This window comes from Streptomyces sp. CNP082 (assembly GCF_059570535.1).
Genome location: NZ_JCANSZ010000005.1, coordinates 136114 through 250941 on the forward strand (window position 1 = coordinate 136114; position 114828 = coordinate 250941).

The 114828-nt window shown below is 74.0% G+C and carries 103 protein-coding genes and 2 riboswitches (2 of these 105 cut by a window edge); of the genes, 53 read left to right on the plus strand and 50 right to left on the minus strand.

What is annotated here, in order from left to right; genetic code table 11:
• Nucleotides 1-512, plus strand: the 3' portion of a protein-coding gene (locus B124_RS06275; RefSeq protein WP_496501658.1) for a phosphoinositide-specific phospholipase C-related protein. Its footprint begins 2518 nt before the window's first position; the window shows 512 of its 3030 coding nt (coding positions 2519-3030); its start codon lies off the left edge, out of view; its stop codon occupies nt 510-512.
• A 32-nt stretch (nt 513-544) separates the two neighbouring features.
• Here B124_RS06275 and B124_RS06280 read toward each other — a convergent pair whose 3' ends face one another.
• Both B124_RS06280 and B124_RS06285 read right to left on the minus strand, forming a co-directional pair.
• Nucleotides 545-937, minus strand: coding sequence for an MmcQ/YjbR family DNA-binding protein (locus B124_RS06280; protein WP_496501659.1), 393 nt, complete (start codon nt 935-937; stop codon nt 545-547).
• 143 nt (nt 938-1080) lie between these two features.
• Nucleotides 1081-1836, minus strand: a complete 756-nt coding sequence (locus B124_RS06285) for a uracil-DNA glycosylase (RefSeq protein ID WP_496501660.1) — start codon at nt 1834-1836, stop codon at nt 1081-1083.
• Between the two features lie 170 nt (nt 1837-2006).
• Between B124_RS06285 and B124_RS06290 the strand changes: the two genes are divergently transcribed.
• From B124_RS06290 to B124_RS06305, 4 genes are all read left to right on the plus strand, one after another.
• Complete coding sequence (locus tag B124_RS06290) at nt 2007-2258, plus strand: hypothetical protein (protein WP_047015375.1); 252 nt, start codon at nt 2007-2009, stop codon at nt 2256-2258.
• A gap of 274 nt (nt 2259-2532) precedes the next feature.
• Nucleotides 2533-3594 (plus strand): ATP-binding protein, encoded by a 1062-nt coding sequence (locus tag B124_RS06295; RefSeq protein WP_496501661.1) that lies wholly within the window; start codon nt 2533-2535, stop codon nt 3592-3594.
• A complete protein-coding gene (locus B124_RS06300) occupies nt 3591-5525 on the plus strand; it encodes a vWA domain-containing protein (protein WP_496501662.1) in 1935 nt (644 codons plus the stop codon). The genes B124_RS06295 and B124_RS06300 overlap by 4 nt, the downstream gene beginning before the upstream one ends.
• A gap of 93 nt (nt 5526-5618) precedes the next feature.
• On the plus strand, nt 5619-6458 hold the full coding sequence (locus tag B124_RS06305) for a class I SAM-dependent methyltransferase (protein ID WP_496501663.1): 840 nt from the start codon (nt 5619-5621) through the stop codon (nt 6456-6458).
• 171 nt (nt 6459-6629) lie between these two features.
• On the opposite strand, the gene B124_RS06310 is transcribed toward B124_RS06305, so the two are convergent.
• Nucleotides 6630-7853, minus strand: a complete 1224-nt coding sequence (locus tag B124_RS06310; protein ID WP_496501664.1) for a PucR family transcriptional regulator — start codon at nt 7851-7853, stop codon at nt 6630-6632.
• A gap of 107 nt (nt 7854-7960) precedes the next feature.
• On the opposite strand from B124_RS06310, the gene B124_RS06315 reads away from it, so the two are divergent.
• Entirely contained in the window at nt 7961-8845 is an 885-nt protein-coding gene (locus B124_RS06315) for an SGNH/GDSL hydrolase family protein (protein ID WP_496501665.1), read from the plus strand.
• 152 nt (nt 8846-8997) lie between these two features.
• Here the strand turns inward: B124_RS06315 and B124_RS06320 are convergent, their stop codons facing one another.
• Nucleotides 8998-9777 (minus strand): SAM-dependent methyltransferase, encoded by a 780-nt coding sequence (locus B124_RS06320; RefSeq protein WP_496501791.1) that lies wholly within the window; start codon nt 9775-9777, stop codon nt 8998-9000.
• A 221-nt stretch (nt 9778-9998) separates the two neighbouring features.
• Nucleotides 9999-10565: a class I SAM-dependent methyltransferase gene (locus B124_RS06325; protein ID WP_496501666.1), complete on the minus strand. Its 567-nt coding sequence runs from the start codon at nt 10563-10565 to the stop codon at nt 9999-10001.
• Nucleotides 10566-10620: 55 nt separating this feature from the next.
• On the opposite strand from B124_RS06325, the gene B124_RS06330 reads away from it, so the two are divergent.
• Nucleotides 10621-11424, plus strand: a complete 804-nt coding sequence (locus B124_RS06330; protein ID WP_496501667.1) for an AraC family transcriptional regulator — start codon at nt 10621-10623, stop codon at nt 11422-11424.
• A gap of 137 nt (nt 11425-11561) precedes the next feature.
• Here the strand turns inward: B124_RS06330 and glnA are convergent, their stop codons facing one another.
• On the minus strand, nt 11562-12977 hold the full coding sequence (gene glnA, locus B124_RS06335) for a type I glutamate--ammonia ligase (protein WP_496501668.1): 1416 nt from the start codon (nt 12975-12977) through the stop codon (nt 11562-11564).
• A 282-nt stretch (nt 12978-13259) separates the two neighbouring features.
• Between glnA and B124_RS06340 the strand changes: the two genes are divergently transcribed.
• A complete protein-coding gene (locus tag B124_RS06340; RefSeq protein WP_496501669.1) occupies nt 13260-13733 on the plus strand; it encodes an RDD family protein in 474 nt (157 codons plus the stop codon).
• 81 nt (nt 13734-13814) lie between these two features.
• On the opposite strand, the gene B124_RS06345 is transcribed toward B124_RS06340, so the two are convergent.
• From B124_RS06345 to lipB, 4 genes are all read right to left on the minus strand, one after another.
• Entirely contained in the window at nt 13815-14510 is a 696-nt protein-coding gene (locus B124_RS06345) for a DUF4191 domain-containing protein (protein WP_496501670.1), read from the minus strand.
• A gap of 93 nt (nt 14511-14603) precedes the next feature.
• Entirely contained in the window at nt 14604-14837 is a 234-nt protein-coding gene (locus tag B124_RS06350) for a hypothetical protein (protein ID WP_496501671.1), read from the minus strand.
• Between the two features lie 206 nt (nt 14838-15043).
• On the minus strand, nt 15044-15982 hold the full coding sequence (lipA, locus tag B124_RS06355; RefSeq protein ID WP_496501672.1) for a lipoyl synthase: 939 nt from the start codon (nt 15980-15982) through the stop codon (nt 15044-15046).
• Between the two features lie 61 nt (nt 15983-16043).
• Entirely contained in the window at nt 16044-16931 is an 888-nt protein-coding gene (gene lipB / locus B124_RS06360; RefSeq protein WP_496501673.1) for a lipoyl(octanoyl) transferase LipB, read from the minus strand.
• Nucleotides 16932-17167: 236 nt separating this feature from the next.
• Here lipB and B124_RS06365 point away from each other — a divergent pair, with 236 nt between their 5' ends.
• Nucleotides 17168-18805, plus strand: a complete 1638-nt coding sequence (locus B124_RS06365; RefSeq protein ID WP_496501674.1) for an NsdA family TPR-like regulatory protein — start codon at nt 17168-17170, stop codon at nt 18803-18805.
• Nucleotides 18806-19050: 245 nt separating this feature from the next.
• Here B124_RS06365 and B124_RS06370 read toward each other — a convergent pair whose 3' ends face one another.
• Nucleotides 19051-20538 carry an NAD(P)/FAD-dependent oxidoreductase gene (locus B124_RS06370; RefSeq protein WP_496501675.1) on the minus strand — a complete coding sequence of 496 codons (1488 nt, stop codon included), beginning with the start codon at nt 20536-20538 and terminating at the stop codon, nt 19051-19053.
• A gap of 270 nt (nt 20539-20808) precedes the next feature.
• Entirely contained in the window at nt 20809-21702 is an 894-nt protein-coding gene (locus tag B124_RS06375) for a TIGR01777 family oxidoreductase (protein ID WP_496501676.1), read from the minus strand.
• Nucleotides 21703-21756: 54 nt separating this feature from the next.
• Here B124_RS06375 and B124_RS06380 point away from each other — a divergent pair, with 54 nt between their 5' ends.
• A complete protein-coding gene (locus B124_RS06380) occupies nt 21757-22305 on the plus strand; it encodes a GNAT family N-acetyltransferase (protein WP_496501677.1) in 549 nt (182 codons plus the stop codon).
• Nucleotides 22306-22399: 94 nt separating this feature from the next.
• Here the strand turns inward: B124_RS06380 and B124_RS06385 are convergent, their stop codons facing one another.
• Complete coding sequence (locus B124_RS06385) at nt 22400-22921, minus strand: DUF4240 domain-containing protein (RefSeq protein WP_496501792.1); 522 nt, start codon at nt 22919-22921, stop codon at nt 22400-22402.
• 156 nt (nt 22922-23077) lie between these two features.
• Here B124_RS06385 and B124_RS06390 point away from each other — a divergent pair, with 156 nt between their 5' ends.
• Complete coding sequence (locus tag B124_RS06390) at nt 23078-24043, plus strand: SDR family oxidoreductase (RefSeq protein ID WP_496501678.1); 966 nt, start codon at nt 23078-23080, stop codon at nt 24041-24043.
• Here B124_RS06390 and B124_RS06395 read toward each other — a convergent pair.
• Nucleotides 24025-25035: a helix-turn-helix transcriptional regulator gene (locus B124_RS06395; RefSeq protein ID WP_496501679.1), complete on the minus strand. Its 1011-nt coding sequence runs from the start codon at nt 25033-25035 to the stop codon at nt 24025-24027. The two genes, B124_RS06390 and B124_RS06395, sit on opposite strands and share 19 nt — an antisense overlap.
• Nucleotides 25036-25100: 65 nt before the next feature.
• Between B124_RS06395 and B124_RS06400 the strand changes: the two genes are divergently transcribed.
• Nucleotides 25101-26648 (plus strand): sodium-dependent transporter, encoded by a 1548-nt coding sequence (locus B124_RS06400; protein WP_496501680.1) that lies wholly within the window; start codon nt 25101-25103, stop codon nt 26646-26648.
• Nucleotides 26648-26755: a methionine/alanine import family NSS transporter small subunit gene (locus tag B124_RS06405; protein ID WP_496501681.1), complete on the plus strand. Its 108-nt coding sequence runs from the start codon at nt 26648-26650 to the stop codon at nt 26753-26755. The genes B124_RS06400 and B124_RS06405 overlap by 1 nt, the downstream gene beginning before the upstream one ends.
• Nucleotides 26756-26924: 169 nt before the next feature.
• On the opposite strand, the gene aceE is transcribed toward B124_RS06405, so the two are convergent.
• From aceE to B124_RS06425, 4 genes are all read right to left on the minus strand, one after another.
• On the minus strand, nt 26925-29630 hold the full coding sequence (aceE, locus tag B124_RS06410; protein WP_496501682.1) for a pyruvate dehydrogenase (acetyl-transferring), homodimeric type: 2706 nt from the start codon (nt 29628-29630) through the stop codon (nt 26925-26927).
• 504 nt (nt 29631-30134) lie between these two features.
• Nucleotides 30135-30758 carry a GntR family transcriptional regulator gene (locus tag B124_RS06415; protein ID WP_496501683.1) on the minus strand — a complete coding sequence of 208 codons (624 nt, stop codon included), beginning with the start codon at nt 30756-30758 and terminating at the stop codon, nt 30135-30137.
• Between the two features lie 173 nt (nt 30759-30931).
• Nucleotides 30932-32281 (minus strand): copper amine oxidase, encoded by a 1350-nt coding sequence (locus B124_RS06420; protein WP_496501684.1) that lies wholly within the window; start codon nt 32279-32281, stop codon nt 30932-30934.
• Entirely contained in the window at nt 32274-33053 is a 780-nt protein-coding gene (locus B124_RS06425; RefSeq protein ID WP_496501685.1) for a hypothetical protein, read from the minus strand. Before B124_RS06425 ends, B124_RS06420 begins: the two co-directional genes overlap by 8 nt.
• A gap of 225 nt (nt 33054-33278) precedes the next feature.
• On the opposite strand from B124_RS06425, the gene B124_RS06430 reads away from it, so the two are divergent.
• The gene (locus B124_RS06430) at nt 33279-37223 is read left to right on the plus strand and encodes an nSTAND1 domain-containing NTPase (RefSeq protein ID WP_496501686.1); all 3945 of its coding nucleotides are present in this window, start codon (nt 33279-33281) and stop codon (nt 37221-37223) included.
• A 94-nt stretch (nt 37224-37317) separates the two neighbouring features.
• On the opposite strand, the gene sucB is transcribed toward B124_RS06430, so the two are convergent.
• The 6 genes from sucB to B124_RS06460 form a co-directional block, all read right to left on the minus strand.
• Nucleotides 37318-39150, minus strand: a complete 1833-nt coding sequence (gene sucB, locus B124_RS06435; protein WP_496501687.1) for a 2-oxoglutarate dehydrogenase, E2 component, dihydrolipoamide succinyltransferase — start codon at nt 39148-39150, stop codon at nt 37318-37320.
• A gap of 49 nt (nt 39151-39199) precedes the next feature.
• Nucleotides 39200-40588, minus strand: coding sequence for a dihydrolipoyl dehydrogenase (gene lpdA, locus B124_RS06440; protein ID WP_496501688.1), 1389 nt, complete (start codon nt 40586-40588; stop codon nt 39200-39202).
• 190 nt (nt 40589-40778) lie between these two features.
• A complete protein-coding gene (locus B124_RS06445; RefSeq protein ID WP_496501689.1) occupies nt 40779-42383 on the minus strand; it encodes a leucyl aminopeptidase in 1605 nt (534 codons plus the stop codon).
• 407 nt (nt 42384-42790) lie between these two features.
• A complete protein-coding gene (locus tag B124_RS06450; RefSeq protein ID WP_496501793.1) occupies nt 42791-43558 on the minus strand; it encodes an adenosylcobinamide-GDP ribazoletransferase in 768 nt (255 codons plus the stop codon).
• 454 nt (nt 43559-44012) lie between these two features.
• The gene (locus B124_RS06455) at nt 44013-45107 is read right to left on the minus strand and encodes a nicotinate-nucleotide--dimethylbenzimidazole phosphoribosyltransferase (RefSeq protein WP_496501690.1); all 1095 of its coding nucleotides are present in this window, start codon (nt 45105-45107) and stop codon (nt 44013-44015) included.
• 234 nt (nt 45108-45341) lie between these two features.
• Complete coding sequence (locus B124_RS06460; protein WP_496501691.1) at nt 45342-46544, minus strand: bifunctional adenosylcobinamide kinase/adenosylcobinamide-phosphate guanylyltransferase; 1203 nt, start codon at nt 46542-46544, stop codon at nt 45342-45344.
• 105 nt (nt 46545-46649) lie between these two features.
• Here B124_RS06460 and B124_RS06465 point away from each other — a divergent pair, with 105 nt between their 5' ends.
• Nucleotides 46650-46865 carry a hypothetical protein gene (locus tag B124_RS06465; protein WP_496501692.1) on the plus strand — a complete coding sequence of 72 codons (216 nt, stop codon included), beginning with the start codon at nt 46650-46652 and terminating at the stop codon, nt 46863-46865.
• A gap of 111 nt (nt 46866-46976) precedes the next feature.
• Here the strand turns inward: B124_RS06465 and B124_RS06470 are convergent, their stop codons facing one another.
• Nucleotides 46977-47573, minus strand: a complete 597-nt coding sequence (locus B124_RS06470) for a DUF3043 domain-containing protein (protein WP_496501693.1) — start codon at nt 47571-47573, stop codon at nt 46977-46979.
• A gap of 273 nt (nt 47574-47846) precedes the next feature.
• Between B124_RS06470 and B124_RS06475 the strand changes: the two genes are divergently transcribed.
• The 4 genes from B124_RS06475 to B124_RS06490 all read left to right on the plus strand — a co-directional run bounded on the left by B124_RS06475 (nt 47847) and on the right by B124_RS06490 (nt 51231).
• On the plus strand, nt 47847-48638 hold the full coding sequence (locus tag B124_RS06475; RefSeq protein ID WP_496501694.1) for a PspA/IM30 family protein: 792 nt from the start codon (nt 47847-47849) through the stop codon (nt 48636-48638).
• A gap of 37 nt (nt 48639-48675) precedes the next feature.
• Nucleotides 48676-48954 (plus strand): PspA-associated protein PspAA, encoded by a 279-nt coding sequence (pspAA, locus tag B124_RS06480; RefSeq protein WP_496501695.1) that lies wholly within the window; start codon nt 48676-48678, stop codon nt 48952-48954.
• Nucleotides 48955-49042: 88 nt separating this feature from the next.
• Nucleotides 49043-50509 (plus strand): sensor histidine kinase, encoded by a 1467-nt coding sequence (locus tag B124_RS06485; RefSeq protein ID WP_496501696.1) that lies wholly within the window; start codon nt 49043-49045, stop codon nt 50507-50509.
• Entirely contained in the window at nt 50506-51231 is a 726-nt protein-coding gene (locus B124_RS06490; RefSeq protein ID WP_496501697.1) for a response regulator, read from the plus strand. Before B124_RS06485 ends, B124_RS06490 begins: the two co-directional genes overlap by 4 nt.
• Nucleotides 51232-51254: 23 nt before the next feature.
• Here B124_RS06490 and B124_RS06495 read toward each other — a convergent pair whose 3' ends face one another.
• Entirely contained in the window at nt 51255-52175 is a 921-nt protein-coding gene (locus tag B124_RS06495; protein WP_496501698.1) for a GNAT family N-acetyltransferase, read from the minus strand.
• A 54-nt stretch (nt 52176-52229) separates the two neighbouring features.
• Nucleotides 52230-53414, minus strand: a complete 1185-nt coding sequence (gene nadA / locus B124_RS06500) for a quinolinate synthase NadA (RefSeq protein ID WP_496501699.1) — start codon at nt 53412-53414, stop codon at nt 52230-52232.
• Nucleotides 53415-53700: 286 nt separating this feature from the next.
• Between nadA and erpA the strand changes: the two genes are divergently transcribed.
• The gene (gene erpA / locus B124_RS06505; RefSeq protein ID WP_496501700.1) at nt 53701-54054 is read left to right on the plus strand and encodes an iron-sulfur cluster insertion protein ErpA; all 354 of its coding nucleotides are present in this window, start codon (nt 53701-53703) and stop codon (nt 54052-54054) included.
• Nucleotides 54055-54186: 132 nt separating this feature from the next.
• On the opposite strand, the gene B124_RS06510 is transcribed toward erpA, so the two are convergent.
• Both B124_RS06510 and B124_RS06515 read right to left on the minus strand, forming a co-directional pair.
• A complete protein-coding gene (locus B124_RS06510; RefSeq protein ID WP_496501701.1) occupies nt 54187-55956 on the minus strand; it encodes a hypothetical protein in 1770 nt (589 codons plus the stop codon).
• 93 nt (nt 55957-56049) lie between these two features.
• Nucleotides 56050-56301, minus strand: a complete 252-nt coding sequence (locus tag B124_RS06515) for a hypothetical protein (protein ID WP_496501702.1) — start codon at nt 56299-56301, stop codon at nt 56050-56052.
• A 146-nt stretch (nt 56302-56447) separates the two neighbouring features.
• Here B124_RS06515 and B124_RS06520 point away from each other — a divergent pair, with 146 nt between their 5' ends.
• Nucleotides 56448-57446 (plus strand): carbohydrate kinase family protein, encoded by a 999-nt coding sequence (locus tag B124_RS06520; protein ID WP_496501703.1) that lies wholly within the window; start codon nt 56448-56450, stop codon nt 57444-57446.
• A 22-nt stretch (nt 57447-57468) separates the two neighbouring features.
• Here the strand turns inward: B124_RS06520 and B124_RS06525 are convergent, their stop codons facing one another.
• On the minus strand, nt 57469-58890 hold the full coding sequence (locus B124_RS06525) for a cysteine desulfurase/sulfurtransferase TusA family protein (RefSeq protein ID WP_496501704.1): 1422 nt from the start codon (nt 58888-58890) through the stop codon (nt 57469-57471).
• 247 nt (nt 58891-59137) lie between these two features.
• On the opposite strand from B124_RS06525, the gene ctaC reads away from it, so the two are divergent.
• The 4 genes from ctaC (at nt 59138) to B124_RS06545 (ending at nt 63646) form a co-directional block, all read left to right on the plus strand.
• A complete protein-coding gene (gene ctaC, locus B124_RS06530) occupies nt 59138-60136 on the plus strand; it encodes an aa3-type cytochrome oxidase subunit II (RefSeq protein WP_496501705.1) in 999 nt (332 codons plus the stop codon).
• A complete protein-coding gene (gene ctaD, locus B124_RS06535) occupies nt 60133-61881 on the plus strand; it encodes an aa3-type cytochrome oxidase subunit I (RefSeq protein WP_496501706.1) in 1749 nt (582 codons plus the stop codon). Before ctaC ends, ctaD begins: the two co-directional genes overlap by 4 nt.
• The gene (locus tag B124_RS06540) at nt 61878-62276 is read left to right on the plus strand and encodes a cytochrome c oxidase subunit 4 (protein WP_496501707.1); all 399 of its coding nucleotides are present in this window, start codon (nt 61878-61880) and stop codon (nt 62274-62276) included. Before ctaD ends, B124_RS06540 begins: the two co-directional genes overlap by 4 nt.
• 116 nt (nt 62277-62392) lie before the next feature.
• Entirely contained in the window at nt 62393-63646 is a 1254-nt protein-coding gene (locus tag B124_RS06545; RefSeq protein WP_496501708.1) for a L,D-transpeptidase, read from the plus strand.
• A gap of 57 nt (nt 63647-63703) precedes the next feature.
• Here the strand turns inward: B124_RS06545 and B124_RS06550 are convergent, their stop codons facing one another.
• On the minus strand, nt 63704-64117 hold the full coding sequence (locus tag B124_RS06550; protein WP_496501709.1) for a hypothetical protein: 414 nt from the start codon (nt 64115-64117) through the stop codon (nt 63704-63706).
• Nucleotides 64118-64261: 144 nt separating this feature from the next.
• On the opposite strand from B124_RS06550, the gene ctaE reads away from it, so the two are divergent.
• The 6 genes from ctaE to B124_RS06580 all read left to right on the plus strand — a co-directional run bounded on the left by ctaE (nt 64262) and on the right by B124_RS06580 (nt 71492).
• A complete protein-coding gene (gene ctaE / locus B124_RS06555) occupies nt 64262-64885 on the plus strand; it encodes an aa3-type cytochrome oxidase subunit III (protein ID WP_496501710.1) in 624 nt (207 codons plus the stop codon).
• A gap of 63 nt (nt 64886-64948) precedes the next feature.
• Complete coding sequence (gene qcrC, locus B124_RS06560) at nt 64949-65758, plus strand: cytochrome bc1 complex diheme cytochrome c subunit (RefSeq protein ID WP_496501711.1); 810 nt, start codon at nt 64949-64951, stop codon at nt 65756-65758.
• A complete protein-coding gene (gene qcrA / locus B124_RS06565) occupies nt 65755-66828 on the plus strand; it encodes a cytochrome bc1 complex Rieske iron-sulfur subunit (protein ID WP_496501712.1) in 1074 nt (357 codons plus the stop codon). The genes qcrC and qcrA overlap by 4 nt, the downstream gene beginning before the upstream one ends.
• Nucleotides 66825-68462 (plus strand): cytochrome bc1 complex cytochrome b subunit, encoded by a 1638-nt coding sequence (qcrB, locus tag B124_RS06570; protein WP_496501713.1) that lies wholly within the window; start codon nt 66825-66827, stop codon nt 68460-68462. The genes qcrA and qcrB overlap by 4 nt, the downstream gene beginning before the upstream one ends.
• 128 nt (nt 68463-68590) lie before the next feature.
• The gene (trpD, locus tag B124_RS06575) at nt 68591-69658 is read left to right on the plus strand and encodes an anthranilate phosphoribosyltransferase (protein ID WP_496501714.1); all 1068 of its coding nucleotides are present in this window, start codon (nt 68591-68593) and stop codon (nt 69656-69658) included.
• A 105-nt stretch (nt 69659-69763) separates the two neighbouring features.
• A riboswitch (SAM riboswitch) is annotated at nt 69764-69881 on the plus strand.
• A gap of 243 nt (nt 69882-70124) precedes the next feature.
• Nucleotides 70125-71492: an aminotransferase class V-fold PLP-dependent enzyme gene (locus tag B124_RS06580; protein ID WP_496501715.1), complete on the plus strand. Its 1368-nt coding sequence runs from the start codon at nt 70125-70127 to the stop codon at nt 71490-71492.
• A 262-nt stretch (nt 71493-71754) separates the two neighbouring features.
• On the opposite strand, the gene B124_RS06585 is transcribed toward B124_RS06580, so the two are convergent.
• The 6 genes from B124_RS06585 to B124_RS06610 all read right to left on the minus strand — a co-directional run bounded on the left by B124_RS06585 (nt 71755) and on the right by B124_RS06610 (nt 77350).
• Nucleotides 71755-72942, minus strand: a complete 1188-nt coding sequence (locus B124_RS06585; protein ID WP_496501716.1) for a glycerate kinase family protein — start codon at nt 72940-72942, stop codon at nt 71755-71757.
• 73 nt (nt 72943-73015) lie between these two features.
• The gene (locus tag B124_RS06590; protein WP_496501717.1) at nt 73016-74440 is read right to left on the minus strand and encodes an SLC13 family permease; all 1425 of its coding nucleotides are present in this window, start codon (nt 74438-74440) and stop codon (nt 73016-73018) included.
• 93 nt (nt 74441-74533) lie between these two features.
• A complete protein-coding gene (locus B124_RS06595; protein ID WP_496501718.1) occupies nt 74534-75226 on the minus strand; it encodes a response regulator transcription factor in 693 nt (230 codons plus the stop codon).
• Nucleotides 75223-76638, minus strand: a complete 1416-nt coding sequence (locus B124_RS06600; protein ID WP_496501719.1) for a sensor histidine kinase — start codon at nt 76636-76638, stop codon at nt 75223-75225. Before B124_RS06600 ends, B124_RS06595 begins: the two co-directional genes overlap by 4 nt.
• 3 nt (nt 76639-76641) lie before the next feature.
• Nucleotides 76642-76983, minus strand: coding sequence for a hypothetical protein (locus tag B124_RS06605; protein ID WP_496501720.1), 342 nt, complete (start codon nt 76981-76983; stop codon nt 76642-76644).
• An 85-nt stretch (nt 76984-77068) separates the two neighbouring features.
• Complete coding sequence (locus B124_RS06610) at nt 77069-77350, minus strand: Lrp/AsnC family transcriptional regulator (protein ID WP_018837650.1); 282 nt, start codon at nt 77348-77350, stop codon at nt 77069-77071.
• Between the two features lie 173 nt (nt 77351-77523).
• On the opposite strand from B124_RS06610, the gene B124_RS06615 reads away from it, so the two are divergent.
• The 6 genes from B124_RS06615 (at nt 77524) to B124_RS06640 (ending at nt 83816) form a co-directional block, all read left to right on the plus strand.
• Nucleotides 77524-78882 carry an NYN domain-containing protein gene (locus B124_RS06615; protein WP_496501721.1) on the plus strand — a complete coding sequence of 453 codons (1359 nt, stop codon included), beginning with the start codon at nt 77524-77526 and terminating at the stop codon, nt 78880-78882.
• Nucleotides 78883-79187: 305 nt separating this feature from the next.
• On the plus strand, nt 79188-80210 hold the full coding sequence (locus B124_RS06620; protein WP_496501722.1) for a C40 family peptidase: 1023 nt from the start codon (nt 79188-79190) through the stop codon (nt 80208-80210).
• A 190-nt stretch (nt 80211-80400) separates the two neighbouring features.
• Entirely contained in the window at nt 80401-81468 is a 1068-nt protein-coding gene (locus tag B124_RS06625; protein WP_496501723.1) for a C40 family peptidase, read from the plus strand.
• Between the two features lie 280 nt (nt 81469-81748).
• On the plus strand, nt 81749-82993 hold the full coding sequence (locus tag B124_RS06630) for a hypothetical protein (RefSeq protein ID WP_496501724.1): 1245 nt from the start codon (nt 81749-81751) through the stop codon (nt 82991-82993).
• Between the two features lie 95 nt (nt 82994-83088).
• Nucleotides 83089-83673 (plus strand): helix-turn-helix domain-containing protein, encoded by a 585-nt coding sequence (locus B124_RS06635; RefSeq protein WP_496501725.1) that lies wholly within the window; start codon nt 83089-83091, stop codon nt 83671-83673.
• A gap of 17 nt (nt 83674-83690) precedes the next feature.
• Entirely contained in the window at nt 83691-83816 is a 126-nt protein-coding gene (locus tag B124_RS06640) for a DUF6126 family protein (protein WP_496501726.1), read from the plus strand.
• Nucleotides 83817-83853: 37 nt separating this feature from the next.
• On the opposite strand, the gene B124_RS06645 is transcribed toward B124_RS06640, so the two are convergent.
• The gene (locus B124_RS06645) at nt 83854-85188 is read right to left on the minus strand and encodes a glycosyltransferase 87 family protein (protein ID WP_496501727.1); all 1335 of its coding nucleotides are present in this window, start codon (nt 85186-85188) and stop codon (nt 83854-83856) included.
• Nucleotides 85189-85287: 99 nt separating this feature from the next.
• Here B124_RS06645 and B124_RS06650 point away from each other — a divergent pair, with 99 nt between their 5' ends.
• The gene (locus tag B124_RS06650) at nt 85288-86466 is read left to right on the plus strand and encodes a glycosyltransferase family 4 protein (protein WP_496501728.1); all 1179 of its coding nucleotides are present in this window, start codon (nt 85288-85290) and stop codon (nt 86464-86466) included.
• Nucleotides 86467-86559: 93 nt separating this feature from the next.
• Here the strand turns inward: B124_RS06650 and B124_RS06655 are convergent, their stop codons facing one another.
• A complete protein-coding gene (locus tag B124_RS06655) occupies nt 86560-88404 on the minus strand; it encodes an AMP-dependent synthetase/ligase (protein ID WP_496501729.1) in 1845 nt (614 codons plus the stop codon).
• A gap of 118 nt (nt 88405-88522) precedes the next feature.
• On the opposite strand from B124_RS06655, the gene B124_RS06660 reads away from it, so the two are divergent.
• The 6 genes from B124_RS06660 (at nt 88523) to B124_RS06685 (ending at nt 94147) form a co-directional block, all read left to right on the plus strand.
• Nucleotides 88523-89284 carry a metallophosphoesterase family protein gene (locus tag B124_RS06660; RefSeq protein ID WP_496501730.1) on the plus strand — a complete coding sequence of 254 codons (762 nt, stop codon included), beginning with the start codon at nt 88523-88525 and terminating at the stop codon, nt 89282-89284.
• A gap of 61 nt (nt 89285-89345) precedes the next feature.
• Nucleotides 89346-89816: an SRPBCC family protein gene (locus B124_RS06665; RefSeq protein WP_496501731.1), complete on the plus strand. Its 471-nt coding sequence runs from the start codon at nt 89346-89348 to the stop codon at nt 89814-89816.
• A 9-nt stretch (nt 89817-89825) separates the two neighbouring features.
• Nucleotides 89826-91214 carry an ArsA family ATPase gene (locus B124_RS06670; RefSeq protein ID WP_496501732.1) on the plus strand — a complete coding sequence of 463 codons (1389 nt, stop codon included), beginning with the start codon at nt 89826-89828 and terminating at the stop codon, nt 91212-91214.
• A 510-nt stretch (nt 91215-91724) separates the two neighbouring features.
• Nucleotides 91725-92177 carry a DUF5304 family protein gene (locus B124_RS06675; RefSeq protein ID WP_496501733.1) on the plus strand — a complete coding sequence of 151 codons (453 nt, stop codon included), beginning with the start codon at nt 91725-91727 and terminating at the stop codon, nt 92175-92177.
• Nucleotides 92178-92250: 73 nt separating this feature from the next.
• Entirely contained in the window at nt 92251-93192 is a 942-nt protein-coding gene (locus B124_RS06680; protein ID WP_496501734.1) for an ROK family glucokinase, read from the plus strand.
• 175 nt (nt 93193-93367) lie between these two features.
• Nucleotides 93368-94147 carry an endonuclease/exonuclease/phosphatase family protein gene (locus tag B124_RS06685; RefSeq protein WP_496501735.1) on the plus strand — a complete coding sequence of 260 codons (780 nt, stop codon included), beginning with the start codon at nt 93368-93370 and terminating at the stop codon, nt 94145-94147.
• On the opposite strand, the gene B124_RS06690 is transcribed toward B124_RS06685, so the two are convergent.
• From B124_RS06690 to B124_RS06705, 4 genes are all read right to left on the minus strand, one after another.
• Nucleotides 94131-95177, minus strand: coding sequence for a CU044_5270 family protein (locus B124_RS06690; RefSeq protein WP_496501736.1), 1047 nt, complete (start codon nt 95175-95177; stop codon nt 94131-94133). The genes B124_RS06685 and B124_RS06690 overlap by 17 nt on opposite strands.
• Entirely contained in the window at nt 95170-95808 is a 639-nt protein-coding gene (locus B124_RS06695) for an RNA polymerase sigma factor (RefSeq protein WP_496501737.1), read from the minus strand. Before B124_RS06695 ends, B124_RS06690 begins: the two co-directional genes overlap by 8 nt.
• Before the next feature lie 119 nt (nt 95809-95927).
• Nucleotides 95928-96584 carry a hypothetical protein gene (locus tag B124_RS06700; protein WP_496501738.1) on the minus strand — a complete coding sequence of 219 codons (657 nt, stop codon included), beginning with the start codon at nt 96582-96584 and terminating at the stop codon, nt 95928-95930.
• Entirely contained in the window at nt 96571-97368 is a 798-nt protein-coding gene (locus B124_RS06705) for an alpha/beta hydrolase (protein WP_496501739.1), read from the minus strand. The genes B124_RS06700 and B124_RS06705 overlap by 14 nt, the downstream gene beginning before the upstream one ends.
• Nucleotides 97369-97579: 211 nt before the next feature.
• Here B124_RS06705 and B124_RS06710 point away from each other — a divergent pair, with 211 nt between their 5' ends.
• The 4 genes from B124_RS06710 (at nt 97580) to B124_RS06725 (ending at nt 102051) form a co-directional block, all read left to right on the plus strand.
• Nucleotides 97580-98413, plus strand: coding sequence for a lysophospholipid acyltransferase family protein (locus B124_RS06710; protein ID WP_496501740.1), 834 nt, complete (start codon nt 97580-97582; stop codon nt 98411-98413).
• 32 nt (nt 98414-98445) lie between these two features.
• Nucleotides 98446-99717, plus strand: coding sequence for a MacS family sensor histidine kinase (macS, locus tag B124_RS06715; RefSeq protein ID WP_496501741.1), 1272 nt, complete (start codon nt 98446-98448; stop codon nt 99715-99717).
• Between the two features lie 493 nt (nt 99718-100210).
• Nucleotides 100211-100855, plus strand: a complete 645-nt coding sequence (locus B124_RS06720) for a response regulator (protein WP_496501794.1) — start codon at nt 100211-100213, stop codon at nt 100853-100855.
• 167 nt (nt 100856-101022) lie between these two features.
• On the plus strand, nt 101023-102051 hold the full coding sequence (locus tag B124_RS06725; protein WP_496501742.1) for a 6-phosphofructokinase: 1029 nt from the start codon (nt 101023-101025) through the stop codon (nt 102049-102051).
• Nucleotides 102052-102114: 63 nt separating this feature from the next.
• On the opposite strand, the gene B124_RS06730 is transcribed toward B124_RS06725, so the two are convergent.
• The gene (locus tag B124_RS06730) at nt 102115-104184 is read right to left on the minus strand and encodes an anthranilate synthase family protein (protein ID WP_496501743.1); all 2070 of its coding nucleotides are present in this window, start codon (nt 104182-104184) and stop codon (nt 102115-102117) included.
• Between the two features lie 259 nt (nt 104185-104443).
• Between B124_RS06730 and B124_RS06735 the strand changes: the two genes are divergently transcribed.
• A complete protein-coding gene (locus B124_RS06735; RefSeq protein WP_496501744.1) occupies nt 104444-105805 on the plus strand; it encodes a class II 3-deoxy-7-phosphoheptulonate synthase in 1362 nt (453 codons plus the stop codon).
• A 117-nt stretch (nt 105806-105922) separates the two neighbouring features.
• Nucleotides 105923-106210 carry a (2Fe-2S)-binding protein gene (locus B124_RS06740; protein WP_496501745.1) on the plus strand — a complete coding sequence of 96 codons (288 nt, stop codon included), beginning with the start codon at nt 105923-105925 and terminating at the stop codon, nt 106208-106210.
• 38 nt (nt 106211-106248) lie between these two features.
• Here the strand turns inward: B124_RS06740 and bfr are convergent, their stop codons facing one another.
• Nucleotides 106249-106725 carry a bacterioferritin gene (gene bfr / locus B124_RS06745; protein ID WP_496501746.1) on the minus strand — a complete coding sequence of 159 codons (477 nt, stop codon included), beginning with the start codon at nt 106723-106725 and terminating at the stop codon, nt 106249-106251.
• Between the two features lie 158 nt (nt 106726-106883).
• On the opposite strand from bfr, the gene B124_RS06750 reads away from it, so the two are divergent.
• Nucleotides 106884-107498, plus strand: a complete 615-nt coding sequence (locus B124_RS06750; protein WP_496501747.1) for a sulfite oxidase-like oxidoreductase — start codon at nt 106884-106886, stop codon at nt 107496-107498.
• 6 nt (nt 107499-107504) lie between these two features.
• On the opposite strand, the gene B124_RS06755 is transcribed toward B124_RS06750, so the two are convergent.
• The 5 genes from B124_RS06755 to thiO form a co-directional block, all read right to left on the minus strand.
• On the minus strand, nt 107505-108449 hold the full coding sequence (locus B124_RS06755) for a deoxyribonuclease IV (RefSeq protein WP_496501748.1): 945 nt from the start codon (nt 108447-108449) through the stop codon (nt 107505-107507).
• A gap of 1 nt (nt 108450) precedes the next feature.
• Complete coding sequence (gene pknB / locus B124_RS06760) at nt 108451-110364, minus strand: Stk1 family PASTA domain-containing Ser/Thr kinase (protein ID WP_496501795.1); 1914 nt, start codon at nt 110362-110364, stop codon at nt 108451-108453.
• A 169-nt stretch (nt 110365-110533) separates the two neighbouring features.
• Nucleotides 110534-111418 carry a thiazole synthase gene (locus tag B124_RS06765; RefSeq protein WP_496501749.1) on the minus strand — a complete coding sequence of 295 codons (885 nt, stop codon included), beginning with the start codon at nt 111416-111418 and terminating at the stop codon, nt 110534-110536.
• A 6-nt stretch (nt 111419-111424) separates the two neighbouring features.
• On the minus strand, nt 111425-111673 hold the full coding sequence (gene thiS, locus B124_RS06770; RefSeq protein WP_496501750.1) for a sulfur carrier protein ThiS: 249 nt from the start codon (nt 111671-111673) through the stop codon (nt 111425-111427).
• Nucleotides 111670-112992, minus strand: coding sequence for a glycine oxidase ThiO (thiO, locus tag B124_RS06775; RefSeq protein ID WP_496501751.1), 1323 nt, complete (start codon nt 112990-112992; stop codon nt 111670-111672). Before thiO ends, thiS begins: the two co-directional genes overlap by 4 nt.
• A riboswitch (TPP riboswitch) is annotated at nt 112991-113102 on the minus strand. (Overlaps the previous gene by 2 nt.)
• A gap of 88 nt (nt 113103-113190) precedes the next feature.
• On the opposite strand from thiO, the gene B124_RS06780 reads away from it, so the two are divergent.
• Complete coding sequence (locus B124_RS06780; RefSeq protein WP_496501752.1) at nt 113191-114498, plus strand: NAD(P)/FAD-dependent oxidoreductase; 1308 nt, start codon at nt 113191-113193, stop codon at nt 114496-114498.
• Between the two features lie 122 nt (nt 114499-114620).
• Nucleotides 114621-114828, plus strand: the 5' portion of a protein-coding gene (locus B124_RS06785) for an Rv2175c family DNA-binding protein (protein ID WP_496501753.1). It continues 161 nt past the right edge of the window; only the first 208 of its 369 coding nucleotides appear in the window; its start codon is at nt 114621-114623; its stop codon lies off the right edge, out of view.

A 114828-nucleotide genomic window follows, 5' to 3' on the forward strand; every position in this document is an offset into this window, starting at 1 on the left:
GGGACGTGGTGACCCTGATCCTGCAGGACGCCGTCACCCCCCGCGACACCGCCCGCGCCTTCCGCACCGCCGGCCTGGGGCCGTATCTGCACCGGCCCGCCCCCGACCCCGCCGCGCCCTGGCCGACGCTCGGGGAGATGGCCCGCTCGGGGCGGCGGCTCGTGGTCTTCGCCGAGGAGGCCGACGGGCCCGCGCCCTGGTACCGCAACTTCTACGACTACGCCGTCGAGACCCCCTACCACGCCCGCAGCGCCGACGACCTGAGCTGCGCCCCCCACCGCGGCGGCAGCGACCCCCGCAAGCGGCTCTTCCTCCTCAACCACTTCGTCACCCACGGCACCGGCGCCCCCCGCGCCGAATCCGCCGCCGTCAACGCCGCCGACGTCATCGTCCACCGGGCCCGGACGTGCGCACTGCTGCGCGGCCGGCTGCCGACCATCGTGGCCGTGAACCACATGACCCTCGGGGACGCCGTCGGCGCCGTACGCCGCCTCAACTCCGAGACGCCCTGAGCCGACGCCCCCGGCGGCTACGCCCCCGGCGGCTACGCGCCCGGGGGTATGCGTTCGCGCTCCCCGGGCCAGTCCAGGGCCAGGCGCTGGGCGCGGGGGAGTTTGGCCACCACCAGGTCGTACGAGTCCTCGATCATCTCCAGCACCAGGTCCTCGGGCACGGCGCCGTCGAGGCGGACGGTGTTCCAGTGGCGCTTGTTCAGGTGATACCCGCCGACGATCTCCGGGTGCGCCGCGCGCAGTTGCACCGCCAGGTCCGGCTCGCACTTCAGGCTCACCGACAGCGGCGCGGCGGCCAGCTCGCTGAGCGCGAACATCTTGCCGCCGACCTTGAAGACGGAGATCGCCCGCTCGCGGTCGAAGGGCCACTCCTCGACGGCCCCGTTCGGCTCCAGGCAGGCGGCGCGAAGCTGGTCAGGTGTCATGGGCCCAGTATGGAAGCTCCCACTGACACCGCACGGCGAGCGCCTCCCCGGGGCGTACCCGAAGGCCGGCCCGAGACTGGCCTGAGGCCGGCCCGAGGCCCCGGCGCGGGGGCTGCCCACCGGCCCCCGCGCCGCAGCCCCCGCTACAGCCCCGCCGCCCTCCCCGCCGCCGTCAGCACCTCCCGCAGCATCGCCGGCGTCAGCCGCCCGGTGAAGGTGTTCTGCTGGCTGACGTGGTAGCACCCGAACAGCTCCAGCGGCGCGCCCCCGTCGCCCCGCCGCAGCGTCGTGCGCGCCCCGTGGCCGAACTCCGGCCGCGGGCGCGGCACTTCCCACCCGGCCGCCGCCAGCACCGGCAGCGCCGCCTGCCAGCCGAACGCGCCGAGCACCACCGCCGAGCGCAGCGTCGGCCGCAGCAGCTCGATCTCGCGGACCAGCCAGGGCCGGCAGGTGTCGCGCTCGGCGGGTGTCGGCTTGTTCGCGGGCGGGGCGCAGTGGACGGGGGCCGTGATGCGGACGCCGCGCAGGGTCAGGCCGTCGCCGCGGTGGGTGGCGGTGGGCTGGCTGGCGAGGCCGGTGGCGTGCAGGGCGGCGTACAGGACGTCGCCGGAGCGGTCGCCGGTGAACATCCGCCCGGTGCGGTTGGCGCCGTGGGCGGCGGGCGCGAGGCCGATGATCAGCATCGCGGCATCCACGGGGCCGAAGCCGGGCACGGGGCGGCCCCAGTAGTCCCAGTCCGCGTACGACTTGCGCTTGGCCGCCGCGACCTCCTCCCGCCAGGCGACCAGCCGCGGGCAGGCGCGGCACTCGACGAGCCGCCCGTCCAGCTCGGCGACGGTACGGGTGCGGGGGGCGGTGACGGCGGGGAGCGGGGGCTGCGGGGGGTCCGTGGTGGTCATCGGTGCCAGCATGCCCGAAGGCGGCGCACGGTGCCGAACGGGGTCCCCGTACCCCTCTGTGCATTCGAACTGGTATCCCGAAATGACCTTTGACCAGGGGAGTTTGTCAGTCGGTGGCGGTATCATAGAGGGAGTGAACACGGGCCAAGACGAGGCCGAGGAGGTCGCCCATGCCAGTGGCGTACGCCCCGACACCCCTGCCCAAGAAGCCGCTTCCGGCAGGTATGCCGCGTGAGTGGTATGTCGCGCACAACCGCATGCTGAAGGCCATGCGCATCGCCATCGCCCTGCTCGACACCGGGGTCTACACCCCGCAGCGCGCCCGCAACGAAGTGATACGCCACACCGCCGAGCGCATCGGCGTCCACCCGCCCTCGCTCACCACCTGCCGGCTGGTGCGCAGCCTGCTCCCGCTCATCTGACCGCGTCCTGACGCGGCCGACCGCCCCGACCGCGTCGTGACCGCGTCCCGACCGCGCCCCGGGCGCGGGGCCCGGCCCGTGAGCCACGAGCCCCCAGGCCGTACGCCCCGCGCCCGCGCGCACGCGTCCGCACCCTCCAACGCCCGTCCCCCCGCCCCTGCTCCGGAGAAAACCGGCTGCGCCGCGTCCAGTCCACCGCCCACACTGGACACCCCGACACGGCGCACACTCCCTGCGCGCGCCGCACCCCGACCCAGAACCAGGAGCCCGCCGCGTGCAGGCAGCCGTCACCGTCACCCCCGCCCGGATCCCCGAGCTGCTGCTCGGCCTCGCCACCGTGCGTCCGGTCTTCCTCTGGGGCGCCCCCGGCATCGGCAAGTCGTCGCTGGTACGGACGTTCGCCGCCTCCCTCGGCCTCGACTGCGTCAGCCTCATCGGCACCCAGCTCGCCCCCGAGGACCTCATCGGCGTCCCGCAGATCCGCGACGGCCGCAGCGTCTTCTGCCCCCCGGAGGCCATCGCCCGCGACGAGGCGTACTGCCTCTTCCTCGACGAGCTGAACGCCGCCACCCCCGACGTGCAGAAGGCGTTCTACTCCCTCATCCTCGACCGCCGCATCGGCAACTACGAGCTGCCCGAAGGCAGCATCGTCATCGGCGCCGGCAACCGCGCCACCGACAACGCGCTCGCCCGCCCCATGGCCTCCGCCCTCGTCAACCGCCTCGCCCACGTCCACCTGGAGGCGTCCCCGACCGACTGGCTGGTCTGGGCCGGCGAGCACGGCATCCACCCCTGGGTGACGGAGTACCTGACCGACCGCCCCGGGCACCTGTGGTCCAAGCCGCCGAAGACCGAGGAGCCCTTCTCCACCCCGCGCTCGTGGCACATGCTCTCCGACGCGCTGCACTCCTTCGGCCCGGCGCTCGACGACGTCACCCTCAAGACCGTCGCGCACGGCACGCTCACGCCCGCGCACGCCGTCTCCTTCTGCGGGTACGTCAAGATCGTGCGGCACCGGTTCGGCGTCGAGGCCATCCTCAAGGGCGACGCCGCCTGGCCCCGCCGCACCGAGGACCGCGACCTGCTCTACTACCTCGCGGAGGCGTTCCGCGGCCGGCTCGTCAAGGAGCTGCCCGCGAGCAAGGAGCACGCCTCGCCGGCCGTGCGCGAGACCGCGTACCGCGCCAAGGCGCTCCTCGTCCAACTGGCCGAGATCTCCGTGGAGGTGGCGCAGACCGTCATCGCCGAGGACGCCGACGGACAGCCGGTGCTGCCCGCCTGGTTCCTGGTCGAGGCCGCGCGCGACATGCCGCGGCTGGTGGAGGCCCGCCGGTGAGCCGTACGAGCCGCGCGGGCCGGCGCGGCAAGGCCAAGGCGGAGCGCCGCGACGACCCGGCCACCCGCGCCTTCTCCGCCGGGCTCGCCAAGGCCATGCAGAACCCCGCCCTGCGCGCCCTCGGCGCGCGCGTCCACCGTACGGGCACCGCGGCGGCGCCCGGGTCCTCCGCACGCCGGGGCTCCGCGGGCGCTGCGGGTGCTGCGGGCTCTGCGGGGTTCGCGGGCTTCACGGAGACCACCGGCACGACGCGCGCCCCCGCCCACGGCCTGGCCCGGGTGGACTCCGACGGCACCGTCCACGCCCACCCCACCCGGCGCGCCGAGCCCGCCGAGTGGACCTGGGCGCTGGCCCACTGCCTGCTGCACCTCGGCTTCGGCCACGCCCCCGCCGCCCGCGGCGAGCGCGCCCAGCCCGACCGGTACGAGCAGGCCGCCCGCTGCACCGTCGTCAACCGCTTCCTCGTCACCTTCGGCACCGGCCGCCCGCCCCCCGGCCTGCCCGAGCAGTACCCGGGCGGCAGCGAGGAGGAACTCGCCGCGCGCTGGCGGCGCGACGGCATCCCCGCGGAGTACGAGCACTGCGGCGCCGCCGGCGGCGAGCCCGACGTGCTGCTGCTGCCCTGGGAGGACTGGACCGGCGCCGCCCCGCCGGACTGGCAGAAGGACTTCGCGTACGCCCTCACCCGGACGATGTCCGCCGCCATGGAGGTCGCCGGCGGCCGGCGCGACTCGCTCACCGGCCAGCGGACCCCCCGGCGGCCGTGGGAGCGGGCGCTGGAGTGGTTCGTCTCCTCGTACCCGCTCCTCGGCGGCGTCGCCGCGGGCATGACCCTCGTCGCCGACGCCGAACTCGCCCGCGCGCACGACATCTCCGTCGCCGCCGTCGACGCCGCCGCGGGCGAGATCTACATCAACCCGCGGGGGGACCACACCGACGACGAGTGGCGCTTCATCCTCGGCCACGAGATGCTGCACGCCGCGCTCCGCCACGGCGAGCGCCGCGGCGCCCGCGACCCGTACCTCTTCAACATCGCCGCCGACTACGTCGTCAACGGCTGGCTGCTGGAGATGCGCGTCGGCGAGATGCCCGCGGGGCTGCTGCACGACCCGCGGCTCGCCGGCCTGTCCGCCGAGGAGGTCTACGACCGCCTCGCCGCCGACCTGCGGATGCAGCGCCGCCGCCTCGCCACCCTGCGCGGCCGGGGGCTCGGCGACGTGCTCGGCGGGCCGCTGGTGCCGCGGGACCCGGCCGCCGCGTACGTCGACCTCGACGAGTTCTACCGCCGCGGGCTCCAGCGCGGCCTCGACCTGCACGAGCGCGACCACGGCCGCGGGCTGCTGCCCGCCGGCCTGGTCGAGGAGATCCGCGCGCTCGCGCAGCCGCCGCTGCCGTGGGACGCGCAACTGGCCCGCTGGTTCGACGAGTTCGTGCCCCGCGCCGAGCCGGTGCGCACCTTCGCGCGCCCCGCCCGCCGGCAGGCCGCCACCCCCGACATCCCGCGCGCGGGCCGCTACTTCCCACCCGAGGAGGTCGCCCGCTGCACCTTCGGCGTCGTCCTGGACACCTCCGGCTCCATGAACCGCACGCTGCTCGGCAAGGCGCTGGGCGCCATCGCCTCGTACGCCGAAGCGCGCGACGTGCCGGCGGCGCGCGTCGTCTTCTGCGACGCCACGCCGTACGACGCGGGCTATCTGCCGGCGACGGAGATCGCCGGCCGGGTACGGATCCGGGGCCGCGGCGGCACGGTGCTGCAGCCGGGGCTCGACCTGCTGGCGCGGGCGGACGACTTCCCGCGCGCGGCGCCGGTGCTGGTGATCACCGACGGCATGTGCGACGTGCTGCGGGTGCGCGGGGAGCACGCCTATCTGATCCCCGCGGGGGCGTCGCTGCCGTTCGTCGCGCGGGGGCCGGTGTTCCGCGTCCGGTGACGCCGCTGCGGGGCGGGGCCGTTCGCCACCTCCCGGGCTCCGCTTGCGCGTACGGTGACCGTCACGGAGTACCGACGGCGGGAGGCGGCGGACGTGGCGGAGAGCACGTGGACCCCGGGCTGGGACGGCGCGATGGGCGACCACTGGGTCGCGTACGAGGAGAAGTACAACGCGGCGATGTTCCGCTACAGCGAGCGGCTGTTCGCGGGCGCCGACGTGCGCCCGCACGACCGGGTCCTCGACGTCGGCTGCGGCTGCGGCCAGACGACCCGCATCGCCGCGCGGCTCGCCGCCGAGGGCTCCGCGCACGGCGTCGACCTGTCCGCCGCGATGCTCGCGCAGGCGCGCGCCCGGGCGGCGGAGGAGGGCGTCGCCAACGTCCGCTTCGAGCAGGCCGACGCGCAGGTCCACGACTTCCCGGCGGGCGCGTACGACCTGGTGATCAGCCGCAACGGCGTGATGTTCTTCGCCGATCCGGTGGCGGCGTTCGCCAACGTCCGGCGTGCGCTGCGGCCCGCCGGGCGGCTTGCCTTCGTGTGCTGGCGGGCACCGGAGGAGAGCGAGTACTCGCTCGTGCCGCGCGCCGCCCTCGGGCGCTACGTCACCATCGCGCCCCCGGGCAGCGGCCCCGAGCCGGGCCCGAACTCGCTGGCCGACCCCGGCCGCGTACGCGACGTGCTGGGCCGCGCGGGCTTCGCCGACGTCCAACTGGAGCCCGAGGACGAGCCGATGGACCTGGGCGCGGACCTGGACGAGGCGCTGGCCTTCGTCCTCGGCCGGCCGAACATGCGCGAGCCGATGGCGGAACTCGACGAGGCGACGACGGCGAAGGCGACGGCTGACCTGCGGCAGGCGCTGACCCCGTACGTGACCCCGGAGGGGGTGCTGATGCGGGCACCGGCCTGGCTGGTGACGGCCCACGCCCCGGCCTGAGCGCGGGGCGCCGCCCCGGGGGGCGCCGGGGAGTCCGGGAGACGACGCGCGGACCCTCGCCACCACAACTCGCCCCGCCCTCTCCGCCGTCCACCCTTCCCCGCCGTTCCGCCCTCTCCGCCGCCCGCCGCCCAGCCCGCACCACCGCCAGGTCACCGGGCCGTCAGGCCCTCAGGCCCTCAGGGTTCGGCGGGCCACCAGGGCAGCGCTCAGGCGGCGGGCGTCCGCCGGGGTCGTCGGGGTCAGGCCCGTGAGCAGGGCGATGCGGCGGATGCGGTAGTCGACGGTGTTGGGGTGGACGTGCAGCGCCGCAGCCGTGGCGCGCCGGTCGAGGTCGCGGGCCAGGTACGTCTCCAGGGTGTGCAGCAGCTCCGGGCGGCCGGCCAGCGGCCGGAGCAGTTCTGCGAGCCCGGTGAGGGCTTCGCTGGGGCGGCTGAGCTGGTAGTCGAGGAGGACGTCGGCCAGCCGGTACAGGCCGGGCGGCCGGTCCGTGCGCCGGACCAGCTCGACGATGTCCGCCGTCTGCGCCACCGCCGCCGGCAGCCCGTCCGGCGCGGCGTCGGCCGCCGCCGCGGTCACCGGCGCCCCGACGGCCGTCTCCGTACGGTCGATCAGACCGCACAGCGCCGCCCACGCCGGCTCCTCCGCCACCGGCAGCAGGGCGGTGCCGCCGCCGGCGTCGAGCGCGGTGAGCGCCGGTTCGCCGGCGAAGCCGTTCAACGCCGTCTGCAGCCGGCGGATCTTGCGCCGGGCCGCGATCCGCGCCCGGGACCCGGGGGAGTGCTCGTCGGGGTGCGGGGCGACGTACAGCGTCATGGCCACGTACCGCGGTGCGGGCCGCAGCCCCGTGCGGTGGGCGATGCGCTCCAGCGGCTCGCCGGCGAGCAGCGCGGCCAGCAGCGCGTGCCGCGGGGCGTGCTCCTGGACGTCGAGCACCTTACGGGCCTCCAGGTACGCGGCGCTGACCGCGGCCACCAACTGCTGCTGGAGGACGAAGAGATGCCTCAGCACCTCCTGCACGTCCGCGAGGTCCGCGGGCCGCGCCGCCGCGGAGATCTCCTCCCAGCCCATCGCCGTGCCGATCTGGTACGCGCTGAGGATGGCGTCCAGCGGTACGCCCTCCTCGGCGCGCTGCGCGGCCGACTCCCGCTGCCGTACCAGCTCGTCGTCGCGCGCCGGGCCGCGGCGCTGCAGCACGTCGGCGAAGAGCCGCAGGCTGCGCTGCACGATGTCGGCGATGTCGCCCGCGACTTCCTCGGGCGGCAGGGCGGCATACACGGGCAGGTCGGTGAGCAGCCGGCCGACCACGCGGTGGGTGAGTGCGGGCACCCGGGCCCGCAGCCGCGCGTCGACCGGGCCGCCGCCGATACACAGCGGTGTGTTGTCACGCGTCACAACGGCTCCCGGAGAAGTCTGCGTTACTGACCAGTTAAGCGCAGTCGGGGCCGTCTGCATCATGTGCACGACACAATTTCCCCCACCCCCACCGCCGGGAGCCGCGAATGAACGTGGTGCCGAAACTCCTCAAGGGCGCTCTGGGAGCCGCCGCGGCGATCGGCCTCGTCGTCGGAGGCACGGCCGCACCGGCCGCCGCCGACGCCGCGGCCGGCGAGGTCTACGTCGCCCTCGGCGACTCGATGGCCTCAGGCCCGCTCATCCCCCTCCCCACCGGACCGCTCGCCTGCGGGCGCTCCACCGAGAACTACGCGCACGACCTGGCCGACCAACTCGACGTCGCGGAACTGCGCGACGTCACGTGCAGCGGCGCCAGGACCGACCACATGACGCAGCCGCAGTCGCTGTCGCTGCTCGGCATCGACATGGGCGAGGCGCCGCCGCAGTTCGACGCGCTGAGCGCGGACACCACCCTCGTCACCCTGACGATCGGCGGCAACGACGTCGGGCTCGTCGGCGTCGCGGAGGACTGCCTGCAACTCGACCCGACCGCCGACCTGTGCAAGGACGGCTTCATGGAGGGCGGGGTCGACACCGTCGCCCAGCGCATCGAGGCCATGGGCCCCAAGCTCGGCGCCGTACTCGACGGCATCCACGCCCGCGCCCCGCAGGCCCGCGTCCTGGTCACCGGCTACGGCGACTACATCAAGCCGGGCGGCTGCTGGCCGGTCCAGCCGGTGCTCGCCGAGGACGCCGACTGGCTCCAGGGCAGCGTCAACCATATGAACCGCGTCATCGCCGACCGCGCGGCGGCCCACGGCGCCGAGTACGTCGACGTCTTCACCCCGAGCCGCGGCCACGACACCTGCCAGTCATCGGGCGACAGGTGGATCGAGGGCTACGTCCCCACCGCCCTGGCGGCGCCCCTGCACCCCAACGAGCGGGGCGAGGAGGCGTACGCGGGCATCATCCACAGCCAGCTCACCGGCTGACGCCGGCAACCACGCCGGCAACCCGGCCGGCCCGACCGGCGGGGACGGGCCGGCCGTCCCAGGCGTCCCCATCCCCCGAGGGGACGCACACACACCGGCCCGGCGCGGCCCTCCCGCGCCGGGCCGGCTGTGTCGTTCCGCCGCTCCGCCGCTCAGCCGCCGCCGAGGCGGCCCACCCCGCCGTAGAGCCACACCTCGTCCAGGAGCCGCGGCCGGACGGGGCCTTCGGGGTGCCAGCGGGGCAACTGGACGACACCGGGCTCGACGACGTCGAAGCCGTCGAAGAGCGCCTCCACCTGGTGCAGGGGCCGCGGCACCATCAGCGCCGCGGCCCGCCGCTCGCCGTAGACGGCGGCGGCGTCGGCGGCCTGCCGGGGCTGGATGTCGTTGGTGGTGTGGGACAGCGCCAGATAACTCCCCGGCGGCAGGGCGTCCCGGAAAGCGGCGACGATACGGCCGGGCCCGTCCTCGTCGCGTACGAAGTGCAGCACGGCGGACAGCATCAGCGCCACCGGCCGCTGCCGGTCCAGGGTCCCCCACAGCTCCGCGGCCTCGAGGACCTCCTCCGGCCGGCGCAGATCGGCCTGGATGTACGCCGTGCGGCCCTCCGGGGAACTGCTGAGCAACGCGCGGGCGTGGGCGAGGACGACGGGGTCGTTGTCGGCGTAGACGACCCGGCAGTCCGGGCTGATCCCCTGCGCGACCTCGTGCAGGTTGGGCGAGGTGGGAATGCCGGTGCCGATGTCCAGGAACTGCCGCATGCCCTGCCCGACGAGATAGCGGACCGCACGGCGCATCCACGCACGGTTCGCGCGCGCGGACTCCCTGACCTGGGGCGCGCGCCGGATGGTCTCCTCCGCGGCGGCACGGTCGGCGGCGTAGTGGTCCTTGCCGCCCAGGAGGTAGTCGTATATCCGCGCGGGGTGCGGCACCTTCGGATTGACCGGTAACTCCGACGGCTGCTCGCCTGAGGGCGGTTGTGGTGTCACGGAATCTCTCCCGGTCGGTCGTGGCTCGGCTTACGTCGGCATCTCAACGCCCAAGATATTCGGTGTGCGCCTGGCGGTGACAAACTCGGGGTAACCCGCCTGCGAAACTCGGTCAAATCACCCATCAGGGTCGAGTTTTTCCCGGCGAGGTGCACGATCAGAGGTCAGGCGGGCGGCTTGTGCGCGGAGAACGTCAGCCGGCTGCCCACGCCGAGAGTGATGTCGACGTAGCCCAACGTCTGAAGACGTACGAGGAGCACGGCCGGCTCCACCGGGTGGCAGATGTCGCCCTCGTGGAAGGCGTGCAGCGACTGGCCGGGCAGACTGTCGGCCCCGACGAGCACCCCGCCCGGTCTGAGTACCCGGAAGATCTCGGCGAGGAGGCGGTTCTGGAGGGCCGTCGTCGGTACGTGATGCAGCATCGTGAACGAGGCAGCGGAGTCGAAGGAGTCGTCGGCGAATTCCAGCGCGGTGCCGTTGCCTTGGCGGACCTCCACGTTCGTCCCCGCGAATCGGTCGGACAGCCGTGCCGCCGCTTCCGCCTCGATCTCCACGGCCACCAGGCGGTCGACCCTGGTACGCAGCCACTCGGTCGCCGCTCCGGGGCCGGGTCCGACCTCAAGGAGTTCCTTTCCGAGCGTGGCCCGCTCGACGGCCAACGGCAGTACGTCTTGGTGCAGATGGGCGGCCCACTTAGGGCTCGCGCACAGTTCAGCGTGGTCGGTGTTCATGACGTCGACGCTAGGGAGCGGTGCGCCTGTCCGGAAGGCCGTAACCTTCCTGCTCATGTGGAGAAACGGACAGGGCGGCGCCCTTGTCTCCGTCGGGACGTACGTCATGCCCCCGGGAACCCGCTTCACGCAGCACACGCACGCGACCCACCAGTTGGCTTGGGCCTCGCACGGCACGTTGACGGCCGACGTGGACACACGACGGTGGGTGCTGCCCACCACGCGTGCCCTGTGGATCCCGTCCGGGGTGCCGCACGAAGTCGTCTCGGCCGGCCGGACGACGATGACCTCGCTCTACCTGTCGACGCCGCCGCCCGCCGCCCCGGCGCAGTGGGAAGCGGTCCGGCCGGTTCGAGTGACTCCGCTGCTCGCCGAGCTGATCGGCTACCTGGCCGCCCCCGACATCGGCGCGGGGAGCCGGTCGTGCGGCGAGGCGCTCCTCCTTGACCTGCTCCGGCCGGTGGCGGCCACCGCCCTGGAGACCCCGTTCCCCGCCGACCCGCTCGCCCGTCAGGTCGCCCTGGAACTGTTCGACGATCCGGCCTGTGCCCACACGGTGGAGGCGTGGGGACGCCGGGTCGGCACCTCGGGACGCACCCTCGCCAGGCGGTTCCTGGCGGACACCGGTATGCCGTTCGGCCGCTGGCGCACTCTCGTCCGTCTCCAGGCGGCGCTGCCCGCGCTGGCCGCCGGTGAGCCGCTGCAGCGGGTGTCGCGGTCGGTCGGCTACGAGACGGTCAGCGCGTTCGTCGCGGCGTTCCGGCGCGAGACCGGCACCACCCCCGGGGCGTACTTCGGCGCGCACCGACAGGAAGAGACCGGACGCCGGGCTACGGGCTCAGACGTGCTTGGTCGGTGATCCAGTAGCGGGTATCGCTCGTATCCGGTGCGTAAGACCACGGGAAACGAGCCGGGGTCAACGGGAATCGCTCAGCGCTGATTCCGTTGCTCCCGGCTCGTTCTCCTCACCTGTCGCCAGGTGAACCGGCCCCGGCTTTAGACGTCGAAGTACAGCTCGAACTCGTGCGGGTGCGGGCGGAGCTGGATCGGCTCGATCTCCTGGGTGCGCTTGAAGTCGATCCACGTCTCGATCAGGTCGGCGGTGAAGACGCCGCCCTGGAGCAGGAACTCGTGGTCGGACTCCAGGGCCTCCAGTACGGCCGGGAGGTTCGTCGGGACCTGGGGGACCGCGGCGTGCTCCTCGGGGGCCAGCTCGTAGAGGTCCTTGTCGACCGGCTCGGCGGGCTCGATCTTGTTCTTGATGCCGTCCAGGCCGGCCAGCAGCATCGCGGAGAAGGCCAGGTACGGGTTGCCGGAGGAGTCCGGGGCGCGGAACTCGATGCGCTTGGCCTTGGGGTTGGCGCCGGTGATCGGGATGCGGATCGCGGCGGAGCGGTTGCGCTGGGAGTAGACCAGGTTGACCGGGGCCTCGAAGCCGGGGACCAGGCGGTGGTAGGAGTTCACCGTGGGGTTGGTGAAGGCCAGCAGCGCCGGGGCGTGGCGGAGGATGCCGCCGATGTAGAAGCGGGCGGTGTCCGACAGGCCCGCGTAGCCCTGCTCGTCGTAGAAGAGCGGCTCGCCGCCGCTCCAGAGCGACTGGTGGCAGTGCATGCCGGAGCCGTTGTCGCCGAAGATCGGCTTGGGCATGAAGGTCGCGGTCTTGCCGGCGCGCCAGGCGACGTTCTTCACGATGTACTTGAAGAGCATCAGGTCGTCGGCGGCGGCGAGCAGCGTGTTGAACTTGTAGTTGATCTCGGCCTGGCCCGCGGTGCCCACCTCGTGGTGCTGGCGCTCGACCTTCAGGCCGGACCGGGCGAGTTCGAGGGAGATCTCCGCGCGCAGGTCGGCGAAGTGGTCGACCGGCGGGGCGGGGAAGTAGCCGCCCTTGTAGCGGACCTTGTAGCCGCGGTTGCCGCCGTCCTCGATCGCGCCGGTGTTCCAGGCACCGGCCTCGGAGTCGATGTGGTAGTAGCCGGCGTTCGCCTTGGTCTCGAAGCGGACCTCGTCGAAGACGTAGAACTCGGCCTCCGGGCCGAAGTACGCGGTGTCGGCGATGCCGGAGGAGGCGAGGTACGCCTCGGCCTTCTTGGCCACGTTCCGCGGGTCGCGGCTGTACTGCTCGCCGGTGATCGGGTCGTGGATGAAGAAGTTGATGTTGAGCGTCTTGTCCTTGCGGAACGGGTCGAGCCGGGACGTGGAGAGGTCCGGTACGAGCGCCATGTCGGACTCGTGGATGGCCTGGAAGCCCCGGATCGACGAGCCGTCGAACATGAGCTGGCCTTCGGGCTCGAAGACGTCCACGGGCACCGTGAAGTGCTGCATGATGCCCGGCAGATCGCAGAAGCGCACGTCGACGAACTGCACGTCGTTGTCCGCGATGTACTGCTGGACCTCGTCGGCGTTCTGGAACATCCCATTCCTCCTATGCCCCGCCGCGAGGGGACGGGTGAGCCTGCAGAGCCTGCGGGTGGTGCGCCTGGCGGCGTGGCACCGTGCCGGCATGTCCGCCCGAGCGTAGGCAGGCGGGATTTCTCGGGCATGACCCGGTTGTTTCGCCGATGTTAACCACGGCGACCCGCCGGGCCCGGGAACCCGGCCCCTGCCGCCCCCCGGGTGGCCGGAATCGTATGCGGTCCGAGGCCGCCGGCAGGGGGTGAGGAGGGGCTTCGCGCGCCTGGCAGTACCGTGGAGGGCGTGGATGACGCGGAGAAGCGGCAAGCAATCGGATCGTGGCTCTCCGGCCCCCGCTCGGCGGCCGAGGACATGGGCGTCGACTTCGGCTACCGGGGCCAGCGCCTGGGCCTGCCCGAGACCGGGCCCGGCTCGGTCGCGCCGGTCGGCAAGCGCATCGGGGCGCTGGTCATCGACTGGCTGCTGTGCCAGCTCATCGCCTACGGCCTGTTCGCCGGCGGCACCCGGACGCTCGGGCTGTGGACCATGGGCGTCTTCTTCGTGATGAGCGTGGCGCTGGTCGGCACCCTCGGCGTCACGCCGGGCAAGCGGATCATGCGTATCCGCGTCCTCGCCGAGAACGGCGCCCGGCTCGGCTTCGGCGCCTCCGTCGTGCGCACCGTGCTGCTCTGCCTGCTGATCCCCGCCGTCATGTTCGACCGCGACACCCGCGGCCTGCATGAACGGGCCGCGCGCGCCGTCGAGGTGCGGTTCTGAGCGGGAGCTGAGGCGCATGTGAGCCGGGCCTGAGGCGGCGGGCGGCTTCCGGGGCCCGTACCCGTACCGGACCGGGCGCGCTCAGCGCAGCTTGCCGCTGCCCTTCGGCATGCGCATGCCCTTGGGCATCGGGCCCTTCGGGATCGGCATGTTGCTCATCAGGTCGCCCAGCGCCTTCAGCCGGTCGTTGACCTGGGTGACCTGCGGGCCCTGCAGCACCCGCGGCAGCTTCACCAGCGCGGCCCGCAGCTTCTTCAGCGGCACCTGGCCCTCGTCGTTGCCGACGACGATGTCGTGGACGGGCACGTCCGCGACGACCCGGTTCATCTTCTTCTTCTCGGCCGCCAGCAGGCCCCTCAGCCGGTTCGGGTTGCCCTCGCCGACCAGGACGATGCCCGCCTTGCCCACGGCCCGGTGCACGACGTCCTGCTGCCGCGTCATCGACACCGCGGGGGTGATGGTCCAGCCTCGCTTCATGTTGTCCAGCACCGCCGCGGCGGCGCCCGGCTGGCCCTCCATCTGCCCGAACGCCGCCGCCTCCGCGCGCCGCCCGAAGACGATCGCCATGCCGAGCAGCGACAGCAGGAAACCGACGATGCCCAGATAGACCGGGTGCCCGATGAGGAAGCCGATGCCCAGGGCGGCGGCGAGGACCAGGATGCCCACGCCCGCGACGATCAGACCGACCTTGGGGTCGGCCCGCTTGGTCATCTTGTACGTGAGGGCGATCTGCTTCAGACGCCCGGTCTTCTCGGGTGTGGGTTCACTGCTGGCCATGCCGCGAATTCTACGGCCAGCCGGGCCCGGGGTCAGACCGGGCCCGGCACACGGCGCCCGCAGCGGGGCGGCGCCGGGACCGGGGCGCGGCGGCTATCGGGGCAGAGCGGACGTACCGCCCACCGGTGGGTCCGCCCTGCCCACCGCCGACTCCGACTCCAGGCGGGCCCTGGCCCGGCGGCGGTCCTCCAGGACGGCGTCCCAGGCGTTACGCCGTGCGGTGCGCTGCCCGCCGCGCAGCAGCACTCCCTCGATCGTGCGCAGCACCCGGGCGACGGTGGGCCGGGGCGGCGGCCAGGACGGTAACGACGACGGTGACGACGGCACGACGGCCCCCCTCGGCGGTCGGGAAGTCAAAGCGGTGAAGGCGGGTCCGGAAAGCGGGGTGGAGGCGGGTCCGGAAAGCGGGCTCGGGCTCCATGCTCGGCCCGCGGTGTTGCCGGTGCGTGGCCCGGCGGTCAAAGCGGGGTGAAGACCGCGGGGCCCACGCTCGGCAGGGGCGGCCGGCCCGTACGCGGCGGGCCGTGCGGCCCTCACGCGGCAGGCTGCGCGCGCTTCTCCATGGCCTGCTTGTACAGCCGTCCCGCCCGGTACGAGGACCGCACCAGCGGGCCGGACATGACGCCCGCGTAACCGATCTCCTCGGCCTCCTGCTGCAGCTCCACGAACTCGTGGGGCTTCACCCACCGCTCCACCGGGTGGTGCCGCGGCGACGGCCGCAGGTACTGCGTGATGGTGATCAGCTCGCAGCCCGCCTCGTACAGGTCCCGCAGGGCCTGGCTGACCTCCTCGCGCTCCTCGCCGAGGCCCAGGATGAGATTCGACTTCGTCACCAGGCCGGCCTCGCGGGCGCGCGTGATGACCTCCAGGGACCGCTCGTAGCGGAAGCCGGGGCGGATGCGCTTGAAGATCCGCGGGACCGTCTCGACGTTGTGCGCGAGCACCTCGGGACGCGCGGAGAAGACCTCCGCGAGCTGCTCGGGCACGGCGTTGAAGTCGGGGATCAGCAGCTCGACGCCGGTGCCCGGAGTGGTGGCGTGGATCTGGCGCACCGTCTCCGCGTACAGCCAGGCGCCGCCGTCCTCCAGGTCGTCGCGGGCGACGCCGGTGATCGTGGCGTAGCGCAGCTCCATGCGCTGGACGGACTCGGCGACCCGGCGCGGCTCGTCGCGGTCCAGCTCGGCCGGCCGGCCCGTGTCGATCTGGCAGAAGTCGCACCGCCGGGTGCACTGCTCGCCGCCGATCAGGAAGGTCGCCTCGCGGTCCTCCCAGCACTCGAAGATGTTGGGACAGCCGGCTTCCTGGCAGACCGTGTGCAGGCCCTCGTCCTTGACGAGTTTCTGCAGCGCGTTGTATTCGGGTCCCATCTTCGCGCGGGTCTTGATCCACTCGGGCTTGCGCTCGATGGGGGTCTGGCTGTTGCGGACTTCCAGGCGGAGCAGTTTGCGACCGTCGGGTGCGACAGCGGACACGTCCGGGCTCCTAGCTTTCGATTCCTCGGCGTTCTCCAGCGTACGCCTCTGAATTGGGGAGTCAGACCGCGCGCGGGAGCGGCTCGGCCGTCTCCAGGATCTCGCGCAGATGCTTCTCCACGACAGGGAGAACCTCCGACACCGGTACGTCTCTTCCCAGCTCGCCGGAGAGTGAGGCCACGCCCGCGTCGCGGATGCCGCAGGGCACGATCCGGTCGAACCAGGTGTTGTCCGGGTTGCAGTTCAGCGAGAAGCCGTGCATGGTCACGCCCTTGGCGACGCGGATGCCGATCGCGGCCAGCTTGCGGTCCTCGCGGCGCTGGCCGGCGTTGGACGGCGCGTACTCAGGACCGGCCAGGCGCGGGTCGTACTCCTCGTCCGACAGCCGGGGGTCGAGGTCCAGCGCCAGCCCGCCCAGCTCGGCGCGCTGCGCTGTGCTGCCGGTCGCGCTCGTCCTCGATTCCGCTCCGGCCGGGTCCCCCTCCCTCGTTCCTCGATCGGGATCCCCGACCTGCGCTGCATCTCGGCCGCGCTGCTCCACGGGGTCGCCCAGCACCCACACGCCGCTGCGGCCCTCGACCCGGGTGGTCGCCAGACCGAAGTCGGCGCAGGCGCGGATCAGGGCCTCCTCCAGCCGGCGCACGTGCGCGACGACGTCCACGGGGCGCGGCAGCTTCAGGATCGGATAGCCGACGAGCTGCCCCGGGCCGTGCCAGGTGATCTTCCCGCCGCGGTCCACGTCGACCACGGGGGTGCCGTCGAGCGGGCGCTCGTCCTCGGCCGTGCGGCGGCCCGCGGTGTAGACAGGCGGGTGCTCCAGCAGCAGACAGGTGTCGGGGATCTCCTCGGCGAAGCGGGCGGCGTGCACGCGCCGTTGCTCCTGCCAAGCCTCCAGGTACTCCACGGCGTTCTCGCCGAACCCCAGGTGAACGAAGCGCAGCTCGCCCACGGTGCCCTCCTCGCGCTGATCGCGCTCTCTCGCCGGCCGGCGTGCGAGCGCCGCCCGGTCTGTGCGGCTGGCGGTAATCCAGCCGGCCCTCAGCCACTGTACGGCGGTATACGTTCCCGTCCTGCACCCAGGTCTCCTCACACGATCGAATGAAGCTGGGACGAATGCGGCGAGTGAGGCTTGTTTCGCAGTTACATTCGCGCCGTTCCCGGAGGCCCAGGCAGGAGACCCCACAGGTGACGACGGAACGACCTTCACAGCGACCTCCCAACCGCCAGCTCGCGGCCCTCATCTCCGAGGCCGGGTTCTCCAACGCGGGGCTCGCGCGCAGAGTCGATCAGCTAGGGCTCGAACACGGCCTCGACCTGCGGTACGACAAGACGTCGGTGACCCGGTGGCTGCGCGGCCAGCAGCCGCGCGGCACTACTCCGGCGCTGATCGCCGAGGTGTTCACCCGGCGCCTCGGCCGCCGGCTGACCGCGCAGGACCTCGGGCTCGACGCGTGCGCACCGGTGTACGCCGGACTGGAGTTCGCCGCGACGCCGGCCGAGGCGATCGACATCGTGAGCGGTCTGTGGCGCAAGGACACGGGCAGTCAGGCGGAGCTGCGGAAAATCGCGTTCACTCCTGCGGGTCTGGTGGTGCCGAGCCGGGACTGGCTGATCGGCAGGCCGGACGAGAAGGTGGCGCGGGAGCTCCAGCAGCAGCGCGGGGCGGGGGCGCCCGGGGCGGCGTCGCCGGGGGCGGTGCGGGTGCCGGCGCAGGGGCGCGGGCCGGGGGTGGGCGTCGGCGTCATGGGCGGAGGTGCCGCTGCGGGTTCGGGCGCGGGGCCGGGGGCGGCGTCGGGACCGGGGTCGGGGCCAGGGGCGGGACCGGGGGCGTCGGGCGGACCCGGGGGCGGCGGCGTGGCGGCTGGGCGCGGTGACGCGGGGCCGGGCTGGGGCGGGCCGGGAGCCCGGGGGCCGGGACAGCGGGTCACCCAGGGGGACATCGGGGCGATGCGGTCGGTCGCCGAGATGTTCCGGGCGCTGGACAACGCGTACGGCGGCGGGCACGCTCGGCAGGCGCTCGTGCGGTATCTGGAGCACGAGGTCGAGCCGATGCTGCGCGGCACGTACAGCGAGGCCGCGGGGCGCCGGCTGTTCTCCGCTGCCGCGGACCTGACGCGGCTGGCGGGCTGGACGTCGTACGACATCGCGGCCCACGGGCTCGCGCAGCGGTACTTCGTCCAGGCGCTGCGGCTGGCGCAGGCGTCGGGGGACCGCGCGTACGGCAGCTACGTGCTGGTCACGATGAGCCGCCAGGCCGTCTACCTGGGGCACGGCCGGGAGGCGGTGCAGCTGACCCGGGTCGCGCAGCAGGGCGTCGGCGGGGGCGCGCCGCCGGTGGTGCAGGCGCTGCTGCACGCCGCGGAGGCGCGCGGGCACGGGCTGCTCGGCGAGGTGCGGGCGTGCACGACGTCGCTGGCGCGGGCGGAGCGGGCACTGGAGTCGGCGCGGCCGGGGGAGGAGGCGCCGCACTGGGCCCGGTTCTTCGACGAGGCGCAGCTCGCGGACGAGTTCGGGCACTGCCACCGCGACCTGCAGCAGTACCGGGCGGCGGCGCAGCACGCGGAGCGCTCGCTGCAGCTCCGGGCGGCGGGGTTCGCGCGCAGCCGGGTGTTCTGCCGGCTGGTGCTGGCCGCGGCGCGGCTGGGGCTGGGCGAGGTGGAGCAGGCGTGCGTGCTGGGCGCGGAGGCGGCGCAGCAGGCGGCGGAGATGCGCTCGGCACGGGCGGCGGAGTATGTCCGGGACTTCGAACGGCGTCTGGAGCCGTACCGCGACGCACCTCCGGTGCGGGCGTACCGGGAGCGGGTCGCGGCGCTGGCGGTGTGAGCGCGGGGGCGCGGCCTGGTAGCGGGTGGGATGGGGTGCGCGGGGGTGCGCGCGGGGCGGCGGGCGCTCGCGGTGGAGAGCGGTGCTCTCGGAGAGGGCGCCGCTCTCCCCGGTGAGCGCCGCTCGCTTTTCGGAGCGCCGCTTTCCCGGTGCGGTGTTCTCGATTCGGAGCACTGCTCTCTCTCCTGGAGCGGTGCTCGCACTCCGGAGCGCTGCTCTCGCTCCGGAGTGGCGAACCGTTCCTGCTAGGCCACCGCCGGGACCGCGGTGGTTTCCGCGGCCGGGGTGAGGCCGAAGTCGTGGAGGAGGGCCCGGGCTGCGCGGCGGCCGGAGTACAGGGCGCCCTGGGGGGTGCTCGTGTCGCGGTGGTCGCCGCATACGTACAGGCCGCACAGCACCCGTACCGGCCGGCTCAGGTCGTGCGGCGCCGGCATCGCCGGTATCGCCTCCGGGTCGTGGTGCGCTCCCACCAGTTCCCAGTCGAACGCCGACGTCCCGTACAGCTCGCTCAACTGCCGCCGCGCCGACTTGTCCAGCACCCGCGCCGGCCGTACCGCGTCCTCGCCCAGTACCACCGAGCTGACCAGCGCCCGCCCCCGCGGCGCCCGCGAGGTGTCCGCGCCGCTGACCACCGCCGTGTGCGACACCGGCCCGAGCGCCCCCTCCGCGTCCAGCAGCAGCGCCGCCTCCCGCGGGCCGTCCGGGCCCGGACCGCCCTGCCCTCCGGCATGACGGGCCGACCCGCCCCGTACCCCGCCGTTCCGCGCCGTGCCGTTACGGGGCCCGCCGTTACGGGCCGGGGCGTCTCCCCCCGCCGCGCCCCCGCCGCGTACCGCCCCCGCTCCGCCCGGCAGCGACTCCGCCGGTGCGCTGTGGTGCAGCACCGTCACCGGGTGGAACCCCGGCATCCGGAGCCCCGGCAGCAGCCCCGCCGCCGCCCGCGCGCCCGTGGCCACCAGCACCGACCGGCACCGCAGCACCCCGTGGTCCTCCGTGCGCACCGCGGTCGTCGACACCGACACCGCCCGCACCCCCGTCCGCACCGTCCCGCGCGGCAGCCCCGCCGCCAGCCGCCGCGGCACCGTCGCCGCCCCGCCCGCCGGCAGGCACAGCCGCCCCCGCGCGAACGCCCGCAGCGCCAGGTCGGCGGAGCGGCTCGACGTGGTCAGCGCCGGGTCGCTGAGGAGTGCCACCAGCAGCGGACGCAGGAAGCCCGTCGCGATCCGCGGCGGCAGCCCCCGCGCCGCCAGCGCCTCCGCGGCCGGGCGTTCCGGCCGGGCCAGCAGCCGCCCGGTGGGTACGGTGGCCAGCCGGGCCAGCGCCGCGGAGAGCCACGCCTGGTCGATGACGGCGCCCCGGGGCGCACGGGCGGCGCTGGCAAAGGCGCTCGTCTTTGTGAACGCGCCCCCCGTGCTCCTGGATCCGCCGATCCGCAGCCGCCGCCCGCCCGCGCACACGACCACGTCCCCGTCGAGCGGGCACAGCGGCACCCCCGCGAGCCCCGGCAGGCGGCGCAGTTCCGGGTACGAGGTGTTGAGCAACTGCAACGAGCGGTCCAGCCGGAAACCGTCGACGTGGTCGGTGGCCATCCGCCCGCCGACCTGCTCGTCCGCCTCCAGCACGGTCACGTCCAGGCCCGCGGTGACCAGGTGCTGGGCCGCGGAGAGACCGGCGAGTCCGGCACCGACGACGACGACGTCGACGGGGTCCGTGCTTCCTGCGGCATGGGGCACGGGTGCCTCCCGGGGGGTTGTGCGTCCGCGGCCGAGCGCTCTCGCATGCCACTGGACGCCTGTTTGATGCCCAACTGGGCATGTCCGTATCCGTGTTCAGGCACGGACGGACGCGTTCCGATGACGATAGGGCGGATGGTGGCGCCGGCCAGGTGCGCACCGCAAGGGCACGGACGCACACCCGGCGCAACCAGCCGCGACACCGCCCCCGCCGCCGCGGAGATCAGCCCGCCGAGCCCTCCCGGAGGGGCAGCGCGCCGAGCCCCGTCCTCACCGCCGCATCGCCGCCCGCAGCGCCTCCTCGATCCCCGGGAACGCGAACGTGAACCCCGAGTCGAGCAGCTTGCGCGGCACCACCCGCTGGCTGCCGATCACGTCCTCCGCGAACCCGCCCAGCGCCACCCGCAGCGCCGTCGCCGGCACCGGGAACAGGGTCGGCCGGTGCAGCACCCGCCCCATCGCCGCCGTCACCTCGCGGTTGGTCAGCGGCTCCGGGCCCGTGAGGTTCACCGGCCCGGAGAGGGACTCCGTGTCGATGAGGTGGCGCAGCGCGGCGATGTGGTCATGCAGGGAGATGAAGCTCCAGTACTGCCGGCCGTTGCCGAGCCGGCCGCCAAGACCGGCCCGGAAGATCGGGAACAGCCGTCCCCATGCCCCGCCCTTGCGGGAGACCACCAGGCCCGTACGGGCGTGGACGGTGCGGATCCCGGCCTCCTCCGCCGCGCCGGTTGCGGTCTCCCACTCCTGGCACAGGTCGGCGAGGAAGCCCCGCCCCGGGGGCGCGGTCTCGTCGACGCGGCGGTCCCCGGTGTCGCCGTAGTAGCCGATCGCGCTGCCGCACACGAGGACGGCCGGCGGCCGGTCGAGCGAGGCGAGGGCGTCGGCGACGGCCGCGGTGCCCAGCACCCGGCTGTCGCGCAGCACCCGCTTGTAGCGCTTGGTCCAGCGCCGGTCGGCGATGCCGGCACCGGCGAGGTGCACGAAGGCGTCGCAGCCGTCGAGCCGGGCGGTGTCCACGTACCCCCGCTGCGGATCCCAGCTCACCTCGTCGGGTGCGCTCGCCTCCCGCCGCACCAGCCGCAGGACGTCGTGCCGGTCGGTCCGCAGCGAGCCGACGAGGGCGGAGCCGATGAGTCCGGAAGAGCCGGAGACCGCGATGCGCATGAGCCCATCCTGCCTCGCATGCCGTCCCCCGTCAGCTCGTGTCAGAGTGAGCGCATGACTGACGTGCACGAGAGCGCCGGCGGCGGGGCGGCGGGCGGCGGCGGACCGCGCATACGGCCCGCGAGCGCCGCCGACGGGGACCGGCTCCACGACCTCGACGTCGCCACCTGGTCGCATCTGCACGCGGTGACCGACGCGCCCGGCCCCGACGCCCCGTTCTTCGACGAGCGCCACCGACCCGAGGACTACCTCGTCGCCGAGCTGCCCGCGGCAGCCGCGGGCCCGGTCCGCGTCGTCGGCTACATCTGCGTCGTCCCGCCGACGTCGCTGGCGGTCAACGGGCACGTACGCCAGATCCAGGGCCTCGTCGTGGACCCCGAGGCGCGCGGCGCGGGTATCGCGCGGGCGCTGCTGCGGGCGGGCGTGGAGCACGCCCGTGCGGCCGGGGCGCGGCGGCTGACGCTGCGGGTGCTGGGGCACAACGCGCCGGCGCGGCGGCTGTACGAGTCGGAGGGGTTCGCGGTGGAGGGGGTGCTGCCGGAGGAGTTCCTGCTGGACGGCACGTACGTGGACGACGTGCTGATGGGGCGCACGCTTCTCTGACGCGCGCCCCCGGCAGGCCCGTACGACCCCCGGCCCTGCCCTGGTCCCCAACCCCGGAAGCCCTCCGGACCCCCCGGAAGGCCCCTGACAGCTCTCAGTCCTCCCGGTACAGCGCCCACAGCTTCGGGAACCGCCCCGCCAGCACCCGTACGTCCTCGAAGTCGATCGCCTCGCCCACCGGCTCCGCCGGTGCCTCCGGCAGCTCCGGCTCCGGCAGCTTCAGCCCCGTCAGCCGCTCGTACGCCTCGTCCGCCGCGTACGCCAGGTCCTCGGCCTCCCCGTCCGTCTCCTCGTCGAAGTCCTCCAGCAGGTCAGCGAGGTCGTCCGGCTCGTGCAGCGCGCCCTCGAAGACCGTCCGGCCCTGCCCGATGAGCCAGCTGCGGAAGGAGTCGAAGGCGTCGTCGCTGACCCCGTCGAGCAGCACCCACGCCGCGCCCCACAGGTCCATGCGGTACGCGCGGTTCATCCGCGACTCGAAGTGGCAGGCGAAGTCGGTCACGCCGTCCGGGTCCAGCCCCGTCAGCCGGTCCACGAGCAGGTCGGCCTGGACCCCGGGGTCGCCGTCTGCGGCCTCGCGGGCGCCGTCGATCAGCTCCCAGAACTCCGACTCCTCCATCACGGATCCAGCATCTGCCCTCCGCCGCGCGTACGCACGCGGAGCGACGGGATCGGATCCGCCCGGAGCCCCTTTCACCACCCGTTCACCACCCGCGTCCGCAACCCGCCGGAAAACCAGACAGGAGATGTCCGGTTTCGCTGGCACGGTGTGCACATGAGCGAAGAGCAGAAACGGGACAAGCCCGTTCCGACCGCCGTGGAGAAGCCGCTGCGCGGGAAGGTCGCCCTGGTCGCGGGCGCCACCCGGGGTGCGGGCCGGGCGATGGCGGTGCAGTTGGGCGTGCTGGGCGCCACCGTGTACGCCACGGGCCGTACGACCCGGCAGCAGGTCAGCGAGGTCGGCCGCGGCACCGAGACCATCGAGGAGACCGGGGAGCTGGTCACCGCCGCCGGCGGCGAGGGCGTCGGGGTCGCCGTCGACCATCTCGACGTCGACGCCGTACGGGCCCTGATCGCCCGGATCGAGCGCGACCACGGCCGTCTGGACGTGCTGGTCAACGACCTGTGGGGCGGGGAGCACCTCATCGAGTTCGGCAAGAAGATGTGGGAGGCCGACCTCGACCGCGGCCTGCGCATGATGGAGCTCGGGGTCAAGAGCCACATCATCACCAGCCACTGCGCGCTGCCGCTGCTCCTGCGCACCGGCGGCGGTCTTGTGGTCGAGATCACCGACGGGACGGCGGAGTTCAACAGGCCGTACCGGGAGATGTTCTTCTACGACCTGACCAAGAACGCGCCGATCCGGATGGCCTTCAACCTCAGTCACGAGATCGGGGGGGCCGGCGCCACCGCGGTCTCTCTCACGCCCGGCTTCCTGCGCTCCGAGCAGATGCTCGACCACTTCGGGGTGACGGAGGAGAACTGGCGCGACGCGATCGCCAAGGAGCGGCATTTCGCGCTCGCCGAGTCGCCCGCCCTCGTCGGCCGCGCGGTGGCGGCGCTCGCGGCGGACCCGGACCGGACGCGGTGGAACGGGCAGTCCCTCAGCAGCGGGCAGATGGCGAAGGAGTACGGGTTCACGGACACGGACGGCACCCAGCCGGACGCCATGCCGTACTTCACGATCCTGGCGCGCGGCGGCGACCCCGGCGACCCGGAGGACTACCGGCTCCGCCCGTAGGGCTCCCGCCCGTACAGCTCGGCGCTGCGGGCCGCCGCCGCCGCGAACCGCGCGCGCAGCTCCGGCGGCTCCAGCAGCTCCGCGTCCGGGCCGAGCGCGAGGAGCTGGGTGTACGCGACGTCCGCGGACTCCACCCGCAGCCGGACGGCCGTCCACCCCCGGTCGTCCGGCTCCCCGGCGCCGGCCACGGCGTCCTCGGCGGCGAGCCGGTCAGTGACGGCCGGCAGCCGCCGCAGGCCGTCGGGGGAGAGCCGCACCGTCACCTCGTCCCGCAGGATCGACCGTGCGAACGCCGCGGCCCGCTCCGCCCAGAAGCCCGGCAGGTCGAAGCCCTCGTCCCGCTCGAAGCCCGCGCCCTCCGCCGGCACCTCCGCCCGCTCGAAGCGCTCCACGCGGTAGACCCGGTACGCACCCCCCGCTCCCGGCACCCGCGCGACCAGATACCAGACCCCCGCCTTCAGCACCAGCCCGTACGGCTCCAGCTCCCGCTCGACCGCCGCCGCCTCCGGCCGCCTCCGGTACGCCACCGTCAGCGTCCGGTCCGCCCACACCGCCCGGGCCACCGCCGGCAGCAGCTCCGGCGCGTCCGGCTCCCGCCACCACCCCGGCGCGTCGAGGTGGAACCGCTGCGCCGCGCTCTCCGGGGCGCCGCGCAGCTCCGGCAGCAGCGCCGCCGACACCTTCAGCCGCGCCGCGGAGCCCGCGTCCGCCAGCCCCATGTCCCGCAGCGCGCCCGGCACGCCGGACAGGAACAGCGCCTCCGCCTCGGTCCGCCCGAGCCCGGTGAGCCGGGTGCGGTAGCCGCCGACGAGCCGGTAGCCGCCGGTCCGCCCGCGGTCGGCGTAGACCGGCACGCCCGCCTCCGCGAGCGCCTGCACGTCGCGCGCGACCGTCCGCTCGGAGACCTCCAGTTGCTCCGCCAGCTCGGCGGCGGTCATGTGGGCCCGGGACTGGAGGAGCAGGACCAGGTGGATGAGACGGGCGGCGCGCATGCCAGCCATCATGCAGCGCCTTGATACCGTCCTTCGGTACTGCACCAAGAACAAGAGAGTTTTATATGTCCAACGAGCCTCGTGAGCGTTGGGGAAACCGGGCAGGCTTCCTCTTCGCCGCGATCGGATCCGCGGTCGGTCTCGGCAATATCTGGCGTTTTCCCTATGTCGCCTATGACAACGGCGGCGGCGCCTTCCTCCTGCCGTATCTCGTGGCCCTGCTGACGGCAGGACTGCCGCTGCTGATCATGGAATACGTCATCGGCCGCCGCTACCGCTCCTCGCCGCCCGGCGCCTACCGGCAGCTCGCCCGCCCCGCCCAGGCCATCGGCTGGTGGCAGGTGGCGATCTGCTTCGTCATCGCCGCCTACTACGCCGTGATCGTGGCGTGGGCCGTACGCTACGTCGGCTTCTCGGTCGACAAGGCGTGGGGCGACGACCCCGACGCCTTCTTCGCCGGGGACTTCCTCAAGGCCGGCGAACCGGGCTCCTACTCCACCTTCGTGCCCGGCGTGATGTGGCCGCTGCTCGGCGTGTGGCTCGTCTGCCTCGTCATCCTGTGGTTCGGCGTGCGGCGGGGCATCGAGTGGGCCAACCGCGTCTTCATCCCCGCGCTGCTGGTCTTCTTCGGCATCCTCGTCGTCCGCGCGGTCACCCTGGACGGGGCGGGCAAGGGCCTGGACGCCCTGTTCAAGCCGGACTGGAGCGCGCTCGGCGAGGGCAGCGTGTGGGTCGCCGCGTACGGGCAGATCTTCTTCTCGCTGTCCATCGGCTTCGGCATCATGATCACGTACGCCTCCTACCTGGGCCGCAAGTCGGACCTGTCCGGTTCGGCGCTCGTCGCCGGCTTCGCCAACAGCTCCTTCGAGATCCTCGCCGGCATCGGCGTGTTCTCGGTCCTCGGCTTCATGGCCGCCGAGCAGGGCGTGGGCGTCGACGAGGTGGCGACCTCGGGCGTGGGGCTGGCGTTCGTGGCGTTCCCGGCGATCATCTCCAGCATGCCCGGGGGTGCGTTCTTCGGGGTGATGTTCTTCCTGTCCCTGGTGATCGCCGGCCTCACCTCGCTGGTGAGCATCGTGCAGGTGCAGGTCGCGGCGGTCGAGGACCGTACGGGCCTGTCCCGCAGGACGGCCGTCGCGCTGGTGGGCGGCCTGCTGACCGCGGTGTCGGTGCTGGCGTTCGCCAACGACGGCGGGCTCCCGCTGCTCGACGCCGCCGACCACTTCATCAACCAGTACGGCATCGTCCTCGCCGGCCTCGTGTCGGTCGTCGTGGTGGCCTGGCTGCTGCGCCGGCTGCCGCTGCTGCAGCGCGACGCCAACGCCACGTCCGCGGTGCGGATGGGGCCCGTGTGGCTGCTCTGCCTGGGGCTCGTCACGCCGCTGGTGCTCGGCTGGATGATGATCGACAGCCTGCGCACCGAGCTGGACGAGAACTACGCCGGGTACCCCGGCTCGTTCCTCGCCTGGGCCGGCTGGGGCGTCGCCGCCGCCGCGCTGCTCGTCGGCCTGCTGGCCGCGCTGATCCCGTGGCGGCACCACGGCGACATCGGCGGCCGGGCACCGGAGGCGGCGCCCGTGGAAGACCCGGAACCGGCGAAGGAGGGCAACTGATGTCGGCGAGCGCCATCGTCATGCTGGTCATCGCGATCGTGATCGTCTGGGGCGGCCTGGTCGCCGCGCTGCTCAAGCTGCACAGCTTCCCGGACCAGCCGGACTGACACCGGCGCCGGACAGCTCCGGCACCCGACGGGACCAGCTCCGGCACCCGACGGGACCAGCTCCGGCACCCGACGGGACCAGCTCCGGCACCCGACCGGACCGGACCCGGCGCCTGATACGGGCCCGGCCTGCGCCCTCCGCAGGCCGGGCCCGTACGCCACAGAGGGCTCAGGCCAGCCCGTACTTCGCCGCCGCCTCCGCGACCGTCTCCTTCTTCACCGCGCCGCGCCGCGCCAGCCGGTCCAGCACCGCCACCGCGATCGACTCCGCGTCGACCCCGAAGTGCCGGCGGGCCGCCTCGCGGGTGTCGGAGAGGCCGAAGCCGTCCGTGCCCAGCGACGTGTACTCCTGCGGGACCCACTGCGCGATCTGGTCGGGCACCTGCCGCATCCAGTCGCTGACGGCGAGAACCGGGCCCGGTGCGCCTTCCAGAGCACGGGTGACGTAGGGGACCCGGTCCTCGCCGCGAAGCTGCGCCGCGTCACAGGACAGGGCGTCACGGCGCAGCTCGCTCCAGGAGGTGGCGGACCAGACGTCGGCCGCGACACCCCAGTCCTCGGCGAGCAGTCGCTGGGCGTCGAGCGCCCAGTGGATGGCGGTGCCGGAGGCCAGCACCTGGGCGCGCGGGGCGTCCTCGGCGGCGGCCCCGGCGGGGAGCTCGGCGGTCCGGTAGCGGTAGAGGCCGCGGAGGATGCCCTCCTCCACGCCCGCGGGCATGGGCGGCTGGACCTTCGGCTCGTTGTAGACGGTGAGGTAGTAGAAGACGTCCGGGTCCTCGCCGGGGGCGGCCTGCCCGTACATGCGGCGCAGCCCGTCCTTGACGATGACCGCCACCTCGTACGCGAACGCCGGGTCGTAGATCAGCGCCGCGGGGTTGGTGGCGGCCAGCAGCGGGGAGTGGCCGTCGGCGTGCTGCAGGCCCTCGCCGGTCATGGTGGTACGGCCGGCGGTGGCGCCGATGACGAAGCCGCGGCCCAACTGGTCGGCGAGCGCCCAGAACTGGTCGCCGGTGCGCTGGAAGCCGAACATCGAGTAGAAGATGTAGAACGGGATCATCGGCTCGCCGTGCGTCGCGTACGACGTGGCCGCGGCCGTGAAGTCCGCCAGCGAACCGGCCTCGGTGATGCCCTCGTTGAGGATCTGCCCGTCCGCCGCCTCCTTGTAGTACAGGAGCTGGTCGCGGTCGACGGGGTCGTAGGTCTGGCCGCCCGGGGAGTAGATCCCGGCGCTCGGGAAGAGCGACTCCATGCCGAACGTCCGGGCCTCGTCCGGCACCACCGGCACCCAGCGCCGACCGGTCTCCTTCTCCCGCATGAGGTCCTTGACCAGGCGTACGAACGCCATGGTCGTCGCGATCTCCTGGCTGCCCGAGCCCTTCTTGAGCGCGTCGAACGGCTTCGCCGCCGGCTCCGGCAGCACCACCGGGTGCACCCGGCGGGCCGGCGCGGGGCCGCCGAGCGCGGCGCGGCGCTCCTGGAGGTAGCGCACCTCGGGGGAGTCGGGGCCGGGGTGGGCGTACGGCACGAGGTCGCCGGCCAGCGCGCTGTCCGGGACCGGCAGCTCCAGCAGGTCCCGCATGCCGCGGAACTCCGCCATCGTGAGCTTCTTCATCTGGTGGTTGGCGTTGCGGGACGCGAAGCCCTTGCCGAGGCTGTAGCCCTTGACGGTCTGCGCCAGGATCACGGTCGGCGCGCCCTCGTGCGCGAGGGCGGCGCGGTACGCGGCGTAGACCTTGCGCGGCTCGTGACCGCCGCGGGAGAGGTGGAAGCAGTCGAGGATCTTGTCGTCGGTGAGCAGCTTCGCCAGCTCGGCCAGCGCGGGCTCCGCGCCGAAGAAGTGCTCGCGGATGTACGCGGCGTCGCGCGTGGCGTACGTCTGGAACTGCGCGTCCGGCACGGCCCGCAGCCGGCGGGCGAGCGCGCCGGTGGTGTCGAGCGCGAGGAGTTCGTCCCAGGCGGAGCCCCACAGCGACTTGACGACATGCCAGCCGGCGCCGCGGAACTGGGCCTCCAGCTCCTGGACGACCTTGAAGTTGGCGCGTACGGGGCCGTCGAGGCGCTGGAGGTTGCAGTTGATGACGAAGGTGAGGTTGTCGAGCTGCTCGCGGGCGGCGAGGGCGAGTGCCGCGGTCGACTCGGGCTCGTCCATCTCGCCGTCGCCGAGGAAGGCCCACACGTGGCTGGCCGAGGTGTCCTTGATGCCGCGGTGGGTGAGGTAGCGGTTGAACCGGGCCTGGTAGATCGCGGAGAGGGGGCCGAGGCCCATGGAGACGGTCGGGAACTCCCACAGCCAGGGCAGCCGCCGCGGGTGCGGATACGAGGGCAGCCCCTCGCCGGGTCCGGCACCGGCACCGGCACCGGCTTCCTGGCGGAACCGGTCGAGGTGCGCCTCGGAGAGCCGGCCGTCGAGGAAGGCGCGGGCGTAGATGCCGGGGGAGGCGTGGCCCTGGACGTAGAGCTGGTCGCCGGAGCCGGGGGCGCGGGGGTCGTCCTTGCCGCGGAAGAAGTGGTTGAAGCCGGTCTCGTACAGCCAGGCCGCGGAGGCGAAGGTGGCGATGTGCCCCCCGAGCCCGTACCGCGACCCGCGGGTCACCATGGCGGCGGCGTTCCACCGGTTCCACGCGGCGATCCGCCGCTCCAGCTCGGGGTCCCCGGGCAGCTCGGGCTCCGCGGCCGTGGGGATGGTGTTGACGTACGGCGTCTCCAGCAGCGCGGGAACGTCCAGACCGGTGTCACCGGCGTACGCAACCGTGCTGCGGAGCAACTGCGCGGCCCGGTCGGGGCCGGCGTGCTGTGCCACAGCGTCCAGGGACTCGCGCCATTCGGCGGTCTCCTGCGGGTCGCGGTCGGGGAGCTGGTCGAGCTGACTGTGCATGGCACTACCTCCTCAACCCGAACTGTAAGTCTCCGATCGATGATCGATCAAAGCTTGGACGGCAAATAAGTGTCGGAGAGCCCAAAGTCGGCATGCCGTGCCAGCCCTCCGTGCACGCAGTGCCTGCGGACGCACGGCGGGGTGTCTCGATGGCGTCCCGCCGGGTGGTGTAAGTGATGCGGACCCCGGGCGCGGAGCTGTCCCGGGTCCGGGGCGCGACCTTCGCGCTCAGCGCGGCGAAGAAGCCGCTGCCCGCGAAGGATGGACCGGCTGCCGGCGGGCGAGACCGCGTGTCAGGGTCGCGGTCTGCGGAGTCGTGGCGTCCCATGCGCTGCACCACGTCGCGGGACGCGATCGGTGTCTCGGCGCCGGACCTGCCGGCGACCGGGGCGGCACGCGCCGTACGGCTGGCCGGGCACGGGGTGCCCGGCCCCGGGGGTTCGGGGCGGGACCCGAGGGGGCCGGGGCGGAGCCCCGGTGGGGGTAGTGGGGGCAACGCCCCCACTACGCTGGCGCGCAGCCCAGGACGTGGGACTTCACCAGTTCCGCGATGGCCGGGTCGCGGCGGCGGAACGCCTCCACGATCTCCGCGTGCTCCTCCGCGTACGCCTGCTGGCGCGTGCCCAGCCAGCGGATCGCCAGCGACGTGTAGATCTCGATGCCCAGCGACTCCCACGTGTGCAGCAGCACGCTGTTGCCCGACGCCCGCACCAGCTCCCGGTGGAACGCCACGGTGTGTCTGACCTGCGCCCCGCCGTCGCCTCTCGCGTCCGCCTCCCGCAGCGCCGCCACGTGCGGCTCCAGCGCCGAGACGTCCGCCGCCAGCCGGGGCGCCGCCAGCTCCGCCGCGATCTGCTCGAGACCGGCCCGTACCGGATAGATCTCCTCCAGATCGGCGGCCGTCAGGTCGCGGACCCGTACGCCCTTGTGCGGCGCCGACTCGATCAGCCGCATGCTCTCCAGCTCGCGCAGCGCCTCGCGCACCGGCGTCTGGCTGACCTCCAGCTCGACCGCGATACGCCGCTCCACGATCCGCTCGCCCGGCTTCCACCGCCCGCTGACGACGCCCTCCACGATGTGCTCGCGGATCTGCTCGCGCAGCGACGGGTGGACGACGGAAGGGGGCATCGGCATCTCCTCGGGATCTCACGCGGACGCGCGGGGGGGTGGAGACGAGAATACGGCGCCCCCGCCCGGACCGGAGCCGGGCAGGGGCGCCGCGGGGTGCGCGTCAGGCGACGCGCGTCAGCGTGCGCTGGCGCGTGTCTCCGCGCGTACGCGCGCGTGAGCGACACGCCTGCTCAGTCGAAGGGATCACCGTTGTACTGCGGCTCGCGCAGCCGGTCCGGGGTGAGCGGGCTCATGGCCGTCACGTCGCGCGGCGAGATCTGGAAGCCCTGCCAGTGCACCGGCATCGGCGTCTGGTCCTCGTCGCGGGCGATGTGGTGGAAGCCGACGTTCATCCAGACGATCGGGTGCTTGAGCTGCTCGCCGTTGGTGGCGTCCACGATGTTCTTCGCGCAGTTGCTGTCGAACTGCCGGTTGTGGTTCGGGAACTTCTCGCACCTCTTGTACTGCGTGAACCACACGTCCTTGCTCGTGAACTTCCGGCCCGTGTAGCGCGCGTTGTTGCTGTGCACCAGCTCCCAGGACCGCGTGTGCCCGTCGCCGTTCTTGCCCGCCGTGCCGCTCACCCGCCACCAGCGGTGCGAACCGGAGTTGCCCGACGTCTCCTCGGTGACGTTCGTGCGGGTCGTCTCCTGCGCCGGGTAGCCGCCCTCGCCGGTGCCGGTGCGCTTCGTGTCGTACTGCTGGATCTTGGCCGGGTGCTCGCTGTCCGTCTGGAAGTCGAGCCGCCAGAAGACGTTGTGCTGGTGGCTGGTCGCGCGGTCCTCCGAGTTCTTGCCGATCGGCCAGCCCTGCTTGTCCGAGGCGTCGAAGTCACCGGGGGAGAGGTTGCCGGTGGCGCCCTCCTTGGCGCTGATGGTGCCGTCGTCGGAGAAGTTCCACTGGGTGATGTAGTAGTAGTAACCCGCCGAGTGGATCGTGTAGACGACGAGGTCGTCACCCTGCGCGCTGTCGTTGCGGCCGTTCTCCTCGCCGACGTCCCAGCTGTTGCCGAAGTGCGCGAAGCCGCGCGGCTGCTGGGTGACGCAGACCGCGTCGTACGCCTCGCCGCCGACCCGGACCGGGCGGCGGGTCCCGCCGGGGCAGTCCTTCTCCTCCAGCGACACGGGCGCGGAGCCGAGGGCTATCTCGGTGACGTCGTAGTACTCGATGTCCCCGTCGTCGTACGGCACGTGTATCTGGCCGAGGCGGGCGCTGTTGAGCACCGGGACGGCGTTGCTGGCGCCCTTCGGCTTGTACGAGACATCCTCCAGGACCAGGCCCGCGTAGTCGTTGTTGCGGTAGCACATCTGCCACTCGGTGCCGTTGGGCAGCTTGTGCGTGATCCGGTACTCCTCGCTGCAGTCCGGCGCCGCCGCCTGCGGTGCCTGCGGTGCCTGCTGTGTTTGCTGCGGAGTGGCGCTGGCGGCGGGGATCGCCGCCGGGGCGGCCGGGAGCAGCAGGACCAGGCCGGCGACGGCGCCCCTGCGCCAGATCGCGGGCCGGCGCCGCGCGTCCGGCCCGTGGGTCGTGGCGTTACGCATGGTGCACCTTCCGCTCGCTCAGGTCGATGACGAAGTCGCGGGTGTCGATCCACGGGCCGTTCCTGACCCGGGTGAAGAGCCGTACGCAGCGGTGTTCCCCGCACTTCTCCAGGCCGCCGGAGTCACCCTGGCGTGCCGTGTACGTCATCCCCTGGACCTGCAACTGCTCTGCGCCGGTCAGCTCTTCGCCGGTCGCCGCCTTGTAGTCCTGCCGCAGACCGGCCCCGACGGGGCTGTCCACCAGCAGGTCGGCGGCTGCCGCCGCCTCCGGCGCGGCCGGCGGAGGCTGGGCGCCGGTGGACTCGACGGTGTCCACGACCTCGTCGCTGGCGAGATTGACGCTCTTGAGGATGAGCGTGTCCCGCGCGTAGTCGTAGAAGTACACCTCGGCGATCCGGTCGTCGCCGGCGCTCACCGAGGTGTCGGCGAGGTCGGTGTTGACGAGCTGCGGCACGCCTTCGCGGCCCCGGACGCCCTCGCTCTCGGTACGCAGCGTCCGGTCCCCGGCGAGCGCCAGCTCCTCGGCGCGCTGCTCCTCCTGCGGCGTCAGCGGGTCGCTGCCCGTGCCGGTCTCGTCCGTCGGGAGCGGGGCGGTGCCCGGCCCCCCGGCGCCCGGCGTCCCCACCGCGCCGGGCACCGGCGACGACGCGGACGCCCCCGGATCCCCGTCCTGTTGGTCGTCGCCCGCCGCGCCGAGCGGCACGGCCACGACGACGGCGGCGGCGGTGCCCGCGACGGCCGTCACCGCCCCCCACACGATGCGCTGTCGCATGCGGCGGCGGCCTCCCCCCGATGTGCTCATGGGAAGTCCCTCCCTTGTCTTCGGTCCCGAGAGATTAGATCGGCCCGGACGGTTGTTCAGCACCCCCTTCCAGCCGTTCTGAACAATCCCGGGCCAGTTGCCGGCGTGCGGGACACGGGGCCATCGGGCCGTGTCGGCGGGGCGGTTTATCGTGGTTGGTGACCAGGGGGAGCAGGGGAACGAGGGGGTCCGCCCATGGGGCGGCGGGAGAAGCCCGTGGATCCGTCCGCGGGCCCGGTCCAGCGTTTCGCGTACGAGCTGCGCAAGCTGCGGGCCGAAGCAGGAGGACCGACCTACCGGCAGCTCGCCGCGCGCGGGCCGTACTCGGTGACGGCACTGTCGCAGGCCGCCGCCGGCGACCGGCTGCCCTCGCTGCCGGTGGCGCTGGCGTACGTGCAGGGCTGCGGCGGCGACCCGGGCGAGTGGGAGTGGCGCTGGCGGCTGGCGGCGGCGGAGGAGGCGGAGCAGCCGCCGCGGTCCGGCGCCGCCGTGCCGCCGTACCGCGGCCTGGCCCGCTTCGAACCCGGCGACCGCGAGCGGTTCTTCGGCCGCGACCGGCTCACCGCGGACCTCGTGGAGCTGGTCCGCGCGCACCGCTTCGCGGCCGTCTTCGGCCCGTCGGGCAGCGGCAAGTCGTCGCTGCTGCGCGCAGGGCTCGTACCGGCCCTCCAGTCGGGGGGCGTACGGGGCGCGGACCGCGAGGGCGACGAGCAGCGGGAGCCGGGCGCACAGGGAGGGGGACCGGTCTGTCCGCCGCCCGCCGCGCTGCGCATCCTCACCCCCGGCGAGCACCCGGCGCGTACCCATGCCGACGTGCTCGACGCGGCCCCGGCCGAGGGCGACACGTATCTCCTCGTCGACCAGTTCGAGGAGGTCTTCACCCTCTGCCAGGACCTGGGGGAGCGCGCCGCCTTCCTCGACCGCCTCCTCGCCGCCCGCGACCCCGCGCGCCGGCTGCGGGTGGTCATCGCCGTCCGGGCCGACTTCTACGGCCGCTGCGCCGAGCACCGCGCGCTGACCGAAGCGCTGCGCGACGCCCAACTGCTCGTCGGCCCGATGTCGCCGGCGGAGCTGCGCGAGGCGGTGGTCAGGCCCGCGGCGGCCGAGGGCCTGATCGTCGAACGGGCCCTGACGGCGCGCATCCTCAAGGACGTCGACGGCGAGCCGGGCGCGCTGCCGCTGATGTCGCACGTCCTGCTGGAGACGTGGCACCGCAGGCGGGGCAGGTCGCTGACGGAGGAGGCGTACGAGGCGGCGGGAGGCGTCCGCGGCGCCATCGCGAGGACGGCGGAGCGGGTCTACGGGGAACTGACGCCGGCTCAGCAACAGGCCGCCCGCCGCGCGCTGCTCCGCCTGGTCTCCCCGGGCGAAGGCTCCCAGGACACCCGCCGCCCGGCGCCCCGGGCGGAACTGGCGGAGATCGCGGCGCACGCGGCACCCCCAGGCGGGAACAGCGGGGACGGCGGCACCGGGGCCCGGGACGGGACGGGGCCGGGGAAGCCCTCCCGCCCGTCAGCCGCGCCCGCCCGCCGTCCCGCCGCCCGGCCCGCGCACCGCGACGGCGACCCGGCACACCCGCCCGCGCCCGGCGATCCCGCCGCCGACGTCGGGCACGTCCTCGAACGGCTCGTCGAGGCCCGCCTGCTGACCCTCGACGACGACGTCGTCGACCTCGCGCACGAGGCGCTGCTCACCGCCTGGCCCCGGTTGCGAGGCTGGATCGAGGAGGACCGCGAGCGCATGCGCGCCCTGCGGCGGCTCACCGAGGCCGCCCACGGCTGGGAGGAGCTGGACCGCGACCCGGGGGCGCTGTACCGGGGGAGCCGGCTCGCTGAGGCCGAGGAGCTGTTCGCCGACCGGCCGCAGGAGCTGACCGGCGGCGAGGGCGCGTTCCTCGCCGCCAGCACCGCCGCCCGCGGCCGGGAGAAGCGGCGGTTCCGCGGCCTGCTCACCACGCTGGTCGCGCTGCTCGTGCTCGCCCTGGTCGCCGGGCTGTTCGCCTGGCAGCAGGACCGCGCCGCCGACGCAGAGCACCGCCGCGCCGAGGCCCGCCGCGTCGCCGCCGTCGCCGGCAGCCTGCGGTTCACCGATCCCGTACGGGCCATGCAGCTCAGCGTCGCCGCCTGGCGGCTCGCCGACACCCCGGAGACCCGCGGCGCCCTGCTCGGCGCGCTGCACCAGCGCGAGTCCGACTCGTTCGCCCTCCCGCAGTCCGGGGAGCCCCGCGCGCAGCGCTTCCTCAGCGCCGACGGCACCACGGTCACCAGCGTCGGCAAGGACCGCACCGAGCGCTGGGACGTCGCCACGCACCGCCGGGTCGGCTCCGGTCCCGGCCTCGGCCACCCCGCCGACGAGTCCGACTTCCAGGTCTCCCCCGACGGCCGCACCCTCGCCGTCGCCGACGAGGACGGCGGTGTGCGGCTGCGCCCCGGCCGCGGCGAGATACCCGGCTCGACGGGCTGGTTCGGGCCCAGTGGCCGGACGTACGTGACGCACACCTGGTCCCCCGACGCCACCCGCACGCACCTCGTGCTCCATGACGTACGCAGCCGCAAGCGGCTCTTCTCCTACACGACGGGCACCGGCGACACCGGCTGGTTCAGCAACGTCAGCCCCGACGACCGGCTCGTCGTCGTGTGCCCGGACCGCGGCGTGCCGCAGGTGTGGCGCACCGGCGGGCGGCAGCGCATGGTGCGCGCGTTCCCCGGCGCCCGGGACGCCTGCGGCCCCGGCACGACGGCGCTGGAGTTCACGCCGGACAGCCGCGGGATCGTCGTCATGAACGACTCCGGCTTCCGGGTGCTGGACGTGGCGACCGGACGCAAGCGGCTGGAGGTGGACCGCGACGGGCTCTCGGAGATCGAGTTCAGCCGCGACGGCTCGCTGGTCGCCGCCGTGGGCCCGGACGAGCTGATCGTCTGGCGCACGGCCGACGCCTCGGCGCCGGTGCTGCGCCACCCGCTGGTCAGCGAGTACGCGACGGAGCTGCGCGTGACGCCGGGCAACGCGGAGCTGCGGTACCTCAGCGGGCTGTCCGGTCACGTGGTGCGTACCGTACGGCTGGACGGCATCGCGGGCGCCGGCTGGCACGAACGGCGGCTGGAGGGCGCGGTGTTCAGCCCGGACGGCGGCAAGCTGGCCACCGCCCGCCGGTCGGGGGCGCGGGGCGTGTTCGAGGTGCGCGACATGCGCGACACGCGCGGGGACCGGATGCCGAAGATGCCGCCGCCGCTGCCGTGCCGGGTGCCGGAAGGGCTGGATCCCGTCGCGGACTTCTGCATTCCGCTGATGGCGTTCAGCCCGGACGGCCGCAGGCTGGCGTACGCGCTGCCGAGCGTGATGGGCGACGAGCCGGAGCGGGTGCGGGTGTGGGACACGGAGACGGGCCGGGTCGTGCGGACCCTGGACGTCACCCCGGATCCCGCCCGTACCAACCCGCTGAACAGCCTCGCCTACGGGGCGGGCGGCAAGCTGATCCTCTCGCGCATACCCGACCGGGAGTCCCTGGAGGTGTGGGACGTCTCGCGCGGCGAGCGCGTGCGGCGGCTGCCGGAGGCCGGCGGCGACCCGCTGGCCCTCGACCCCGGCGGCGGACTGCTGGCCACCGGCGACGACCAGCTCGTCACCCTGCGCGGCGGCAGAGTCACCCCGCGCCCGCTGGCGCAGGACGGCGTGCGCTCCGTGGAGTTCAGCCCGGACGGCCGCTTCCTCGCCGCCGGCGACGACTCCGGCCGCGTCACGCTGTGGGACGGTGCGGGCCGCCGCCGGCTCGGGGTCCTGCCCGGTACGTACCGGGGGATGCAGACGGGTGCCGCGGAGCCGGCGACGGCGCTGGCGTTCTCGCCGGACGGCCGCACGCTGGCGGTGGCGGGGGTCTCGGGGACGCTGCGGCTGTGGGACACCGCGTCGAACCAGTCGCTGGGCGGCAGCCTGCCGACGGCCGGAGACGAGCTGCTCGCGGTGTCCTTCAGCCCCGACGGCAGCGAGGTCTACGCGGTCGGCCGGCACTCCGCGCCGCGCGCCTACCCGGCCGACCCGGAGCGGGCGCGGCAGGCGGTGTGCGCCCGCGCGGGCGGCGGTCTGTCGCGGGCCGACTGGGAGGCGTACCTGCCGGGGACGGGATACCGGGAGACCTGCTGACAGGACCCGGCCCGGAACACGACCGCGCCCCCGCCCGAGCTGCTGCTCGTCGGCGGGGGCGCGGCCGGTTCGTACGGCTACCGGAAGGCTCGCCTCACAGGCCGATCTCGCTCTCGAACTCGCCCGCCTCCAGCAGGCCCTTGACCGTGCCCAGGTAGCGGGCGGCGTCGGCGCCGTCCACCAGGCGGTGGTCGTAGGAGAGCGTCAGATACGTCATGTGCCGCACGGCGATCGTCTCGCCCAGCTCCGGGTGGTCGACGACCGTCGGCCGCTTGACGGTGGCGCCGAGGCCGAGGATGGCGACCTGGTTCGGCGGCACGATGATCGTGTCGAACAGCGCGCCGCGCGAGCCGGTGTTGCTGATGGTGAAGGTCGCGCCCGAGACCTCGTCCGGGGTGATCTTGTTGCTGCGGACCTTGTCCGCCAGCTCCGCCGTCTTCCTGGCGATGCCGGCGATGTTGAGGTCGCCCGCGCCCTTGATGACCGGGGTCATCAGGCCCTTGTCCGTGTCCACCGCGATACCGACGTTCTCGGTGTCGAAGTAGCTGATCGTGCCCTCGTCCTCGTTGATACGGGCGTTGACGACCGGGTGGGCCTTCAGCGCCTGGACGGCGGCCTTGACGAAGAACGGCATCGGCGAGAGCTTCACGCCCTCGCGCTGCGCGAACGCGTCCTTCGCCCGGGCCCGCATCCGCATGATGCGGGTGACGTCCACCTCGACCACGGTGGACAACTGGGCCTGGCCGTGCAGGGCGCGCATCATGTTGTCGCCGATGACCTTGCGGATGCGCGGCATCTTCACGGTCTGGCCGCGCAGCGGCGACGCCTCCAGCACGGGCGCCGCGGGCCGGCCCGCCGTGCGCGCCGCGGGGGCGGCGGCCGGGGCGGAGGCGGCGGCGCGGGCGGCCTGCTCGGCGGCGGCGATGACGTCCTGCTTGCGGATCCGGCCGCCGACGCCGGAGCCCTTGACGGTGGCCAGGTCGACGCCGGACTCGGCGGCGAGCTTGCGCACCAGGGGCGTGACGTACGCACCCTCGGCGACGGGCGCCGTGGGCGGGGGCGCCGGAGCCGCGGCGGCGGGGGCCGGCGGAGCGGCCGGAGCCGGGGGCGCGGCGGGCGCCGGGGGCGCGGCCGGAGCCGGCGGCGCGGGCGGCGGCGGGGGTGCCGGGGCGACGGCCGGGGCGGGCGGCGCGGCGGCGGGCTGCGGAGCCGCAGCCGCCGGAGCGGCGTCCTGCGGTGCGGCCGGGGCGGCGGGCGCCGCCGGGGTGGCCGCGCCGCTGCCGATGACGGCCAGCTTGGCGCCGACCTCCGCCGTCTCGTCCTCCTGGACGACGATCTCCAGCAGCGTGCCGGACGCCGGGGAGGGGATCTCGGTGTCGACCTTGTCGGTGGAGATCTCCAGCAGCGGCTCGTCGGCCTCGACCTGCTCGCCGACCTGCTTGAGCCAGCGGGTCACCGTGCCTTCGGTGACCGACTCGCCCAGCTCGGGCAGCGTGACATCGGTGCCCTGGGCACCGCCGGCGGCCTGCGCGGGCGCGGGCTGCTGCGGCGCCGGGGCCGGCGCCGCGGCGGGAGCCGGGGCTTCGGCCGGCGCCTGTGCGGGTGCCGGAGCCGGCGCGGCGGCGGGCGCCGCAGCCGGGGCCGGGGCCTGCTCGGCGGCCGGCGCGGGCGCCGCCGCGACGCCGCCCGCGCCATCGTCGATCACGGCCAGCTCGGCGCCGATCTCAACGGTCTCGTCCTCGGCCACCTTGATGGAGGACAGCACTCCGGCGGCGGGGGAGGGGATCTCGGTGTCGACCTTGTCGGTGGAGACCTCGAGCAGCGGCTCGTCGGCCTCGACACGCTCGCCCTCGGCTTTGAGCCAGCGCGTGACGGTGCCCTCGGTGACGCTCTCGCCGAGCGCCGGCAGGGTTACGGAAACCGCCATGGTTTCGGTTGCTCCTAACGATCTTTGCGGATGGTGGGCGTGTCCGGGCTCAGTCGTGAGCGTGGAGCGGCTTGCCGGCCAGCGCCAGGTGGGCTTCGCCGAGCGCTTCGTTCTGCGTCGGGTGCGCGTGGACGAGCTGGGCCACCTCGGCCGGCAGCGCCTCCCAGTTGTAGATGAGCTGCGCCTCACCGACCTGCTCGCCCATGCGGTCGCCGACCATGTGAATGCCGACCACAGGGCCGTCCTTGACCTGGACGAGCTTGATCTCGCCCGAGGTCTTGAGGATCTTGCTCTTGCCGTTGCCCCCCAGGTTGTACTTCAGCGCCACGACCTTGTCGGCACCGTACGTCTCCTTCGCCTTCGCCTCCGTGATGCCCACGGACGCGACCTCCGGGTGGCAGTACGTCACCCGCGGCACGCCGTCGTAGTCGATCGGCACCACGTCGAGGCCGGCCAGCCGCTCCGCGACCAGGATGCCCTCGGCGAAGCCGACGTGCGCGAGCTGGAGAACCGGGGTCAGGTCGCCGACGGCGGAGATCGTGGGCACGTTCGTGCGCTTGTACTCGTCCGTGAGGACGAAGCCGCGCTCTATGGCCACGCCCTGCTCCTCGTAGCCCAGCCCCTGCGAAACCGGGCCGCGGCCCACCGCGACCAGCAGGACCTCCGCCTCGAACTCCTTGCCGTCGGCGAGGGTGACCTTGACGCCGTCCTGGGTGTACTCGGCCTTCTCGAAGAAGGTGCCCAGGTTGAACTTGATGCCGCGCTTGCGGAAGGCGCGCTCCAGCAGCTTGGAGCTGTTCTCGTCCTCCGCGGGCACCAGGTGCTTCAGGCCCTCGACGATCGTCACGTCGGTGCCGAAGGACTTCCACGCGGAGGCGAACTCCACGCCGATCACGCCGCCGCCCAGCACGATCGCCGACTTCGGCACCCGGTCCAGGAGCAGCGCGTGCTCCGAGGCGATGATGCGGTTGCCGTCGATCTCCAGGCCCGGCAGGGACTTCGAGTACGAACCGGTGGCGAGCAGCACGTGCCGCCCGGTGTACCGCTGGCCGTTCACGTCCACCGAGGTCGGCGAGGACAGCCGGCCCTCGCCCTCCACGACGGTGACCTTGCGGGAGGCGATCAGCCCCTGCAGGCCCTTGTAGAGGCCGGCGACCACGCCGTCCTTGTACTTGTGCACGCCGGCCATGTCGATGCCGTCGAGCGAGGTGATCACTCCGAAGGATGCGCCTTCGCGCGCCTGGTCGGCGAGCTCCCCGGCGTGCAGCAGCGCCTTCGTCGGGATGCATCCGCGGTGCAGGCAGGTGCCGCCCACCTTGTCTTTCTCGATCAGGGCGACGTCAAGACCCAGCTGAGCACCCCGCAGGGCGGCGGCATAGCCACCGCTGCCGCCTCCGAGGATCACCAGGTCGAAAACGGTGCTGGCGTCGTTCGCCACGTCACGTCCTCCATGCATGTGCGCCGGTGGCCGGCCGTGGTGCGGCCGGGCGGCGGCTCCTTAAATCGGCCGCTCTACTACTGAGGCCCTGTCCTGCCATCAGCCATCTTCGCACTTGTCGCCGGAAGGCGGGGACGCGGGCCGCACCCCGCCGGCCGGCAGACCGGTCGCCGGCGGGGTGCGGTGCACGTCAGACCAGGTCGCCGTGGGCGGCCTCCTCGGCGATCGCCACCAGCGTGCGCACCGCGGAGCCGGTGCCGCCCTTGGGGGTGTAGCCGTACGGTCCCGAGGTGTTGAAGGCCGGGCCCGCGATGTCCAGGTGCGCCCAGGTGATGCCGTCGCCCACGAACTCCTCCAGGAAGAGCCCGGCCACCAGCCCGCCGCCCATCCGCTCGCCCATGTTGGCGATGTCGGCGATCGACGACTCCATGCCCTTCTTCAGCTCCGGCGGCATCGGCATCGGCCAGGACTGCTCGCCCGCCGCCTCTGCCAGCACGTGGATCCGGGTCCTGAAGGCGTCGTCGTTGGCCATGATCCCGAACGTGCGGTGACCCAGGGCCAGCACCATGGCGCCGGTGAGCGTCGCCACGTCGATCATGTAGTCGGGCTTCTCCTCCGACGCCTTCGTCAGCGCGTCGGCGAGGACGAGCCGGCCCTCGGCGTCGGTGTTCAGCACCTCGACGGTCTTGCCGCTGTACATCCGCAGCACGTCGCCGGGGCGGGTGGCGGAGCCGGACGGCATGTTCTCGGCGAGCGCCAGCCAGCCGGTGACGTTCACCTGCACGCCCAGCCGGGCGGCGGCCGAGACGGCGGAGAGCACGGCGGCGGCGCCGCTCATGTCGCACTTCATCGTCTCGTTGTGACCGGCGGGCTTGAGCGAGATGCCGCCCGAGTCGTACGTGATGCCCTTGCCGACCAGCGCGATCGTCTGCGTCGCCTTCGGGTGCCGGTGCTCCAGGCGCACCAGCCGGGGCGGGGTCTGCGAGCCCTGGCCGACGCCGAGGAGGCCGCCGTAGCCGCCCTTGGCGAGCGCCTTCTCGTCCGTCACCGTGACCTTGAAGCCGTGCTCCTTGCCGGCCTGCTGGGCGGCGGCGGCGAAGCCGGTGGGGTCGAGGTCGTTGGAGGGGAGGTTGATCAGGTCGCGGGCGCGGTTGACCTCCTCGGCGAGCACGGTGGCGCGCTCGACGGCGGCGCGGTGGGCCTTGTCGCGCTTGCCGCCGAGGAGGGCGATCTCGGCGAGCGGGGCCTTGACGCCGTTGCCGTTCGCCTTGCCCTTCGCACTCTTGGCGTCCTTGGCGTCCTTGCCGTCCTTGGCTGCTTTGGCGCCCTTGCCGTCGCCGGCCGCGGTGTCCGCGCCGCCCTCGCGGTAGGCGTGGAAGGCGTACGCGCCGAGAAGCGCGCCCTCCGCCACGGCGGCGGTGTCGTCGGCGACGTCCAGCGGCAGCGCGAACGCGGCCTTCTTCACGCCGGCCAGCGCGCGGGCGGCGCTGCCCGCGGCGCGGCGCAGGGCCTCCGTGTCGTAGCCGTCACCCTTCGCGGGCACGGCGCCGAGGCCGACGGCGACGACCAGGGGCGCCTTGACGCCGTCGGGCGCGGGCAGCTTCGTGACCTCGCCCTCGCCACCGGAGGCCCCGAGGGCCTCCAGCACGGCGGCCAGCTTCCCGCCGTACGCCTCGTCGACCGCCTCCGCCCCGGGGGCGGGCACGGGCCCTTTGGGGCCCTTGGCCACACCCACGACGACGGCGTCCGCACGCAGGCCGGTGGCGGACGAGGAACTGAGAGTCAGAGCAGTCACGGTGGTGAGGATCCATTCTCGGGTGCGGTTTCTGGGGGTGTACGCCGCATCGTATGTGGTGCGCGCCCCGCCGGGGGCGGCGGGTTGACGGCGGGTTTCCCCGCGTAGGGGCAGGTGGCGGGGACCCGCCGCCGGCCGCCGCGGGCGCCGTCGGCGGCGCGGGGCCGCGGTCGGTCCCACGGCTGCGTCCGGGGTGCCGCCCTCCGGCTGGGGGACCGCCCACGCGTGCGCGCTCGCGCAGAGCGAAGGACGCCGGCTCCGGCGGTCATGAGGACCGCCCACGCGCGCGTGCGCTCGCGGCATCGCCGGGATCGGCCGAACGGGCCCACGACGGGGCCGGCCCTCCGCCGGAGGGATACGGCGGGCGAAGGTGCGAAGTTCCTGCCGTCCGCCGCGCGCGTGCGCGTTCAGGCGGGACCCAGGACGGCGGCGACCAGCGCCGCGGTCGCGGCGGTCTCGGCGAGCGCGCCGAAGACGTCGCCGGTGACCCCGCCGAGGCGGCGTACGCAGTGGTGCCGCAGCAACTCGGCGGCGGCGAGCGCGGCGGCGACCGCGAGGGCGGTGTGCAGCGCCGCGTACGCCCCGGCCAGGAGCCCGGCCGCCGCGGCGGGGACGGCGATGGCCGCCGCCGCGCAGGCCGCGGCCGTACGGGCGGACAGCACCCCCGCCACGGCGGCGCCCAGCCCCTCCGGGCGGGCCGGCGGGACGCCGGTGCGGGCGGCGGGGGCGAGCGCCGCGCGGGCGGCGACGGCGGCGGTGGTGACGGCGAGGGCGGCGCGGGCCCGGGAGCCGTCGTCGTACAGCTCGTACACCGCGGCGATCTGCCCGAGCAGCACCAGCAGCAGCGTGATCACGCCGAACGGGCCGATGTCCGAGCGCCGCATGATCCGCAGCGCCTCGGTGGCGGGCCGCCCGCTGCCCAGGCCGTCGGCGGTGTCGGCGAGCCCGTCGAGGTGCAGCCCGCGCGTCAGCACGGCCGGCACCGCGACGGTGGCCACGGCGGCGAGTGCGGCCCCGGCACCGGCGAGCAGCAGCAGAGCGCCGGCACCGGCGGCGAGCAGCCCGACCACGAGCCCGACGAGCGGCGCGGCGAGCATCCCGCCGCGGGCGGCGGAACGGTCCCAGCGGTGCACGCGCACGGGCAGGACGGTGAGGGTCCCGAAGGCGAACCGCAGCCCCGCCCGGAGGCCGGCGGGGCCGCCGGAGGACTGCGCGGGCCGGGCCGGATCGGGCTGGCCCGGCGGTTCGGGCGGACCGGGTGGTCCTGCGGGCCCGGCCAGGGCCCGGGGACCGGTCAAGCCCGCCGCCGGGCCGGGTGCGCCCGCGCCGGCGGAGCCCGCCTCGCACTCGGCGGCGGACCGCTCCGCGGACCCGCGGTCGGCCGGGTCCGCGGCCAGGTGCCGGTCCGCGCCAGGGAGTTCCGCCTCCGCCGCCGCACGGGATGTCCCGGGTTCGTGCGGTGCGTCGAGTGGCTCCGGCCGGCTGGTCGCCGAGCCGGCCTCCCGCGGGCGCCCGGCCCGCAGGACTGCCGGATCCGTACCGGTCGCCGGGGCAGGGCCGCCGGGCTCGCTGGGACCGTACGAGCCGTCCGCCCGCCCCGTGTCCGGCGCGCCCACCGGGCTCTCCCCTTCAGGTGATGTCGTCAACCGCGCCCTCGGCCGCGGGGTCCTCCTGGCCGGCACCGTGCTCCGGCAGGTCCGCCCACAGGTCCGCCGCCGCCTGGAGGAACGGCAGGGCCAGAAGGGCGCCGGCGCCCTCGCCCGTCGTCACGCCGTGGTCGAGCAGGGGGTCTATCGCGATGCGGTCCAGCGCCTTCTCCTGCGCCGGCTCGCCGCTCGCCTGGCCGGCCAGCCACCAGTCGGGCGCGCGGAACGCCACCCGCTGGGCGACCAGTGCCGCCGCCGCGGAGACGACGCCGTCAAGGACGACGGGGGTGCGGCGCACCGCCGCCTGCAGCAGGAAGCCCGTCATCGCGGTGAGGTCCGCGCCGCCGACCGTGGCGAGCAACTGCAACTGGTCGCCCAGCACCGGCCGGGTGCGGCGCAGCGCGTCGCGGATCGCGGCGCACTTGCGCATCCAGGCCAGGTCGTCGATGCCCGCGCCGCCGCGGCCGGTGACGACGGAGGCGTCGGTGCCGCACAGGGCGGCGATGATCGTGCCGGCCGCCGTGGTGCCGCCGACGCTGAGGTCGCCGAGGAGCAGCAGGTCCGTACCGGAGTCGGCCTCCTCGTCGGCGACCGCCATGCCGGCCCGGAAAGCCTGCTCGGCCTCCTCGGCGGTGAGCGCGTCCTCGACGTCGATACGGCCGGACCCGCGGCGTACGCGATGGCGGGTGACGTCCTTCGGCAGCGACTCCGGGTCGCAGTCGAGCGCCATGTCGACGACCCGCAGCCCCGCGCCGAAGCGGCGGGCGAGGATCGCCGAGGCGCTGCGCCCGTCGAGCGTGGCGCGGACCAGCGCGTCGGCGGTGCCCGCGGCGCGGCCGGAGACGTCCAGCTCGGCGATGCCGTGGTCGGCGGCGAAGAGCACCAAGCGCGGCTGCGTGATCGGCTTGGCCGGCACGCCGTCCTGCGCCGCCACCAGCCACTCGCCGAGGTCGTCCAGGCGGCCGAGTGCGCCGGGCCGCGGGCCGTGGGTCGCACGCCACTCCTCGGCGTCCCGGCGGACGGTCGAGTACGGGCGGGAGATGTCGTTGATGAAGTCGTCCAGATTCAGGCCGCTCACGGGCGCAGGTTACCCGCAGGACGCGCCGCGGACTCCGCTGCCCCCGCGGTTTCCGGCGCCGGGGGCGGGCGCGGCGCAGGCCGTTCCGGCGGGGTCGGCCGCACGGTCACGGCGGTCGCACGCCCGGCCGGCCACGCGGGCGTACGCCCGTGTACAACCATGCACCGGACCCGTACAGGACCCGGCTGAGTCCGCCCGGCGGCGCCGGGGCACCGGCCCGCGCCGTGGCATCGGCTACCCCCGCAGGGTCAGCACCTGCCCCGCCACCACCAGCAGCACCTGCTCGCACTCCGCCGCCACCGCCGCGTTCAGCCGGCCCAGCTCGTCGCGGAACAGCCGGCCCGCCGGGGTGGCCGGGACGACGCCCGAGCCGACCTCGTTGCTGACCGCGACGACGGTGCGGCGGGCGGCGCGTACCGCCGCGACCAGCTCGTCGACCCGCGGCCGTACGTCGCCGCCGTCCCAGGCCCCCGCCCGGTCCATGGCGTCCGTCAGCCACAGCGACAGGCAGTCGACCAGCAGCGGCGGCGCGCCGTCCGCGGCGAGCAGCGGCACCAGGTCGCAGGTCTCGGTGGTACGCCAGCCCGCCGGCCGGCGCTCGCGGTGGACCGCGATCCGCGCCGCCCACTCGGCGTCCCCGGCGCGGGTGCCGCCGGTGGCCGCGTACTCGACCTCCGGGAACGCCGCGAGCCGCCGCTCCGCCTCCACGGACTTGCCGGACCGGGCGCCGCCCAGCACCAGCGTGCGCCGCGGCACGACGGGGCTGTCGGGACCGTGACCGGCGATGAGGCTCTGCCCGTCCGGTACGGCCCGGGCCCCGGCGGCGGCGAGCCGGCGGTGCAGCTCGGGGCCGGGCGGCGGAGTGGGCCCGGAGGCGTCGCCGGAGTGGCCGCCGAGGTGGACGGCGACGACGTCGGTGACGGCGGCGACGGCGCCGTGGGCGCGGAGCCGGGCGAGCGCGTCGGGGCGGCCGAGGACGTCGAGCAGCACCAGGTCGTACGGCTCCGCCGGCCCGTCGAGACCCGCCGGCGCGGCCCCCGGCGGCAGGTACAGCAGCCGCCGGCCGCCGGGCCCGGTGACCGCGTACCCCGTCCCGGGGACGTCGACCGCGACGGCCCGCACCCGGTGCCCGCTGATCAGCGTCACCTCCTGCCCCTCCGGCGCCCGCGACGGCGCCGGCACGCCCGCCGGGGGCGCCAGTGCCGGGCCGTCGTGGGGGTGGCTGAGCAGCACCTGCATGACGCCGGACAGCGTCCGCCCGGCGCGCGCCGCGGCGAGCGCGGCGCCCGGCGTGAGGTCGAGCAGCACGATGCCGTCCACGAGGACGGACGTCGCCGCGCGCGCCTCGGGCCCGACGGCGGCGGCGCACGCCGCGCAGGGGCAGCCGGGGCGCGGCAGCCCGGCGGGCGCACCGGTGCCGAGGAGGGTGAGGTCCACGCCCCGATCGTCTCGCGGGCGCCGGGCCCGCGCCCGGGCGGGGCGGCGCTTCAGCGCTCTCGGTTACCCTGCGAACGCACTATCCGGCGTGGGACGGAGGCAGTCATGGCAGCGTGGACCTGGCGGTTCGAGAAGGCCGACGGCACGGAGACGACCCCGGCGGTGGAGCCGGAGGACTTCACGACTCAGGGTGACGCCGAGTCGTGGCTCGGCGAGGTCTGGAAGGAGCTGCTGGAGGGCGGCGTCGATCAGGTCAGGCTCCTGGAGGACGGCGCCGAGGTGTACGGCCCGATGAGCCTGGAAGCGGCCGAGGGCGCCTGAAGCCGCAGGTAACACCCGGACGGCGGGCGTGCGGCGCGTACGCGAGTGTGTACGCGGCTGATCGTACAGGCGGGCGTACGCGGCGGACCATGCCCCGTACGCCCGTCGGCGTCAGGGCCGCTCGCCCCGCTTCACCTGCGGCTTCGGCAGCCGCATGCGGCGCAGTTGCAGGGTGCGCATCAGCGCGTACGCCTTGGCGCCGCGGTGGCTCTCGTCCGGGAAGCGCTTCTTGAGCTGCCTCTTCACCTGGATGGCGATCGCGATCGAGTCGAAGATGATCAGCACGATCACGAACAGCCACAGCAGCAGTGAGATGTTCTTCAGCCCTGCCGACGGCGTGATGCTGAGCAGGAGGATGACGATGGCCATCGGCAGGAAGAACTCCGCCACGCACCACCGCGAGTCCACGTAGTCCCGCACGAACTTGCGCACCGGCCCCTTGTCCCGCGGGGGCAGGTACTTCTCGTTGCCCGAGGCCAGCGCCTCGCGCTGCCTGGCCATGTCGGCCCTGCGCGCCTCCCGCGCCCGCTTCGACGCCTCCTTGCGCGTCACCGGCGTCTTGGCCATGGCGCGGCGCTGTGCCTGCGACTCGCTGCGCTTGGGCGTGGGCCTGCCCTTGGGCGCCTCGGCCGGACGCACATGCTTGGTCTCCACCGCGCTCACCTCGGGCTCAGCGGACTGGTCATCCTTGGATCGGCTTCCGAACACAAGCCCAAGAATAGGGGCAGTCGGGTGTACGACCCAGAGCGAGGGGGAACGATCCGGCAACGGCGTGCGTGTCACTACCTGTGGGGGCGCGTGAACCGGGAGCCCCTACGGCCGTCTACTCCCTGGGCGGGAGGCCGGACCTCCGGCGGTTCGTTCTGCAGGAGGAGCGCATTGGCGCCCAGGCAGTGCGGTAATGGAAGCAGGGCCCGTACTGTGGGTTCTGCAGAGTATGTGCCGAGGCTGAAGTCCGTCAGAAGGGGGCGCGCGAGGCCCATGAGCGGTGTCATGAAGCGGATGGGGATGATCTTCCGCGCGAAGGCCAACAAGGCCCTGGACCGGGCCGAGGACCCGCGCGAGACCCTCGATTACTCGTACCAGAAGCAGCTTGAGCTGCTGCAGAAGGTGCGCCGGGGCGTCGCCGACGTGGCGACGTCGCGCAAGCGCCTGGAGCTGCAGCTCGGCCAGTTGCAGAACCAGTCCGCCAAGCTGGAGGACCAGGGCAAGAAGGCCCTCGCCCTCGGCCGCGAGGACCTGGCGCGTGAGGCGCTGTCCCGCAAGGCGGCGCTGCACCAGCAGGTCACCGATCTGGAGTCGCAGCACCAGACCCTGCAGAGCGAGGAGGAGAAGCTCACCCTCGCCGCCCAGCGGCTGCAGGCCAAGGTGGACGCCTTCCGGACGAAGAAGGAGACCATCAAGGCCACGTACACCGCGGCGCAGGCGCAGACCCGGATCGGCGAGGCGTTCTCCGGCATCTCCGAGGAGATGGGCGACGTCGGCCTGGCCGTGCAGCGGGCCGAGGACAAGACGGCGCAGATGCAGGCCCGTGCCGGCGCGATCGACGAGCTGCTGGCCTCCGGTGCGCTGGACGATCCGACGGGGATGGCGAAGGACGACATCTCCGCCGAGCTGGACCGGCTCTCCGGCGGTGCGGACGTGGAGCTGGAGCTGCAGCGCATGAAGGCCGAGCTGGCGGGCGGCCCCGCCGAGCAGCAGCAGGCCATCGAGGGCGGCCAGCAGGGCGCGCAGCAGCAGCCGCAGGACACCCCACGGTTCGACAAGCAGTGACCGCCCCTCGACGGGCTCGGAAGAACGGGAGTAAGCCGTGATCGTACGGATCATGGGGGAGGGTCAGGTGAAGCTGGACGACAGCCACTTCACCGAACTCAACAAGCTGGACGACGAGCTGCTCGCCGAGATGGAGAGCGGCGACGAGGCCGGCTTCCGGCGGACGCTCGGTGCGCTGCTCGACGCCGTGCGCTCGATGGGCGCCCCGCTGCCGGACGACGCGCTGGAGCCGTCCGAGCTGATCCTCCCGGGGCCTGACGCCTCCCTGGAAGAGGTACGGGAGATGCTCAGCGACGACGGCCTCCTCCCCGGCTGACCCCCGGCCGGTTCTCACGTACGCCTCGGCCGCCCCCCGCCCCGGTCGTCAGGACCGGGGCCGGCCCTCCTCTGCAGGCCCCGCTGCCGTGACCCACCTCGCCGCTCTGCCCCGCTGGCTGCGGGCGCACCCCCGCGCGGCCGACGCCCTGCTGGCGGCGGTCGCGCTCGCCGCCATCCTCATCAGCTCGGTCTACCCCGACGGCGGCGCGGACGAGCCGCCGCCTGCCGACCTCGGCGCCGCCGAGTTCGTGCTCGCGACCGCGGCCTGCGCCGTCTTGGTGCTGCGGCGGCGGGCGCCGTGGGCCGTGCTCGCCGCCACGATGACGCTGACCATCGCGCACGTCATCGCGTCCGCGGGCGACCCGCGCTCGCCGATCGCACTGAGCGCCGTGGTCGCCCTCTACACCGTCGCCGCCCGCAACGACCGGCACACCACCTGGCGGATCGCGCTGCTCACCATGGGGGTGCTGACGTTCGCGATGATGCTCTTCGGCGACCGCCCGTGGTACGCGGACGAGAACCTCGGTGTCTTCGCCTGGACCGGGATGGCCGCGGGCATCGGCGACGCCGTGCGCAGCCGCCGGGCCGTGGTCGACGGCATCCGCGAGCGCGCCGAGCGGGCCGAGCGGACCCGCGAGGAGGAGGCGCGGCGGCGGGTCGCGGAGGAGCGGGTACGCATCGCGCGCGAGCTGCACGACGTCGTCGCGCACCACATCGCGCTGGTCAACGTGCAGGCGGGGGTGGCCTCGCACGTGATGGAGAGCCGCCCGGACCAGGCCAGACAGGCGCTGGCGCACGTACGCGACGCCAGCCGCACCGCGCTGGAGGAGCTGCGCACCACCGTCGGGCTGCTGCGCCAGTCCGGCGACCCGCACGCGCCCACCGAGCCGGCGCCGGGGCTGGCGATGCTGACGGAGCTGGTGGACGGCTTCGTCCGGGCCGGCACGCCGGTGTCGGTGGAGGTCGCCTCGGCGCTGGGCCCGCGCAAGGCGGCGGTGACGACGCGGGTGGAGCGGGCGGCCGAGCTGGTCGGCACGCTGCCGGCGACGGTGGACCTGGCGGCGTACCGGGTGCTCCAGGAGGCGCTGACGAACGTGCGCAAGCACGCGGGGGCGGGGGCGCACGCGGTGGTGAGCCTGTCGCGGGAGGCGAACGGGCTGGAGGTCGCGGTCCGCGACGACGGCAGGGGCACGGCCGGCAGCGGGCCGGACGGGGGCCCGGACAGCGGGCAGGACGGCGGTGGCCGGGACGGCGCCGATCAGGACGGGGACGGGGAGCGCGCGGGCGGCCTCGGGCTCGTCGGCATGCGGGAGCGGGCCGCCGCGCTGGGCGGCCGGTGCACGGCGGGCGAGCGCGCGGACGGCCGGCAGGGTTTCGAGGTACGGGTACGGCTGCCGCTGCGGGTGACCGCAGCGGCAACGGACGCAGCCGCAGCCGGTGACACGGCCGGAGCAGCCACGGGCGCGGCCCGGACCCCGGGCGGGACGGGCGGGACGCGTGCGCCCGGCTGTCGGCGCCGGGGCTCCGGTGAGTCGGTCAGGGAGCAGGGGTGAGCGAGGTCCCGCCGCCACGGGAGCGGCCGATCCGGGTGGTGCTGGCGGACGACCACGCGCTGATGCGCAGCGCGTTCCGCGTACTGGTCGACTCCGAGCCGGACATGGAGGTCGTCGGCGAGGCGGGCGACGGCGCTGAGGCGGTGCGGCTCGTCCGCGAGACGGACGCGGACCTGGTCCTCATGGACATCCGGATGCCCGGCACCGACGGCCTGACCGCCACCCGCACGATCTCCGGCGACGACAGCCTGCGCCACGTGCGCGTGGTGATCCTGACGACGTTCGAGGTCGACGACTACGTCGTCGAGGCGCTGCGCGCCGGCGCGTCCGGCTTCCTCGGCAAGGGCGCGGAGCCCGGTGACCTGCTGGCCGCCATCCGGGTGGCCGCGGACGGCGAAGCGCTGCTGTCGCCCGCGGCGACGAAGGGGCTGATCGCCCGCTTCCTGGCAGGCGGCGGCGACACCCCGCCGGGCGGCCCGCCCGGCGCCACCGGCAGCACGGCGGCGACGGACCGCCTCGCCGCCCTGACGGGCCGGGAGCGGGAGGTGCTGGGGCTCGTGGCCCGCGGCCTGGCGAACGACGAGATCGCCGGCCGGCTCCAGGTCAGCCCGCTGACGGTGAAGACGCACGTCAACCGCACGATGGCCAAGCTGGGCGCCCGCGACCGGGCCCAACTGGTGGTCCTGGCCTACGAGTCGGGTCTCATCCGCCCGGGCGGATGAGGCCGCAAGCCGTCACAGGACTGTCACAGGAACAGCCCCGACGGGATGTACGGCGCCGGGGGCCGCATGCCCCGTACGCACACGAAACCCCCCGTCGTGACCTCAAGACCCGCCGCCAGCGCCACGTCCACCGCCCACTCCTGGTCCGCCGTCAGCCGCGTGACCCCTGCCGTCACCCCCGGCGCCAGGCTCAGCAGCGCCGCCGTCAGCAGTCGCGCCGCGATCCGCCGGGACGTCGCCGCGAGCAGCTCGACCCGGCCGTCGCGCAGGTACGCGTACCCGCTGCCCGCGAGGTCGTCGGAGACGATGCACTGGTAGTGGCGCAGCAGCTCGGTGTGGTCCGGGCCGTGTGCGCCGCCGCGGAGTCTGCGGTCGACGGAGTCCATGAGGTCGCGCAGGCCCGGGCCGCCCTCGACGACCGCGCCCGTGGGCGGTTCGAGACCGGCGTGGTCGACGGTGCCGTGCAGCCGCATGGCGGGGTGGAGGGTGAAGCCCGCGGCGCGGTAGACGCGGGCGGCACGGGGGTCGCGGGAGGCGCAGATAAGGCCCCGCAGACAGCCGCGCCCGTACGCGAGCGTGCGCGCGAGCAGCGCCTTGCCGAGCCCCTTGCCCTGCGCTTCCGGCGCGACGACCAGCAGCGACAGCCCCCAGGTGCCCTCGCGTCTGGTGGACAGCGCCGCGCCGACCGGCCGGCCCGCGTCGTCCAGGGCCAGCCAGCAGCCGCTGGGGTCGGTGCGCGCCAGGTGCCGTACGACGCTGCGCAGGAGGATCGCGGCGTTCTCGTCGGGCTCCCCGGCCCCGCCGGCCCCGCCGGCCCTGTCAGCCCCGTCAGCCCCGTCGAGCGGGTCGGGCCGGGCGGCGTGCGAGGCGGCGAACGCGGCGTCGGCGGTGAGGCGTACCGCCTCGGCGTCGTCCTTCGAGTCGCGGACCTGGCGCAGGATCATGAGGTCAATCCTCTGCCCTGCGCCGGGCCCGCGTCACCCCCGTGTCCCGGGACGTCAGGGCAGCGCCAGCATCCGCTCCAGCGCGAGCTTGGCGAAGTCCTCGGTCTCCTTGTCGACCTCGATGCGGTTGACGAGCTTGCCGTCCGCCAGCGACTCCAGCGCCCAGACCAGGTGGGGCAGGTCGATGCGGTTCATCGTGGAGCAGAAGCAGACGGTGCGGTCGAGGAAGACGATCTCCTTGTCGGGGTGCCGCTTCGCCAGCCGGCGGACGAGGTTGAGCTCCGTGCCGACGGCCCACTTCGAGCCGGCGGGGGCGGCGTCGAGGGCCTTGATGATGTACTCGGTGGAGCCGACCTGGTCGGCGGCGGCGACCACCTCGTGCTTGCACTCGGGGTGGACCAGCACGTTCACGCCGGGGACGCGCTCGCGTACCTCGTTGACCGAGTCGAGCGAGAAGCGGCCGTGCACGGAGCAGTGCCCGCGCCACAGGATCATCTTCGCGGCGCGCAGTTGCGCGGCGGTCAGACCGCCGTTCGGCCGGTGCGGGTTGTAGACGACGCAGTCCTCTGGTGCCAGGCCCAGGTCGCGTATCGCGGTGTTGCGGCCGAGGTGCTGGTCGGGCAGGAACAGCACCTTGCCCGCGCCCGCGTCGCGCTGGGCGAAGGCCCAGTTCAGGGCCCGTTCGGCGTTGGAGGAGGTGCAGATGGTGCCGCCGTGCCGGCCGGTGAACGCCTTGATGTCCGCGGAGGAGTTCATGTACGACACGGGGACGGTGACGTCCGCCACGCCGGCCTCGGTGAGCACGTCCCAGCACTCGGCGACCTGCTCGGCGGTGGCCATGTCGGCCATGGAGCAGCCGGCGGCCAGGTCGGGCAGGACGACCGCCTGGGCGTCGGAGGTGAGGATGTCCGCGGACTCGGCCATGAAGTGCACGCCGCAGAAGACGATGTACTCCGCCTCGGGGCGGGCGGCGGCCTGCTGCGCGAGCTTGAACGAGTCGCCGGTCACGTCGGCGAACTGGATGACCTCGTCGCGCTGGTAGTGGTGGCCGAGGACGAAGACCTTCTCGCCGAGCCGCTCCTTGGCGGCGCGGGCGCGCTCGACCAGCCCGGGGTCGGAGGGGGCTGGCAGGTCGCCGGGACAGTCGACGCCGCGCTCACTGGAGGGGTCGGCCGCGCGCCCGAGCAGCAGCAGGGCGAGGGGCGTGGGGGTCACATCAAGGTCCTGGGCGGTGGTCACAGCGCACTCCACCCTTTCTCTTCGGCTCTCGGCGGGCTGCCGGTGCATCCGTTTTCGTCACATTGACGTTATTAATCATATCCCCTTCGCGTCAGGTTGACGATGGTGCTCGCGTCAATGTGACGAATGCCGCCCGTACCCCTCCGCCGGCCCCGGGCGGATGACCCGAAGTGGTGCCGTATGCGAGCATGAAGGAGCAAGACAGCGCGCGCCCGGACGGAATGAATCGGGGGCGCGGCCGGTTGGACTCGATCGGCAAGCAGTCCACAACCCGGGAGACATGCGAATGACCGTTCAGGGCGAGACCACCGCAGTCGACGGCATCATTCTGTCCGACGCCGCTGCGGCGAAGGTCAAGAGCCTGCTGGAGCAGGAAGGCCAGCCGGATCTCAAGCTCCGCGTCGCCGTACAGCCCGGCGGCTGCTCCGGCCTGCGGTACCAGCTCTTCTTCGACGACCGCGACCTCGACGGCGACGTCGTCAAGGACTTCGGTGGCGTCTCGGTCGTGACCGACCGGATGAGCGCTCCGTACCTGAGCGGCGCGTCCATCGACTTCGTCGACACCATCGAGAAGCAGGGCTTCACGATCGACAACCCGAACGCCACCGGCTCCTGCGCCTGTGGCGACTCCTTCAGCTGACCGGTTCAGCTAGCGCAACCTGCCCGGAGCGCACGGGCCCCCGGCCCGTACCGGCATGAGGAAGGCGGCGGAAACCCCCACGGTTCCGCCGCCTTCCGCTTGTGCGGGCGATGCCGCCCGGCGTGGCAGGTCCTAGTCCCCCTTCACCGCCTTCACCGCCACCCGCTCCCCGGTTCCCGCGTCCACGACCCTGCGGCCGTCGAGCGGCGCGGACAGCTCCACCGTCTCCGTGAACTGCTTCGCGATCTCGATGCAGACCTGGCCCGGCTCCTCCTTGCCGGTGAGCCGCACCGTCACCGTGTCGCCCGACTCCTCGGCGCTCGCCGCGTAGTCGGTGCACACGCCGCCCCAGAAGTGCAGCTTCAGGGTGCGGCCGTCGACGGAGTACGACTCGATGTCCGCGGCGGTCGCCACCGCGCCGCTGCTCTCCGGCTGCTCCGCCGGCGCCGACGACGGCGGCTGCGCCGGCTCCGCGGGCTCCACCTGACCGGGCGAATCCGGGGCGGAGCCGCTGTCCGGGCTGGCTGCACTGCCGGGGCGGCTGCCGGAGCCGCCGCCCGCGTCCGGCTTCGTGCCCGGTGCGGACGTCGGCGGGGCCGGCGCGGGGGTCGGCTCACTCGGGTCCGCGGAGGTGAGGTACTCGGGTGCGACGGCCAGTTGGGGCCACACCACCGTGCCAGGCCTGCCGCCGTGGAACGGGGTCGGTGAGTCGCCCGTCACCTCGAACAGCCAGGACGGCACCAGCACCGCCCGCCCCTGCACCGACTGGGCGGAGAGCCCGAACTCGGCGCCGCGCACCTTGGTCGGCGTGATCTTGCCCATGCACGGGTCCACCTTGCCGACCACCGGCTTGCCCGGCCCCGTGCCCTTCTCGTACGGCACCGCCGAAGCGCACCCCGAGCTGCTCGCGGAGGCGCTCGCCGGCTCCCTCGCCGGCTCCGCGCCGGTGCCGGCGGTTCCCGCGCGGGGCTTGTTCAGCTCCTTCAGCGCCGCGTCCGCCGTGATCACCGGGTAGGTGTGCCCGGCGGCCGGCTCTACCAGGTAGCCGTTGCCACCGCTCACCTGTCCGTCGCCGCCTATCTGCAGGGACGTCTGCCAGCCCGCCGTCGGCAGCCCGCCGACGACCGGTTCCGCGGTCACCGTGCGCACCGCTCCGAACGGCTCGGCCGCCGCCACCTCGGCGTCCTCCTGGCCCAGCGCCGCGAGCACCGGCTCCGCGGCCTTCCTCGCCGCGGACTCCGGCACCGGGTCGCCCGCCCGGTCACCGGGCTGGCTCCCGGGGGACACCGCGCAGTCGGTGGACGCCACCGAGGCGTCCGGGCCGCCCCCGTCCGGCTCCACCGGCAGCGGGGCCGCGCACGCGGTGGGGATGTGCTCCTGGTAGCTCCAGGCGCCCGGTGCCTCGCCCTGGACCTGGAGCAGCGGCCCCTGCCCGTCGCCCGAGGCGCCGACGCGCCAGCCGCCGCCCTCCTGCCGGGGCTCGCCGGCCACCCCCAGCGCCTCGGCGAGCCGCGCCACGTCGGCGGCCCCGACCCGGCCCTCCGACCGGTACACCGGCGCCTCGTCCGGCCCCTCGGGCAGCTCGCCGGCCAGCCGCAGCGGCGTACCGCCGGCCGCCATCGCGGTCTCCACGGAGAGCCCGTCGAGGCGCAGGAGCGGGGGCTTTCCGCCCTTGCCGGAGTCCGCGCCGGCACCGCCGTCGCCCGTCCGGTCCACCACGTACGCGACCCCGCCGCCGGTCAGCATCACGGCGGCGGCGACGGCCGCGGCCACCAGCACACCGGGACGGCGCCCGGCGCGGTCCGGGTGGCCGGCCTCGCCCGGGTCGTCGGCATCAAGGCCGTCCGGCCCGGACCCGCGGGCGTGCGCGGGCTCGGGCCCTGGGGGGTGCTCGGTGCTCACCGTTCGGCTCCTTCGTCTTCGGATGCCGATGGGACGCCGGTCACGCGGATCCGGTTCCCACGGGAGGGAGCCGGCCGGGTGCGGGGGATGCTCTTAGTCGCCGTACTCGGACATGCCGCGGAGCAGGTCCGCGGACGCCGTCGGCACGGTGATCCGCGCCAGACCGCTGATCCGCGTGTCCGGCACGTGTCCCGAGGGGGTGTGCGCATGTCCCGGCCAGTACGGCGCCATCCGGGCGCAGTCAGTGCGCAGCTCGGCCAGCCCGCCGTCCAGCTCCAGGGGAGCGGTGCTGTGGAAGGCCGCCGGCGGGTGGGGGGTGGCGGAGGCCCGCATGTCCTTCTGCATGTCTCGACCGTACGCACCCGCGGGGAGGAGGGGTAAGACCTACTATCAGGTAGTTTTGGCTGGGTCGAACCCGTCCGGAGGGCGGTGTTCAGCCGGTAGCGTGACCACTACCCGCGTCACCTGCCCCGCCTACAGGAGCGTACGCCGTGCACATTGCCGTTTCCGGCTCTATCGCAACCGACCATCTCATGACCTTTCCCGGCCGGTTCTCCGATCAGTTGGTCGCCGACCAACTGCACACGGTCTCCCTCTCGTTCCTCGTCGACAAACTGGACGTGCGCCGCGGCGGAGTCGGGCCCAACATCTGCTTCGGCATGGGCCAGCTCGGCACCCGCCCGATCCTCGTCGGCGCGGCCGGCACCGACTTCGCCGAATACCGCGCCTGGCTGGAGCGGCACGGCGTCGACACCGACTCGGTGCGCATCTCCGAGGTGCTGCACACCGCGCGCTTCGTCGTCACCACCGACGCCGACCACAACCAGATCGGCTCCTTCTACACCGGCGCGATGAGCGAGGCCCGGCTGATCGAGCTGAAGACCGTCGCCGACCGCGTCGGCGGCCTCGACCTCGTCTCCGTCGGCGCCGACGACCCCGAGGCGATGCTGCGCCACACCGAGGAGTGCCGCACCCGCGGCATCCCCTTCGCCGCCGACTTCTCCCAGCAGATCGCCCGCATGGAGGGCGACGGCATCCGCACCCTCACCGAGGGCGCCGCGTTCCTCTTCTCGAACGAGTACGAGAAGGGGCTGATCGAGACCAAGACCGGCTGGAGCGACGAGGAGGTGCTGGCCCGGGTCGGCACCCGCGTGACCACGCTCGGCGCCCGCGGCGTGCGCATCGACCGCGCCGGGGAGGAGCCGATCCTCGTCGGCTGCCCGGAGGAGGAGCGCAAGGCGGACCCGACGGGTGTCGGCGACGCCTTCCGGGCCGGCTTCCTGTCCGGGCTGAGCTGGGGCGTGAGCATGGAGCGGGCGGCGCAGCTCGGCTGCATGCTGGCGACGCTGGTCATCGAGACCGTGGGCCCGCAGGAGTACGAGCTGCAGCGCAGCAACTTCGTGGCGCGCTTCACCAAGGCGTACGGGCAGGACGCCGCCGCCGAGGTGCAGCAGCACCTGCCGGCCACGGCGCAGGAGGCGCAGGACTAGCGCGGGCGTACGGGCCGGCCGCTCAGCTCGTGCGCCGCACCCGGTAGGCCGTGCCGCCGCCCGCCGCCGGCTCCTCGCCGACGTACTCCTGCCCGCGCATCTCGCACCACGCCGGGATGTCCAGCCGCGCCGCCTCGTCGTCCGACAGCACCAGCGCCGTGCCGCCCACCGGCACCCGCTCGAAGGCCTTCGCCAGCTCGATGACGGGGACCGGGCAGCGCCGGCCGCGCGCGTCGACCACCAGCTCCCCGGACGGCGAGTCCGCCGACGCGCCGCGCGCGGTCGCGCCTAGCTCCGCCCGCACCCCGGCGACCGCGCCCTGCAGCGCCCGCATGAAGCCCTCCACCTGCTCGGCGGTCGTCCCCGGCGGCAGCGACACGCGCACGTTGCCCTCCGACAACACCCCCATGGCCTTCAGCACATGGCTCGGGGTCAGCGTGCTCGACGTGCACGACGACCCGGACGAGACCGAGAACCCCGCCCGGTCCAGCGCGTGCAGCAGGGCCTCCCCGTCCACGTACAGACAGGAGAACGTCACCAGATGCGGCAGCCGGCGCTCCGGATCGCCGACCACCTCCACGTCCGCGACCGTCTCCGGCACCCGCGTGCGGATCCGGTCCACCAGCGCCCGCAGCCGGGCGCCCTCCGCCTCCGCCTCCGCCCGTACGGCGCGCAGCGAAGCGGCCGTGGCCACGATCGCCGGGATGTTCTCGAACCCGGGCGCGCGGCCGGACTCCCGCTCGTCCGCGGGGCCCGCGGGGGCGAAGCGCGTCCCCTTGCGCACCACGAGCAGCCCCACGCCGGGCGGACCGCCCCACTTGTGGGCGCTGGCCGCCAGCAGCGACCAGGGCCCCGCGACACGCCCCCAGCCCAGCGACTGCGCCGCGTCCACCAGCAGCGGCACCCCGGCGGCGCGGCACTCCTCGGCCACCTCGGCGACCGGCTGTTCGGTGCCCACCTCGTGGTTGGCGGACTGCAGGCAGGCCAGCGCGGTGTCGGCGCGCAGCGCCTCGGCGTACGCACCGGGCGCCACCCGGCCGCCGCGGTCGACCGGCACGTACGTCACGTCCGAGTCCGTACCCTCCGCACCGTCCGTACCGCCGGCGCCCGCGGCCGTGCGGTGCGCCTCGGCCGAATGGAGGACGGCGGAGTGCTCGACCGACGACACCACCAGGTGCCGGCCGGTGCGCCGCCGGCCGGCCAGCGCCCCGGCCATGCCGTCGTGCACCGCGCGCGTACCCGAGGAGGTGAACACCAGCTCGTCCGGCCGGCAGCCGACCAGTTCCGCGGTCGTCTCGCGCGCGGCGTCGAGCAGCCGCCGCGCGCGGCGGCCCTCCCGGTACAGCCGGGCCGGGTCGGCCCAGCCCTCGTCGAGTGCGGCGAGCAGCGCCTGCCGGGCGATCGGGTGAAGAGGGGCGGACGACGCGGCGTCGAAGTACGGCACCCGACCACGCTAACCCGTGGTCGGGGCGATGGGCCCGCCGTGCCGGGACCCCGACGGACCCCGACGGGGGACCGGCGGGACCGAGTTGACGGCCGCCGCCACCCCATCGAAGTGCCCCCGGCGCGCCAGGGCACCCTCCCCGAGCGACCCCAAATGGCGTCCAGTAGGGTTTGGTCCGCGTAAACATCCAAACCTGCTGCCCGCGCGCCCGAAGGGACCGTGGGCGAGACTCTCGGGAAGGCGCTACGTGAGTCACAACGGCTCCGACCTCCCCCGCGGCCGCACGGCAGCCGCGGGAGGTACCCGCTCGCCGCGGCGCACGATGCGGCGAAGGCTGCCGCAGGCGCTGGCCGCGGGCCTGGTCCTGGTCACCCTCTCAGGCTGCACCTACAAGGACTTCCCCCGCCTGGGCATGCCCTCGCCGGCCACCGAGGAGGCGCCGCGGATCCTCTCCCTGTGGCAGGGCTCCTGGGCGGCTGCACTGGCCGTCGGGGTCCTTGTCTGGGGCCTGATCCTGTGGAGCGTCATCTTCCACCGCCGCTCCAGGACCAAGGTCGAGGTCCCGGCGCAGATCCGGTACAACCTGCCCATCGAGGCGCTGTACACGGTCGTCCCGCTGATCGTCGTTTCGGTGTTCTTCTACTTCACCGCGCGCGACGAGAGCAAGCTGATGGAGACGTCGGACCACCCCGACCACGTGGTCAACGTGGTCGGCTACCAGTGGAGCTGGGGCTTCAACTACCTGGAGAACGTCGACGGCGACACCGCCACGCCGGCGAAGCGGCCCAAGGAGCTCGCCGCCATCGCCGACCGGGCCTACGAGGCCGTGCCGAAGGGCGCCGAGGGCGTCTACGACTACGGCGTGCCCGCCAGCGTGGACGAGGACACCGGCAACCCGGGCCCCACGCTGGTCCTCCCCAAGGGCGAGACGGTCCAGTTCATCCTGACCTCCCGGGACGTCAACCACTCCTTCTGGGTGGTGCCGTTCCTCATGAAGCAGGACGTCATCCCCGGCCGTACGAACGTCTTCGAGGTGACCCCCAACAAGGAGGGCACCTTCATGGGCAAGTGCGCCGAGCTGTGCGGCACGGACCACTCCCGGATGCTCTTCAACGTGAAGGTGGTCTCCCCCGAGGAGTACCAGCAGCATCTGAAGGAGCTGGCAGCCAAGGGCCAGACCGGGTCGATCCCGGCGGGCATCGCTCAGACCGACGCCGCTAGGAATGCGGAGACCAAGACCCAATGAGCATCCTCAACGAACCCCAGGGTGCGGCGACCGCAGGCGCTGAGGACGACGCCTACGAGGACGAGCTGCCCGTACGCCGCCGGGAGCCCGGCAACGTCGTGGTCAAGTGGATGACGACCACCGACCACAAGACGATCGGGACCCTCTACCTGATCACGTCGTTCTTCTTCTTCATCTTCGGCGGCGTCCTGGCGCTGTTCATGCGCGCCGAGCTGGCCCGGCCGGGCTCGCAGGTGATGAGCAACGAGCAGTTCAACCAGGCGTTCACGATGCACGGCACGATCATGCTGCTGATGTTCGCGACGCCGCTGTTCGCGGGCTTCGCGAACTGGATCATGCCGCTGCAGATCGGCGCGCCGGACGTGGCGTTCCCGCGGCTGAACATGTTCGCGTACTGGCTGTACCTCTTCGGGTCCCTGATCGCCGTCGCCGGCTTCATCACCCCGCAGGGCGCGGCCGACTTCGGCTGGTTCGCGTACACGCCGCTCTCCGACACCGTGCGCTCGCCGGGCGTCGGCGCCGACCTGTGGATCATGGGTCTGGCGTTCTCCGGCTTCGGCACCATCCTCGGCTCGGTCAACTTCATCACGACCATCATCTGCATGCGGGCGCCGGGCATGACGATGTTCCGGATGCCGATCTTCACCTGGAACGTGCTGCTCACCGGTGTGCTGGTGCTGCTCGCCTTCCCGGTGCTGGCCGCCGCGCTGTTCGCCCTGGAGGCGGACCGCAAATTCGGGGCGCACATCTTCGATCCGGCGAACGGCGGTGCGCTGCTCTGGCAGCACCTCTTCTGGTTCTTCGGCCATCCAGAGGTGTACATCATCGCGCTGCCGTTCTTCGGCATCATCTCCGAGGTCGTCCCGGTCTTCAGCCGCAAGCCGATGTTCGGCTACATCGGTCTGGTGGCCGCCACGGTCTCCATCGCCGGCCTGTCCGTGACCGTGTGGGCGCACCACATGTACGTGACAGGAGGCGTGCTCCTGCCGTTCTTCGCCTTCATGACCATGCTGATCGCGGTGCCGACAGGAGTGAAGTTCTTCAACTGGATCGGCACCATGTGGAAGGGGTCACTGAGTTTCGAAACACCGATGCTCTGGGCCATCGGCTTCCTGGTGACGTTCACCTTCGGCGGTCTGACGGGCGTCATCCTGGCCTCGCCGCCGCTGGACTTCCACGTCTCCGACTCGTACTTCGTGGTGGCCCACTTCCACTACGTGGTCTTCGGCACCGTCGTCTTCGCGATGTTCGCCGGCTTCCACTTCTGGTGGCCCAAGTTCACCGGCAAGATGCTGGACGAGACGCTCGGGAAGATCACCTTCTGGACGCTGTTCATCGGCTTCCACGGCACGTTCCTCGTACAGCACTGGCTGGGTGTCGAAGGCATGCCCCGGCGGTACGCGGACTACCTTGAGGCCGACGGCTTCACCGCCCTGAACACGTTCTCGACGATAAGCTCGTTCCTGCTCGGCCTGTCGATGCTGCCGTTCATCTACAACGTGTGGAAGACCGCCAAGTACGGCAAGAAGATCGAGGTCGACGACCCGTGGGGCTACGGCCGCTCGCTGGAGTGGGCCACGTCCTGCCCGCCGCCGCGGCACAACTTCACGTCGCTGCCTCGCATCCGGTCCGAATCGCCGGCCTTCGACCTGCACCATCCCGAGATCGCGGCGGCCGAGGTCGGCCACGGCGCCGCTGCCAAGACGCTCGTCGGGGGCGGCGCCAGCGAAGGGGAAGCCAAGTGAAGATCCAGGGCCACATGTTCGCATGGCTCGCCGCCTTCCTGCTGGTCACGACCATCGTCTACGGCTACTGGTCGAAGGAGGCGGTCGGCACCACCGCGCTCGCCCTGGCCTTCGGCCTGACCGCGATGATCGGGTACTACCTGGTCTTCACGGCCCGCCGGGTCGACACCGGGGCGCAGGACAACAAGGAGGCGGAGGTCGCCGACGATGCCGGTGAGCTGGGCTTCTTCAGCCCGCACAGCTGGCAGCCGCTGTCGCTGGCCCTGGGCGGCGCGCTCGCCTTCATCGGCATCGTCCTCAACTGGTGGCTGCTGTACTTCTCCATCCCCGTGATCCTGGTCGGCCTCTACGGCTGGGTCTTCGAGTACTACCGCGGGGTGGACCAGAACCAGTAGCGCGCACTACAGCACAGCCTCACCGAGGGGGCCGCGGCACGCCGAAAGGGTGCCGCGGCCCCCTCGTTCGGACCACACGCCGTGCGCCGCACGGAGCACCTGCCTAGCGTGTGATCATGAGCCAAACGCCCCATCGCCGCACTGCAGTCAGCTGTTCCCTGCTGTTGGTCTCCCTCGCCCCGGGCCTCGCCGCCTGCGGCGCCGACGGCCACCCGCTGGCCCGCGAGCCCGGGGAGCCCGCAGGCTCGATCACACTCGCCGGCCTGGCCGACGACACCGGCCTTGCCGACCCCGCGGACGACCTGGAGGTCACCGCCCAGGGACAGGCGCGCATCACGGACGTGACGGCCGTGGACCAGAGCGGCCGCTACGTACGCGGCCGGCTGTCCGCCGACGGCCACACCTGGCGCAGCACCGTGCCGCTGGCCGCGCGGTCCCGTTACAGCGTCGACGTGAGCACCGAGAACGACGACGGCGCGCCCGGCCGCAAGCTGCTGACGTACCGCACGTCGCAGGCGCGGGCGAAGAAGCCGATGAAGGTCGAGCTGGGCCCCGGCAAGGGCACGTACGGCGTCGGCCAGCCGCTGACGGTGAAGCTCGGCCGGGCGGTGAAGACCCAGGCGGAACGGGCCGTCGTCGAGGGCGGGCTGAAGGTCACCTCGTTCCCGGTGGCCGAGGGCGCCTGGTACTGGGTCGGCGACAAGGAACTGCACTACCGCCCCAGGGAGTACTGGCCCGCGGGCGCCCGGGTCCGGCTGGAGAGCAGGCTGGAAGGCGTGAAGGTACGCGAGGGCGTCTACGCGAGCGCCGCGAAGCCCCTCGATCTGAAGATCGGCGACCGTATCGAGGCGGTCACCGACGCCGCCGCGCACGAGATGACCGTCTACCGCAACGGTGAGCAGATCAACACCATCCCCGTCACCACCGGCAAGGCGGGCTTCGAGACCCGCAACGGCAAGAAGGTGGTGCTGGAGAAGCAGTCGCTCGTCCGGATGACCGGCGCCAGCATCGGCGTCGGCGGCACCGGCGAGGACTACGACCTCCAGGTGTCCTACGCGACCCGGGTCACCTGGAGCGGCGAGTACGTGCACGCGGCCCCCTGGTCGGTCGGCTCGCAGGGCGCCGCCAACGTCAGCCACGGCTGCACGGGGATGAGCACCGAGGACGCCGCCTGGTTCTTCAAGACCGTACGGCCGGGGGACATCGTGGAGGTCGTCAACAGCTACGGCGAGGACATGGCCCCGTTCGGCAACGGCTTCGGGGACTGGAACCTCTCCTGGACCAAGTGGCAGGAGGGCAGCGCCCTGACGCCCGGCGTACGCGACGGGGGCGGCCCGGCAGACGCCAACCGCCTCCGGCCCGCGGTCTGACAGGCCCCCGCGGGCCGGCAGACCGGCCCCGGCCCGCAGGCCGGGGAGCGCCGGCTCTCAGGCGCCGACCGCCAGCCGAGTCCGCAGCACGCCGGCCACTCCTTCGGCGAGCGCCGCCGGGTCGATGGGGTGCGCCACGGTGGCCTCCGCCCGGCTCCACGTCGCCAGCCAGGCGTCCTGCGGGCGGCCGATGAGCAGCAGGACGGGCGGGCACTGGAAGATCTCGTCCTTGATCTGCCGGCACACCCCCATACCGCCGGCGGGCACCGCCTCGCCGTCGAGCACGCAGGCGTCGATGCCGCCCCGGTCCAGCTCCGCCAACACCGCGGGGAGCGTGGCGCACTCGACGTACGCCACCGGCGGCAGGTCTGCCGCGGGCCGGCGGCCGACGGCGAGCCTGACCTGCTCGCGCGTGTTCGCGTCGTCGCTGTAGACCAGCACGTTGACCGCTGCTGGGGCCGTCGACTCCATGGTTCCTCCGGAGGTTCGCATCCGCCGCTCTCACGGCGGATGCTACTCCGCGCGGGGTGCGGCGGTGCTGCCCAGGGCCCCTGCAGAGCCTTGACACTCCGAACAGCACCCCCCGGAGTGAGGCGGAGATAAGGGACCGACATAATGACGGGCGTGGCGACAGCAACAGCAGCAGTAGAGACCGGGCACGCGCACCCGTCGGTCAACCGGCCGAACCTCACCAGCGTCGGAACCATCATCTGGCTGAGTTCCGAGCTGATGTTCTTCGCGGCCCTCTTCGCGATGTACTTCACCCTGCGGTCGGTGATGGGTGCGGACTACTGGAAGGAACAGGCCGAGGCCCTGAACCTCCCGTTCGCCCTCGGCAACACCACGATCCTGGTGCTCTCCTCGCTCACCTGCCAGCTCGGCGTGTTCGCCGCCGAGCGCGGTGACGTGAAGAAGCTGCGCATGTGGTTCGCGGTGACCTTCGTGATGGGTGCCGTCTTCATCGGCGGGCAGGTGACCGAGTACGTGGAACTGGTGGAGCACGAGGGCATCTCGCTCTCCTCCGGCGCGTACGGCTCGGCGTTCTACCTGACCACCGGCTTCCACGGGCTGCACGTGACGGGGGGGCTGATCGCCTTCCTGCTGATCCTGGGACGCACCTACGCGGCCAGACGGTTCACGCACCAGCAGGCGACCGCCGCGATCGTGGTGTCCTACTACTGGCACTTCGTCGACGTGGTCTGGATCGGCCTCTTCGCCACCATCTACTTGATCAAGTAACCGGCCGGGGAGCCGGCACCGAGAAGCACACCGACGCTGAAGATCCTGATACCGGGGTAATCCGTGAAAAAGCTCTCCGCACGACGGCGCCATCCGCTGGCGGCGCTCGTCGTCCTACTCATTGCGCTGGCGGCCACCGGGGGGCTGTACGCCACATTCGCGCCCACGGAAACGGCCCAGGCCGAAGAGACCAGCCAGTCCCTCGCCATCGAGGAGGGGCAGAAGCTCTACCGGGTCGGCTGCGCGAGCTGCCACGGCACCGGCGGCCAGGGCTCCAGCGACGGCCCCAGCCTCGTGGGCGTCGGCGCGGCGGCGGTGGACTTCCAGGTCTCCACCGGCCGGATGCCCCTGCAGCAGCAGGGCGCCCAGGCGCCGAAGAAGCCGGCCGTCTACACCCAGAAGGAGATCGACCAGCTCGCCGCGTACATCGCCGACCTGGGCCCGGGCCCGGCGATCCCCGAGGAGAGCCAGTATGACCCGGCGGGCGGCGACGTCGCCCGCGGCGGTGACCTGTTCCGTACCAACTGCGCGCAGTGCCACAACTTCACCGGCAAGGGCGGTGCCCTGACGGACGGCAAGTACGCGCCGAACATCGACGGCGTCGATCCGAAGCACATGTACGAAGCGATGGTGACCGGCCCGCAGAACATGCCGGCCTTCCCCGACGGGGTGCTGACGGCCGCTGACAAGCAGGACATCATCGCCTACCTCGACGAGGTCGGCGGCGAGGACGCTGCGTCGCCCGGCGGCTTCAGCCTCGGTGGCCTCGGCCCCGTGAGCGAGGGCCTGTTCGCCTGGGTCTTCGGGCTCGGCGCCCTCATCGTGCTGACGATCTGGATCACCGCCCGGAGTGCAAAGGCCAAGAAGTCATGAGTAGCCAGGCTGGATCTGAGAACGAGAACAACGGCGAGCATCTGCCGACCGTCCGGGAGGGCGAGGACGGCGCGGGCGTCGCGGTCGAGGAGCGCGACCCGTTCGCCAACCCCGGCCTGCCGCCGCACGAGCCGCGCAAGCAGGACATCGACGAGCGGGCCGCCAATCGCTCCGAGCGCACCGTCGCGATGCTGTTCACGGTGTCGATGCTGGCGACAATCGGCTTTATCGCGGCGTTCGTCGCCATCGACGTCGACGAGATCGTCTACATCTTCCCGCTCGGCCACATCAGCGGGCTGAACTTCGCCCTCGGCGTCACCCTGGGCCTCGCCCTGTTCTGCATCGGCGCCGGCGCCATCCACTGGTCGCGCACGCTCATGTCGGACGTGGAGGTCGTCCAGGAACGGCACGCGATCGAGGCCACCGAGGAAACCAAGGCCATCACCAAGGCCGAGTGGCGGCAGGGCACCGAGGAATCGGCGATCGGCAGCCGCAAGATCATCCGGCGTACCATGCTCGGCGCGCTCACCCTGGTGCCGCTCACCGGCGTCGTGCTGCTGCGTGACCTCGGCCCGCTGCCAGGCACCAAGCTCCGCGAGACCCTGTGGTCCAAGGGCAAGCTGCTCATCAACATGAACACCGACGAGCCGCTGCGCCCGGAGGACATCACCGTCGGCTCGCTCTCCTTCGCCAAGCCCGAGGGGCTGAAGGAAGGCGACCACGACTTCAACAACGAGATCGCCAAGGCCGCCCTGATGCTCGTCCGGATCCACCCGGGTGACATCAAGGACCCGAAGTCCGCGGACTGGGGTCACGACGGCATCCTGGCCTACTCCAAGATCTGCACGCATGTCGGCTGCCCCGTCAGCCTGTACGAACAGCAGACGCACCACGTGCTCTGCCCGTGTCACCAGTCGACGTTCGACCTGTCCGACGGCGCGCGCGTGCTCTTCGGCCCGGCGGGGCACCCCCTGCCGCAGCTTAGGATCACGGTCAATGACGAGGGCTATCTGTACGCGCTCGGCGACTTCGACGAGCCCGTCGGCCCGAGCTTCTGGGAGCGCGGATGAGCACCACCACCACAGACGTACGCCGGACCCCGCCCGGCAGAGGCGAGAGATTCGCCGACTGGACGGACGCACGGTTCGGCCTGCACGCGACCGGCCGAGCCGGGCACATCCGCAAGGTCTTCCCGGACCACTGGTCGTTCCTGCTCGGCGAGATCGCCATGTACGCCTTCCTGATCGTGCTGCTGACCGGCGTGTACCTGACGCTGTTCTTCAAGCCGAGCATGGCGGAGGTGACGTACCACGGCTCGTACGCGCCGATGAACGGCGTGATGATGACCGAGGCATACGCCTCCACGCTGGACATCAGCTTCGACGTCCGCGGCGGTCTGCTGGTCCGGCAGATCCACCACTGGTCCGCGCTGGTCTTCATCGCCGCCATGGCGACGCACATGATGCGCGTCTTCTTCACCGGCGCGTTCCGCAAGCCGCGCGAGGTCAACTGGGTCTTCGGCTTCACGCTGCTGGTCCTCGGCTGCGTCGCCGGCTTCACCGGCTACTCGCTCCCCGACGACCTGCTCTCCGGCACCGGCGTCCGCTTCATGGAGGGCGCGACACTGGCCGTCCCGCTGGTCGGCACGTACCTGGCGTTCTTCCTGTGGGGCGGTGAGTTCCCCGGGACGGACATCATTCCGAGATTCTTCGCGGTGCATGTGCTCCTGGTGCCAGGGATCATGCTGGGGCTCTTCGTCCTCCACCTGATCCTGATCTGGTACCACAAGCACACCCAGTTCGCGGGTCCCGGCAAGACCAACAACAACGTCGTGGGCGCGCCGTTCGTACCGGTCTACGTGGCCAAGGCGGGCGGGTTCTTCTTCCTCGTCTTCGGCGTGATCACGGTGATCTCGGGGTTGTTCACCATCAACCCGGTCTGGAACATCGGGCCGTACCGACCAGACATCGTCTCCACCGGAGCCCAGCCGGACTTCTACATGGGCTGGACCGAGGGCCTGATCCGGTTCATGCCAGGGTGGGAGTGGAACATCCCGGGCGGATACACGGTCAACTTCGGGGTGTTCATCCCGCTGCTGATCGTGGGTGTCATCCCGACGGTGCTGGTCGTCTACCCGTTCTTCGAGTCGTGGCTCACCGGCGACGGCCGCGAGCACCACATCCTGGACCGGCCGCGCAACGTGCCGACCCGCACCGCCTTCGGTGTGGCCTGGCTGACCTGGGTCTTTATACTGCTGGTGGCCGGCGGCAACGACCTGTGGGCCACGCACTTCCACCTCTCGATCGAATCGATCACCTGGTTCGTGCGGATCTCGTTCTTCGTCGCCCCGGTGCTCGCCTTCTGGATCACCCGGCGCTTCTGCCTCGGGCTGCAGCGGCGGGACCGCGAGAAGGTCCTGCACGGCCGGGAGACGGGCGTCATCAAGCGGATGCCGCACGGCGAGTTCATCGAGGTGCACGAGCCGCTGTCGCAGGAGGAGCTGCACAAGCTCACCGCGCACGAGCAGTACACCCCGCTGGAGCTCGGTCCGACGGTCGACGACAACGGCGTGGTGCGCAAGCAGAAGCCGATGGAGAAGCTGCGGGTCAAGCTGTCGCAGGGCTACTACGGCGAGCGCGGCCAGATCGCGAAGCCGACCCGCCGCGAGTACGAGGAGATCACCAGCGGCCACGGGTCCCACTAGGACCTGCCCGCCGCCGGGAGATCACCGCCCGGGGCCCCCGTCCAGCAGTTGGACGGGGGCCCTTCGGCGTACTCTGCGGTCGATAGGCTGACGCCCGACAGCTGAGACGACCCACGGGACGGTGTGCCATGAGCGTGCAGACGGCAGCAGGAGGCGACAGCTCGGCGGCGCGTTCCTGGCCGGACGTCATCAGCGCGCTGATCGCCGGGCGGGATCTGACCGCGGAGGACACCGCCTGGGCCATGGACCAGATCATGTCGGGCGAGGCCAGCAACGTGCAGATCGCCGGGTTCGCGGTCGCGCTGCGCGCCAAGGGCGAGACGGTCGCGGAGCTCTCCGGGCTGGTGCGCACGATGTACGAGCACGCCCACACCATCGACGTCCCCGGCCCGACCGTGGACGTCGTGGGCACCGGCGGAGACCGGGCCCGTACCGTCAACATCTCCACCATGTCCGCGATCGTCGTCGCCGGGACCGGGGCGAAGGTCGTCAAGCACGGCAGCCGGGCCGCGTCCTCCGCCTCCGGCGCCTCCGACGTGCTGGAGAAGCTGGGGGTCAACCTCGACCTCACCCCCGCGCGGGTCGCCGAGGTCGCCGAGGAGGCCGGCATCACGTTCTGCTTCGCGGTGAAGTTCCACCCCGCGCTGCGGCACGTCGCGCAGACCCGCAAGGAGCTGGGCGTGGCCACCCCGTTCAACTTCCTCGGCCCGCTCACCAACCCGGCCCGGGTCGGGGCGCAGGCCACCGGTGTTGCGGACGCCCGGATGGCGCCGATCATGGCCGGTGTGCTGGCCGAGCGCGGCACCTCGGCGCTCGTCTTCCGCGGCGACGACGGGCTGGACGAGCTGACCACGACCGCCACCTCCCAGGTGTGGACCGTGCACGACGGCGCGGTGCGGCAGGAGAGCTTCGACCCGCGGGACGTGGGCATCGACCTGGTGCCGGTGGCGGCGCTGCGGGGCGCGGACGCCTCGTACAACGCCGATGTCGCCCGCCGGCTGCTGGCCGGCGAGACCGGCCCGGTGCGCGACGCGGTGCTGCTGAACGCGGCGGCGGCGCTCACGGCCCTGGCGCCGGAGGCGGACGGCACGCTGCCGGAGCGGATCGCGGCGGGCATCGTACGGGCCGCGGAGTCGATCGACTCGGGGGCGGCGCTGGCGGCGCTGGAGCGCTGGGTGGCGGCCAGCAACGCCTGAGGCGGGCGGGGCCGCGGGGCTTTTCGCCGTCGATTTCCGGAGAGTTGCGGACAGTCCGGGCAACCGGGTTGCGCCGCGGCTCCCCGGTGCGCATACTCCTGACCAGGTCACGAGCGACAGCGATCAAGGCCCCGGCCCGCTGTCCGGCAACCCTCCGTCCGTGGCGGGGTGCCCCGGGTGATGACCGGGCCGCAGGCAGCGAGGTCTGCGGCAAGCGCGGACCCCTCGCGAATCCAGGGGTCCTGGCCGGCCGAGGGAGTACCGCCGTGAGCAAGCGAATGCGCTAGGGGCCTGCCGCCCCGCCGCCGCTGCGCGCGTTTTCCCACCGGATCTCCGCCGGGGTCCTTCGGGGTCCTCCCGGATCCTCCCGGGTTCTCCGGGTTTCCGCCGGGCGTCGCGCGCGTCCTCTTCCGGGCCGTACGGGCCCGTCACCCCGCATCTTCACGCCTGCTCACGGGAGTTCCGCATGTCCGCGTCCACGCTCGCCTCCGCCTGTCTGCCCGTCCTCGGCCGCGACGTCCGCGCCCCGCTGGTCACCGGCGGCGACACCCAGTACGCCGCCCTGGACTACGCCGCCAGCGCCCCGGCGCTGCAGCGCGTCTGGGACGACGTCGCCGCCTACGCGCCGTACTACGGCAGCGTGCACCGCGGCGCCGGCTACCTCTCGCAACTGTCCACCGAGCTCTTCGAGTCCAGCCGGGCGACGGTGGCCGGGTTCCTCGGCTGCCGCCCCGACGACCAGGTCGTCTTCACCCGCTCCACCACCGACTCGCTCAACCTGCTGGCCGCCGCGGTGCCGCCGGGGACCGAGGTCTACGTCTTCGAGACCGAGCACCATGCCGCCCTGCTGCCCTGGCAGCAGCCCGGGTCCGCGGCCGGCCGGGTCACCGTGCTCGCCGCGCCCGGCAGCCCCGGGCAGGCCGTGGCGGCGCTGGACTCCGCGCTGGCCGCGCGGGTCGGCGACGGCCCCGCGCTGGTGTGCGTCACCGGCGCCTCGAACGTCACCGGTGAGCTGTGGCCCGTACGGGAGCTGACCGCGGCGGCGCACCGGCACGGAGCGCGGCTGGTGCTGGACGCGGCGCAGTTGGCGCCGCATCACCCGGTGGACGTGGCGGACCTGGGCGTGGACTGGGTGGCCTTCTCCGGGCACAAGCTGTACGCGCCTTTCGGCGCCGGGGTGCTCGCCGGCCGGGCGGACTGGCTTGAGGCGGCGCCGCCGTACCTCGCGGGCGGGGGCGCCAGCCGGCGGGTCGTGCGCGCCGCGGGCGGGGGAGTGGACGTCGAGTGGCAGACGACGGCGGCGCGGCACGAGGCGGGGTCGCCGAACGTCATCGGCGCGTACGCGATCGCGTCGGCGTGCAAGGCGCTGACGGAGGCCGGGTTCGACACGCTGGTGGCGCGGGAGCGGGCGCTGGTGGCGCGGGTGCTCGACGGGCTCGCGGCGCTGCCGGGGGTGCGGGTGCTGTCGCTGTTCGGCGCGGACGCGGAGCGGGTGGGGGTGATCTCGTTCGTGGTCGACGGCTGGCGCAGCGCGCATCTGGCGGCGGCGCTGTCGGCGGAGCACGGGATCGGGGTGCGGGACGGGCTGTTCTGCGCGCACCCGCTGGTGCGGGCGCTGCTCGGCGAGCCGGCCGGGTGCGGGACGGGGGCGGGGGACGGGGAGCGCCCGCTGAACGCGGTGCGGGTGAGCTTCGGGGCGGGGACGCCGGACGAGCACGTGGACCGGTTCCTGGCGGCGGTGGGGTCGCTGGTGCGCGACGGGGCGCGGTGGACGTACCACACGGTGGACGGCCGCTGCGTGCCCGCCTCCGGCGGGGAACCAGCGGCGGCCTGAACGCGGTGGCGGGCGCGGGGGCCTGCGGCGGCGCGCCGGACCGGGTGCGTGCCGGGTACGGTACGCGCCCGTCGTCACCGGCCTGCTCGAGCCGGCCCGCCGCAGGCGTGGCGGGTCCCGTCACCGCCCGTAGGTTGCCCGGTTGCCCGGTTGCCCGGATGGCCGGCTGCCCGGTGGGCGGCGTGCACGTCGCTACCCGGGCCGGGCCGTGCTCCGGGCAGCGCCGTGCGCGCCGCGTCCTGCCCGGCCCGGAGCCCGCGGCTTACCGCGCGTTGCGGCTCCCGGTCGCCGGCCGCGCCGCCAGCGTGCTGCCCAGCAGCACCATGCGCAGCGCCCGTTCGGCCGCGTCCGCGAGGAACTCCCGGGCGCGCAGCAGCGCTTCGGGCAGCGCCATCGGGCCCGGGATGATCGTGCCGTAGGCGTCGACGCCCGTGCCGTGGATCTCGTGCGCGCCCTCGCCGATCGTGCCGGCGAGCGCCAGCACCGGCCGGCCGTGGAGCTTGGCGCGGCGCGCCACCTCCGCGGGCACCTTGCCGCGCGGCGTCTGGTGGTCGAGGGCGCCCTCGGCGGTGATGACGAGGTCGGCGGCGGCCAGCCGGGCGTCGAGGTCGAGATGGCCGAGGAGCACTTCGAAGCGGGGCAGCAGGCGGGCGCCGACCGCCGCCAGACCCGCGCCGAGGCCGCCGGAGGCGCCGGTGCCGGCGCCGAGGCGCAGGTCCGTGCCGGGGGCCGGGAGGTCGCGGGTGAGGACGTCGGCCCAGCGGTCGAGGGCGGCGGCCAGCTCCTCGACCTGCCGCGCGGACGCGCCCTTCTGCGGGCCGAAGACGCGGGCGACGCCGCGGGGGCCGCACAGCACGTTGTACGGGTTGCAGGCCACCAGCAGCTCCGTCTCGGCGAGCCGCGGGTCGAGCCCGGCGGCGTCGATGCGCGCGAGGCGGGTGAGGGCGGCGCCGCCGGGGGCGACGGTGCGGCCTTCGGCGTCGGACAGCCGGGCGCCCAGCGCCGTCAGAGCGCCGGCGCCGCCGTCGGAGGTGCCGGAGTCGCCGCAGCCGACGATGATGCGGCGTACGCCGTGGTCGAGGGCGGCGCGGATCAACTGGCCGACCCCGTACGTCGTGGTGCCGCCCGGGTTGCGCCGGGGCCGGGGCACGAGGGCGAGGCCCGCGACGGCCGCCATCTCCACCACCGCCGTGACGCCGTCGCCGAGGAGCCCGAAGTGGGTCTCCAGCCGGTCGCCGAGCGGCCCGGTGGCGGTGTACGGGACGAGCCGCCCCCCGGTGGCGGCGGCCAGCGCCTGCGCCGTGCCCTCGCCGCCGTCCACGAGCGGGATCAGGTCGACGGCGGCGTCGGGCAGCACCCGGCCGACGCCTTCGGCGATGGCCTCGGCGGCGGCCTCGGCGGACAGGGACTCCTTGAAGCCGCTGGGAGCGACGACGACACGGTTGAGCATGAGCGGTCTCCTGAGGGTCGGAGGGTTTCGCGGAGCGGCAGTTGCCAAGCGGTGGGGCGGCCGGTGGCCGGGGTCAGCGGGCCGTGACCGGCACGCCGAGCAGCGGCCAGACGACGAGGGCGAACAGCAGCACCAGTCCGGCCGTCAGCGGGGCCAGCACCGCCGCCGTACGCAGCAGGTCCCGCGGCGTGTACGTGGGCACGCCCGGCACGCCGGAGAAGAGCGCGACGGGCTTGGCGGACGCGGGCAGCGTCTGGCAGAAGCCGGCCGCCGCGGTGGACGCCAGCGCGGCGGCCACCGGGTTGACCCCGGCGGCCAGCGCCGCCGCGATGACCAGCGGGACCAGCACGCTGGAGCGCGCGGAGCGCGACTGCAGCACGAGATGCGCGGCGGTGCTCACGGCGACCACCCCGGCGAGGAACGCCCACGCCGGCGTGCGGGAGCCGCCCGGGAGCCCGGAGACCAGCCACGCGGCGGCCTTCGACTCCGACAGCGCGATGCCCATCGCCATCGTCGCCGCCATGAACAGCAGCAGCGACCACGGCACCGTGTGCAGCGCGTCCTTCAGCCGTACGGTCCCTATCGCCGGTGACGCCGCGACCACCGCGCCGATCAGCGCCACGACCGCCGGCGGCACCCGGTGCAGCGGCTCGCTGCACCACAGCAGCACCACCGTGCCGAGCAGCAGCGTGCAGCGCTGCTCGGCCTGCGACAGCGGGCCGGTGACCGGCTGCTCGGCGTGTTCCTGGATCTGCTCGGCGGTCAGGTGCACCGGGCCCTTGCGGTCCGCGCGCTTCGTCGTCGTCAGCAGCACCACCTCGGCGGCGAGATGGGCGGTGGCGATCGCCAGCGGCAGCCCGAGCAGCAGCCACTTCGTGAAGCCGATCTGCTCGCCGGTCGCCTCCCACAGCACCGACACCGTGATCAGGTGGGCCCCGGCGCCGATGAGGGTCGCCACCGCGGAGAGCAGGATGACCGTGGGGAACAGCAGCGCCAGCATCACCACCAGCCGCCGCCGCTCGCCCAGCGCCCTGGCCAGGGCGAGGAACACCGGCAGTGCCAGCGCCGCCCGGCCGGAGGTGGCCGGCACGGCGAAGGCGGTGACGACGAGCGCCGCCGTCGTCAGATGCACCAACTGCCGTACGGAGCGCGCCCCGGTGACCAGGAACGCCGCCGCCCGGCCCGCCAGGCCCGTGCCCGCGACCGCGGCGGCGAGCACGAACGCGCAGATCAGCAGCCACACCGTCGCGTCGCCCAGGGTGCCGAACAGCGTCTCGCTGTCCAGCACCCCGGTGACGACGAGCGCGAGGCCCGCGCCCAGCGCGATGAACGTGTCGTCGATCGGCGTGCCGATCCAGGCGCAGGTCGCCAGGGCGAACACCGCGAGGGTCAGGCGCCCGTCGGCGGTCAGCCCCGGGGCGTTGCCCGGGGCGGCCAGCAGGGCGCAGATGCTGAGGGCCACGCACAACGTCGCGGCCTGGCGCAGGGAGAGGCTCACAGGAAAGAGCCTCGGCCGCGGCGGTGAGCCTGTGATGAGCCGAAGATTAAGGAGATTTCACCTTTTACCCTGAGGTCACCTGAAAGAGTGGCACTAGGGCATCTGGGGTTCATCCGGCCGGCGGGCCGGCAGCCGGTAGCCCATGCCGCGTACGGTCTCCACCCGCTCGGCGCCCACCTTCTTGCGCAGCGCCCGCACGTAGACGTCCACGATGTTGGAGCCCGGGTCGAAGTCGTAGCCCCACACATGGGAGAGGATCTGCTCGCGCGAGAGCACCTGCCCGGCGTGGCGCAGGAAGAGTTCGAGGAGGACGAACTCCCGGGCGGTCAGGTCCACCATGCGCCCGCCGGCCTGCGCCCGGCGCGTCCGCAGGTCGAGCGAGAGGTCGCCGTTGCGCAGCACGGTCACCTCCGGTGCCCGGGCGGCGGTACGCAGCCGCAGCCGCACCCGGGCGAGCAGTTCCTCGAAGCGGAACGGCTTGGTCATGTAGTCGTCGGCGCCGCCTTCGAGGCCCGCGACGGTGTCGGTGACCGACGCCCGCGCGGTGAGCACGATCACCGGCACCGACGAGCGCGCCTCGCGCAGTCGGCGCAGCACGGTGAAGCCGTCCAGGCCCGGCAGCCCGATGTCGAGGACGACCAGGTCGAAGCCTCCGGTGAGGGCGAACGCGTACGCGGTGTCGCCGTCCGCGGCGACGGTGGTGGTGAAGCCGTTGGCACGCAGCCCCTTCTCCACGAAGGAGGCGATGCGTTCCTCGTCCTCGGCGATGAGAATCCGGTTCGTCACAGGCCCTCCTGCAGGATCAGGGTGAAGGTGGCCCCGCCGCCTTCGGTGGGGCTGAGTGCGACACGCCCGCGGTGGCCCTCGGCGATGGCCTTGACGATGGCCAGGCCCAGGCCCGCGCCGCCGCCGCGGGAGCCGCGGCGCGCGGTGCCGCGGCGGAAGCGTTCGAAGATGAGGTCGGCGTCCTGCGGCGGGATGCCGGGGCCGCCGTCGGCCACGTACAGCTCGACGTGCCCGTCCGCGGTGCGCGAGCCGATGCGGATGCGCCCGCCGGGCGCGGTGTGCTGGACCGCGTTCTGGGCGAGCTGCACTATGGCCTGCGTGACGCGCTGCGGGTCGAGGCGCACCTCGCCCTCGGCGACCTCGCTCAGCTCCCAGTCCCGCTCGCCCAGCGTCCTGGCCTTGACGAACACGTCCGCGGTCAGCTCCGCCAACTGCACCGGCTCCGGGTCGACGAAGTCCGGCCGCTCGGCCTTGGCGAGCAGCAGCAGGTCCTCCACGATCCGGGTCATCCGGTCCAGCTCGTCGGTGACCAGCCGCAGCGTCTCCTCGCGCTCGGCCGGGTCCTCGCCCATCAGCTCCAGATGCCCGCGGACGATGGTGATCGGCGTCCGCAGCTCGTGCCCGGCGTCGTCGACGAACTCCCGCTGCGCGGCGAACGCCCGCTCCAGCCGGTCCAGCATCGCGTTGAACGTCGCCGCCAGCGCCGCCGTCTCGTCCCGGTCGGCGCGCCCGCGCACCGGGATCCGCCGGGTCAGGTCCTGCTCCGTCAACTGCGCGGCGGTCTCGCCGACCAGCCGTACGGGTGCGAGGATGCGGCCCGCCACCGCCCAGCCGGTGGCGCCGATCAGCACCAGCGCCACCGCCGAGATCGCCAGCATGATGACGAACACGTCGCCCACCTGCTCGCGTTCGCGCTCGGTGTGGATGGCGACGACGAACGCCGCCGCGTCCGGCTCGTCCTTCGCGCCGATGCCGATCTTGGCCCAGCGCACCTCGCCCGCGGCCCGGCCGAGACTGCCCGTACGGTCCCCGGACTCGAAGATCTCCCGGCGGCCCGCCTCGTCGGCCTGCAGCGGCCGGGACATCGTCAGGTCCCGCGACTGGACGAGCTGCGTCGGCCCTCCGCGGGGCTGGCGCACGAGGCCCAGCAGCTCCTCGTCCGGGTCGGCGTACTGCCGCTCCAGGAAGACCCGCAGCAACCGCTGCGGGTCGGAGAAGGGGCGGCTGGTCTCGGGGTCGACACCCCGCTCGTAGAGGTTGGCGAACTCCCGCGTCTCCTGCGCCAGCAGCCGGTCGACCCGGTGCTCCAGGTCGCGCAGCAGGATCGAGCGCGTGGTGCCGGCGACGGCGGCGAGGGCCGCGGTCATCACCACCAGCAGCCAGAGCAGGATGCGGGCACGTGCGGAGATCATCGATCAGTCGTCGGACTCGTCGTCGTCGCCGTTGCCGCCGTTGCCGCCGTTGTCGTCCCCGGCGTCGTCCCCGCCGTCGTCGTCGCCGGCGTCGCCGGTGCCGCCCGACGGATCGGTGGTGGGCCCGTCGCGTACCGGCGGCGGCGAGACCACCTCGTCGCTCGGCGAGCCGGCGGGCGACGGCGAGGTGGAGTCCGCGGGGGAGGAGGGGCTGCCCTCCATCTCCACCCGGGCGGGCGGAGCGGGGTCCTCCGCGTCGTCGGTGAGGGCGTAGCTGGTCACGGCGACGCCCAGCGGGATCGCCACCACCGCGGTCAGTGCGGCCATGCGCTGCGAGAAAGCCATGCCCACGAGGCTGCGGCCGGCAGCCGCGGCACGGCGTGAAGGGCGGATGAGAGATTCTTCATCTACGGCCCCGGGCGGCCCCGCGCTACTCCTCCAGGCCGATCGCGAACGCGGCTTCGAGGTCGTGCTGCGAGTACGTACGGAAGGAGATGTGCGTCTCCGTGGCCGCCACGCCCGGCACCTTGCTGATCCTGCCCGGGATCACGTCGGCCAGATCGTCGTGGCGCGCGACCCGGACGATGGCGATCAGGTCGTGTGCCCCCGTGACCGAGTACACCTCGCTGACCCCGTCGATCGCGGCGATCGACTCCGCGATCTCGGGAATGCGGTCCACGTCGGTGTTGATCAGAACGATCGCAGTGATCATGTGTTCGCTCTCCCTCTCGGACCCGCGTGCGGCGCTCACTCTATCTGTCTGCCTAAGACCTCGCTCCAGGTCGTAGGGTGGGGGCACGGCCTGCGACGACGGCCGGTGGGCCGGCGCCGGCGCCGGACGGCCCGGCCGAAGCCGCGGGGATCGCTGAGGCGGAAGGGTGACCGGTGGTGGAGCCGAGGGAAGGCCCGGGCGTCTCCTCCGAGGAGGGCGCGGCCGAGGTGCTCGACGGCCCGCTGCCCGAGGGCGTGCGCCGCCGGATCGTCACGCTGGCCGACGAGTGCTTCGGCGCGCTGACCGTCGCCGAGTTGCCCTCGCAACTGCGCCAGTACGCCCGTTTCACCCCGTCCCGCCGCGCCAAGCTCGCCGGCAACGCGATCGCCGCCGCGCTGGCGGGCGACGCCGGCTTCCGCGACCGGATCGCCGAGCGGGCCGCGGACCTCCAGCCCGAGCTGGCCGACGCGGTGCGCGGCGGCAGCCCGCCGGCCGCCGCCGAGCCGGTCGACGTCGCGGCGATCGCGTACCTGCTGCGCCCCCCGGGCTGGGTCAAGCTCATCGCCGCCGCCGGCGAGGAGGAGCAGCGCGCCGGCGCCGAGCGGGCCGGCGAGGAGGCCGCCCGCGAGCTGGCCCGGCTGCGTACGGAGCTGGCCGAGGCCCGCGCCGCGGCCCGCGGCGAGTCGGAGCGTACGAAGCACGAACTGGAGGCGCTGCGGCGCGAGAACGAGGGCCTGAACCGACGGCTGCGCAGCGCGCTCAGCGACGTCAAGCGCGGCGAGGCCGCCGTGCGCAAGCTGCAGCAGGAGACCGCCACCGACCGCGAGGAGGCCGCGGTGCAACTGGCCGCGGCCGAGAGCGAGGCCCGCCGGCTGCGCGCCCGCCTCGGCGAGGCCGAGTCCGGCCTGGAGGCCAGCCGCCGGGCGGCCCGCGAGGGGCGCAGCGTGGCGGACATGCGCGTACGGCTCCTCCTCGACACCGTCCTCGACGCCGCCCAAGGGCTCCGCCGCGAACTCGCCCTGCCGCCCACCCGGATGACTCCCGCCGACACCGTCCGCGCGGTCGAGCCCGGCACGATGTCCCCGAAGGACGTGGCCGCCCGCGCGCTGTCCGCCACCGACCCGGCGCTGCTCGACCAACTGCTCGCCCTGCCGCAGGCGCACATGGTCGTCGACGGCTACAACGTCACCAAGACCGGTTATCCCACCCTCCCGTTGGAGAAGCAGCGCCTGCGCCTCCTCGGCGGCCTCGCCGGCCTCGCCGCGCAGACCGGCGCGGAGATGACGTGCGTCTTCGACGGCGCGGAACTCGCCGCGCCGGTGCTGCTCGCGCCGCCGCGCGGCGTGCGGGTGCTGTTCAGCAAGCCGGGCGAGACCGCCGACGAGCTGATCCGCCGGCTCGTCCGGGCCGAACCCGCCGGCCGGCCCGTCGTGGTGGTCTCCGCCGACCGCGAGGTCGCCGACGGCGTCGCCGCCGCGGGGGCCCGGCCCGTGTCCTCCGCGCTGCTCCTCAAGCGGCTCGGGCGGAGCTGAAAACCCGAGGAAAAGCGGGCGAGTTCGGACAACAACGCCGTCTCTCCCGGGTGCGGACAGTTCGCCGCTCCGAGTCCAACTCGTTGTCGAACAGTGACTACTGCCCGTGTGAGATAAGTAAAGAAACGCGCTTCGGGGGGACTTTTTTGCCGGAGGGATTTGAACGGATCACCGGTGCGTCGTTAGTGTCTGGCCCGAACCTTCGTGCTGTCGATCGCTCAACCGGGGCGACGGCGAAGGTCCCGCCGGTACCGGGGCACCCCAACGCCACGGTCGGGCGGCTGGAGGAAGAGGAGCTCGCCTTCGTGGCGTCCCACCGTCGACCGAAGCAGCCGAACCGGGCCAGGGTCACCGTCTTCACCGCGACCGCCGCCGCAGCCGTCGCCCTCTCCACCCAGAGCGCGCACGCCGCCCCCGACAAGGACGACGTCAAGCGGCAGGTGGACAACCTCTACGAGGACGCCGAGCGCGCCACGGAGAAGTACAACGGCGCCAAGGAGCGGCAGGACAAGCTCGAAGAGGACGTCGAGGAGCTGCAGGACAAGGCCGCCCGCGGCCAGCAGGAGCTCAACGACCTCCGCGACGGCCTCGGTTCGCTGGCCACCGCGCAGTACCGCAGCGGCAGCATCGACCCCTCCGTACAGCTCTTCCTCTCCTCCGACCCGGACACCTATCTGGACAAGGCGTCCACGATGGACCGGGTCACCGGCCAGCAGGCCGAGGCCCTGGAGCGCATCGCCGACAAGCAGCGCAGCCTCGCGCAGCAGCGCCAGGAGGCGGGCGAGAAGCTCAAGGACCTGGAGGAGACCCGCAAGGAGCTGGGCTCCCAGAAGAAGAAGGTCCAGGACAAGCTGAGCGAGGCCCGCGCCCTGCTCAACGAGCTGACCGCGGAGGAGCAGGCCGCGCTCCTGGAGGAGGAGCAGCGCGCCAGCCGCGAGGCGGAGGACCGCGTCGACCTCGGCGACCTTCCCCCGGGCTCGTCGCACGGCGCCGCCGCCCTGGCCGCGGCGCAGAGCAAGCTGGGCGCCCCGTACGTCTACGGCGCCACCGGCCCCAGCTCCTTCGACTGCTCCGGCCTCACCGGCTGGGCCTTCTCGCAGGCCGGCGTCTCGCTGCCGCGTATCTCGCAGGACCAGGCCAACGTCGGTACCCGGATATCCTCCTCCAGCGCACTGCAGCCCGGCGACCTCGTGTTCTTCTACAGCGACCTGCACCACGTGGGCATCTACGCCGGCAACGGCCAGATCATCCACGCCCCGAAGCCGGGTGCCGTGGTGCGCTACGAGGCCGTCGGCAACATGCCGTTCATGTGGGGCGCGCGGGTCTGAGGGGCTTCCCCGGCCGGTACGTTTCCCGTTGGTCAGGGCACGGTCGCCCGTCATGCCGCCCGTTCGGGCGAATTGCCGGCCCGGCGCGTTTCGAACGCTCCGTGGGTGACCTGCGTCGGCACCGTGGCGCCGACATCGCGCCGACGGGCGGTTCTTGGCGGTGCGTAGTCGCGTGGTTACTGTCTGTCGCGTGTCAGTACATCGACGATCCACCCGGCCCGGCGGTGCCGGCCGGCTGCGTACCGGCGTCCTCACCGCCGCCGCGGCGGCGGCGCTGTCCGGCTCGCCCGCCGTCTTCTCCGGCCTCTCCGACGGGGCTCTCGCCGCTCCCGACGACCACGCCGAGGCCAGGGAGCGCGTACACGACCTCTACGCCCAGGCCGAGCGGGCCACCGAGAAGTTCAACGCGGCCAGGGAGCGCACCGAGGAACTGCGCCGCAAGGCGGAGCGGTTGCAGGACCGCGCCGCCCGCGACCTCGCCCGGATCAACCGGATGCGTACCGAACTCGGCTCGCTCGCCGGTGCGCAGTACCGTTCCGGAGGCATCGACCCCAAGCTGACCCTGATCCTCTCCGAGAGCCCCGAGGGGTATCTGGAGAAGGCCGCCACCCTGGAGCGCATCGGCGCCCTGCAGAGCGGCCGGCTGCGCCAACTCATCGGTCTGCAGCGCCGGCTGGAGCAGCAGCGCGTACGGGCCCGCGACACGCTCGCGGAACTGGAGCGCGAGCGGGACGCGCTGGCCGGGCACAAGCGTGAGGTCACCGACCGGCTCGCGCAGGCGCAGCGGCTCCTCAACTCGCTGCCGGAGCGCGAGCGCCCCGAGACCGTCAGCAGCCGCGCCTCCCGCTCCGCGCCGGCGCCCGCCGACCTCGCCCCGGCCCCGGCCCCGGCCCCGACCCCGGCGCCGGCCTCCGGCCGCGGCGCGCTCGCGGTGGCCGCGGCGCGGGGCGTGCTCGGCACCCCGTACGTGTGGGGCGGCGCGGCCCCCGGCGGGTTCGACTGCTCGGGGCTGACGCAGTGGGCCTACGCCCAGGCCGGGGTGTCGATCCCGCGCACGTCGCAGGCGCAGCGCTACGCGGGCCGCCAGGTGCCGCTGGGCGCGGCGCAGCCGGGGGACCTGGTGACGTACCGGGCGGACGCGAGCCATGTGGCGATGTACGTGGGCGGCGGCCAGGTGGTGCACGCCCCTTACCCGGGTGCGGTGGTGCGCTACGACCCGGTGGGGATGATGCCGGTCGCGTCGGTGACGCGACCGTAGCCGGCGGCCGGCGCACGCGCCCCGCGGCGCGCATGCCGCACCCGTGCGTATCCCGCGCCGCGGTGCACCCCCGCCGGTACGTACCCCCGCCGCGGTGCAACCCCGCCCCTCCGTACCCCGCGCCGCTGTGCACCCCGCCCCTGCGAACCCCGTCCCGCTGCGCGTCCCGCTCAATTCGCCCCGCCCCCACGTTCCCCGCACTCCCGCCCAAGGGTAGGCGGCCCCTCTGACATCGCCGTCCCGGTCACCCGTGCCCACCCCGTCGACGTACTCTCGGGGCGTGGCAGGCGTGCGGACCGTGGTGCTGGTGCTCTGTGCCGGGCTGGTCGCCGTGCTGCTCGCCGGCTGCGGCGAGGACGACGGGCCGCCCGCGGGCGACGCCGCACGCGCCGTCGCCGCCCTGCTCCGGCAGCGCTCCGCCGCCGTCCGCGACGGCGACGAGGCCGCCTTCCTGCGCACCGTCGACCCCCAGGCCGGCCCGTACCGGCAGCAGCAGCGCACCGCCTTCCGCAACCTCGACGCCCTCCCCCTCGCCGCCTGGACCCTCCGCCTCGACGGCCCCCTGCCCGACGAAGGCACCCGCGCCACCGCCGACGTCCGCCTGACCTACCGCCTGCGCGGCTACGACCCCGGTGACGCGACCGCCGGCCAGCGGCTGGAGTTCGTACGCCGCGACGGCCGCTGGTACGTGGCGGGACCCGCGCCCGGCAGCCGGCCGCAGCTCTGGGACCAGGGCCCCATGACCGTCGTACGCGGTACGCACAGCCTCGTGCTCGGCGTCGGCCGCCCCGAGGCCGGACTGCGCGGTGTCGCCGCCGTCGCCGACCGCGCCGTGCCCGACGTGTCCGCCGCGTGGGGCGGTAAGTGGGCGCGCCGCGTCGTGGTGGTGGTGCCCGCGTCGCAGGCCGCCATGGGGGAGCTTCTCGGGGCGGGGCCGGCGGACTACGCGGGCGTCGCCGCCGTCACCACGGGCCGGAGCCAGGACCGCGCCGCCCCCGACAATGCCGGCCCTGACCGCGCCTCCGCCGACCGCGTCGTCGTCAACCCCGAGGCGTACGACACCCTCGGCAGCCTCGGCCGGCGCATCGTCCTCGCCCACGAGACCGTCCACGTCGCCACCCGCGCCCACACCTCCAAGGCCACGCCCCTCTGGCTCTCCGAGGGCTTCGCGGACCGGGTGGCCTTCGGCGCCGCCGGCCGCGGCCCACGCCAGGGCGCGCCCGAACTCGCCCGCGCCGTCGCCGCCGGCCGGCTGCCCCGGGAGCTGCCCGCCGACGCCGACTTCTCCCGCGCCGCGAGCGGCGACGGCGACCGGGCGGCGGAGGCGTACGGCGCGGCGTGGCTGGCGGCGCGGATGATCGCGGACGAGTGGGGCGAGGACCGGCTCGTGGCGCTCTACCGTGCCACGGGCGCGGCGGAGTCCCGCGCGCAGGCGGCCGGCCCGGTGCTGCGGGCGCAGCTGGGCGTGGGGCCCGGGGAGTTCACGCGGCGGTGGCGGGCGTATCTGGCACGGGAGTTGGGCTAGCGGGCCCGTCGGGGCACGGAAGGGCCGCGACCGGGATCAATTGCCTGAGAGGCAAGAAATTTGACTCTCAGGCATATCACTGGCTCAATGACACCATGAGCGCCGACCACCCCCAGGCGCCGCGGCTACGAGAGTTGCGGCGCCGCGCCGGCCTGACGCTGGAGGCTGCCGCCACCAGGGCCGAGCTGTCGCCTGCCCACCTCTCCCGGCTGGAGACCGGACAGCGCCAGCCCTCACTTCCGGTGCTGCTCAAGCTGGCCCGCGGCTACGGTACGACGGTCTCCGAGCTGCTCGGCGAGGCGCCCCCCGCGCAGACGTCGGTCGTCCGGGGCGCCGGCACCCCCGTACGGGAGGCCGGCGGCTGGTCGTACTGGCAGGCCGGCTCCGCGGACCGGGGGATGCAGGCGCTGCGGGTGCACGTGCCGTACGACGCCGCGCAGCGCGACACCGTCCGCGTCCACCCCGGCGAGGAGTGGCTGTACGTGCTCAAGGGGCGGATGCACCTCGGGCTCGGCGACACCGAGCACCGGCTCGACCCGGGCGACAGCGCCCACTTCGACTCCCTCACCCCGCACCGCATCGAGGCCGCCGCACCCGGCGGGCTCGACCTGCTCTTCGTGCACACGCTGCTGCAGAGCGCCGTCGCCGATCTGTGCCTCGGCGGCACCGCCCGGCACTGACCCCAAGGAGAACCGCAGTGTCCAAGCGGATAGAGGAAAGATTCCCCCGCGGGCTGGTGATCCGCCTCCTGCTCTACGTCTTCGTCGGCCACCTCTTCGCCGGGTTCCTGTACCTCCTCTTCGCGGTGGGCGGCGGCTCGTAGCCGGGCCGCCCGCGGGCGGGGGATGCGGTACGGGCCGTCACCACGTCAGCGTCTCGCCCTCCGGCGCAGACCCAGACGCAGACGCAGACCCACCCCCGGATCCGGCCCCCGATCCGGCCTCCGATCCAGCGCCCGGCGCCGTACGCCCCCGCTGCCGCGGCACCCCGGCGTGCCCGTCCCGCGCGCGCCGCTCCGGCTCCGTGACCGTCGACCGCCACAGCCGCCGGCACGCCACCGCCGTCGCCGCGACCAGCAGCCCGTTCCGCAGCGCCAGCAGCGCGATCCCGGACCAGGTGCTCCCCACGACCTCCCCGAACCACACCGGGAACTCCGCCAGCGTCACCCCCGTCGCCGCCAGCACAAGACCGGCCGGCAGCGCCATCCGTACCGCCCGCAGCGTCAGGCAGACGGCGGCCAGGCCGACGAGCCAGATCAGGTACTGCGGGCTGATCACCCGGCTCGTCGTGGTGAACAGCAGCGTCCCCGCGAACGCCGCCTCGCACCCCGTCGTCGCCGTGAACTCCCGCGCCCGCAGCCGCCACAGCACCAGCCACCCCATCGCCAGCGCCGAGAGCCCCAGCGCCAGATCGCTGACCAGGCCGACGCCGGGGCCGAGGAACTCCATGGAGCCGTAGTGCAGTTGTACGGTGCCGTCCCAGCCGTGGTGCCGGCCGACGTGGAAGACCAGCGCGCCCAGCGACTCCACCTCCGTGCCGCGGTCGCGCTGCGCGGTGACGAAGTCGAACGCCCCCGGCAGCGCGACGGCCGCCAGCAGCGCCACCCCCGCGGCCGTCCCCGCCGCCGCGCCCCACGACAGCCGCGCCGCCCGCCCGCGCGCCGCCCCGAGCAGCACCAGCGCAGGCCACACCTTCAGCATCACGCCGAACCCCGCCAGCGCCCCCGCCACCCCCGGCCGCCGGGCCGCGGCCAGCAGCGCCGCGACGGCGACGGCGGTGACCATCACGTCGTACCGCGCGTACGCGGTCGGCCCCAGCAGCGGCACCCCCGCCACCCAGAACCACGCCCCCGCCCGCGACCGCCCCGCCTGCGACAGACCGACCCCGGCCCGCAGCAGCAGCGCCAGCACCGCCGCGTCCGCCGCGCAGGCCAGCGCGAAGAAGGCGGGCGCGTAGCCGAGGAACGGCAGCAGACCGGGGGAGAGCACCGGCAGAGCCGCGCCCGGCGGGTACTGCCAGCTCACGTCGTCCACGGGGAACGTGCCGGTGCGCAGCACCTCGTACCAGCCGTGGTAGATCACCTCGACGTCGCTGGTGACGTCGGGACCGGGCAGCGTGACCACCTGGAGCACGAGCAGCAGCAGACCCGCGCGGGTCAGCGCCCACGCCGCGACCGGCGCCGCGACCCGTGCCATGGCTCGACCTCCGCCCCCGTGTACGTCCGACGACACTACGGCACGGCCCCGCCCGGCCGCAGGCCCGCGGCGCTGCCGCCCCCGGTACTGTCGGCCGCGATGCACACGCCACCGACCCGCAAGCCGCCGCGCAAGACGCTCGTCGTCACCAACGACTTCCCGCCCCGCCCCGGCGGCATCCAGAACTTCCTGCACAGCATGTGCCTGCGGCTGGACCCGGACCAGGTCGTCGTCTACGCCTCCACGTGGAAGCGCGACGCCGAAGGCCGCGCCGCCACCCGGGACTTCGACGCCCGCCAGCCCTTCGAGGTGATCCGCGACCGCACCGCGATGCTGCTGCCCACCCCGCGCGTCACCCGCCGCGCGGCGGGGCTGCTGCGCGCGCACGGCTGCCGCTCGGTGTGGTTCGGCGCCGCGGCGCCGCTGGGGCTCATGGCGCCGGCGCTGCGCCGCGCGGGCGCCGAGCGGATCGTCGCGACCACGCACGGCCACGAGGCAGCCTGGGCCCAACTGCCCGTCGCCCGGCAACTGCTGCGCCGTATCGGCGAGTCGACGGACGCCCTCACGTACCTCGGCGGGTACACCCGCAACCGGATCGCCCGCGCGCTCAGCCCCGAGGCCGCCGCGCGCATGGCGTGGCTGCCGCCGGGCGTTGACGAGCAGGCGTTCCACCCGGGCTCGGGCGGCGACGCGGTACGCGCCCGCCTCGGGCTCGCGGACCGGCCGGTCGTCGTCTGCGTCTCCCGGCTCGTGCCGCGCAAGGGCCAGGACACCCTGATCCGCGCCATGCCCCGGATGCTGGCGGCGGAGCCGGACGCGGTGCTGCTGATCGTCGGCGGCGGCCCGTACCGCGGGGAGCTGGAGAAGCTGGCGGCGGCCACCGGCGTGGCCGGCTCCGTGCGCTTCACGGGCGCGGTGCCGTGGGAGGAACTGCCCGCGCACTACGGCGCGGGAGACGTGTTCGCCATGCCGTGCCGCACGCGGCGCGGCGGGCTCGACGTGGAGGGTCTTGGCATCGTCTACCTGGAGGCGTCGGCGACCGGCCTGCCGGTCGTCGCTGGCGACTCCGGCGGGGCCCCGGACGCGGTGCTGGACGGCGAGACCGGGTGGGTGGTGCGCGGCGGCGCCGAGCGGCAGGCGGCGCAGGCGGCGGAGCGCATCGTGACGCTGCTGGGCGACGCGGACCTGCGCGCGCGGACGGGTGCGCGCGGGCGCGCGTGGGTGGCGGAGCGGTGGCGCTGGGACCTGCTGGCGGAGCGGCTGACGTCGCTGCTGTAGAGGTGCGGGCGGGCGCGTACGGCACGGGCCGGTGCGGCGGCCGTACGCACCGGTCCACCGGCCCCGTACGAGCAGGCACCCGGTCCAGGCGTCCTACCGCTCGTACAGCGCGTCGATCTCCTGCGCGAAGTCCTTCGCCACCGCGCCGCGCTTCAGCTTCAGCGACGGCGTCAGATGCCCCGACTCCTCCGTGAACTGCCCCGGCAGGATCCGGAACCTGCGCACCGACTCCGCCCGCGACACCTGCGCGTTCCCGTCGTCCACCGCGAGCTGCACCGCCGCCCGCAGGTCCGCGTCCTCGCCCAGCTCCGCCGCCGTCCGGCCAGCCTTGCCGTTGTCCTTCGCCCACGTGGCGAGGAACTCCTCGTCCAGGGTGATCAGCGCACCGATGAACGGCCGGGCCTCACCGACGACCATGCACTCCGCCACCAGCGCGTGCGCCCGGATGCGGTCCTCCATCACCGCGGGCGCGACGTTCTTGCCGCCGGCGGTGACGATGATCTCCTTCTTCCGCCCGGTGATGGAGAGGTAGCCGTCGTCGTCCAGGCTCCCGAGGTCGCCGGTGCGGAACCACGGGCCGTCCAGCGCGGCGGCGGTGTTCTCGGCGTTGCCCCAGTACTGCTCGAAGACGTTGCCGCCGCGCACCAGCACCTCGCCGTCGTCGGCGATGCGGATGGTGCAGCCCGGCAGCGGCTGCCCGACGGTGCCGATCTTCTGGCGCTCCACCGGGTTGACGGTGATCGCGGCGGCGGTCTCCGTCAGGCCGTAGCCCTCCAGGACGGTGAAGCCGATGCCGCGGTAGAAGTGCCCGAGCCGCTCGCCCAGCGGGGCGCCGCCGGAGACCGCGTGCGTGGCCCGGCCGCCGAGGACGGCACGGAGCTTGGCGTAGACGAGCTTGTCGAAGAGCGCGTGCCGCAGCCGCAGCCCGAAGGCGGGGCCGCCGGTGTCCAGGGCGCGGCTGTACGCGATGGCGGTGTGGGCCGCCTTGTCGAAGACCTTCCCCTTGCCGCTGGACTGCGCCTTGGCGCGGGCGGAGTTGTAGACCTTCTCGAAGACGCGGGGGACGCCGAGCAGCAGCGTCGGCCGGAAGCCGGCCAGGTCGCCGGTGAGGTTCTGCACGTCCGGCACGTGCCCCAGCCTGATCGGGGCGACCATGGCGGCGATCTCCACCAGCCGGCCGAAGACGTGCGCGAGCGGGAGGAAGAGGAGGATGGAGCTCTCGCCGGGGCGGAACAGCGGGCGCAGTTGCTCCACGGCGTTGCCGCACTCGGCGAGGAAGCCGCCGTGGGTGATGACGCAGCCCTTGGGGCGGCCGGTGGTGCCGGAGGTGTAGACGATCGTCGCGGGGGAGTCGGCGCCGGCGGCGGAGCGGTGCTTCTCCAGGGTGGCGTCCGACACCTCGGCCCCGGCGGCGGTCAGCGCGGCGACGGCGCCCGGTGCGTCCGCCGCGGCGTCTGTCGCACCGTCTCCCGTGCCGTCTGCCGCGGCGTCGATCTGCCACACCTGCCGCAGCAGCGGCACCCGGCTCCGTACGGACTCCACAGCCGCGGTGTGCTCCGCGGTCTCCACCACGCACGCCACCGCGCCCGAGTCGCTCAGGATCCACTGGATCTGCTCCGGCGAGCTGGTCTCGTACACCGGGACGGTCACGCCGCCCGCGGTCCAGATCGCGAAGTCCAGCAGCGTCCACTCGTACCGCGTACGGGACATCAGCCCGACCCGGTCCCCGGGCCGCAGCCCGGCCGCGACCAGGCCCTTCGCCGCCGCCTCCACCTCCTTGAGGAAGTCCGCTGCGGACACGTCCTGCCAGTCGCCCGCCGGGCCCTTACGGGCGACGACGGCCAGGTCAGGGGTGCGCTCGGCGTTGGCGCGGATGAGGTCCGTCAGGTTGGCGTCCGCCCGGACCTCGTACAGGGCGGGAAGGGCGAACTCTCGCAAGACGCTGCTCCTCGACGTTCGGGTGGGGCACCTGCGACCCTATCTCCAGGGGGGCTCCCTGCGGCAGTGGCGCCCCTCACTCCTCAGGTGCCGCGCGGGCCGGAAGCAGGGTGATCGGATGAGGGTCCACGTGGTCAGCGACGTGCACGGCAACAGCGCTGACCTGGCCCGCGCGGGCGACGGCGCGGACGCGCTGGTCTGCCTCGGCGACCTCATCCTCTTCATCGACTACGCCGACCACTCGCGCGGCATCTTCCCCGACCTCTTCGGCGTCGCGAACACCACGCGCAGCGTGGAGCTGCGCACCGCCCGCAGGTTCGACGAGCACCGCGAGTTCGTGCGCTCGCTCTGGGCGGGCCTGGACAAGAGCGGGGAGATCGAGAAGGCGGTGCGCAAGCAGTACACCGAGCTGTTCGCGGCCTTCCCCACGCCGACGTACGCCACCTACGGCAACGTGGACATCCCGCGGCTGTGGCCCGAGTTCGCCCGCAAGTCCACCACCGTGCTCGACGGCGAGCGGGTGGAGATCGGCGGGCTGGTCTTCGGCTTCGTCGGCGGCGGACTCCAGACGCCGATGCGCACGCCGTACGAGATCGACGACGAGACGTACGCCGCGAAGGTCGCCGCCCTCGGCGACGTCGACGTGCTCTGCTCGCACATCCCGCCGCTCGTCCCCGACCTCTGCTACGACACGGTCGCGCGCCGCTTCGAGCGGGGCAGCGAGGCGCTGCTGGAGGCGGTGCACCGGGTGCGGCCCCGGTACGCGCTCTTCGGCCACGTCCACCAGCCGCTGGCCCGGCGGATGCGGATCGGGGCGACGGAGTGCGTGAACGTCGGCCACTTCGCGTCCCGGGGGAAGCCGTGGGTGCTGGAGTGGTGAACGGAGTGGTGAACCGGGCGCGGTAACCTTCAGCGCGGACGGTTGACGGAGGAGCCCAGGCATGGCAGAGCACACCAGGTCGAGCATCACCATCGACGCCGCGCCGGACGCGGTGATGACGGTGATCGCGGACTTCGACCGCTACCCGGAGTGGACCGGCGAGGTGCGGCGGACCGAGGTGCTCGAAGCGGACGGGCAGGGGCGCGCGGTGCGGGTGCTGCTGGTGCTGGACGCGAAGACGATCCGGGACGAACAGACGCTGGCGTACACCTGGGCGGGGCCGCACGAGGTGCGCTGGACGCTGGAGAAGTCGCAGATGCTGCGCGCGCTGGACGGCGCCTATCTGCTGCGGCCGGTCGAGGGCGGGAAGCGCACCGAGGTGACGTACGAGCTGACCGTCGACGTCAAGATCCCGATGCTGGGGATGATGAAGCGCAAGATGGAGAAGATCATCATCGAGCGGGCGCTGGACGGGCTGAAGCAGCGTGTCGAGAGCGTGCCGGGCGCGTCCGCAGACTCCGATACGGCCTGAGTGCCGCGCGTGCGCACGATCCTCGTCACCGGGGCCGCGGGCGTGGGCCGTACGACGGTCGCCGCGGCGACCGCGCTGCGGGCTGCCCGCGACGGCGCCCGGGTGCTGCTGCTGAGCGCGGACCCGGAGGCGGGCGGGCTGGTGACGGAGGTGCCGGAGCCGCAGATTCCGGAGCCGCGGCCGGGGGCGGAGCGGGCTCCCGGGCCCGGGGCCGGTGACGAGGCCGCGCACGCCTCAGGGGCCTCCGAGGACTCCGGGGACTTCGGGGACGACGCCGAGGACGTGCCGCCGTGGACGCAGCCGCTGTGGATCGAGGACGGGCTGTGGGCGGCGCGGCTGCGCGGGGCCGAGTCGTCGGTCGAGACGCTGGCGATCTGGCAGGAGCGCTACGCGGACACCCTGGACCTCCTCGGCGCGACACCGCTGGCGGCGGAGGAGCTGACCCCGCTCCCGGGGACCCGCGAGTTCGCGCTGCTGCGCGCGCTGGTGACGCTGTACGAGATGCCGGCGGGCACGGGCGCGGCTACGGGCACGGGCGGCGGCGGTGCGGCCGGGGGCTGGGAGCTGGCCGTCGTGGACCTGCCCGCGACCCGGGAGGCGCTGGGCGTGCTCGCGCTGCCGGAGCAGTTGGTGCGGTACCTGCGGCGGCTGCTGCCCCCCGAGCGGCAGGCCGCCCGGGGACTGCGACCGCTGCTCGGCCGGCTCCTCGGGGCGCCCGTGCCAACGGGCCGGGTGTACGAGGCCGCCGCCCGCTGGGAGCACCGGCTCCAGGCCGTGCGGGAGGCCGCGGAAGCCGCCGGGACCGAGGTGCGGCTCGTGCTGGAGCCCACCGCGCGCGGGGTCCGCGACCTGCGCCGCACCCGCGCCGCACTGGCGCTGCAGGGCTGCACGGTGGAGGCCGTCGTCGCCAACCGCGTCCTGCCCGCCGGCTCGGACGACGCCTGGTACGCGACGCTCGCCGAGCGGCAGCACCACGTGGTCAAGGAGCTGGCCGCCGAGCTGCGCGCCGACCTGCGTGCCGTAGGCGGCACGTTCTGCGCCCTGCCGCACCTGGGTGCCGAGCCGCACGGGCCGGTCGCCCTCGCCGCGCTGGCCGAGGCCGTGCCCCCGCCGGGGACGCGGGTACGGGCCCCTCTCGGAGACCCCGCCGGGGTGGACGACCTGCTCGCCGACGAGGGGGTGCTGCTGTACCGGCTGCCGCTGCCCGGCGCCGAGCGGGCCGACCTCACCCTCGTACGCCGCGGCGACGAACTCCTCGTCACCGTCGCCGGCCACCGGCGCGCGCTGCCCCTGCCCGCCGCCCTGCGCCGCTGCACCATCGACCGCGCCGGCCTCCACGACGGCGAACTGCACATCCGCTTCACCCCAGACCCCACCCTCTGGCCCACCCCCCACTGACCCTGCCCACCGCCGTTCCGTACGGGCCGCCCCGCACGCGGCCCTTCCCGCCCGGACCGCCGGTCCGTTGCCCCGCCGTCCCGCGCCGCCCGGGGCCGACTCCCCCACCCGCGCGCAGCCCCTGCTGCCCCGCCCGCCCGGGTACCACACCACCCCCGCCTCGCCCCGCCAGCCTGCGGCGTCTCCTGCCCCGCACCGCGGACCCGCGCCGCCCGGCGCCAGCCGCGTACCGCCAGCACCCGCACCGCCCCACCCGCCTGCACCGCCCCTTGCCGGTCCGCCCGGCCCGGGGCCGACTCCGCACCGCCTCTCCCGCGCGCGGCCCCTGCCGCCCCGTCCCGCCGGCCCGCGTACCCACACCACCCCCGGCACCACCCGTACCTCCCGCCCCACCCCGCCCCACGGGCGCCGGCTCCCGCCGCCCGCCCCGCACCGCTCCCTGCCCCGCCGTCCGCGAGGACAACCCGCACGGCAGTGAACGTGAAGTCCGCGTTCGGGTACCGTCGATGTATGAGTGATGCCATCGAGCGCCCTGAACCCGGTGCGGCCTCCACCGTCCCGGACCCGGACGCGTGGGCCCAGGCGTGCGCCGAGGACTTCGCTGCCGAACAGGCCCGGCGGCGCGCGGTCTACGGGCCCGAGCCCGTCAGCGCCGCCGAGGAGCTGCGCCGCTTCTTCGACTCCCTCTCCGACAAGGTCTCCGAGCTGCGCGCCCCCGGGGCGGCCAGCGGCACGGCCGCCGTCGCGCAGACGGCCGCGCAGCAGTTCGCGAAGCAGTTCCTCGCCTCCGTGAAGACCGTCGTCGAGCCCGTCGTAGAGCGCAATCCGCAGATCTTCGACCACCTCGCCACCGCCGGCACGGAGATCGCCGCCGCCTACCGCGCCGCAGTTCAGCGGCAGGAAGCCGACTGGTCGCGGGACGATGAACCACCCAGCAGTCCCAAGCAGATCGACCTCGACTGACGGCCGGGCGCCGCGGTGCCTCCGGTAATGTGAGGAGGCGCAGCGGGGCTCGAACCGAATAACCGAGGGAGACATGGGACTCACCATCGGCGTCGACATCGGCGGCACCAAAATTGCGGCCGGTGTGGTCGACGAAGAGGGCTCGATCATCCGAACGAGCACGGTACCGACCCCCGAAACACCCGAAGGCGTCGTGGACGCCATCTGCGCGGTCGTCCAGGAGGTCACGTCCGCCACTCCCGCCGAGGCCGTCGGCATAGGCGCCGCCGGGTACGTGGACGACAAGCGCGCCACCGTGCTCTTCGCCCCGAACGTCAACTGGCGCCACGAGGCGCTCAAGGACAAGGTAGAACAGCGCATCGGCCTGCCCGTCGTCGTCGAGAACGACGCCAACGCCGCCGCCTGGGGCGAATACCGCTTCGGCGCCGGCCAGGGCCACGACGACGTCGTCTGCATCACCCTGGGCACCGGCCTCGGCGGCGGCGTGATCATCGGCGGCCGGCTGCACCGCGGCCGGTTCGGTGTGGCCGCGGAGTTCGGTCACATACGCGTGGTCCCCGACGGGTTGCTGTGCGGCTGCGGCAGCCAGGGCTGCTGGGAGCAGTACGCCTCCGGCCGCGCCCTCGTGCGGTACGCGCGCCAGCGCGCCGCCGCCACCCCCGAGTCCGCCGGGATACTCCTGGCTCTCGGCGGGGGTACGCCCGAGGGCGTACAGGGACGGCACGTCAGCGAGGCGGCCCGGCAGGGCGACCCGGTGGCGGTCGACTCCTTCCGGGAGCTGGCCCGTTGGGCGGGGGCCGGGCTCGCGGACCTGGCGTCGCTCTTCGACCCGTCGGCGTTCATCGTCGGCGGCGGGGTGTCGGACGAGGGCGATCTCGTCCTCGACCCGATCCGCAAGTCGTTCCGCCGCCGGCTGGTGGGCAACCAGTGGCGCCCGCACGCGCAGGTGCTCGCCGCCCGGCTCGGCGGCCGGGCCGGGCTCGTCGGCGCGGCCGACCTGGCCCGCCAGGGCTGAGCCCCGGGGCCGCGTGACGGCCCGCGTGCCGGACGGTGCCCGCACCCGACGGCACGAGGGCCACGGCTTGGCGCGCTGCGGTCGCAGCCCCGGGGCGCGTCGACCGCGCGGCCCGGCCGCCCCGTCCCCGCCGCCTCGTCCCCGCCGCTGACCTTCCCCCGGTAGTCTCGGGCGCGTGCTGCTGCCCGATCTCCCCGCCTCGCGCACCGAGCCGGACGGCTCCGCCGTCGTCCGCGTACTCAGCTACAACATCCGCTCCATGCGCGACGACACCGCCGCCCTCGCCCGCGTGATCCGGGCCTGCGCCCCCGACGTGGTGTGCGTCCAGGAAGCCCCGCGCTTCTTCCGCTGGCACAAGAAGGCCGCGCGGCTCGCCCGTGCCACCGGCCTGCTGTACGCCACGGGCGGCGCCACCACCGCCGGACCCCTGCTCCTCGCCAGCCTGCGCGTGCACGTGGAGCGCACCGACGAGACGCTGCTGCCCCGCACCCCCGGCCTGCACCAGCGGGGTCTGGCGACGGCGGTGCTGCGCATCGGCGGGGCCCGGCTGGCGGTCGTCAGCACCCATCTGAGCCTGGCCGGCGCCGAGCGCTACGAGCAGGCCGGGCTGCTGCTCGCGCACGTGCGCGGGCTCGGCGAACCGCACGTCGTGGTCGCCGGGGACCTCAACGAACGCCCCAAGGGCCCCGCGTTCCGCCGGCTGACCGCCGAACTGCAGGACGGCTGGGCGGTGCAGCCCTGGGGCGGCCGGCACACCTCGACCGCGCGCGACCCGAAGAAGCGCATCGACGCCGTGCTCGCGACCCCGCCGGTCGAGGTGCTGGGCTGCGGCGTCCCGGCGGGCCTGCCGGGCGTCTCCCCGGCCGACCTCCGCGACGCCACCGACCACCTCCCGGTCCTGGCCGCGCTCCGTGTGCCCGCGGCCCCGGCCGGCCCGGCTAGGGGCGCCGCTTGACCTCGTCCACGACGGCGTAGGAGTCGAGGAACGACAGCTCCGTGTCCGTGGTGCTGCCGCGGCGCGTCTCGACCTGCCTGCGCAGCCCCAGGTACTCGTACGTGTCCGAGGCGAACAGCAGGTACAGGGGCCGGTCCACCGGAGGTTCGGTGTACGCGCGCTTGTACGTGACCGCCAGCGCCTCCCGGCCGCGGGCGTCCTCGGCCCCTCCCTCCACGACGAGCCCGGGAAACTCCGCCAGCGCCTCGAACGCCGCGGGCAGCAGGCCGTCGGTCAGCACGGAGACGTAGGAGAGCAGGCCGGCGAGGTACTCGTACACCGTCTGCCATTCAGAGCGCCCGAACTCCCCGGGCGGCATCCGTGCGAACTCCGTGCCCTGGAAGGGCGAGAGGAGGTACGGCAGTAGCGCGGCCGGCTCCGTGGGGATGCGGGTCAGCGCCCGCCAGTCCTGCGCAGGCCACGCCTCCTCGTGGCTCTCGTCGGTCTGTTCCCACCCGCCCCTGCCGCCTCTGGTCAGCCAGGAGGGCCGGGACGAGTCCGACGCCATCCAGTCCTCCCGCGTGAACGTCCGGGTCTTCCCGGTGCCGTCCGCGGTCGACCGGACGACGACCCGGGTGTACACGTACTGGCCGCGGCCCGGCTCCACGGGCAGCCGGGTGCGCTCCCGGCGCCGCTCCAGCCGCGCCGCCCGGCGCAGCAGCTCGCGCCCGGTCACGCCGGGGCGGGGGGTGTCGTCGCGGTCCAGCAGCACGAACGGGGTGCCGACGGCCGCCGCGGTGGCGCCGGCGGCGACGAGGGCCCGTACCGCCTTGCGGCGGGAGATTCCGTGCGCGCCCGGCTTCCGGGCCGGCCCTTCCGGCAGCCGCAGCCGGGAGCGGCGCGGTACGCCCGCGGGGTCGCGGTCCGTGGCCGGGGCGCCGGCACGCGCCTCCGCCAGCAGGCGCTCGCGGGCCGCCAGCCGGGCGGACTCGGGCAGCGGTCCCCGTCCCGTACCCGCGTCCCAGTCCCGCAGCAGCTTCAGCTCATCCATGTCCCTGCTCCTCCCGCGCGGTGTCCGCCTCGTCTACGCCGGTGTCCGCGGCGGCGCCGCCGGCCGCGCCCAGCTCCCTGCGTAACCGGCCACGTGCCCGGTGCAGCCGCGAGCGCACCGTGCCCACCGGCACGCCGAGCGCCTGCGCCACCTCCTCGTACGCCAGGTCCGCCCAGGCCACCAGCAGCAGCACGTCGCGCAGCGCGGGCGACAGCCGGCCCAGCGCGGTGGCCAGCTCGCGGCGCATCGCGTCGGCCGTCGCGCGGGCCGCGACGCGGTCGGCCAGCGGCTCGTCGGTCTCGGCCGGGGCCGGCAGCCGGGACAGGGCGCGGAAGCGGCGGGCCTCCGCGCGGCGGTGCCGGCTTACCAACTGGGTCGCGATGCCGAAGAGCCACGGGCGGACGTCGCCGCGGTCCGGGTCGAACCGGCCGCGCAGCCGGAAGGCGGTCGTGAACGTCTCCGCCATGATGTCGTCGGCCGCCTCGTCGCCGAGCCGGCGTGCCGCGTAGCGGTACACCGCGGTGGCGTGCCGGTCGAAGAGTGCGGCGAACGCCTCGGGTTGCGTATGGGACCGGGCGACGATCGACGCATCGCTCTCCGGTTCCGTGTACACGCCCGTACTGCCCCCCATCGAGCGCCTCCAGACTGAAGTGGGCACCGCCCGTTCCCGGGCCTTGCACCACTACTTCGCCGGGGCGCCCGAACGAGTTCCGTGCCGGGCCGCGTACCCCTGCGGTTAGGGTCTGTGCCCTAGACCACCGCGCCGCCGCCCGGCGGCTCGTCGTCGTCATCGCCGCCCGGGCGCATACGCGCGACGAGCGTGGCGAAGCCGCCGAGGAAGCCGCCGATGCCCAGCACCGAGGCCCACCAGGTCATGGGCTGCTGGAGGATGAGCATCAGCAGCAGGAGCAGCGGGCCGCCGAGGACCGCGATCCAGGCGAACCTGGTCGTCGTGTCCGCCTTCGGCAGCGGCGGCGGCTCGGGCGGGACGAAGTGGCCCTCGTCGGTCTCGTCGAGGTCGTCGTCCGACGCCTCCGCCGCGTCCCAGTCGCGCGGGCCCGTGCCCGCGGAGAAGACGATGAAGCTCGTGCCGGGGGTGTCGCCGCCCGTGGAGCCGCCTTCGGGGCTCCTGGTCGCGTTACCGCCGGCCGGGCCGTCCGCCTGCCCCGCGCTGCCGGGGTCCCGCGGATCGTCCGCCGGCTCTTCGTCACCGGCCGCCGTGCGCGCCGTCCGCTCGTGCGGCGGCTCCACGGACTCCTCGTCGAACGCCGCGACGATCTCCGCCCACGCGGCCTCCTCGTCCAGCGGCGCGCCGCCCGGTCCCGTCGGCTCCGCGTCCGCCGGCCCCGTCTCCGCGGGCCCGTCGCCCTGCTGCGGGTCCTCCCGGTCCGGGTTACGCTCCGCCACGAGCCCGGGCTCCCTTCCGCTGCTCGCCGTCCTCGGCCGGCGGGGTGAGCCGGTCGATGAAGTCGTCGGTGGCCGTGAAGATCCGTTCCGCGTCGTGGTCGAGCGTGGCGACGTGGTAGCTGTCCTCCAGCAGGGTTTCTGTGACGTCCCGTGAGGAGATCCGGCTGAGGATGCGGGCCGAGTCCACCGGCGAGACGACGTGGTCGACCCGGCTGTGCAGCATCAGCAGCGGCTGCGTCACCTGGGGCAGCTCGGCGTCGGTGCGGGCGAGGAGCTGCCGCAGCGAGTGGGCGGCGTGCAGGGGCACGCGGTCGTAACCGGTCTCCGCCACGCCCTCCTTGGCGATGTCGCCCACGACGCCGGGCGAGGTGCGCACCAGGAAGCGGGCGGCGGGCAGGGCCTTCGGCAGCAGGCCGTGCAGCTTGTTCAGCGGGTTGACGGCGACCACGCCGGCGACCGCGTCCCCGCGCCGGGCGGCCAGCCGCAGCACCAGCGTGCCGCCCATGGACAGCCCGCACAGGAAGACCCGCTCGCACTCGCCGGCCAGCTCGCTCAGCTCCCGGTCCACCGTCGCGTACCAGTCCTGCCAGCGGGTCACCTGCAGGTCCTGCCAGCGCGTGCCGTGCCCGGGCAGCAGCGGCATGGAGACCGTGAGGCCGCGGGCGGCGAGATGCTCGGCCCAGGGCCGTACGGACTGGGGCGAGCCGGTGAAACCGTGGCAGACCAGAACCCCGGTCCCGCCACCCGGCTGGCGGAACGGCTCGGCTCCGGGAAGGACCGGCATGGCGGGACTCCGATCGTGTCAGGCGGGCGGCGGATACGTGCCTGGCGCTGCCCTTGAGCGTACTGCCCCGTTCGGGCGGACGGCCCCCCGCGGACACCGTACGGGCGCCCCGCGCCGCCCGCCGGGCGGCCACAGATGGGGCGGGCCGCCCGGTTACCGCTCTTTGACCAGGAGCGCTAAGGTCGCACGAGCGGATCGCAGGAGGCCCCGGTTGTTCTACAGCGCGATGAAGATGTCTCTCGGCAACAGCCTGAGGCTCGTCTTCCGTCCCTGGGTGGAAGGCATGGAGAACGTGCCGGAGACCGGTGCCGCGATCCTCGCGAGCAACCATCTGTCGTTCTCCGACTCGTTCTTCCTGCCCTCCATGCTGCACCGGAAGGTCACCTTCATCGCGAAGGCGGAGTACTTCACCACCCCGGGCGTCAAGGGCCGGCTGACCGCGGCGTTCTTCAAGGGTGTCGGGCAACTGCCCGTCGACCGCTCCGGCAGCCGCGGCGCCGGCGAGGCGGCGATCAAGAGCGGCCTGGAGGTGCTGGAGCGCGGCGAGCTGTTCGGCATCTACCCCGAGGGCACGCGCTCGCCCGACGGCCGCCTGTACCGCGGCAAGCCCGGCGGCCTCGGCCGGCTGGCGCTGCTCAGCGGGGCGCCGGTGCTGCCGGTGGCGATGATCGACACGGAGAAGATCCAGCCGCCGGGGCAGGTGATGCCGAAGATCATGCGGCCGGGGATCCGGATCGGCAAGCCGCTGGACTTCACGCGCTACCAGGGCATGGAGCACGACAGGTTCATCCTGCGTTCGGTGACCGACGAGGTCATGTACGAGATCATGAAGCTCTCCGGCCAGGAGTACGTGGACGAGTACGCGACGGCGGCCAAGCGGCGGATGGCGGACGCGGCCAAGCGCCGCAAGGCGGAGGAGAAAGCCGAGAAGGCCGAGGCCGAGCAGGCTGAGAAGGCGGAGCAGGCAGCGAGATCCGAGCAGGCGGAGAAGTCCGGGAAGGCCGGCGGCGGCTCCGGTGCCGGCGGGCGGCAGGACGCCGCCTAGCGCGGCGTACGCGCGGGAGGGGACTCGGGGCGATGGCCGGGCAGAGCAAGCGGCGGATGTCGGTGGAGCAGCCCCTGTGGCAGGCGCTGACCTACTTCCGGGTGCTGACCCTCGCGTACGCGGTGGCGCAGTTCGCGCTCCGCTACGACGACGTCGCCCGCCCGGCGCTCGGCTGGGCGTACTTCGCGGTCCTCGCCCTGTGGACGCTGGCCACCTTCCGCCGGGTCTCGTCCGCGGAGCGCTGCACGGACCGGTTCCTCGCGGCCGACGTCACGCTCACGCTGACCGGCATCCTGCTGACGATCCCGGTGGAGACGCCGGAGCGCATCGACGACGGCGCGACCACGCTGCCGTCGATCTACGCGGCCGGCTCGGTGCTGGGCTTCGCGGTCAAGGGCGGCTGGCGCTGGGGCGCGGCGTCGGCGGCGGCGGTCGGGCTGTCGAACATCGTGCAGCGCGGCGAGGCGGTGCAGGACAACATCCACAACATCGTGCTGCTGACGGTCGCGGCGACGGCGATCGGCTACATCGTGGAAGTCGCGCGGACCAGTGAGCGGACGCTGGCCCGCGCGCTGCAGATCGAGGCGGCGACGCGGGAGCGGGAGCGGCTGGCGCGCGACATCCACGACGGCGTGCTGCAGGTGCTGGCGCTCGTCCAGCGCCGCGGGGCGGCGATCGGCGGCGAGGCGAAGGAGCTGGGCCGGCTGGCGGGCGAGCAGGAGGCGGCGCTGCGCACGCTGGTGATGGGGGCGCGGCTGCCGGCGCAGCGGACGGCGGCGCCGGCGGAACGTTTGGCCGGGGCCGGGGCCGGGGCCGAGCCCCGGGCCGGCGCCGGGGGGACGGAACCGGACGGCGAGGCGGCGGAGGGCGACGCCTCCCTGCGGCTGCTCCTGCTCGCGCTGAGCGGACCGGGCGTCTCGGTCGCGGAGCCGGGCACGCCGGTGGCGCTGCCGGCGCACGCGGCCCGGGAGGTGGCGGCGGCGGTGAGCGCGGCGCTCGACAACGTACGCGCGCACGTAGGCCCGGACGCGCAGGCGTGGGTGCTGCTGGAGGAGGAGCCGGACGGCACGGTGGTGGTGACCGTACGGGACGACGGGCCCGGCATCCCCCAGGGCCGGCTGGCGGCGGCGGAGGCGGAGGGCCGCCTGGGCGTCGCCCAGTCCATCCGCGGCCGGCTGCGGGACCTGGGCGGCACCGCCGAGTGGGTCTCGACGCCGGGCCAGGGCACGGAGGTCGAACTGCGCCTCCCCCCGACGGCCCCCTCAGCCCCGTCCCGCGGCCGGTCGGCCCGCACGAGGCCGTGACGGCGGCCGGCGTCCCGCTGGGAAGCCGCGGCGGAAGACTCCACGTCGGTGGTGCGGCCCGCGTCCGCGCCCACCATCGCGGCGCCGTGCCGCGCTCGGCAGCCCCGACGAGGTCGCCGACGCGGCCGTCTTCCTCTGCCCGGACGCGTCGTCCTTCGTCACCGGCGCCACCCCGCCGGCATGGTCCCGTTCCGCCTGCCCGCGCAGCCCTCCCGCCTGCGAGCGGTTCCCGGCCCGGCCGCTGACCACCCCGGCGAAGAGGGCGCCGCGAGCCTGCTGGACTCCCTGGCGCCGGCCGGGGTGCGCCGTCTGCCGTGCTCTCGTGCGGCGGCCCGTCGCCCCGTACACCTGTACGGCTCCCGCCAGGGGTGATACGTCTCGAAACGAACCGCATGCGCCACCATGGTCCCGGGCATGATCCGTCCGTCAGCGGCAGGGAACGGGGAGGGAAGGAGTCGAGGTGGTCGCGGAAGGCAGGAGTCAGGTCAAGGTGATGGTCGTCGACGACCACCCCATGTGGCGCGACGCCGTGGCCCGGGACCTTCAGGCCGCCGGCTTCGCCGTGGTGGCCACCGCCGGGGACGGGCCGCAGGCGGTGCGGCGGGCGCGCGCCGCCGGTCCCGACGTGCTCGTGCTCGACCTCAACCTGCCCGGTCTGCCCGGGGTGCAGGTGTGCCAGGAGGTCGTCGGTGCCCAGCCCGGCGTACGGGTGCTCGTGCTTTCCGCCAGCGGCGAGCACGCCGACGTGCTCGAAGCCGTCAAGTCCGGCGCCACCGGCTACCTCGTGAAGTCCGCCAGCACCGAGGAGTTGATCGACGCCGTCCACCGGACCGCCCAGGGCGACCCGGTGTTCACGCCCGGCCTCGCCGGCCTCGTGCTCGGCGAGTACCGCCGGCTGGCCGGCGAGCCCGCCGCCGAGGACGACGACGAGCCCGAGGTGCCCAAGCTCACCGACCGCGAGACCGAAGTGCTGCGCCTGGTCGCCAAGGGGCTCTCGTACAAGCAGATCGCCGAACGCCTCGTCATCTCCCACCGCACCGTCCAGAACCACGTGCAGAACACCCTCGGCAAGCTCCAGCTCCACAACCGTGTCGAACTCGTCCGCTACGCCATCGAGCGCGGTCTCGACGACGACTGAAGCCGGCCGAGGCGCTTCTCCCTTACCTCCCCGGTCCCTCCTGCGGGTGAAGTCCGCCGCCCGATTGACAGGTTGGTGCGTGAATCCCGCTCGCCCCGTGTCGTGTGAGGTGGATCACCGTTAGCGTTGCCGCAGCGGGGTCACGACCGTCAGAAGGGAAACCTGTGATGCGGGTAGGAGTACTGACCGGTGGCGGTGACTGCCCCGGGCTCAACGCGGTCATCCGGGCCGTCGTCCGCAAGGGCGTCCAGGAGTTCGGGTACGAGTTCACCGGCTTCCGGGACGGCTGGCGCGGGCCGCTGGAGGCCGACACCGTCACCCTGGACATCCCCGCCGTCCGCGGCATCCTGCCGCGCGGCGGAACGATCCTCGGGTCGTCACGCACCAACCCCCTCAAGGTCGAGGGGGGCATCAAGCGCATCAAGGAGAACATGGCGAAGCTGGAGGTGGACTCGCTCATCGCCATCGGCGGCGAGGACACCCTCGGCGTCGCCCAGCGGCTCGCCGACGATTACAGCATCAAGGTCGTCGGCGTGCCGAAGACCATCGACAACGACCTGTCCGCCACCGACTACACCTTCGGCTTCGACACCGCGGTCAACATCGCGACCGAGGCCATCGACCGGCTGCACACCACGGCCGAGTCCCACATGCGCGTCCTCGTCGTCGAGGTGATGGGACGGCACGCCGGCTGGATCGCCCTGCACTCCGGGCTCGCCGGCGGCGCGAACGTGATCCTCATCCCCGAGCAGCGCTTCGACGTCGACAAGGTCTGCGGCTGGGTGACCTCCCGCTTCAAGGCCAGTTACGCGCCCATCGTGTGCGTGGCGGAGGGCGCGATGCCCAAGGACGGCGACATGGTGCTCAAGGACGAGTCCCTGGACGCCTTCGGGCACGTCCGGCTGTCGGGCGTCGGCGAGTGGCTGGCCAAGGAGATCGAGCGGCGTACGGGCAAGGAGGCCCGTACGACGGTCCTGGGGCACGTGCAGCGCGGCGGTACGCCCAGCGCGTACGACCGCTGGCTCGCCAGCCGCTTCGGGCTGCACGCGATCCAGGCGGTGCACGAGGAGGACTGGGGCAAGATGGTCGCCCTGCAGGGCACCGACGTGGTGCGCGTGCCGCTCGCCGCCGCCACCGCGCGGATCAAGACCGTCGACCCGGAGCTGTACGAGGAGGTCGGCGTCTTCTTCGGCTGACCGCCGGGCCGGCCGGTGCCCGGGGTGGCGGCCCGCTCGGTCCGCCACCCCGGTACCGCCCCCTCAGCCCCGTACCAGCACCGCCGCCAGCAACTGCCGCACCAGCCGGTCGCCGTCCAGCGTCAGCACCGACTCCGGATGGAACTGCACCCCGGCGAAGCCGGGCCCGCGCAGCGCGTGCACGTCGCCGCTGCGCGGGTCGCGGCTCAGCTCGACGCCGTGCGCCGCCGCCAGCGCCGCCGCGGCGGCGGAGTCGCAGCGGGCGGTGTACGTGCTGTAGAAGCCGACCGTCTCCGGCCGGCCGAAGAAGTCGATCTCCTCCTGCGCCCCCTGGTCCGGCACGTCCTTGCGTACCAGCGGCAACCCCAGCTCGGCGGCGAGGAGTTCGTGGCCCAGGCAGACGCCGAGCAGGCCGTGCCGGTGGCCGTGCAGCAGCTCGCCGGCCAGTGCGCGCAGGAAGCGCATCTTGGGGTCCGCGGTGTCCGCGGGATCTCCCGGCCCCGGGCCGAGCACGACCGGGCCCTCGTGCGCCAGCGCAGCGTCCCGTACGCCGGGCGCGTCGAAGCGGCGTACGTCCACCTCCGCGCCCGACGCGCGCAGCACGTGGGCGAGCATCGCGGTGAACGTGTCCTCGCCGTCGACCACCAGCACCCGCCCGGGCGGCACCCCGGCCGCCGCCGGATCCGGTTCCTGCACCCGCTGCATGCGCAGCCAGAACGGCGACAGGTGCGTCCTGCGGGCCGCCAGCGCCGCCTGCACCTCCGCATCCGCCGCGAAGCGCGCCGCCCCGCCCCCCGGCGTCCGCCCCGCCGGCCGCGGGGGCGCGGGGCGTACGCCGAGCGCGGCGAGCACCCCGGCGGCCTTGGCGTGGGTCTCGGCGACCTCGTCGGCCGGGCGGGAGCCGCGGACCAGCGTGGCGCCGACGGGGACCCGCAGCAGGCCGTCCGCGCCGATGTCGGCGGTGCGGATGAGGATGGGGGAGTCCAGGGTCTGCGCGCCCCCGGCGTCGCGGCCGAGGAGGGCGAGCGCGCCCGCGTAGTAGCCCCGCCCGGCCCCGTCCCGCCCGGGGGGCTCGTAGCGCTCGATGACGCGGCAGGCGTTCTGCACGGGGGAGCCGGTCACCGTCGCGGCGAACATCGTCTCGCGCAGCACGTCGCGCGCGTCGAGCGCGGTGCGCCCGCGCAGCTCGTACTCGGTGTGCGCCAGGTGCGCCATCTCCTTCAGCCGCGGCCCGACGACCACGCCGCCCTCCCGGGCGACGGTGCACATCATCTTCAGCTCCTCGTCGACGACCATGGAGAGCTCCTCGATCTCCTTGGTGTCGTGCAGGAACGCCAGCAGCCCGGCCCGGTCGGGGCCGCCGGGCGGGTAGCGGTACGTGCCGCTGATGGGGTTCATCACGACGGTGCCGCCGGTCATCCGCACGTGCACCTCGGGGCTGGCGCCGACCAGGGTGCGCACCCCCGGGCGGTGCACGGCGAAGGTCCAGTACGCGCCCTGCTCGCCGGCCAGCAGCCGGCGGAAGAGTGCGAGCGCGTCGGCGGCGCCGAAGCCGTCGATCCGGCCCTCGTAGGTGCGCCGGATGACGAAGTTGGCGCCCTCACCGGTGCCGATCTCGTCGGCGAGGACACGGCCGACGATGCCGGCGTACTCCTCGTCCGGCACGTCGAAGCCGCCGCCGGTGACCCGGACGGGGTGGGCGGGCAGGGCGTCGAGCAGCGCGGCGGCGGGCAGTTCGTGGACTTCGTCGGGGACCAGGACGGCGAGCGGGGTGCCGTCGTCGCGGACGTCGAAGCCCCGCTCGCGGATCTGCCGGTACGGCACGAGCGCGAGCGCACCGGCGGCGCCGGGCGCCTTGCTGTCGGGGACGTCCGCGAGCCGTTCCACCTCGTGGACGGCGCCGAGGAGGATCTCGACGGGGGCATCGGGGCGGCCGGGGGTGCGGCGGTGGAGCACGGCGAACGGCGGGGCGCCGTCGGCCAGCAGCCTGCTCACCAGGGCGGCGGCGTCCGGGGCGGGCTGCGCGCCGGGCGCCGGTGGTCGTTCCGCGGAGCGTCCGACGCTGTTCTGCGGCTGGTCGTGGGGCTGGTCATGCGGCCGGTTCCGGGGCTGTGACCCGGGGTGATCGTGCATGAGCGGTCCTTCCTGCGACGGAGGGACCGCCCCCGGACACGCCGAAGGCCGCCCCTCGGGCGGCCTTCGCGGAGTCTTCGTGGGTACGCGAGATCAGGTGGCCGCCGATGAGACGGGCCACCACCAGGTGCGGGTGTCGAGCGCGTACATGGTCCAGACCCTAACCTGACCGCACCGTGTCCCGCAGCTCTCTGTCTGCTGTGTCTCACCTGTCGGTCACCGGCCGGGGCATCGCGGGCGAACCCGTAATCTTGGACCCGTGACTGTCAACGCCGAACCCGCCACGAGCGCCGCCGGTAGCACACAGAGCTGGCGCGACCTGCCCGCGGCGCAGCAGCCGGACTGGCCGGACCCCGCGGCTCTGCGCGATGTGACCGCCGAGCTGCAGTCCTATCCGCCGCTGGTCTTCGCCGGCGAGTGCGACCAACTGCGTGACCAACTGGGCGCGGTCGCCCGGGGCGAGGCTTTCCTGCTCCAGGGCGGTGACTGCGCGGAGGCGTTCGACGCGGTCTCGGCCGAGCACATCAGGAACAAGCTGAAGACGCTGCTGCAGATGAGCGCCGTGCTCACGTACGCCGCGTCCGTCCCGGTCGTCAAGGTCGGCCGGATCGCCGGGCAGTACTCCAAGCCCCGCTCCAAGCCGACCGAGACCCGCGACGGCCTCACCCTGCCCGTCTACCGGGGCGACTCCGTCAACGGCTTCGAGTTCACCCCCGAGTCCCGCACGCCGGACCCGCAGCGGCTGAAGCGGATGTACCACGCCTCGGCGGCCACGCTGAACCTGGTGCGCGCCTTCACCACCGGCGGCTACGCCCACCTGCGCCAGGTGCACGCCTGGAACCAGGACTTCGTCCGCTCCTCGCCCTCCGGCCAGCGGTACGAGGCGCTGGCCCGCGAGATCGACCGGGCGATGAGCTTCATGCACGCCTGCGGTGTGGACCCGGAGGAGTTCAAGACCGTCGAGTTCTTCTCCTCGCACGAGGCGCTGATCCTCGACTACGAGTCGGCCCTGACCCGCACGGACTCGCGCACCGGCAAGCTGTACGACGTCTCCGGCCACATGGTCTGGATCGGCGAGCGCACCCGGCAGCTCGACCACGCGCACATCGAGTTCGCCTCGCAGATCAGCAACCCCATCGGGGTCAAGCTGGGCCCGGCGACCACGCCGGAGGATGCCCTGGCGCTGATCGACCGCCTCGACCCGGAGCGGATCCCGGGCCGGCTGACGTTCGTCACCCGGATGGGCGCCGACAAGGTACGCGACCGGCTGCCCGAGCTGGTGGAGAAGGTCACGGCCTCCGGCGCCCGGGTGGCGTGGGTGTCCGACCCGATGCACGGCAACACCTTCGAGGCCGCCTCCGGCCACAAGACGCGCCGCTTCGACGACGTGCTGGACGAGGTCAAGGGCTTCTTCGAGGTCCACAAGGCGCTCGGCACCCACCCCGGCGGCATCCACGTGGAGCTGACCGGCGACGACGTGACCGAGTGCGTGGGCGGCGGGGACGAGATCTTCGTCGACGATCTGCACCAGCGCTACGAGACGGCCTGCGACCCGCGGCTCAACCGCAGCCAGTCGCTCGACCTGGCGTTCCTGGTCGCCGAGATGTACCGGGACCAGTGAGCGCGCCCGCCCGCCGCGTACCGGCGTAACGCAGGTCACGGCGGGGCGGGTCTTTCACGGCACCCCCGGGGCCGGGTAAGGTTAGGGTTACCTAATCATCCCGATCCGGGGGTTTCTGTGTTCGTGTGCTCGTGCTTCGGCATCACCGAGGAGCAGGTGCGCGAGCACGCCTCGGCCGGGCGCTGCACCCCCCGCCAGATCGCGTCGGACTGCAAGGCGGGCACGGACTGCGGCTCGTGCGTACGCCGGATCCAGGCGCTGCTCGGCCGCGGCGCGGGCTGCGCGCGCCGCGAGCTGCTTGAGGCGCGGCAGCCGGCCGGCGGGGGCCCGGCGGCCGCGCAGGCCGCACAGGCCGCCGAGGCGGCGGCCGGCGCGAACGCCCCGCTGGTGCGCGAGGCCGCCTGACTCCCAGGCCGTCCGGCTCCGGTCCGTACCCGGAGTGATCAGTCCGGCTGTTCGATCTGCTGCGCGATGTACAGCGCCTCGCCGAGCTTCTCGATCAGGTCGAGCTGGGTGTCGAGGTAGTCGATGTGGTGCTCCTCGTCCTTCAGGATCTCCTCGAAGAGCCGGGCGGACGTGATGTCGCTCTTGGCCCGCATCAGCTCGATCCCGCGGCGCAGCCGGTCGATCGCCTCCACCTCGATCTGCCGGTCGGCCTGGAACATCTCGGTGACCGTCTGCCCGACCCGGACGTGGAACAGGCGCTGGTAGTTCGGCAGCCCCTCCAGCAGCAGAATGCGGTCCGTCAGCAGCTCCGCGTGCCTCATCTCGTCGAACGACTCGGACCGGGTGTACTTCGCCAGCTTCGTCCAGCCGAAGTTCTCCTGCGTCTTCGCGTGCAGGAAGTACTGGTTGATCGCCGTCAGCTCGGCTGTGAGCTGCTCGTTCAGGAATTCCAGCACCTCGGGGTCGCCCTGCATAGCCGGGGCTCCTCTCCGCGTGGGTCGGGCAGGTCAGGGCGCATCCTCGCACCACGAGCCCGAATGATCCAGTAAGTGCAGGCTTATCCGGCTTGCCCATATCCGGGGTGGGCCGCCCCCGGTCATGACCATGCGCAAGCGTCTGCCACCATGGGGTCATGGGTCAGTCGGAGCGCCACGAGGGGGACCTGCCTCCTGGCCAGCGGCTGCAGCGCGGCTGGCCCGTGACGCACTACGGCCCGGTGCCGCGGTTCAAGCCCGACCGCTGGGAGCTCCAGATCTTCGGGGCCACCGCGGACGGCGCGAAGCGGTCCCTCACACACGACGAGTTCACCGCCCTGCCGTACGCGACCCAGGTCGGCGATCTGCACTGCGTGACGAAGTTCAGCATGCTCGGCGCCGAGTGGGGCGGGGTGCGGGCCCGTACGCTCCTGGCCCTCGCGCCGCCCGCGCCCGAGGTCACGCACGTGATGGTGTGGGCGGAGTACGGCTTCAGCTCCAACCTGCGGCTGGCCGACTTCGCCGACGAGCGGACGATCTTCGCCACCCACAAGGACGGCGAGCCGCTGACCGCCGAGCACGGCTTCCCGGTACGGCTCGTCGTGCCGCACCTGTACGCCTGGAAGGGCCCGAAGTGGGTGCGGGGCGTGGAGTACATGACCGCCGACCGCCGGGGCTTCTGGGAGGAGCGCGGCTACCACAACGTCGGCGACCCGTGGCGCGAGCAGCGCTACTCGTACCAGGAGGAGCCGGGCGACGGGCCCGATCTCTAGACCGTTCTACGGTGCCGAGGGCTCTCTCAGCTCCTTCAGCAGCGCGATGTCCGCCGCCGCCTTGGGCCCCTCCGGGCCGCCGCCGGGGGTCTCGATGATCAGCGGTACGCCGTCCATCGCCGGATGCCGGATCAGCTCGCGGAACGGCTCGGCGCCGATCTGCCCCGCGCCGATGTTCTCGTGCCGGTCCAGGCGCGAGCCGGCCGCGGCCTTGGAGTCGTTCGCGTGCACCAGCCGCAGCCGTCCCGGGCCCGCCACGTCAAGCAGCTCGTCGAGCACCTGCTTCGCGCCGCCGGCCGCCGCCAGGTCGTGGCCCGCGGCGAAGGCGTGGCAGGTGTCGAGGCAGACGCCGAGCCGCGGGTGCCGGTCCAGCAGGTCCAGATAGGCGCCCAGCTCCGGCAGCCGGGAGCAGAGCGAGAAGCCCTGCCCCGCGGTCGGCTCCAGCAGCAGGTCCGGCGCCCCCGGCTCGCCGGGGGCGCCGGGGTCGTCGCCCAGCTCGTCGAGGAGCGGCAGGGTCAGCTCCCGCACCTGCGCGAGCGCGGTCTCCCGGGGCCGCCCGCCGGTCGCCGAGCCGGTGTGCACGACGACGCCGCGGGCGCCGATCGCCCGGCCGCGGCGCAGCGAGTGCCGCAGCGAGGCGACAGAGTTCTCCGCGGTCGCCGGGGTGTGCGAGCCGAGGTTGATCAGGTACGGGGCGTGCACGTACACCGGGATGCCGTCCTCGGCGCAGCGGCGGCGGAACTCCTCGTCCTGCGCCGGGTCGCCGGGCGGCGTGGCCCAGCCGCGGGCGTTGGCGACGAAGACCTGGACGGTCTCCGCCCCGATCCGGCGGGCGTGCGCCAGGCCCTTCGCGGCCAGCCCGCCGGCGACCGGCACATGGCTGCCGACGGGGTTGCGGGTGCGGGGTCCTGGCCGGTCGGAGGGGGGTGCGGGGCGCGTACCGGAGGACACGTCACCGCACCCAGAGGGTGATCTCGCTGCCGCGCGGGGCGTCGTCCCCGCCGCCCGGGGACTGCCGCCAGACGGTGTCGCCGAAGAAGAGCTGGTTCACGTCCACGCTGAAGCCGGCGTCCTCCAGCTCCTGCTCGGCGTCGTCCACGTTCATGTCGACCACGTCCGGGACCTCCAGCAGCTCGGGGCCCCTGGAGATGGTCAGCGTGACCTTGTCGCCCTCGGCCAGCTCCGCGCCCGGCTCCGGCGACATCTCCGCGACCGTGCCGGCGTCCTCCTCCGAGTACACCGTCCCCTCGGCGATCTCGACCGTCAGGCCCTCCTCGCGCAGCTCCTCCTCGGCGTCGGCCTGGTCGTCGCCGACGACGTCCGGCACCTCGACGGGCGCGCCGCGGCTGACGACCATCGCCACCGCCCGGCCGGCCTTGATCTTCTCGCCGTCCTCGGGGTCGGTGCTGATCACGCGGCCGGCGGGCAGCTCCTCGCTGAACGCCTCCTGGGTCACGCCCGGCTTCAGCCCGGCGTCGCGCAGTTGGTCCCTGGCCTCGTCGAGCGGGACCGCGTACAGGTTGGGGATCTCGACGATCTCCGGGCCCTTGGAGAGCACGAGCGTCACCGAGTCGCCCTGGCGGATGCGGCTGCCGCCCTCGGGGTCGGTACGGATGACGAGGCCGGCCTTCACGGTGTCGCTGAAGTCCTCCGTGACGTCCGCGTCCAGGTCCTCGCCTGAGAGCATGCTCCGCGCCTCGGCCTCGGTCTTGCCGAGCACGAACGGCACCTTGGTGAACTGCCCGGAGTTGATGTACCAGACGCCCCCGCCGACGCCCAGCACGAGCACCGCCGCCAGCAGTGCCAGCAGCCCGATCCGGGGTTTGGGGCGGCCCGGCTGCGCCGGGGCGCCCGGCGCCGGCGGGGCGGGCGGCGGCACGGCGGTGTCCGCCGGTCCCGCGGCGGAGACGTCCAGCACGCTGGTCACGTTCAGCCGCTCCTGCGCCGGGCCGCCCGCCGGGGCCGGCACCACGGCGGTACGGTCCTCGGAGCCGGTCCGCTCCTCGGCGACGGCCTGCGGCGGCATCGCGTCCAGCTCCGCGTCGGTCAGTTGCGCACGGGCGCCGCGTACGGCGGAGAGCAGCTCCACGGCGTCCGCGGGGCGTGCGTCGCGGCTGCGCGCGGCGGCGGTGGCGACCAGGCCGTCCAACTGCGCGGGCAGCCCCGGGACGACGGCGGACGGCGCCTCGACGTCTTCGTGCAGGTGCTGGTAGAGCACGTGGGCGGCGTGCTCGCCGGCGTGCGGCTTGGCGCCGGTGAGCATCTCGTAGAGCATCACGCCGCAGGCGTACACGTCGACCCGGGGGTCGGCGGCGCCGCGCTCGATCTGCTCGGGCGCCAGATACGACACGCTGCCGAGCACGGTGCCGGTGGAGGCAGTGGTGTTGGTGTTCACGGCGCGGACGAGCCCGAAGTCGGCGACCTTGACGCGGCCGTCGTCGCCGATGAGGACGTTCTCCGGCTTCATGTCGCGGTGGACGAAACCGGCCCGGTGCGCGGCGCCGAGCGCGGCGAGCACGGGCTCCAGGATGTCCAGCGCGGCCCGCGGCTGCAGCGCGCCGCGGTCGTTCAGCATGTCGCGCAGGGTGCAGCCGGGGACGTACTCCATGGCCAGGAAGACGTGCGGGCCGTCGGTGCCCTGGTCGTAGACGCCCACGACGTTCGGGTGGGCGAGCCCGGCGACCGACTTGGCCTCCAGGATGAACCGCTGGACGAAGGAGGCGTCGGCGGCGAGCGAGGGGTGCATGACCTTGACGGCGAGCACCCGGTCGAGCCGGGTGTCCAGCGCCCGGTAGACCGTGGCCATGCCGCCGGCGGCGATGCGGGCGTCGACGCGGTAGCGCCCGTCGAGCAACTGCCCGACCATGGGGTCTCCCCACCCTCCCGGCGGATGGGGGGACGGGTCCAGAGTCGTGTCCACGCAGCGCAGTCTACGAGGTGAGGGACGCGTTCCCGTCACCGTTGTGCTGCAGTACGTTCCCATTGGTGTGCCGATGCGGCCGGCGGCGCGGGCCGCCGGCACGGGGCGGGGGAGTTCATGCGAACGCGGGCCGCTCCGGGTCCGGCTCAGGACCCAGCGTCGCGACCCCGGCCGCCGGGGACGACGCGCGTGCGAAGTGCCGCCGCGGGATGCGCCCCGCGCGCGCGGCGAGCCGGCCCGCGGCGACCGCGTACCGCATCGCCTGCGCCATCAGCACCGGCTCCTGCGCCCGCGTCACCGCGGACGCCAGCATCACCGCGTCGCAGCCCAGCTCCATCGCCTGCGCGGCGTCGGAGGCGGTGCCGGCGCCGGCGTCGAGGATGACGGGCACCTCGGCGGCCTCGGTGATGAGCTGGAAGTTGTGCGGGTTGCGGATGCCGAGCCCGGAGCCGATGGGTGAGCCCAGCGGCATCACGGCGGCGCAGCCGGCGTCCTGGAGCCTGCGGGCCAGCACGGGGTCGTCGCTGGTGTACGGGAGCACGGTGAAGCCGTCGTCGACGAGCGTCTCGGCGGCGGCCAGCGTCTCGACGGGGTCGGGCAGCAGCGTGCGTTCGTCGGCGACGACCTCCAGCTTCACCCAGTCCGTGCCCAGCGCCTCGCGGGCCAGCCGGGCGGTGAGGACGGCCTCGCCCGCGGTGTGGCAGCCGGCGGTGTTCGGCAGTACGCGGATGCCGTGGCGGCGCAGCACGTCGAGCACGGAGCCGTGGACGCCGGGGTCGACGCGGCGCATCGCTACGGTGGTCAGCTCGGTGCCGGAGGCGAGGAGCGCGCGCTCCACGGCCGCCAGGCTGCGGGCGCCGCCGGTGCCCATGATCAGGCGGGAGGAGAAGCGGACGCCGGCGATGGTGAGCGGGTCGGTGGTGGGTTCCGGGGTGTCCGCGGGGGCGGGGGCGGGAGCGGGGCCGGAGACGGGGCCGGAGACGGGGGTGGTGCGGGTCACGGTGGGTCAGCCTCCCTGGACCGCGGTGAGGATCTCGACGCGGTCGCCGTCGCCGAGGGTGGTGGTGGGCCAGTTGCCGCGCGGTACGACGTCCTCGTTGACGGCGGCGGCGACGCCGCGGGCCGCGGCGGTGAGAGTGGTGACGAGGGCGTCGAGGGTGAGGCCCGCGGCGATCCGGCGGGGATCGCCGTTGACGGTGACGGTGACGCTGGTGTGCGGGGAGCCGGTGCGGGGCTGCGCGGCGTCCTCGGTCATGGGCGCTGCCCTTCGTGCGGGTGCGTTTCGTGCGGGTGGGTTGTGTGCGGATGCGCTTCGTGCGGGTGTGTGCGGCCGAACCGGGTGGCCGCGAACGGGCGGGCCACGTCGGGGAGTCCGCCGCCGGTGAGCACGGCGGCGAGCGCGTCGCCGGTGACGGGGGTGAGGAGCACCCCGTTGCGGTAGTGGCCGGTGGCCAGGTGCAGGCCCGGCAGGGCGGTGGGGCCCAGCAGCGGCGCGTTGTCGGGGGAGCCGGGGCGCAGCCCGGCGCCGGTCTCGACGAGCGGCAGCTCCGTCAGCCCCGGCAGCAGCTCGTGCGCGTCGCGCAGCAGCTCGTACACGCCGCCGGCGGTGACCGTGGTGTCCCAGCCCAGCTCCTCGCTGGTGGCGCCGACGACCAGCTCGCCGCTGGCCCGGGGCACCAGGTACACGCTGGAGCCGCGGACCACGGCCCGTACCGTACGGGACAGGAAAGGCACCCCGGATTCGGGCATCCGCAGCCGCAGGACCTGCCCCTTCACCGGCCGCACCGGCGGCCGTACCGCCTCCGGCACCCCCGCCAGCCGGCCGCTGCGGCTGCCTGCCGCCAGCACCGTCTGCCCGGCGGCGATCCGCGTGCCGTCCGCCAGCTCCGCGCCCGCCGCCCGCTCGTTCCCGCCCGCCCTCCCTGCGGAGCCGCCGGTCACGCGGAGCCGGGCCGCGAGGCTGCGGTGGAAGGCGACCCCGGCCCGCTCGCAGGCGGTGACGAGCGCCGCGGTCAGCAGCCGCGGGTCCGTCTGGTGGTCGCCGTCGACCCGCAGCCCGCCGCGTACCCCGGGCGCGAGCATCGGCTCCAGCCGGCGGCACTCGCTCCCGCCGAGCCACTCGGCCGACAGCCCCAGCCGCTGCTGGAAGCCGTGCAGCTCGCGCAGTTGGGCGCGGTCGTCCGCGTCGAACGCGACGGCCAGCGCGCCGCAGGGGCGGTAGCCGATGTCCCGGCCCGACGCCTCCGCCAGCTCGGCCGCGAACGCCGGATAGCGTTCCGCGGCGGCCAGGTTGAGCGCCAGCAGCGCCTCCTCGCCGTAGTGCAGTTCGGTGACGGCGGCGAGCATCCCGGCCGCGACCTGTGCGGCGCCGCCGCCGGGGGCCGGGTCGGCGACGGCGGTGGCCAGCCCGCGGCGCGCCGCCTGCCAGGCGGTGACCAGGCCGATGACGCCGCCGCCGACGACGAGGACGTCGTACGTGGCATCCGCCGTGCGCGGCGCGCCCGCCCGGCCCGGCGCGGGCCGCGCCGCGGGTGCCGCCGCCGGTTCCTGCGGGGGTGCGTCGCGTGGCTGCATGGGCGTGTTCGCCCCTCCCTTCGCCGGCATGACCCGGATCAGGTTCGTACGGTCGGGGGCCGCCCAGCCCCCCTCTCAGCCCGGTGCGCCGGGCTCCCGCGAGTCGTCCCGGCCACCCTAACTCCGCACGCCCGGCCGCGGTAAGGGAGCCTCGTGCGCGGGCCCGGCGCGAGCGGCGGGCGACGGGCCCGGCATACAGTGATCGGTGTGACCGACGCCGACCAGGACCGCGGCCCCGCCGACCGGGCCGCCAGCCGCCCCAGCCGCGCCGCGGACCCCACCGCCGGCAGCCCCGGCACCGTCGTCGTCGGCGCCGGCATGGCCGGCGTGCAGACCGCGGTGGCGCTGCGCGAGCAGGGCTACGCGGGCGCCGTCACCCTGCTCGGCGCGGAGCCGCACGACCCGTACGACCGGCCGCCGCTGTCGAAGGCGGTGCTGCTCGGCAAGGCGGAGGGCTCGGCGTTCGAGGTGGACTTCGCGGAGTACGGCATCGGGCTGCGGCTGGGGCTGCACGTCGACCGGCTGGACACCGCGGAGCGGCTGCTGCGGACGGACGCCGGGCCCGTGGCGTACGAGAAGCTGGTCCTCGCCACCGGCGCGGCGCCCGTCCCGCTGCCCGGCACCCCGGCCGGCGCCACGCCCGGCGTGCATCTGCTGCGCACCCTCGACGACGCGGCGCGGCTGCGCGCGGTGCTCGTGCGGCGCGGCCGGATCGTGGTGGTCGGCGCGGGCTGGATCGGCGCGGAGCTGACCACCGCGGCGCGCGAGCAGGGCTGCGAGGTGACGGTCGTGGAGGCGGCCGGGCATCCGCTTGCGGCGGCGTTCCCCGCACAGGTCGCGGCGCCGATGGCCGGGTGGTACGAGGAGAGCGGCGCCCGGCTGCTGACGGGGCGCCGGGTGGAGGGCGTGGCGAGCCCGGGCGAGGGCGGCCCGGTCGCGGTGGTCCTCGACGACGGTACGGAGCTGACCGCCGACGCCGTCGTCGTCGGCATCGGCGCCCGCCCCGCCACGGACTGGCTCGCCGGCTCCGGCGTCGAGCTGGGCGGCGACGGCGCGGTGCGGGCCGACGAGCGGCTGCGGACGAACGTGCCGGACGTCTGGGCCGTCGGCGACTGCGCGTCGTTCCCGTCCGCGCGCTACGGCGAGCGGCTGCTGATCCACCACTGGGACAACGCCCTGCAGGGCCCGGCGACGGTCGCGGCGGACATCGCCGGGGAGCCGGGCGCGGTGTACGACCCGGTGCCGTACTTCTGGTCCGAGCAGTTCGGCCGCTTCGTGCAGTACGTCGGCCACCACACGGCCGGCGACGAGCTGCTGTGGCGCGGCGACCCGCACGGGTCGTCGTGGTCGGTGTGCTGGCTGCGTGCCGGCCGGCTCATCGCGCTGCTGGCCGTCGGCCGCCCGCGTGACCTCGCCCAGGGGCGCAAGCTGATCCACGCCGGTGCGGAGCTGGACCGCGAGCGGGCCGCCGACGTGTCCGTACCGCTGAAATCGGCCGCGCTGTGACGCCTCCGGGCACGCCGTAGACCGCGCCGGTCTCCGCGGATCCGAGGATGTTTCGCGGTGATATGCCTCCCTTTGGTGCTGCCCTGTACCGACGGGCGGCCCGAGATGGCAGGCTGGGGGGCGTGACCGAGATTGATGCGAAGATCGATGCTCTCGTCCCCTCCTGGCTCACCCTTCCCGACGTCGCGGAGAAGCTCGGCGTCGAGGTGACCCGCGTGCGGCAGTTGGTCAGAGAAGGCCAGTTGATCGCGGTGCGCAGGGGTGAGAACAACGTGCTGCAGGTGCCCGCCGAGTTCATCGGCGAAGAAAGGAAGGTCGTCAAGGGCCTCG

Coding starts and splice junctions, on each gene's coding strand:
- B124_RS06280 (WP_496501659.1), bottom strand. CDS start 937: ATGACACCTGACCAGCTTCGCGCCGCCTGCCTGGAGCCGAACGGGGCC.
- B124_RS06285 (WP_496501660.1), bottom strand. CDS start 1,836: ATGACCACCACGGACCCCCCGCAGCCCCCGCTCCCCGCCGTCACCGCC.
- B124_RS06290 (WP_047015375.1), top strand. CDS start 2,007: ATGCCAGTGGCGTACGCCCCGACACCCCTGCCCAAGAAGCCGCTTCCG.
- B124_RS06315 (WP_496501665.1), top strand. CDS start 7,961: ATGAACGTGGTGCCGAAACTCCTCAAGGGCGCTCTGGGAGCCGCCGCG.
- B124_RS06325 (WP_496501666.1), bottom strand. CDS start 10,565: ATGAACACCGACCACGCTGAACTGTGCGCGAGCCCTAAGTGGGCCGCC.
- B124_RS06330 (WP_496501667.1), top strand. CDS start 10,621: ATGTGGAGAAACGGACAGGGCGGCGCCCTTGTCTCCGTCGGGACGTAC.
- glnA (WP_496501668.1), bottom strand. CDS start 12,977: ATGTTCCAGAACGCCGACGAGGTCCAGCAGTACATCGCGGACAACGAC.
- B124_RS06345 (WP_496501670.1), bottom strand. CDS start 14,510: ATGGCCAGCAGTGAACCCACACCCGAGAAGACCGGGCGTCTGAAGCAG.
- B124_RS06375 (WP_496501676.1), bottom strand. CDS start 21,702: ATGCGCATCGCGGTCTCCGGCTCTTCCGGACTCATCGGCTCCGCCCTC.
- B124_RS06380 (WP_496501677.1), top strand. CDS start 21,757: ATGACTGACGTGCACGAGAGCGCCGGCGGCGGGGCGGCGGGCGGCGGC.
- B124_RS06385 (WP_496501792.1), bottom strand. CDS start 22,921: ATGGAGGAGTCGGAGTTCTGGGAGCTGATCGACGGCGCCCGCGAGGCC.
- B124_RS06390 (WP_496501678.1), top strand. CDS start 23,078: ATGAGCGAAGAGCAGAAACGGGACAAGCCCGTTCCGACCGCCGTGGAG.
- B124_RS06395 (WP_496501679.1), bottom strand. CDS start 25,035: ATGCGCGCCGCCCGTCTCATCCACCTGGTCCTGCTCCTCCAGTCCCGG.
- B124_RS06400 (WP_496501680.1), top strand. CDS start 25,101: ATGTCCAACGAGCCTCGTGAGCGTTGGGGAAACCGGGCAGGCTTCCTC.
- B124_RS06405 (WP_496501681.1), top strand. CDS start 26,648: ATGTCGGCGAGCGCCATCGTCATGCTGGTCATCGCGATCGTGATCGTC.
- aceE (WP_496501682.1), bottom strand. CDS start 29,630: ATGCACAGTCAGCTCGACCAGCTCCCCGACCGCGACCCGCAGGAGACC.
- B124_RS06415 (WP_496501683.1), bottom strand. CDS start 30,758: ATGCCCCCTTCCGTCGTCCACCCGTCGCTGCGCGAGCAGATCCGCGAG.
- B124_RS06420 (WP_496501684.1), bottom strand. CDS start 32,281: ATGCGTAACGCCACGACCCACGGGCCGGACGCGCGGCGCCGGCCCGCG.
- B124_RS06425 (WP_496501685.1), bottom strand. CDS start 33,053: ATGCGACAGCGCATCGTGTGGGGGGCGGTGACGGCCGTCGCGGGCACC.
- B124_RS06430 (WP_496501686.1), top strand. CDS start 33,279: ATGGGGCGGCGGGAGAAGCCCGTGGATCCGTCCGCGGGCCCGGTCCAG.
- sucB (WP_496501687.1), bottom strand. CDS start 39,150: ATGGCGGTTTCCGTAACCCTGCCGGCGCTCGGCGAGAGCGTCACCGAG.
- B124_RS06465 (WP_496501692.1), top strand. CDS start 46,650: ATGGCAGCGTGGACCTGGCGGTTCGAGAAGGCCGACGGCACGGAGACG.
- B124_RS06475 (WP_496501694.1), top strand. CDS start 47,847: ATGAGCGGTGTCATGAAGCGGATGGGGATGATCTTCCGCGCGAAGGCC.
- B124_RS06495 (WP_496501698.1), bottom strand. CDS start 52,175: ATGATCCTGCGCCAGGTCCGCGACTCGAAGGACGACGCCGAGGCGGTA.
- erpA (WP_496501700.1), top strand. CDS start 53,701: ATGACCGTTCAGGGCGAGACCACCGCAGTCGACGGCATCATTCTGTCC.
- B124_RS06515 (WP_496501702.1), bottom strand. CDS start 56,301: ATGCAGAAGGACATGCGGGCCTCCGCCACCCCCCACCCGCCGGCGGCC.
- ctaD (WP_496501706.1), top strand. CDS start 60,133: ATGAGCATCCTCAACGAACCCCAGGGTGCGGCGACCGCAGGCGCTGAG.
- B124_RS06545 (WP_496501708.1), top strand. CDS start 62,393: ATGAGCCAAACGCCCCATCGCCGCACTGCAGTCAGCTGTTCCCTGCTG.
- B124_RS06550 (WP_496501709.1), bottom strand. CDS start 64,117: ATGGAGTCGACGGCCCCAGCAGCGGTCAACGTGCTGGTCTACAGCGAC.
- ctaE (WP_496501710.1), top strand. CDS start 64,262: ATGACGGGCGTGGCGACAGCAACAGCAGCAGTAGAGACCGGGCACGCG.
- qcrA (WP_496501712.1), top strand. CDS start 65,755: ATGAGTAGCCAGGCTGGATCTGAGAACGAGAACAACGGCGAGCATCTG.
- qcrB (WP_496501713.1), top strand. CDS start 66,825: ATGAGCACCACCACCACAGACGTACGCCGGACCCCGCCCGGCAGAGGC.
- trpD (WP_496501714.1), top strand. CDS start 68,591: ATGAGCGTGCAGACGGCAGCAGGAGGCGACAGCTCGGCGGCGCGTTCC.
- B124_RS06580 (WP_496501715.1), top strand. CDS start 70,125: ATGTCCGCGTCCACGCTCGCCTCCGCCTGTCTGCCCGTCCTCGGCCGC.
- B124_RS06585 (WP_496501716.1), bottom strand. CDS start 72,942: ATGCTCAACCGTGTCGTCGTCGCTCCCAGCGGCTTCAAGGAGTCCCTG.
- B124_RS06600 (WP_496501719.1), bottom strand. CDS start 76,638: ATGATCTCCGCACGTGCCCGCATCCTGCTCTGGCTGCTGGTGGTGATG.
- B124_RS06605 (WP_496501720.1), bottom strand. CDS start 76,983: ATGGCTTTCTCGCAGCGCATGGCCGCACTGACCGCGGTGGTGGCGATC.
- B124_RS06610 (WP_018837650.1), bottom strand. CDS start 77,350: ATGATCACTGCGATCGTTCTGATCAACACCGACGTGGACCGCATTCCC.
- B124_RS06635 (WP_496501725.1), top strand. CDS start 83,089: ATGAGCGCCGACCACCCCCAGGCGCCGCGGCTACGAGAGTTGCGGCGC.
- B124_RS06645 (WP_496501727.1), bottom strand. CDS start 85,188: ATGGCACGGGTCGCGGCGCCGGTCGCGGCGTGGGCGCTGACCCGCGCG.
- B124_RS06650 (WP_496501728.1), top strand. CDS start 85,288: ATGCACACGCCACCGACCCGCAAGCCGCCGCGCAAGACGCTCGTCGTC.
- B124_RS06660 (WP_496501730.1), top strand. CDS start 88,523: ATGAGGGTCCACGTGGTCAGCGACGTGCACGGCAACAGCGCTGACCTG.
- B124_RS06665 (WP_496501731.1), top strand. CDS start 89,346: ATGGCAGAGCACACCAGGTCGAGCATCACCATCGACGCCGCGCCGGAC.
- B124_RS06675 (WP_496501733.1), top strand. CDS start 91,725: ATGAGTGATGCCATCGAGCGCCCTGAACCCGGTGCGGCCTCCACCGTC.
- B124_RS06680 (WP_496501734.1), top strand. CDS start 92,251: ATGGGACTCACCATCGGCGTCGACATCGGCGGCACCAAAATTGCGGCC.
- B124_RS06690 (WP_496501736.1), bottom strand. CDS start 95,177: ATGGATGAGCTGAAGCTGCTGCGGGACTGGGACGCGGGTACGGGACGG.
- B124_RS06695 (WP_496501737.1), bottom strand. CDS start 95,808: ATGGGGGGCAGTACGGGCGTGTACACGGAACCGGAGAGCGATGCGTCG.
- B124_RS06705 (WP_496501739.1), bottom strand. CDS start 97,368: ATGCCGGTCCTTCCCGGAGCCGAGCCGTTCCGCCAGCCGGGTGGCGGG.
- macS (WP_496501741.1), top strand. CDS start 98,446: ATGGCCGGGCAGAGCAAGCGGCGGATGTCGGTGGAGCAGCCCCTGTGG.
- B124_RS06720 (WP_496501794.1), top strand. CDS start 100,211: ATGGTCGTCGACGACCACCCCATGTGGCGCGACGCCGTGGCCCGGGAC.
- B124_RS06725 (WP_496501742.1), top strand. CDS start 101,023: ATGCGGGTAGGAGTACTGACCGGTGGCGGTGACTGCCCCGGGCTCAAC.
- B124_RS06730 (WP_496501743.1), bottom strand. CDS start 104,184: ATGCACGATCACCCCGGGTCACAGCCCCGGAACCGGCCGCATGACCAG.
- bfr (WP_496501746.1), bottom strand. CDS start 106,725: ATGCAGGGCGACCCCGAGGTGCTGGAATTCCTGAACGAGCAGCTCACA.
- B124_RS06750 (WP_496501747.1), top strand. CDS start 106,884: ATGGGTCAGTCGGAGCGCCACGAGGGGGACCTGCCTCCTGGCCAGCGG.
- pknB (WP_496501795.1), bottom strand. CDS start 110,364: ATGGTCGGGCAGTTGCTCGACGGGCGCTACCGCGTCGACGCCCGCATC.
- thiS (WP_496501750.1), bottom strand. CDS start 111,673: ATGACCGAGGACGCCGCGCAGCCCCGCACCGGCTCCCCGCACACCAGC.
- thiO (WP_496501751.1), bottom strand. CDS start 112,992: ATGCAGCCACGCGACGCACCCCCGCAGGAACCGGCGGCGGCACCCGCG.